Below are 115,343 nucleotides of genomic sequence, written 5' to 3'. Positions count from 1 at the left end.
AAATCTCAAGGCGCAGCAAGGAATGCTGCGCCTTCTTGCGTTTTAAGGGAGTAATATAGGGAAAACGGCATCGTCTTACGACACACGGGCGAATGTCTCACGAACCTGGCAGAGAAAGCTTATTTTGTGGCGTCCCATGAATCCGTAATATGGGAACTGTAAGGAGACGAAAGCGAACACCCAGGGATTGGGAAGCAAGGATGCAACAAGGATGATGTCTTCACCGCAGGAAGCGGTCAGGGATTATAGGGATATACGAAAGGCGCGGCTGGGAGGCTGCGCCTTTTGTTTTTTGGGGTGGAGATATTCTTCCTTCGATCTTGGGCGAATGTCTCACAAACCAAGCAGAGAAAGCTTATTTTGTGGCGTCCCATGAATCCGTAATATGGGAACCGTAAGGAGACGAAAGCGAACTCCCAAGGATTGGGAAGCAAGGATGCAACAAGGATGATGTCTTAACCGCAGGAAGCGGTCAGGGATTATAGGGATATACGAAAGGCGCGGCTGGGAGGCTGCGCCTTTTGTCTTTCTGTCTTTCACTTTTGGTCGGCTTCAGACTCCGGCAGTCCCTAAAGCCTCGTTCCTGCCAATAGCGAACTGTTCCAGCAACGCAAGTACGGTTACCGCCAGTGCGAGGGCGACGATCAGAAAGAGTCCAAGTCCTGAGAAATTGCTGCTGAATAACGCAACCACCAGTATGCTGGCCAAAACCCAGGCCCAGTCAAGATAAACGATCCACTTTGAGAACTTATCCTGCCATGCGGGAGAGCGCGCTACGAGAAACACATCTACAGCCCAGATCGCCAGCCCCACCCCTAAACCAACATAAATCTCCGTCGCCAGTCCTCCGACCTTGTCCGCGAACCAGTCTGGGAACAGCATTAAATCAACCGCCAGAAGCAATGAAAGGCCTGCATTCACGTACAGGGTTTTAGCCAGCAATGAGCGATTTCTTACTTGAGTCATACATTTTTCTCCTGATTGAGGTGTCTGCGGGTCTATTTTTGAAGCAGGAGCTAAAGCCAAACAATTACCTCTGAGGTAATGGCGAAAAGTTGCGTCTGGCGGGCATATTGGCCAAATTGAGGTGGGCGGGGGCGCAGGCTCTCTGAAATCAGCGTTGGGAGTGATATCTATGAGCGCATTTGGCGTGAAGTTACGAGAGCTGAGAGAGGCGCGACGGCTCAGTCAGCTTGAGCTTTCTTTGGAGGCGGAAGTGTCTTCGCGACATATCAGCTTTATGGAAACGGGGAGATCTAAGCCCAGTAGAGAGATGGTGTTGCATATGGCGCGGATATTGGGGGCGGATATGTCGACCACCAATAGCCTTCTTACTTTGGCGGGTTTTAGTCAGGTATTTGGCGAAAGGCGTTTGGACGCTGCCTCCATGGCGCCAGTGCGCAAGGCGTTAGAGCAATTGATGAAGTCCCATATGCCGTATCCCGCCGTTGTGCTTGATCGACATTACAATCTGATTCAGGCGAACGCCGCACAGTTGGTTCTAATGCAGCGCCTTGTCGCGGCGGGTATGGTCATCAGCGAAACGCCTAACTTCATGAAGGTCTTCCTGGCGGAGGATGGGCTGCGGCCTTTTGTCGATGATTGGGATGTGCTGGCCTGTCACATGTTACAGCGAGTTTGGAGGGAGCATATACTGGAGTCCGGGTCTGCTGAAGACGACGCATTTATTGAGGCGTTGCTGAGTATCGAAGGTATTCCTTCTGACTGGAAAAAGCGCAATCTGGAGAGCCTGGATAGTCCCGTCATTAACTTCAATATCAATCTGGACGGTGTGAAGTTAAGAATGTTCAGTACGATTTCCAGCTTTGGCGCGCCACTGGATATTACTGTTCGGGATATTCGCATTGAGCATTTCTTTCCACTGGATGAGGTTACGGAAACCTATTGGCGAACTCATTGCGGAGGGCTTTAAGTCAGTTCCACTGCGCTTCATGGCCTTCTATTGACGGAAGCGGGCTTTCTGTCTAGAGTAAAAGCTCTAACTCGCTTGTTGCGTTATGACTTGCCCGGAAAATGCGGTTTTGTCCGGATGTAGCAATACGCATAGCCAAGCAGCGGTATAACAACAACTCAGGGTGGGTGGAGCGTGAGAATTCAGCAACTCAAGAGTCAGACGATCAGCCGCGCCAAACGGCTGTATGTGGCGACCATGATGCAGGTGGTTGGCCGCGCGTTACAGGCAATTTCCCAGGAAGATAATGAAATTCGGCGGGAGTTGTCGGCATTTCCGGAAAACTTCACTTTCGCCATGAAAGTGCTGCCCTCCGGTCCAGGGCTGGCGTTGCGCAAAGCGGCGGATGGCTCGTTTATATTTTTGTCCGATTCTGATGGAGAAGCGGACTTAACCATCTACATCAAACACATCGAACACGCCTTCCGCATGCTTTCATTTCAGGAAAGCACAGCGACTGCGTTCGCCAATGATCGTATGGTCGTGGATGGGGATATTTCCAGCGCAGTGCGAATGGTGCGCGCATTGAACCGTCTTGAAGCTTTTATATTGCCGAAACTGCTGGCTGAGATGGCGATCAAGGAGTATCCGTCAATCACACTCCCGGAGAAACTTATTCAGGGCGCGCGAATATATCTGCGCGTAGCGACCAATTTTTTGTCTGAGCAGAGGAAAGCCGTATGAGCAAAGGGTATTACGAGTTTTTTTGCCCGGTCAAAGTGATCGCAGGCGAGGCTGCGCTGGAGCATATTCCTTTCGAACTCAGCGCGCTGGGTGTATCAAACCCGTTGATGATTACAGATAAAGGCGTGCGCGCTGTGGGGTTGTCGGATTACGTGATTACTGCCTGCAGCGAGGGCGGTGTAGAGATGGCGTCTATCTTTGACGATGTGCCGCCAGACTCGTCGACGGAGGTGGTGCGCAATATCGCAGCCGTGTATCGCGAGCAGGGAGCGGACTCTATTATCGCTGTGGGTGGCGGGTCGGTGATCGATACCGCGAAAGCCGTCAACATCCTGGTTTCTGAAGGAGGCGACAACCTGGCCAAGTACTCTGGCGCAGGTGTGTTGAAACGTGCGCTCAAACCCTTTTTTGTGATTCCTACGACCGCTGGCACAGGATCGGAAGTCACCTCGGTAGCGGTGATCGCCGACCGGAAAAAAGGCGTTAAGCTGCCTTTCGGATCTCCCTTCCTGTTGCCCAATGCGGCGATTATTGATCCGCGCATGACGCTGACATTACCGGCGCATATTACCGCAGCCACGGCCATGGACGCTCTCACCCATGCAGTCGAAGCTTACACTTGCATGGCCAAAAATCCGCTTAGCGACGCTTATGCTTTTTCCGCCGTCAAGAAAATCAGTGAGCATTTGCTGAACGTGATGGATAACCCGAAGGCGTCGCAGGGTCGTTTGGAACTGGCGCAAGCTTCAACTATGGCGGGCATTGCCTTCTCAAATTCAATGGTCGGCTTGGTGCACGCATTGGGGCATGCGTTGGGGGTTATTTGTCATCTGCCTCATGGAATGTGCATGAGCTTGTTCCTGCCTTATGTGCTGGAATATAACCTGCGTAAAGGCAAAATTCGCGAGCCTCTGGCGGAACTGTTGTTACCGTTGGCGGGGGCGCGAGTATACGCCAATACGCCGCCGGAGCAACGCGCGAGACGGGCGGTTGCGGCGATCAGGGAGCTGCGCGATGAGCTGTTTGAGCGTTGTAAGCTACCGCGAACACTGAAAGAAACTGGCAAAGTCAGTCTGGATCTGTTGCCAAAAATTGCAGACGTGGCGATGGATGATGGATCAATTATCTTCAATCCGGCGGAAGCGGACTTTGAGGAAGTGCTGGAAGTGCTAAAAAGCGCTTGGGACGATATGTAAACAGTTAGAACCCGGCTGTGGAATGATCCAACAGCCGGGTGTGCATCTCTGCAAGTCGCCGCCTTAGGTGGCGATCACCACACGTACGGCGTCCAATGTCAGTTGCGCCCCCTTCAGGTATTTCTCCAGGGTTTCCGTTTGCTGGATGAGGAAATCAATCTCATCCTGACGGATATTTGGATTCACCTCCGCCAGCGCTTTCAAGCGCTCAATTTCCGTTTGTTGAGTTTGCAGCATCATGGCGATAGAGCGCTCCACCAGCTCGCTTTTCTGCGCCGCCGCGGTTTTTTCCGCTTTGGCGATCAGTGGTTCTATTTGCGGACGGGCATGACGCACCAGATCCTGAGCGGTGCGCTTGGGCACATTTTCCCCTAACTGCTGCAAATGGGCGGCAGTCAGGATTTTGCCCAGCTCTTTGCCGCTGCTGTCGATCAGCAGGCGCACCGGCTCTTTCGGCAGGAAGCGGTAAAGCTGCAATGCCTTCGGAGCCGGACAGTTGAGGCGGAAGATGGTTTCCACCATCAGCGCGCCGGGTTGTAACGGCGGTAGTTTGATGGTGCACAGCCCGGTGTTGCCGAACTCGCCGCACAGGATCATATCCATAGCGCCGGTCACAATGGGGTGCTCCCAGGTAAGAAACTGCATGTCGTCGCGGCTTAACGCCAAGTCGCGATGGAATGTGGCCGTGACTCCATCTTCAGGCAGCCCGGGGAAGTGGGTGCACTGCATGTGATCACCGGGGCGGAAGATATAGGCGCGTTCGCTGTGTTGCTCCTGGTCCACGCCATATTGGCTGAATATGCGTTCAATGTAGTCTTCCAGCTCTTTGCGTCGCTCGTCATCTACAATCTGCTCAACCAAATCATTCGCTTTCAGCGGGTCGCAGGAGTTGAGCTCCAGCAGCGGATCGCGGCCCTGTTGCAGCGCCTGTAGCGTTTCTTCCGTGAATTGATGTGTATCGGCGATCAGTTGATTGAACTCGTCCCGGTCATCTGTTTGCTCCAGTTCACTTTTCAGGCGCTCGGCAAAGCGCTGGTAAATCGCCGCGCCTGCAGGGCAGGGTCGGCTGAAAGCGTTGATGCCTTCGTTGTGCCAGCGCAGCAGGCGTTCTTGGGCTGAGTTTTCGAAGAACGGAACATGGATGTTCACGTCATAGCGCTGTCCGATGCGGTCCAGACGACCAATGCGTTGTTCCAGAAGATCTGGATTTTGCGGCAAGTCGAATAATACTAAATGTCTGGCGAACTGGAAGTTGCGCCCTTCGCTGCCTATTTCTGAGCAGATAAGCGCCTGAGCGCCGTATTCATCGTCCGCGAAATAAGCGCCGGCGCGGTCTCGTTCCAGCAGAGACAGGCCTTCGTGGAATACCGCAGTACGGTAGCCGCCGCGCAAGCGCAGGAAATCTTCCAGATCCAGGGCGGTTTCCGCGTGAGCGCAGATCACTAGCACTTTCTCCAGGCGATTTTGCTTCAACCATTGCGCCAGCCACTCCACGCGGGAGTCGGTTTTCACCCAGTCTGCGCCCAGCAAACGTTCGGGGTGCAGACGTTGCTCCAGGTTTGCGGAACCTGTCAGGGCGGTCAGCTCTTCTGGTTGAGGGAGAGCGTGTAAGTGCAGTACGCGCTCAGGGAATCCTTTGATGGCGGAGCGGGTATTGCGGAAAAGCACCCGACCTACGCCGTGTTGATCCAACAGCTTGCGTATGGCGCGTTCGACTCGATGCAGGGCTTCTTCCAGGCTGTCCTCATCGGCGTCGACTGCGAACTGCTTTAGTTCGTTCAGTAGCGCGTCCACCGCCTCCTGTCCCAGATAGCCGGCCAGTTTCGCCTGCAGGTCCTTGGACTCTAACAGGCGCGAAGGGCCTGTTTCTCCCAGCAACTCTTTGACTAGATCGTTGACTGGCTGATACTGACTTTCTTCTTCACGGAAGCGCTCAAGATCATGGTAGCGGGCGGGGTCGAGCAGGCGCAGGCGCGCGAAATGACTTTCCAGGCCCAACTGCTCCGGCGTTGCAGTTAACAGCAACAAGCCGGGGGCTTTCTGGGCTAGCGCTTCTATGTGACTGTAGGCGGGACTTTGCTGCTCGGGGGACCATTCCAGGTGATGCGCTTCATCCACAACCAGCATGTCCCACTGGGCGTTCAGGGCGTGTTCGCGCCACTGATCATTGTCAGTGATGAAGTTCAGGCTGCAGAGCACTAGCTGAGAACATTCAAACGGATTTTCCTCGCCGGACTCGGTCAGCGCTTCGCAACGCTCATTGTCGAGGATGCTGAACTGCAGATTGAAGCGGCGCAGCATCTCCACGAGCCATTGATGCAGCAGACTTTCCGGCACAACGATCAGTACGCGCTGAGCGCGTCCACTCAATAACTGATGATGCAGGATCAGGCCCGCTTCGATGGTTTTACCCAGGCCGACTTCATCCGCCAGCAACACTCTGGGAGCATGACGATGCGCCACTTCATTGGCGATGTACATCTGATGGGGCAGAAGCTGCACTCGCGCGCCCATCAGGCCGTAACCCTGGGTCGCCTGCTGGCGGGTTTGAAAGCCAAGGGTTTCCTGGCGCAGAAGATAGCTGCTGAGTTTGTCGACCTGACCGGAAAACAGGCGGTCTTTTGGACTGACGAAATGCACGAAGCTACTTAATTCCAGCTCTGGCAGCGCGACCTTGCGGCCTTTGTCGTCAAGCGCCTCATATACCAGATAGCCTTGTTGCTCTATCACCCCTGCTACGGTGTATTTCCTCTCGTCGTTATCGCTGACATTGTCGCCTACCTGATACTGCACGCGGCTCAAAGGCGCGTTGGCGGCGGAATAGGTGCGCTGCTCGGTGGCGGCGGGAAAGCTGATGGTGATTCTGCGATTGTCGTTTTCGGTGATGATGCCGAGGCCCAGCTCAGGCTCAGTGTTACTGATCCAGCGTTGGCCGATCACAAAATTCGGGGTACTCAATTTACTCATTCTCGCTGTATTTAACGGTGTGCTTCCGGTGTATCCGGAGAGTGCGCATAGGCTCTCCGAAGACGCATCGGACACTGATTGCGGGCGGAGCGCAGTGACGAAAAAGGCGCAATCCGGCGCAAGGGCGTTATGGTATCACTGCTGGGGCTCTGTTTCCTGTTCGCTTTTTGTCAATGAGCGCGCATTTTTTCCAGTCTGATTCGAGTAGCGACTTTATCCTGCAGTTCTTTCCAGGTCGTCACGCCCTGGCTGCGGGCTTTCTGCAGACAGATTAACGCTAATTCGGCGGCGACCATGGCGTCACAGACGGCGTGATGGCGCTGATCGTTATAAAGCCCGAAATAGTGGGACCAGTCATCCAGGCTGCGCAGATGCGAGGGCGCTTCTGGAGACAGCGCTTTCAGCCAGTCCGCTACGTCGTAAAAGGGGAGACGGGCTTTCACGCCCAGGTGCGTGCGCGCTTCTTTTTCCAGCATGGCTTTGTCGAACGGGGCGTGAAAGGCCAGGAGGACTGCGCCTTGGGCGTAACTCAAAAAGGAGCGTATCGCTTCCTTGGGCTGTGCTCCCAGACTGAGCCTTTGTTGGGTCAGACCGTGAATCAGGATGTTATCACTGTCCAGATGGACCCCCGCGTCTATGACCAGTTCGAACGTCTGCTCAAGACAAATGCTCAGGTCCTCGATCTTTACAGCGCCGATAGCGATGACTACATCTTTTCTAATGTTAAGGCCTGTCGTCTCCACATCCGCCGTTACCCAGCGGATATCCTCCAAGGCTTGTCCCGGGGCGGGCTGCATCCAATGCGCTAGAGCTTTGGCCTCAGCGTCTATGGAAAATAAGTCCGTTAATTGATCCAAGGTCATAATTGATAACTCCAGGCGAGCTTCCTTTGTAGTCGTTGAGCCTGGCGGCAGGCTTCTTTCAGGATGCGCTGGTCGAGATCGTTTAGCGCGTCGGGGTCCACCAGGTTGGTCAGTTCCTTGCCTTCCCGCTTGCAGTGTAAATGGTGACGGAGGCGCAACAGTTGAATGAAATCGAACGCTTCCTCCCAGGCGCGCGCATCCCGGGTTTCCAGTACATTGGCCTCGCTAAGCTGGCGCAATCGAAAAATGGTGTTGGAAGCTTCCACTCCGTGAGCGAGGGACAGGACTCGGGCGGCGTCAACAAAGGGCGTTAGCCCCTGCTTCTTCAAATCCACGCCTTCTAGACCCTGTTCCTTGCGGGTGACGAAACCTTTAAATAATCCTAGAGGAGGCCGGTGCTCCAGCGCCGCCGTCGCCAGCATACGCTGAAACAGCGTGTGTTGTTGGATGCGGCGGCGAATGGGAGAGAACATTTGGTTGGCGTAAGTGGAATCGCCCCATTGCGTGCGTAAATCAAAGAATATGCAGGAGTTCAGTACATTCTGCGGCGTGGCGGAATCGATAAAGCTGTTAAAACGTTGCTCCCATTCCTTTGCGCTTAGGCATAGTTTAGGGTTGCCGGCCATGATATTTCCCTTGCAGAGAGTAAAGCCGCATTGGTCCAGCGCTTTGTTGATTCGGGTCGCCAACGGCAGCAGTCGCTGTCGCGCGGACTCCCACAAACGAGGGTCTTCCAGTTCGAAAATGATGCCGTTGTCCTGATCCGTAAGCAGCGTTTGCTCGCGTCTGCCAGCGCTGCCGAAGGTGATCCAACTAAACGCTACGCCTGGGTCGCCCTGTTCTTTGATGATCAGCCGGATGATCTGGCGGGTGCTATAGTCGTTCAGCAGGGTCACGATATGGTTGAGCTGCTCGGCGCTGGCGCCGTGGGCGATCATGGTCTCCGCCAGACGGGCCACATCGCTTTGCAACGCCGCTACTGCGTCTATGGAGGGCGCGTTGGCCAGCGTGCGGGCGATATGCACCAGATTGACCCGTTGCAGGGAAAACAGGTCGCGCTCGGAAACAACGCCCAGTAGCTGGTTATTCTCCGCTATCAGAACATGGGCGAAATGATGTTTCGCCATGATTAGCGCAGCTTCAAAGGCGGTGGCGTCCGGCGGCAGGAAAATCGGATCTGCGTTCATGCGAGAGGAAATGGGCGCCTCCAGATCAGCGTCTGGATCGGCGATGAAGCGACGTAAATCCCTTAACGTAAATATGCCGATGGGTTTGCGGTTGGCGTCCGTCACCACCATGGAGCCGACGCCTCTTTCATCCATGACTCTGACCGCTTTGCGAATACTCAGCGTCGGTTCGCAGTGCACGGCCTGACGCCCAATAAACTGGGCCAGCGGCGTGTTGAGGGAATAGTCCTCGCCCAAGTTCGACTGCGCTTGCGCCTGTATCTGCCGGCTCACCTGGTCCAGCAGGCTGCTGACGCCACGCAGGCAGAAATCCCGGAATGCAGGGCAGACCGCCAACATACGGGAAAAATGCTCTTTGCTGCAGGTAATGCAGAAAGTATCTTCCTGGGCTTTGTGCAGCGTACGAGTGGGACGTTCGCCAAGCAGCGCCGCCACCGGGAAACAGGCGCCGGGTCCGATGTCGAAAGTGGGGGGTTCGTTGGCGTGACGATAGCTGTCGCGCTCTCCAACGACATAACCTTGTTTCACGATATAGAACTTATCCGGTGCGCCGTCCTCGGGTCCGATGATAGGGGCGCCTGCCGGGAAGAACTCAATTTTGGATTTCTCCAGCAACGTCGCCAGCGGCCCATCGTCCATTTGCTTAAAAGGCGCGAACCCGCGTAGAAAGCTCATCAGAGAACGGACATTCTGGGGAATGCCGTTGTTCACGCCGGAGACTTCAGCCAACGATGTTCGGGAAAGTCCGTTTGTCGTGTTGTCAGGGGATGAATCGGACATAGGGCGACCTTTTTTAAACTTATTTATAAATAGGCGCGTGTCTCTAAACTATACGTCTTTAGTTGTACTGAGTCCCTCTGGGCGATCTGGTCCAGATCAATTTATGTGAGGAAAACTGCGACAGCGTTCTGTCGTTGGATCGAAATACAGGGCAAGACAAGGTTTAGACTAAGGTCGAGGTTTTACGGTATAGGGCCTTTGCTACTATAACGACGGGACTAGCTGGGCTATTCCCGCGAGCATAGGGAGGACCCCTGAGTAATCGGAGGTTCTTTTTGTGCCCCGGTCGTATAGACACTACCGGGAACGACCTTCAATGGTGTGTGAACGCTGAGTGATGGACGTTATTGTCCATATTAAACCGGGATAGGCAGGCGGAATCTCCGCTGGCCGCCCGGTATTTTTTTTCGGTATGCTTGCCTTCCGTTGTTCTATCATCCCCTGTCATTCTGTAATCAGCACGGGTTCAACCCCTGATAGGCCCATGTGTTGTATTATCGCACTCGACGTCCCGAATTTTTGTAAGTGAAGGAGCCTCATTGTATGAGCAAAAAATTTCATCTGGCTATTTCCGTCATCGATATCGAGCAATCGGTGGAGGAGTACAACGAAAGGCTGGGGCAACCCGCTGATGTTGTGGCGCCAGGTGAATACGCGTTATGGCGCACCAAGGAACTGAACTTCTCTATTCGCAAGACTGCCCCAGGTGAAGGAGGACGTTTGCGTCATCTGGGCTGGGAAGACTCCGAAGCCAAATTTTTCACCTGTGATAAAGACTGCAATGGCATTTTGTGGGAAGAATTCTCCGCTTCGCAGCAAGCGGCGGAAATAAAGTCCGCATGGCCGGAAACGAATTACAAGCCAAGTAAAAATAAGGACAAGAAAAGCAAAAAGAACAAGCCGGACGAACCGCCGCAAGACCCCGTCTCGTAACCGGGCGACCGCCAAGTCAGTCTTTCGGAATAAAACGCAGCCCCACCCCTTCGTTTTCAATTCTCACCACTTCGCTTTCTACTGTCTGACCAGGCTCGCCGGGCAGACCCAGTACGCGAATCTGCACCTTCATATGCAACTCCGGCGTTGTTTCTTCGGCGATGATGACAAAGGCGCCGCCATCGGAAACATCTCGGGTCCGGGTTTCAATGATGCCCAATTGCGGGCTGGATAGCTCAACCCGGAAGTTAGCTTTGACGCGGGGGGAGGAACGCTTTTCTCTGCTCATAACAACTTGGGCTCACTACGGATTAATGTCTGGCGTGGGCGGGCTTCTTATCAGTGTAGACCATAAAAGAGATTGATACTGCGCTGCCTGTTAGGCCTCGCTAACGCCAGTAATCTGGTGAGTTATAGTGTGGTCTTACTTTCTATGGGCGGCATGCAAATACAGCTTGGGTTAGTAGAATAGAACTCAGTATGGGTTGGTAATAATTTGATCAGGGGGAAGTGATGGGGAACAGTTTGTCTAACGAATTGGTCATGGAAATTGGCTCAATCATGCTTGCAAGTGAGGAGTATGAAAAGTATGAGTGGGCAGGTATCGCGTTGGTGGGAAACTTCTCCCACGGACAACAGCGTATGAATGGCTATGTGTACCTTGTGGACGGCGATTATCAGGCGGCTATTCCCAGCGTTGACGCACTAAGAAAAATCAGGGTATTGAGAGATGAAATGGCGAAAGCGGAAGGCAGAGAGTGGCATCAATGTCTGATACATATTACCCGTCCTGACTATAAGATTAATATCCAGTTCGAATATGATGATCCAGACCGCTGGAAGCTCAAGAACATATCCCGCGATATGAGAGAATATGCAGACTTTCTCAAGCCTGAGATGTAGCCATATTCAAGCGATTTCGAATGCCGGTTAGGCTATTGGTGGCGGCAGGTTGTATTAAGGACGACGGCGTACGGCCGTCGTCCGTTTCTCTGTCAATAAGCGGGAAAAACGGCAGGACGCTTTTCAACAAACGCCTTCACGCCTTCCTGCTTATCCGCGCTTTCGAAAGTACGCCGAAAGGCGTTTTTCTCCACTTCCAGGGCCTCTGCGGTGGTGCGCCCATAGCTGGCGTTGATGGTGTGTTTGCACAGGGAAATAGCCACAGGAGACTGATTTTTACATTGCAGGAGAATATCCCGGGCGGCGGCCAGCATGGCGTCGGCGCCGGAGAACACGCGGTTGACCAGGCCGATTCGCAATGCTTCACCCGCGTCGATGCGACGGCCGGTGTAGATCAGTTCGCGTGCGCGTCCGGCGCCGACGAAGCGGCTCAGGCGCACGCAGCCGCCGAAGCAAGGCGTCAGCCCCAGTGAGACTTCCGGCTGGCCAAACTGCGCGCGCTCGGTGCAATAGATGAAGTCGCAGGCCATGGCCAGCTCACAGCCGCCGCCAAGGGCGTAGCCGTTCACGCAGGCGATGACCGGAATGGGCAACGCCTCCAGTAAGGCGGTGATCTCCTGTCCCTGGGCGGCGAATTGTTCGCCTTCTTCAGGAGACATTTGCTGCATGGCGGCGATATCCGCGCCAGCGATGAACGCTTTTTCGCCGGCTCCGGTCAGAATCACGCCGCGAACCGGGAAGCCCGGTTCCTGCAGGCGCAGCAGAATGGCTTTTAACTCGACAAAAAGCTCAGGCGATAAGGCGTTCAGTTTATCGGGGCGGTTGATCGTCAAGGTCGTGACGCCGTTGACGCTGGTTTGTTGTATCAGTGCAGTCATGATCAATCTCCTCAAGAATCCCAAATGGCGCCAAAGGCGGGAATGCCGCGGCTTTCCAGTTCATAAACAACGTTCCAGGTGACCTTTTTGTTTGAGATGCAGATAACCGCTTCAGCGCCGGTATCGCGATAAGCCAGATAGGCCAGTCTGGCGAGGTCGGGTTTGCCATGAGTATCGGTGTCCCAGATCAAGGCGTCTGGGTGAGCCGCTTTGATGTCGTTAACCAACTCATCGCCGTAAGTTTTGCGTGGATTGCGCGTCGCCCACACCAGCTTCGCCGGCACGCCTTGCGCAACCAGATGCGGCAGGCAGGGACCGATGCCGCTGCCTGTGGCGATCCATACCACCTTTTTGAACAGGGTTTCGATATTGCCGACCCCCGCGGTGGGAATACCCTTGACCCACACTTTGCGGGGCTGGTTATCGATGAACGCCCCGGTCCAGTCGCCAGCCCGGGATATGGCCAACTGAAAACCTTCCCGACCCGGCAACGGAATATTGGCGAACGCATGCCACTCAAACAGCGGGTTCAAACTGAGATCCGTCGATGAGCCGGCGAAGGGCGTTACGCCATAATTAAAGTCGGCGATGACGGCGTGGTTCGAAGGCTTGTGGATGGTCACCTCCACTTTGCGCAGGCGCAGCCAGGGCGCCAGGATGCTGAGGGTCACCGCCGCCAGCGCCCACACCTGAGGCGAGGTCGCCAGCGCTGACGGCAGCTCACTGACCGGGTGCGCCGCCGCGCTCAGAATAAGCGTCTGCGCCCAAAACAGGAGGACGGACGCCCAACTGCCGAAGCGTGCGGAGAACTCGAACTGATCGTGATATTTGGCGCGCAGGTCGGGCAGCGCGAGAATGATCATCAGGGTCAGTATGCTCAGATGAACAGGCGCCAATATCGGTATCGACGAGGGCAGGGCGGCATAGCTCCCGAGCAGGCTGAAAACCGTGAATGCGGCGTACCACAGCGTACCGCAAAAGAACCCTCCGACATGGATTCCGCCAAAGTGGTACACCTTGCCCATGGCCCACCGCCATTTCAGCGGCCAGTGCTTGGGCATGCTGGTGGCGATGGCGAACAGTGCATTAACGACATACTGCTGTCGAATCAGAATGGCGATGGTGAAATTGACAAGGGCGCCGTTCAGCACGGTTTCCATCGGCAGTTGGTCTAAGCGCCAGCCGCCATTTGTCAGCCAATACAGAGCGCCAATGTTCAAGGCGGTCATCAGTACGGCGAGACGGTTATAAGGCATCACTTTCGGATGACGAGCCCACTTGTGCCAAGGGTGTTGCTGCGGCATCTTGATGCGGGACAGGTCAATGTGCTTTTTCTGCGGCGGCGCTTTGGGCGCATATTGCAGCGCGGTTCTGGATAAAGATGCCGTCATGCCGGGACCTCCTGCGAGGCGGAATGATTCGCCAGCATCTCTTCCAGACGCTTCTTATCGACCTTGCCGCGGTGGGTCATGGGGAACTCGTCCAGAGCCAGGACTTTATTGGGGATGCAGTAATAAGGCAGCTTCGCCGCGACGGCCTTTTTAACCTGCGCCGGATTGACGCTGGCGGGTTTGACGAAGGCGGCGAGGTCGCGGCTGGTGTGCTTGATCACCACCGCCTGCTGGCACCCCGGCAGAGCTTCTATGGCACAGGAAACGGAGTTCAACTCAACTCGGAAGCCCCGTACCTTGACCTGATCGTCGGTGCGTCCCAAATGCTCCAACTCGCCATTTTCCAGCCAGCGCCCCAGGTCGCGGGTGCGGAACATTTTGCCGCCGTTATCCAGAAAAGGGTCGTGGCGATAGCGGTCTTCATTGAGCACATCATTGTTGATATAACCCGCTGTGACGCAAGCGCCGCCAGCCCACATTTCGCCCACTTCGCCGATGGCGCAGGGTTTTAGTGAATCGTTTAAGATGTAGACCGTATTGTTCGGCGTGGGGGCTCCAATGCTTAGTGGGCCCTGGTCTGGCAGGTAACGTCCCATGGTGTTCACAATGGTCACTTCAGTGGGGCCGCAGCAGTTATAGAACTCACAATAGGCGGCCCATTTTCTCGCCAGCGGCTCGGGGCAGGCTTCCCCGGCGACGGCGACTGCCCGGAGGTTGGGGCAGGCGGCGGGATCGAGTTTGCTCAAAATACTGGGGGTGGCGATCACCACATTGGCGCGGCTGACTGTTTCCTGAAAGTCGCAGCCGCGGATAATCAATTCTCCGCCGTGGGCGAGGGTGGTCAGGATCTCCCAGGCGGCCATGTCGAAGGCGATATTCAAGATCTGCGCGACTTTTTCTCCGGGTTGAATGCCCAGATCGCCCGGCGCGGTCAGCAGCAGGTTGCAGACATTGCCATGCGTGACTTTGACGCCGTTGGGCGCCCCGGTCGTGCCGGAGGTGAACAGTACGAAGCAGGCGTCATCTTCCTCTACGGTCGGAAAAGAAGGGGGAATTGGGGCGCTATCGGCGAATGTTTGGCGATTCAGGATTTCATCGATACACAGGCGCTCACAGTCTGGTGGAACCGGCACGCTATCATAGTATTCAGAAAGGGTAAGCATCACCCTGGCGGCGGAGGATTGCGCGACGAGCTTTAACTGTTCCTGCGGGCAGATCTTCACGTCCTGCGGCACGTAGGCGGCCCCGACCTTGAGCGTCGCCAGAACGCCAACCACCATGGGGATGGAGCGACGCACAAACAGAGCGACATGGTCTCCTCTTTTTACGCCCGCCGAAATCAAAACGCCTGCGAGAAAATCCACTTGCTTTTGCAGTTCGCCGTAACTGATCTTTTCGCCCAGATGCTCGACAGCGGTTTGATCTGCAAAGGTCTTCATACTTTGTTCTATGGCTAAATATATATTGCTAAAGGGCGGCGTCTTATATTTGCCCTGGCCATATTGGATAAATTTTATTTGATCTTTGGGAGATAAACCTTGCAGAGGTTCCAAACGAAACTTCTGTATAGATTGGGACAGTTCTGATTTTTGAATGACGGAAGCGGTGAAGTTCATAAGTCTCTCCTTCTATTTATCTTTTGACAAGGCGAAAGCAACCCTTCAAGCCTCGGTTCGCCTGATGCCAATGGACTATGATCGTTGTAAAACAAATGGATTAGGTGAAGCGGCGAATACTCTCCGTTTCTTTATATGTTTAACTTTTTGTTTAACTTTTATCTTTGAGATTAGTTCCCGTCGAAATGGGGAATTAATACTTTGGTTACGACTTTTGTTATTGGGAAAAGTTCAGAATTTATTGATGAAGAAGTATAAATAAATGAGTTTTAAATAAGGTTATATACAAGGGCTGATAAATCGATTTAAAAATACAAGAAAACTTATTTGTAGGGGCTGCGGGGTTGGTTTGGGGTTGAAATGGCGTTAGCAAGAAGCGGTGTTCACGGACGCTCTATCTATGGCGTTGCTCTAAGTAATCTGATTAACGGCTTGAATCAAAAAAATTTTTTACCTTTGTACTACACTTGCTACGAGGTCGTTGTTTTTGCCTCAGGCGGAGGCGTGGGCGGCCGGTTGCAAACTTAATAATCAAGTGTGGTGCGAATGTCCTGGCTCACAAATGTTGGTCTTAGATATAAATTCTGGCTGGTCAATGCGGTTTCGTTTGGCATCATGCTGGCGTTGGTATTAGCTTCCATGCGTTTGTCTCATAACGGTGGTATTGATCTGCTGGCGTCAGAGTTGAAGGTGGCGGTGCGCGCTCCGGCAGGTCAGGTGGCTGGCCCGTTGCGTGTGTATGAATTGGATAAAGTGCCTCCAAACACGCTACGGCGGGACGTTTTGCGCACGATTTCCAGCGACGCTGCGGCGCAACCACGAATGCTGGTTCAGTCTGCGGAGAGTTTGATGTCGGACGAACCAGATAAGGTGGTGGCCTATCTGCGTGATGGCGGCAAGGTAAAAGTGGCGCTGGGCTCCGCCCCCAGTTTATGGAAAGTATTTAAGGACCAGGCGCCGGCGTTCGCCGGCATTGTTTTTGTTCTGATGTGTCTGCTGCTGGTGGCGTCGCAATTGTTGATTGCTTTCGTTGAGCGTCACGTCAACCGGCTCAAATCGATCATGTTGCAGGCGCAGAGCCAGAGCGACCTGACGCTGCGGGCCCCCATCGAAAGCGAAGATGAGGTGGGACAGATGGCGCTGGCTTTCAATCAGATGCAGCAAACCTATCAGGAAGCGGTGCTGCAGATTCATAACGCGGTCTCTACACTGCAACAGGAAGTGGGATTGCTGGCGCAGTATTCTACAAAGACCCGTGATCAGATGTCCCGTCAGGCCAACCAGACCGAAAGTGTGGCGGATTCCATGCAGCAGATGCTGGACGCTGCGCAACAAGTGGCGCAGTACGCGGATGAGACGCGGGAGATGTCGGGGGACGCCGATGCAAAAACGGAATCCGGTCTGAAAGAGGCGCAGGACTCGAAAGTCGCCATCGCCAAGTTGGCCAAGTCGGTGGACTCTCTGGTGAATCTCACCAACCAGCTTAATGAGGACACCCAGAAGATTCAGTCCTCCACCGGCGAGATAACCAGTATTTCCGAACAAACCAACCTGCTGGCGCTAAACGCGGCGATTGAAGCGGCCCGAGCGGGCGAACAGGGAAGAGGCTTCGCCGTGGTGGCGGACGAAGTGAGAACCCTGGCCACCCGCGCCTACACCGCCAGCGAGGGTATCGACTCCATCGTCAACGCCATTCAGGATCTGGAGAAGAAAGTGGAGAAAGGCATTCTGGAGGGACGGGAAGACGCGGAAAGGTGTCTCGCCGGCGCGCAAAATACGGTCGGATTACTGACAGGAGTGAAAGAGCTGGTGCGGGATATTCTGGAGAAGAACACCCTGATCGCCACGGCGGTCGAACAGCAGGGCGCCACGGTCGGCGCGATGAATGACAACTTGCAGGAAATGCGCAACCTCACCCGGGACACCTCACAGATAGCGGGAGAAGTCGCGACCAGCAGTAAGTCCATCCACACTCAGGCCAATACGCTGGATCGTCTGGTGAAGGCGATGAAGGTCAAATAGAGCGCGGGACAAGGTAGTAATTCGCCGCCGTAGAGCAAGCGCGTCAGGGCAATACCCGCTGCTCCCAAAGGCGGATTTCCTTGCGCAGGGTGCGCCACTCCGGCAATAACTGCTCCTGTAGCGCATAGAAACGAGGGCTGTGGTTCATTTCCCGCAAGTGACACAGCTCATGAGTGACCACATAATCCACCAGCGGCAGCGGAATTTTCACCAGATTCACATTCAGCGTGATCATGCCTTTACGATTGCAGCTGCCCCAGTAACGCCGCATGAAGCGCAGGCGCAGGATGGGTTGAACCACATTCCAGGCGGCGATACGCTCATTCCATAAAGCCAGGCGCTCTTCTAACAACGCCTGCGCCTGATTGCGATACCAGGTATTCAGATACTTTTCCGCCTGGGCGGGATTCTCTTGATAGCGACCCGGCAGACAAATACGTCCGTCCTCCGTCAATGCCAGGGAGCGTAAATTGGGCTGGTACGCCAGCCTGAATTCCGCGCCCATGAAATAATGGAGACTGTCCGTGGCGTAACCCGGGGCCTGCTGAGGCTGCGGCAGCAGCGCCTGTTTGTGCTGCTGCATGCGAATCCAGTGAATTTTCTCACCCAGAAGACGATGAATGTCCCGTTGGCTGACGCGCAATGGCGCGCGGACTTTGACGCTCTGGTCCCGGTGCACCTCAATCACAACGGATTTGCGGCGGGAGGAGCGCAGCAGTTGATACTGCAGGTCCAGCGCCGGGTGCATGCACAGGTTGGTGGCGGAGGCGTTTTCTGTCATCGGGAATGGGGTCTCTCAAAGCTGCTGCCGGCATTGTAACCGCTAACGCTGTGAGACGGGATTACAATGCGCTTGGCGGCCCTGCCGCCAGTTATGTAAAAATACGGCGGTCCGGTTGATATATGGGCTTCCGCCCCCCATTAACCAGTCTTATTAACATGGAAATCCACTTTACCGCGGAAATATGACGCATATGCAAAATGACACGCATTCCAAAGCCATGGGATATATCCTGTGGATTTTCGGGTTTACCGGTTCCCACCGCTTTTATTACGGCAAACCAATTACTGGCACTATCTGGTTTTTTACTCTTGGCCTGCTGGGCATTGGCTGGATTATCGACCTTTTCCTGATCCCCTCTATGGACCGCGAGGCGGATCGCCGCTTTAAAGACGGCGCCATCAGCTATACGGCGAGCTGGATTCTTTTGACCTTTTTGGGCTTTTTCGGCGTACACCGTTTTTACATGGGCAAATGGCTGACCGGTCTGCTGTACCTGTTGACCGGCGGTTTGCTTGGTTTGGGCATTCTCTATGATTTCTGGACCCTGAATGACCAGATTTCCGAAGTCAACGGTTCCTGAACCGTTAACGCACAAACGTTTCTATAACAGTGGGCGGCTTGGGTTCGCCCACTGATGATTACGCATTGTGGACGGCTTGCGCTGGCGCGGGCGAAGATGTTAGAACAAGACGACATGGCGCTGAAGGGATTCGGGCGCAGGCTTAACAGTAGAAGAGGGTAGTACCATGCAAGAAGATAAAGATGATCTTTTTGCCGAAGAAATGTCAGGGGTCAAGCCGTTGCCCCGCCATAATCAGGCGGACGTCAAAAAAAACAAGGAAGAAACGCCCGGTCAGGAAGCCCGCCGCAAAGCCGCTGTCAGGCACAAGCTGCTGGACTTGAACTTTCTCAGTTCCGACGACCATGTCGAGATGCTGAAAAGCAACGATCTGCTGGAGTTTAAAAAAGATGGCGTACAGCATGGAGTATACAAAAAGCTCCGGCTTGGCCAGTACCAGATCGAAGCGCGTCTGGACCTGCATCGCAAGACGGTGGAGGAAGCCCGGGTGGAGGTGTTTCAGTTTGTGCGTGACTGCCTGCGTTATGACTTGCGCACGGTGATCATCCTGCATGGCAAGGGCGACCGTAATCAGAATCAGGAAGCGATCATCAAAAGTTACGTCAACCGTTGGCTGCGGGAGTTCGATGAAGTGCTGGCGTTTCACAGCGCGCAAAAGCACCATGGTGGTTCCGGCGCAGTGTATGTCTTGCTGCGCAAAAGCGACCGTGAAAAGCAGAACAACCGGGAACGTTTCGGCTCCCGCTAATCGTTGAAAAATGCAGCCGGCCAAGGCGCCGGCGTTGTGTTTTCAGTCTATTTCTTATTCATCCCGCAGACTTTCACCACTTCGCGTAATGATCTTCAGCGAATCCGGGCTGGTCGATAATATCAATGGCCTCTCCCTGGGCGGTGACGATGCGGCCGTTGTAGCTGCCGAACATCTGCCGAAAGTTGGAAGCCAGCAGCCACAAATTGATTTTTTCACGGCGACGTCCTCGCGGAGTGAAGACGAGGTCGATCTTTTTATTTTCCGAATAGACCCGCCAGGGGTGAAAAGGTTCGCTGCGGTTAAACCGGAAGCGTACAGGCTCCAGCGGGTGCATCATGCCATTCAGCCACATGGCGTTTTCCGTCATGCCGGTTTCGTTGACGCCGTTGGCCAGATTTAACCCCAGACGGCGTCCGGTGGCGTCCACGCCGCTGATGCAGGCCCACTTCCAAACGGTTTCCCGGCGCATGAAGCCGCAGGACCAGTCGGAGGAGCCCATCATGCCCATATGCTCCAGCAGAAATTTGTGGCCCTTCCAGATCAGGTGGCCGCTGACCGGCAGACCGGCGCTTTTCTGGGTGTAGACCCAGCCGTTGTATCCGGCTGGGCAGCACAGGCGCAGCGGGTCCTGGCGCACGCCGAAATCCAGATAGGCGGAAAGCTGCAGACCGCTCTGCAGAACAACGTCCAGCTTGTGGCCGGAGGGAAAGTTATTGAAGTGGAACTCGCTTTTACCGTTGCGAAAATTCACGTCGCCGTTATCCGGGGTGACGCTGACGTGAGTTTTGCGGGAGAGGGGTTGCAGGAAACTGAACTCTTCGTATTCACCGGTAGCGGCATTGAAGCAGTAGAGAAATGCGTTGGAAACCCATTTCAGGTCGACGATGGCGACCCCGATGGTCAAATCCTGACTGAGCAGACCGAAAAACTGAAACTGGTTGAACTTCTTTTCCTTAAAGAAGGGGCTGACGGCTTGGTCCATAGGGGTGCGCAGATCATAATCCCAATAGTTGATCTGTCCGACGGGTTGGGAAAAGCGGCCCCATGCAGGTTGGCCGTCCTCGCCAATAAGAATGGGGGTGTGGAAGCTGGTCATAGTGTCTCACATGGTTTTTTTTATGTTTTCAGGTGTTGTACGCCATGACAGAGGCTATTCCGTTTTCATTTTAATGTTAATTTAACGGGGTTAAATCTGTGATTCAGGTCCGATTATGTTGATGACGTTCTGTTACATTCCGCTCACTGACTTCTTAGAGACGATAAAAATAACAATCTTGGGAGGACGGAGATGCGGCGATTATATAAATGGCTGGCGGGAGCGGCGATGTTTTTACTGCTGACGCGATGGTCTTGGGCGGAGACTTATATCTACCTGACCAACAGCACGATGGAGACAGTCACTCTGAACACCGCGCAAAGCGGTTACGATAACATCCGGGAAGGTGTGGAGTGGGACCGGCTGGAGACGGAGATTCCGCCCCTGGCCACGGTAAAAATTCTGCGCTTCAACCGTGACCAGGGCATCAAGTGGGGTAAAACCTACTTCTTCGACACCACCGTGATGGGGCGCAATAGTACGGCGCTGCTGCGGCAGAAACTCGAAGGAACCTGGAATTTCAGCAAAATGTGGATTGCGGCGGACGACGACCCCTGGCGTTATGACCGCGACATTCACGCCATCCCCAGAGAGTTTGACGGGGTGGACAGCCACTTGGCGTATCGCTCGCAATACGCCAGACCTGGCGGAGACGACGTTTACTACGTCATTAACAATGACTGGACCCTCAGCGAACGCGTTCCGCAAAGCAATCACCTTAAAGTGCTTACCTACAATGCCTGGGCGTTGTTGCCGGGATTGATGTCAAAGAATACCTCCAACCGGCTCGCCACCATGGCGGAAGCTGTGAAGGGCTACGACGCCGTGGTGTTTCAGGAGGTGTTCGACCCAATACTTACCGCGCGTTTTCGCAGCGATCTGCAGGCGGAATATCCGTACCTGACGGAGATTCCCTTCAAATTGGGGCGCATTCTGACGGGAGGCAGTTTTATCGCCAGCCGTTGGCCGATCCTGGAGCAGGACACGATGGTCTACGAAGGCTGCCGCAACGACGGATGCTTCGCTTCCAAGGGCGCTAATTACGCCAAAATCGATAAAGGCGGGCAAATATACCACCTGTTCGATACCCATACACATGCCTACACCGGGGAGGAGGATGTCGCTCTGCGGCGCTGGCATCTGCAGCAGTACAAGGCTTTTGTCGACAGTAAAGACGCCGCCGTGGATGAACCGGTCATCATTGCCGGCGATCTCAATGTGGATAAGCCCAACTTTCCGGCGGAGCATCAGGATATGCTGGCGATCCTGGACGCCGCCGAGCCGCCTTCGCAGAGCCAGTATCCGTACTCCTATGATGGCGGCGTGAATACGTATGCGGACGCCCAGCTCAGGGAGTACCTGGACTACGTTCTGACTTCCAACGCCCACGTCGCGCCGGTGTACTCCCATAATCAGGTGCGCATTCCCAGGTTTATCGATTGGGAACATTGGACGACCTGGGATTTATCGGACCACTTTCCTGTGGAAGGCGAGTTTGTATTTCCGTTGCCAGCCTATCCCGTGGAGTAGGTTTTCGCGTTTGTCATGGCGCCGGCAGATCTTCGATGAAGCGGCGCATGAAAGCGGCTTTGACATGGTCGGGCAGTTGGCCGTAGCCGCTGTCCCGCCAGTCTCGCAGTAACTGGAGATAATCCTGATCGTCTTCACGGCGATAGCCAGCGGCCATGGAGATGGACTTGGGTTTCAGCGCTGGCGCAGTACTGTAATCGGCGCCGGATGGGGCGTCACGGTTCCACAACAGATGGGATTCGCCCAGCTCGCCTTTGAACTGATAGAAGGCGTCGTCCGGCGGTAATGCGGTGAGCGTATATTCGACTTCCACCTGTCCATGCGTGACATCCATGCCGCCAAGAAAGGGGCGGTCAACGCCATAGATCAGGTATTCCGCGTCGTCAGGCGTCATCGCTGTGGCCGCGCGTCGTCTCTGTTCGGAGGGCGAGTGGGGATACAGCTCGTTGGATGATTTTGCGATGTCCAGCATGACGCGGCCATCCTCCGGCAGGCTGAGATCCCGGTTCAGGATATAGGTGGTCAGATAATCATGCTGCTGCAGGGTAATCGCCACAGGGTGTTGCTGGTCGTTCAGCGCAATCGTGGCGGAGACATACTGATCCGGGCTGCGCCAATGACGGGTGTCGCCCAGTATGTTCAGCATAATGGCTTTCCAGCCAGGCATTCCGACCGGCAGTCCGGAATACGCGAAAGTCAGGTTGTAGGTGAGAAAGGTCCAGGTTTTGGCGTCCTCCAGCCCGACGTCGTCGTAGTCGACCCGGCCGTAAGCGACCTGTCGGCTCGCTGCGCCATCACCGTCGTAGAAAAAGCAGACGTCAGGATTGTAGGTGTATTTATTGAGGGTCTCCGGGCTGACTTCATCGCTGATCAACGCGCCGTGCTTATCATACAGGCGACCGTGGGCGATGTAATCGCGATAGAAGTCGATAAACAGCGTTTGCCCTTTCGCAGCGAAAAAACGCGGCTTATAGCGTTCCAGCAGTTCTCTTTCTGAAGCGGACGGAAGCGTTGTTCGCGGCGGGTTGACGGAAAAATAGTCCAGAAAATCCGGGGTCATGGAAAGGCGCTCGGCATGGGCGAGGCCGGGGGAAAATGTGATACAGACAAAGACAAACCGCTTGATTGCCAACGCCGGCTTCATGCTGAGCAAACTCCCTTAGCGCAAAGGTCTACCTGACAAAACATTATGTTTTAACTACGCGAACTATAAGGAAAAGTTACGCGTGACGCCACGGTTATGAGCGCCCAGAGCGAAAGTAAGCGCCTACATGTGAACTCCAGCGCTTTTGGCTGTTGCGTAGACAAGTGACCATCGGTCATTTAGTCTTTCGAACACCATAACAACAAAATACGAACAGGGCGTCTTTATGAAATTGATCGTGAATGGCGAACATAGAGAGGTGGATACGACGCCGGACACTCCACTGCTTTGGGTGATCCGCGACGAACTGGGTCTGACGGGAACTAAATTTGGCTGCGGTATGGGATTGTGCGGCGCTTGCACGGTGCACCTCGACGGAGAGCCCATCCGCGCCTGCATCACACCGGCGGCGGTCGCCCAGGAGCGCGAGATCACTACGATTGAAGGCATTGGCGACCCCCAGCAGCCTCACCCATTGCAAAACGCCTGGGTGGAATTGAATACGCCCCAGTGTGGTTACTGCCAATCTGGACAGCTCATGTCAGCCTGCGCTCTGCTGGCGAAAAATCCCCAACCTTCCGACGAGGATATCGACAACGCTATGTCCGGCAATATCTGCCGTTGTGGAACCTATCCCCGCATTCGCGCTGCGATCCATAAAGCCGCGGCGCAAATCAGTCAGAACCAAAGCCAGAAATAGAAAGGGAGGGGGTTATGGAGACCATTGCATTATCCCGCAGAGACTTGCTCCGTGCTTCTGTCAGCGCTGGCGGCGGACTATTGGTCGCGCTGCAGTTGCCGGGATGCGCATCGCTGCCGCAGGGAACAGAGGCGAATTCGCTGCGCCCTAACGCCTGGTTGGAGGTTACGCCGGATAACCGCGTTATTTTGACGTTGGACAGAGTGGAGATGGGACAGGGAACCTACACGGGCATGTGTACGCTGCTGGCGGAAGAGCTGGATGTCGAACCTGCCGCCATCGAAGTCGTGTTCGCCCCTGTGGACCCCGCCTATGAACAACCGGATTTTGGTATGCAAATCACTGGCGGCAGCACCAGCTTGAGCAGCAACTGGCTTCGATTGCGGGAAGCCGGGGCCATGGGGCGCGCCATGCTGGTCGCCGCCGCGGCGCAGGTCTGGAGTGCGCCAGCGTCATCCATCATTGCCGAGCATGGCGTCTGTCGACTGCGCGAAGGCGGTCCATCGCTGAGTTATGGCGAGCTGGCGGAACTGGCGGCGCGGCAGTCCGCACCGACTGACATCACCTTGAAGTCGCCGGCGGATTACCGCTACATCGGCAAGTTCAACCAACGCCTGGACGCCTCCTTGAAAAGCTTCGGCCGTGCAGACTTCGGCATCGACGTGCAAATGCCGGATATGCTGTATGCAGTGATGGTGCGGCCACCCGTGGCTGGGGGAACTGTGCGTGCGCTGGATGACCAGGGGGCGCGGAATATGCCTGGCGTGGCGGCGGTCATACAGGTTCCCCGTGGCGTCGCTGTTGTGGCGGATAAATATTGGCGCGCCCGTCAGGCTCGGGACAAGCTGAAGATTGAATGGGATGCGGGTGAACTGGAAAGGCTGGATACTGCGTCGGTCTTTGATCTCTACCGACAAGCGCTGGACACGGAAAGCGGAGATACCGTTCGCAGAGAAGGCGATGTCGAGAGCGCATTGGCGTCAACTTCAGAGAGGATGACGGCGGAGTACCGCGCTCCGTTTCTGGCCCACGCTACTATGGAGCCGCAAAATTGCACCGTATGGTTTCGAGACGGACAGTGCGATGTCTGGGCGCCCACTCAGGGGCCTGACGTGGCGCGGGCGGTGGCGAGAAGAGAATGTGGCTTATCTGCTGCGGATATTCATATCCATACCACGTTTATCGGCGGCGGATTCGGGCGTCGCCTGAGTCAGGATTTCGTCGGCGAAGCGGTTTCCATTGCGCAGCACTTTGATCGCCCGGTGAAATTGATCTGGTCGCGAGAGGATGACATTCAGCATGACTTATTCCGGCCAGCGTCCCTGCATCGCCTGACGGCGGCGTTTTCTCCCGATGGCGACGCGCTCGCCTGGACCCACGATATTGCGGCGCCGCGGGTGATTGATCATTACGCCAGGGAGGCCGCAGGGGCGGTGGCGCCAGCCTGGGCGCCGCAAGCCGTGGTGCGCATGGCCGCGGGCGTGGCGAAGGTGGTTACGCCGGATCAGAGCGCATATGAGGGGGCCGAGGATGTCCCTTATGCGATTCCCCACATCCGCGTGCGCCACATGAAGGCGGACTCCGGCGTCCCTATCAGTTACTGGCGCTCGGTCGGTCATTCCTTCAACGCCTTTGTGGTGGAGAGTTTTATCGATGAGCTGGCGCATCATGCCCGCCAGGACCCAGTGGCCTATCGGGAGCAACTGCTGCGTGACCATCCACGTCATTTACGAGTGTTGCGCGCGGCGTCGCAGAAGGCGGACTGGCATGGCTCGGTAGCGTCAGGCAGGGCGCGCGGCGTGGCTTGCCATAAAAGCTTTGGAACCTATGTCGCGCAAATAGCGGAAGTGTCTGTGGAGAACGAGGCCATCCGGGTGCATCGGGTGGTGTGCGCCGTCGACTGTGGATTGGCGGTGAATCCTGATACGGTGATCGCACAAATGCAAGGCGGCGTCATTTTCGGCTTGACAGCGGCTCTGTATGGGGAGATAACCCATACTCAGGGTGCGGTGAGACAATCAAACTTTCATGATTATCCGGTATTGCGCATGAATGAAACCCCGGAAATCGATGTGGTGCTGGTTGGTGGTGAGGCCGCTTCCACCGGAGTAGGAGAGCCGGGAACGCCGCCCATAGCGCCGGCGGTGGCCAACGCCGTATTCAGGCTGACCGGACGACGCTTGCGCGACCTGCCGTTGCGGCTGAAAACATAAATATAGCCGGGAGATTATAATAATTATGGGATGGTTGGTGCTGGCCGCAGGACAGAGCCGTCGCTTCGGCGCGGACAAACTGACGGCTAAAATGAGAGACGGACGCGCCCTGCTGGAGCACACTCTGGCGGTGTTGACGGCGACGGAGCAACCGGTTCTGGCGGTGGTCAGACCCGGACACAACGCCGTCACTGCATTGTTGGATCGCCTTAACGTCCCCTATACGGTTTGTCCCCACGCGGAGGCGGGTATGGGCGCCTCGCTGGCCTGGGGGGTGTCGCAAGTACGGGACTGGATGTTTTGCGGCGTGGCGTTAGCGGATATGCCTTACATCCGCGCAAGCACGCTGACTGCGCTGCATGAGCGTGGAGAGGAGGAGCGCATCGTCGCGCCTTTCTATCATGAGCGGCAAGGGCATCCGGTGATTTTCGGGCGTCGTTTTTATCCGCAATTGATGGCTCTGGGCGGCGACGCCGGGGCGAAGTCGGTGTTGCAGCGATACAGCGATGCGTTATTACGTTTGGACGTGGAGGATCGCGGGGTGTTGTGTGATGTGGATACCCCGGATGATATCCATGAAGCGCGGCAGGAAGGGGTAGCCTACTCTTTGCCCTGATCCTGTTTTCGCAGTCTGAACCCTGTCTCGCGCATCCCGCGGGACAGGGCTGGTTCATTGGGCGACAGTGGCCCGGCCTTACATTTTTGTCCAGCTTACCAGGGCAGCAATTCCCCGTTGGCATGCCAGAATTTCCCTGAGTTCTCCAGCGTCAGGTCGTCGATACGCGCGACCAGTCCCTTCGCCGAGACATCGGGAGTAATATCGCCGGAATGCCCGGTCATGTCCGTAATAACATAGCCTGGGTGCAGCAACGCCACCGCGACGCCACGACTTTTCAGGTCCAGCGCCAGAGATTTGCCAATGGCGTTGAGACCCGCCTTGGACATGCGATAGCCGTAGTACGCGCCGGAACTGTTATCTTCCACTGATCCCATACGGCTGGTGATCAGTCCCACCTTAGCGCCTTTATGCAGGTTCTCCAGTAACGCAGTGGTCACTCGCAGCGGGCCCAGGGTATTGATTTCGAATTGCGCGCGCATGGTGTCCCAGTTGGGGCTGGGCAGTGTTTCATGGTGCAGCAGGCCGGCGTTATTGATGAGAATATCGACGGCTTGTCCCGCCAGAGCCTGGCGAATCTGTTCCACGCATGTGTCCTGGCTGATGTCGATATCGGTCAAAACGGTCACGTTCAGTTGTTGTAACTCGTCGGAAGCGCGTCGGCAGATAGCGGTGACTTTATCGCCCCGTTGGCTGAAAAGGCGCGCCAGTTCCAGACCGATGCCGCGATTGGCGCCGGTGATGACGACGTGAGCCATGTTGTGCTCCTTGTATCCTTGAAAAATGAAGGGTTCCCCAGGGAGATGGGGACGGCCCGCAAAGGATACAAGGCGCGATGCGGTTATTTGGCGGCGAAGCGGACCAGTCGTTCGCTGAGGCGCTGCACCCGTGAGGCGGCGGCTTCATCCGTGATGGCGCCTTCCGCGTCGATGACTTTGTTGGCCTGTCCAAGCGCCACTTGCTCCGGCATCATCACGCAGCCGATACCGGATAAGATGGTTCTGACCATCGGTAGCGCGCGAATACCGCCCAGGGCGCCGGGAGACGCCGCCAGTAACGCCACCCACTTATCTTTAAACGCCGCCATGGAGGGCTCGCCTTCCAGTGGGCGCGACACCCAGTCGATCATGTTCTTTAGAACGCCGCTGATGCCGCCGTTGTATTCGGGGGAAGACAGAATGAATCCGTCGTGAGCTGCGAGAATCTGCTTAAGCTTGAGCGCGTTCTCCGGCAGGCCGGATGCGCTTTCTATGTCTCCGTCGTAAATGGGAAGGGGATAATCCGCCAGATCCAGAAAGGTCACCTCGGCGCCGGCGGCTTCCGCATAGCGACCCGCTGCGCGCGCCAGTTTCTTGTTCAGAGAGTCTTTACGCAGACTGCCGGCGAAGACGAGAATTTTGGGTTTACTCACATCGACCTCCTTAGTTGAGTAGATTTCTCGAAGAATACCGACGCTTGCGTCTTCGCTCCACCTCTAAATTTCGCCGCCCGGCGTCCGTGATTCTGATCGTATTACGATAGATTTGATTGATTTGTAATCTGAGAGTGCGATTCAGATATCCACACATCCTGTGGATATCTCTTTGGAAAACGATGGGAGCCCTTTATTTCGTAGGGATTGCGGAGATTTTGGTAATTTATGATCAGTGTGTTTTTTAGACTGACTACCTGTCGCTTTTCTATCCAACGGCACAGGTTGCAATATCCGGAGGATTTGGAAATGATTCAACCCGGATAAAACATTAAGGAGACCCCGTTGTGAAACCTGTCGCTGAAGCCTGTTTGCGGAATCAGGCCCCGATCGCCGAGGCGGTGCGAGAGCCGTTCGCCAATGTGAAAACAGTATTGGAAATCGGCGCTGGCACCGGGCAGCACGCGGTGTATATCGCTGGGCGCATGCCTCATCTGCAATGGTTGCCGACAGATCTGGCGGAAGCCTTGCCGGGGATTTGCGCCTGGGTGGAAGAGTCGGGACTGGATAATCTTTTACCGCCCAAAGCGCTGGATGTGAATGCAGCGGATTGGGGGCTGACTGAGACCTTTGACGCCGCTTATACGTCGAACACACTGCATTTTATCGGATGGACGCCTGTTGAGGCTTTGTTCGCCGGTGTCGCCAAGCGTCTACGTTCAGGTTCTCCTTTCTGCGTCTATGGTCCATTCAATGAAAATGGCGCGTTCACCAGTCCAGGCAACCAGGGTTTGGATGAGTGGGTGAAAACCCGCGATCCTGAGGCAGGACTGAAAGATCTGGCGGACATTGAGGCGCTGGCGCTACGTTATGGTTTCAAGTTGGAAAGTCTCAAGCGGTTGCCAGCGAACAATCTGTTGCTGGTATTTTGCTTTGAAGGCTGAAGGCGGAAAGAGAGCGCGCTTGCGGCGGGAATGCCGGCAAGCGTTTGGTTAGTCCTGCGAGTCCAGACGCAAACGGGCGCTGACAGCGTTGTCGGAGGAAATAAACACCTGCTCCTGTGGCGTCATCAGCTCCGCATAGCGTTCCGGGATGGCGTGAGCGCGTTGTTCCGCGACGAACTCTCTGAAGTCGATTACTTCCAGAATTTCCTCTTTGCCATAACGGGCGAGCATGTCTCCGCGGAGTCCCAACTGAATGGCGCGGCGTTCGCACTTGGCGCCGTTTGGCGTATGATCCGGGTCCCATTGCAGGCGCACGTTGGAGTTCTGCACGGCTTCCTTCCAGGCTTCCTGAGTTGGGAAATCTTCCGGATTGTAGGAAGAGGGAACCGCCTGGCTCAGGATGTCTTCGAAGAACTGTCTGCGTATTCTCAGGCCCAGCACTACCTCCTGGCCTTCCTTCATGCCCCAGCCGCAGCGATACATCATCCACAGAAAGTTGGGTTTAATCCAACTCATGCGGGAGTAGCTGTACGCGCCGCCGAAGCGACCGTGTTTGATGGCGTACTCGCCGATTTCCGGTCGATAAGCCTGATAAACGATGAGCGTGTCCTGATCCTGATGCGCCAGAATATGTCTGCCGCTGGCGGGCCAGAGAGAGGTCTGTTCGAGGTAGGGTGTGGTATTAATATCTTTGATTTTCATTATTCACTTCCTTAGTGATGTAGTGATTTCTCCTATTGCCGAATTTAACTGGCGGTGAGAGCGCATAGGTTAACCGAAGCGAAGGCGCGCGCCAACTGCTGCGCCTTCGCTTGATCGCGGCTCAGACTCCCGCTGCTTTCTCCAGCTCGGCGATGCCTTGCTCGATATAGTCCAGTAACCGCTGCATGGAAGGCAGGGTTCTGCGGCAGGCGGTGAAGCCGAACTCCAGCTGGTTGCGGTAGCTGACCAGCGTGATGTTCAACGCGGCGTAATCCACCGGGATCGACACCGGATACATGCCTTCCAGGCGCGCGCCATTCCAGTACAGTGGCTTGTCCGGGCCGGGCACGTTGGAAATCACCACATTGAACGCCTGCCACTTGGGCGCCAACCCGGTCAACAGGTTTAAGCCGGAGGGCGCCAGAGTCAGCGCTGTATAGTTGACCGCTTCTTCCGGCGTCATCTGGCGAAAACGCTCTTTGGACTCCTTTGCGGACGCCTGGGTCACCGCCAGACGGCGCACCGGGTCGGCGATGTGGGTGCCGAGACTGGCCAGAATCATGGCGATTTGATTACCGCTGTCACTGTCATCCTGACGGATGGACATGGGCGCCATAGCGATCAAGGGCTGGTCGGGCAATGCTTGACGGCTGAGCAAATAATTACGCAGGGCGCTGCCGCACACCGCCAGCACCACATCGTTGACCGTGGCCTGGAACGCCTTGCCGATCGCCTTAAAGCGTTCCAGTGCGTAGGACTGGGCGGCGAATCGGCGTGAGCCGGTAATGCGTTGATTGAGAATGCTTTGCGGCGCGCGGAAGATCAGGCCGGCGTCGCCGTCATCGCGGGCTTTCAACAGGTTTTTGCCCAGTTCCCTGACCAGTGTGGGGACTGTGGCGATTTGTTTGCCGGCGCCTTCCACCAGTTGCGACAGGCTATGAACCAGGTCGCCAGCGGAGGGCGCGTGCGCTTCGCGGGTCGGCTTGGCGTCTTTTGAGATCGCCCAGATCGGCGGCATCTCTGTTGCGGAGGGATCGAAAGAATACGATTTCACGCACATGCGCATGGCGGCGACGCCGTCCAGCATACAATGATGCGCTTTGTAGTACACCGCGAAACGGCGTCCGCGAATGCCTTCAATCAGGTGGCATTCCCACATAGGACGTTCACGGTCCATCAGGTTGCTGTGCTCCGCGGACACGTGCGCCAGCAGCTCCCGGATGCGGCCGGGTTTGGGCAACGCCTCATGGCGGAAGTGGTGCTCAAGATCAAACTGGGCGTCAGTGTCCCAATAGTAACGTCCCCAACGCTGCCGCAGGCGGCGGTTGAACGGTGGCTGCGGCGTGGCGTAAGCGCGTAGCTGCTGGGCCAGTTCCGTCATGTATTTGGCGTTGGCGTCGTCGGGGAAACTGAAAATATGGAGGCCGCCGACATGCATAGGCTGTTGGCGTTTTTCCAGCCAGAGGAATATCTGGTCGACTGGACTGAGTGGGGTCATAACGTCTACTTCCTGGTGTGATGTGCTTTTTAGTTGTTATGCAAATTCGTTGTTATTGAGTTTAATTGTCCCTACAAACTAATTGCCGCCACAAAGTCTGTAGCCAACCCTGGAGCTGAAGCTAAGTCTTTGAGGCGCTTCAGTTTGGCGGAAGCCGGAACGGCTGACAACTGCTATCGCAGCCCGCAAGCGGCTGGACTTCGCTTGCGGGAAAACAGGAAGGTGGCTTAATGTCAGTTTTTGGGTTTGAAGGGGGCGTTGTCTTCTTCGTCCTCCTCTTCAATCTCCTGCAGGCTGAGCGAAAATCCCCCGCTGGGCTTTTTGGCGGCCAATTCTTCAGGGCCCGCGTCATCGACTTTTTCATCGCCCAAACTGGTGGGAACTTCCACGCCGGCGTGCAGTTTGATGCGCAGACGCAGGTTGTTGGCGGAGTCGGCGTTCTTCAGGGCCTCCTCCACGCTGATTTTTTCCTGCTGCACCAGCTTGAACAGCGCCGCGTCAAAGGTCTGCATGCCTATGTTTTCCGACTTCTGCATGATCTCTTTGATGCCGTCGATATCGCCGCGCAGAATCAGCTCACTGACTGTGGGCGTGCCCAGCAGAATCTCAATGGCGGCGGTGCGTTTGCCGTCAATTGTAGGCACCAGACGCTGGGAAACGAAAGCCCTCAGGTTCAGCGACAAATCCATCAATAACTGATTGCGTCGTTCTTCCGGGAAGAAGTTGATGATACGGTCCAGCGCCTGATTGGAGTTGTTGGCGTGAAGAGTGGAAATACACAGGTGCCCGGTTTCCGCGAAAGCGAGGGCGTGCTCCATGGTTTCCCGGTCGCGAATCTCGCCGATTAGAATCACGTCCGGCGCCTGCCGCAGGGTGTTTTTCAGCGCGTTATGGTAACTGCGCGTATCGACGCCGACCTCCCGCTGATTGATGATGCTTTTCTTGTGTTTGTGGATGAATTCCACCGGGTCTTCGATAGTAATGATATGGCCGCCGCTATTGCTGTTGCGATGATCGATCAACGCCGCCAGGGAGGTGGATTTACCGGAGCCGGTGGCGCCGACGAACAGAATCAGCCCCCGCTTCGACATCAATACTTCTTTCAGGATAGGGGGCAGCCCCAGGCTGTCAGCGTTGGGAATATCGGTCACGATATTACGGGCGACGATGGAGACTTCATTGCGCTGTTTAAAGATGTTGACCCGGAAACGGCCAACCTGGGGGATGCTGTACGCAAGATTCATTTCCAAATCATGAGCGAATTGCTCGCGCTGTTCTTCATCCATGATGGCGTTGGCGATTTCCATGATTCTGCCCGGAGGGATGGGGGTTTTATCAATGGGCTTCAATTTGCCATGAAACTTGGCGCAGGGCGGCGCGCCGGTGCTCAGATAGAGGTCGGAACCGTCATTCTTGGCCAGAACGGTCAGATACTGGTTGAATTCCATGCAGAAGTCTCCCGAAGTGGTGTCCGGTGGATTTGGAGCAATGTCGACTTTTTGTTGTTTGGCAAAGGGCGCGTCTTTAACAGATAGACGAAAATTATCCTTCCCGCCACCACAAAATGGCCTATTGAGCAGCGCGGGAGGCTATGTAAACCTACGGCCTGTTGCGGCTGAGCTTGCAATGATTTTTCGCAGACTGCAGAAACAGGGAGCGTAAAGTTAGAAAAGTTGGCTGTATGACATATAGTTTTTATAACGCATGATTTTCCCGGGGACAGATATCATCGGCTCATGCAGCTAATTCGCTACTCCATCAACTTCATCCTATTGCTTGCGCTGTACTACCTGGGCGGTCGACTTGGGTTATTGCTGGATGTTTACTACGGCGGCGTGACGCCATTGTGGCCGCCGTCTGGGTTGGCGTTGGCGATGATCTGGTTCAGCGGCTGGCGCTGGGCGCCGGTCATTATTGTTGGCGAATTGCTGTCGGCGATGACTTTGAACCAGTCGATGCTCAACGGCGTTATTGGCGGAATCGGCCAGCTCAGCGAAGTGGCCTGCGCGATGTTGATGATCCGTTACTTCGGTATTACGCCTTATCTCAGCAGCGTCGGCGATAGTCTGCGTTTTATTGGTCTCGCCGCCTTGCTGGCGCCGCTGTTCGGCGCCGGGCTTGGCGTGGCGGGACTGCTTTCCAGTGAGTTAATTACTCTCGGGCAGGCCGGAGCGACCTGGATGACATGGTGGCTGGGAGACTCCATTGGCATCATGATCATTACGCCGCTGATCCGCTTCTGGTGGATCGAGCCGCCGTCCGGCTACCGCCTGGTGTTGCGCTGGCTGACCCAGTCTTCCTGGGTGGCTATGTTTTTTACGGCCGCTTTCGTGGTGATTCCCGACAAGGCCTGGACCTTGTTTTTTCTGCTGCTGCCCTATGTGGTTTATACCTCCATCACCCTGGGTAAGCAGGGCGCCAGTCTGAGTCTGGTCGCTTTGGCGGCGCTGGTGCTGGGCGAGGGCGCGCAAGGCGTCTCCAGCGACTTTATGATCAGTGTGAAAATGGCGTTTGTCGGAACCTGCACCTTGCTGGCTTATGTGGTGACCGCCAACTTTGAAACCAATCGCACCATTCGCAGCATGCTGGCCACGGAGCGTAATCGTCTGCGCACCACGCTGATGTCCATCAGTGATGGTGTAATCAAAGTCGATGAGCGCGCCCATGTGGTGTTTATGAATCCCATGGCGGAGCAGTTGACGGGTTGGAGCGAACGCACGGCCATGGAGAAACCCTTTGTGGTGATCTGTCCGCTCAAGACATTGAAGGGCCCCAGGCATCCCGCCAATCCGGTGGAGTTTTTCCTGGCGCAGTCCCAGCGTGATTCCCAGATAGAGAGCTACTTGTTCGAGTCCGCCGACGATGGGGCCCGCACACTGGAAATACGCATCCGCCGCGTTGTTGGCGGCGGCGGACGGGGCGATCGCCTCAGTAATGGCGCGGTGATCGTGTTACGGGATATCAGCGATGAAGTACGATTGCGCCGACAGTTGGAGCATCAGGCGTTACATGATCCGCTGACGGATCTGCCGAACAGGCGCGCCTTGGATAACTATTTGCATCGACTCCTGAGCGAAAACGACAACCACTTGGTGTCGGGCCTGCTTTACATCGACCTGGACCAATTCAAACTGATTAACGACACCTGCGGCCATGAGGTGGGCGATCTGCTGTTGAAGAAACTGTCCTCCCTGCTGCGTAAAAGCACTCCCGAACGCGGCATGCTGGCGCGCATCAGCGGCGATGAGTTCGCACTGGTGATAGAAGGCGTCACGGAAGCGCAGACCCTGACGGTGGCGGAGCAGGTGCGGCAAACTATTTCTCATTGTCAGCTGGCCTACGAGGATCTGGTGTTTTCCGTCGGCGCCAGCATTGGCGTCACCTTTATCACAGACCAGGACAACAGCCGCCAGGCAGTGCTCTCCCGCGCTGATATTGCTTGTTATCAGGCCAAAGAAAGCGGGCGTGACAGAGTGCGAGTGTATCACGCCGGGGATACGGTGATGATGCGTTATCACGGTGAGCTGGAATGGCTGTCGCAGTTGAAAAACGCTATTCAGCTTGGGCACTTTGAGCTGTACCAGCAAGGAATTTTCTGTGTCGATGAAAATGGCGACGCAGTGGACATGCCGGGATGCGAGGTGCTGCTTCGCCTGCGGCGACAGGATGAAATGGTCAGCCCTGGCAGCTTTATCCCGGTGGCCGAGCGCTTTGGGTTTATGCCAATCATCGATCGTTGGGTGACGGAAACCTTGTTTCGGCGCATGTCGAATAGCGTGGGGCTGGAATTTATCTATAACGTCAACTTAAGTGGCGCTACATTTAATGACCACGGCTTTTTCAAAGAGGTGGAAAGCTGGGCGGAGAAATACCGCATTGATCGCTCCCGAGTCTGCTTTGAAGTGACTGAAAGCGTAGCGCTGGCCGATATCGCCCAGACCCGGGAGATTATCCGCAGTATGGCGCAGAAGGGGTATCGTTTCGCGCTGGATGATTTCGGCAGTGGTTCCGCCAGCTATGGCTATCTGAGCGAGCTGCCGGTGAATTACGTCAAGTTGGACGGCGGCTTCGTGCGCCGGGTATTGGAAGATCCCTCTGCAGAGATCGTGATTGAGTCACTGGTTAAAATCGCCCGTTTGCGAAGCATGCATTGTATTGCAGAGTGTGTGGAAAGTCGGGATATCGCCTGCCGGATGGTGAAGCTGGGGATTCCGGTATTGCAAGGCTTCTTTTATGATCGGCCCCAGCCCATGGGGCCGATCATAAAAGGCGAGGAGATTTAATACAGCCGCTGGCGGTCTGTGGCGACCGCCAGTTTCGGTTAAGCAGCGCTTAGAATGTCTCGCTGACTTCGGAGGCGTTATGCTCCATGATCTGGGGCGCGCCGTATACGGCGACCTGATCGTTCAGGTAAATCAACTCGACGCGGCGGTTCTTCTCATGATGAGAAGAGGTCAGTAATGGCTCGCGGCTGCCCCAGCCGAACACTTCCACCTGCTCAGGGCGAGCGCCGTTGTTCAACAGATAATCCGCCACTCGCTGCGCGCGCTCTTCGGACAGACGCTCGTTGTATGTCGCCTGGCCTGAGGTGTCGGTATGGCCATGTATTTGAATCTGATAGTTGGGATGCACGCTAAGGAAATCCGCATGCTGCTTTAGAGCCGCCATGTCTCCCTGGTCGAGGTTGGACTTCTCCAGAGGATAAAAGATAACGCGGGGCTGAGGTGGTTCGACGCCTGCGAGTTGTTTTGCGCCGCCATACTCTTTTTCCAGGGCTGCGGCTGTTGCGTCGTCAAGTACTAGAACAGTCATATCATTTCCCTCCGTGGTCGAGGCGCTTGTTACTTCGGTTGTTGTGCTGTCGGTGGTTGTTCCTGCAGCGTTTATTTTTTCAGCGGCGTTCGATGTCGTTATTTCTGGGCTGTCATCGGCCTGGGATACGCCGTAGCTATAAAGCTCATCGGCTTCCGAAGTTGACACATCCCTATTATTGTCGGCGACTTCCACGTTATGGGCCGCTGACTTTACAGCAAAGTCTTCAGAAGGTGAAGACTCTGGCGTTAGATTTTGCGTGCTGCAAGCTGTGATCATGGCCACGGAAAACAGAGTGGCGCTGATGCGGGTGAATTTGTTGGGGTTCAGTACGGGGTGTTTCATGTCTCTGTCCTGTTCTGCTGTTGTTTTGTGATTGTCATTACAACAACGAAATCAGGCGTGGCGATGGGGCCTCAGGGGCAATACGCTGACGAATCATGGCCAAATGTGGCGGGAGGGCTGGCTGATCACCCCGGGGGAGGCTCAAGACGAGTGGGTGGCGAATTCCAGTGTTGCGCATAATGGGATCAGCCAGTTGAGTAACTGTTGTCGCAGCCAGCATGGGTCTTCCACTGGCAAATCATGCCCGGCGGTGGGATGCGTGACGCAGCGGGTTTGCCAGGCCTGCGCCATGGCGATGGAACACTTGGGGTCCACCAGTTTGTCGCCGAGACTGCATAAAATCAGACAGGGTCGATGTGGCGCAAAATCAAACGGACAGCTGAAGCGCGCCGCCGCCGCCAGTTGCCGTAACGCATTGAAGGTGCGCACCGGACGCTCTCTGCTCCAGCCAACCCAGCGACGGAGACGCTCACGAGTGCGTAACAGCGGCGAGAGGGTCAGTTGCATGATCAGCTTTTCCCGACGGGCGGCGGTGACGCCAACCCCTTGCAAAACCTTGGGCCATATCCTGAGCCGCAGTCGATTCCAAGGCGCGCCATAAGGCCGCATGCTGGCGTTGATCAACGCCAGGCCCGCCACTTCCTCTGGATGGTCGTAGGTCCATTGCGTCGCCAGCATGCCGCCCATGGATAGACCCACCAGCACCAGAGGGCGGCCTGTTTCCCTCCGCTCCCGCAGGCCGCAAATCATACTGGCGATAGTGGCCGGGGTGGTGTCCTGGTTGCGGGCGCCGTTGCCGGGGATATCCAGGGTTTGCACGCGCACGTCCAGGCCGTTTTCATTAAGGGCGTCCTGCAGCAAGGCGTCGAAGCCTTCCCAGTGGCGTCCGTCGCGCATCCATCCTCGCAGCAGGATCAAGTCATATTGATCCCGCGCTGGAAACTCATGGGCCTGGTTCATAATCAGGACTCATACCATAAAGATAACGCCGCCAGTTCATAGTGTTTGCGCTGGCGTTTGTCCGGTAGCCAGTTGCCGTAAGAACGCACGGCGTTTTTCAGAAAGTCGATGAATATGAGATGGCGGCGCAGCACGCGGCGCAACCGGTGGGGAAGCACAGGATGGAAGAAGCCCAGTAACTGGATAAGCTGGCGCGGATTCTTTTTTATCCAAAGCCAGGAGCCCATCTCCATGGTAATGGGCAAGAACAGGCGGTTGGCGGCTTTCGCCTCCATGTAGAGGTAATCCCATAAGTCGCCATGAGAGGTGTAGACACGGGACTGCGGTTCGAAAGTGTAGACATGGTTGGGATAGGTTTCGAACAACAGGTTGCGCAGCGCGAAGATCTCCGGCAGATGAAAAATTGGCTCTTTGCTGTAGGCGTAAGGGAACCAGATCTGGTCGTTGAAGCCGAAGCCGGAGTGACAGTCCAGGGCCATACTGAACGGGGCGGGGAAAAGGCGTTCGCGTACGAAATCGCAAAGGGCGATGGCTTCCTTTTCCATGGGGTGATCCTGCGGCCCCCGATACCAGGGGATGCGTGTGGTCAAGCGGTGGCCGCCCAGCAGAGGCGGGACGCGGGCTTCTGCGTCCACTGGGGCGTTGCGCATCAGGTCGACGCCATTGCCGTTGGCGCGGGTCTTGCGCATCATGCCGGCAGGGTTGAGGGCGGGAAGGAAATAGAGCTGTAGATGATTCAGCTCTTCTTTCAAACCCTCATCCCAGATCAGCTGCTTCAGCAAGGACTCCATGAAGGCCAGGATAACCTGGGTGCCGATTTTCTCCAGGCCATGCACGCCGCCGGTGAGAGCCAACGCGGGTTTATCGGGGCCTGCAGAGCCGACTTTGATCAGATAGAGCGGTAGTCTGTGGCCGCGGAACTCAATGGTATCCAGGATTTCGTGCTGGACGTTGCCGCCGCCAAGTTCGATTAACTGCTGGATTTTATTCAGTTCATTAACCGGAAAATGAATTTTCGGATACATAAAGCTGAGAGGTCCCATTCAGTCTGGCGTCCGCCAAGCGTTGCAAGGCAATTGTCAGGGGGAAAACGGCGTCGCACCCTTTAAAGAAAAGGTAGAGCCTATGCCGTCAACATGAAAGTACTGTGACGTAATCGTCCGATAGGATGAAAATTGCGTTAAACCTTAGCCGCCGATCTGTATCTATGCTTATAATTCGGTAGTAAGTGTGTATGAGGTGTATAGAATGTTTCGTCGGACGTTATTGATTTTAGCGCTCAGCTTCGCCTGTCAGGCTAACGCGGACTCCCTGGCGCCGGAGCATGAAATGCGTAGATTGTTATTTGTCGCCGAAGAGAGCATCGAAGCGGAAAGGTTCGCCCAGGCGCAGGAGGCGCTGGATAAGGTTTCTGAATTGAATATTACGCCAACGGTCCAATACTATTTCTACCGGGGACGGGTGGCGATGAAATCGGGCGAGTACGAGAAAGCGCGGGAAGCCTTTGTTCGTTACGTCAATCTCGCCGGCAGTGAAGGCGAGTACTACGAGGAGAGCCTGCGCTCCATCACACGCCTGGACGACCAGCTCAAGCCGCCCAAGCAGACCGCGGAGTCCACTTCCATAGATTGGAGCAAAGTCGTGGAGAACGGCAGCGGCGAGTATCTGCAAAAGCTGCGCGGACTCTATCTGGCGGGCACTGATCAGAGCGCGTTGGTGCAACACATCAACAGCCTGTTGGCCGCCAATGTTTACACGCCCTCCCGCATACGCAAGCTGAATGAAGAGGAAGGCATTGTCTATCGCGTCAGCGTTAATTCACGGAATGAAATTGTCCTGCAGGAAACTAACTACCTGAGCGCAAATGTCAGCCATAATATCTCCCGCTTCAAAGTGTTTGGCGTCGACCCTTATGTCCGTTCCGGTTGTGATTTGAACCAGCGCGCATGCTGGCTGTGGAATCCTGAAAACCAGGATGAAAAATGGCTGATGATCACAGAAAACAAAAGGGCGGTGGATGAACTGAGTCGCGCTATGACGGAACTGATAAAACTGCTGCAAAGCTGATGTTGGCGCGGCGCGGGGTCCACAGATTCCGTGCTGCGCTTCTAACGGTTTGAGTTGTCGGCTTTAGCTGGAAGGGCTGACGTTGAGTGGGCGATCGTCGGCGTTTGCGACCACTTCACTTCTTCACTGCAAGTTTCCGAATACGCGCACACTGAAGTTACAGAGGCGACCGGCGTTGCTTTTTCCAGACTCACCTGAGGCAGGCTGAAATCGTATCTCTTTTCCTTGATTTGCGGCGATCCTTGCAGTTTTGACACGATGGCGCTAGCCAGTATGACGCACAGGCCTGCCAAGGCCGCTTTGTAAAATGAAAATCGGATCATAAAAGGGCTATCGGGCGCTGACATATGTATATCTAAGCGCTGGTTGAAGGTGACACCCTTTAAGTATCTCTGAAAACGCCCAATGTGGAAGCAGGCTTCTGTGAAACACTGTCAAATGCACGCCGATTTCATCCAGCGTCGGGCAACTCAATCACAATTTCCGTTCCTTCGCCGAGTGCGCTGTTCACTTGAATTACGCCCCCGTGGCGGTCGATGACCAATTTGACGAATCGCAATCCCAGCCCGCTGCCTTGCACGCCCTGCTGCTCCGAAGCGTGGGTGCGTCGAAAGCGCTCGAACAGGTAAGGGATCTCCGACTCAGCAATGCCGGGTCCCTGATCGCGCAGGCGGATTGAGGTGGCGGCGTCAGTTTTCTCCAGCTTCAGTTCGATACTGTGATTTTGCGGAGTGAACTTGACGGCGTTGTGCAGCAGGTTCACCAAAGCCCGCTCCAGCAGGTCCGCATTGGCCTTGATCGGCAATGACTCTTCTTCACAGTAAACCTGCACTGCAATACCTCGGGTGAGGGCGCTGGGGGAAATAGAGTCCACGGCGTTGTCCACGATGTCCAACAACTCACAGTCGTAAAAGTGAATGTGGTCCGCTGCTTCCACTCGCGCCAATTGCAGGAACGCTTCGGCCATACCCAGGCTCTTCTGCGTGAGTTCGCGGGCGGCGTCAATCTTGGCCGCCAGTTTGGCGTCTGGTAACGCCGCGCTCAGCGTGTCCAGCAACGCCAGTTGCGACGCCAGGGGCGCGCGCAAGTCGTGAGAGATGAAGTGAATGGTTTCCAGGCGTTTTTGCTGGGCCTCGTGTATCGGCGTGATATCTGAGAAGTTGACGATAATGCCGTTGGCGTTCAAATGGGTGAAGCGCATCGGCGCGAGGGAAATCATGACGGCGGTGTTGCGGGTGTGCAACTCCATAGATTGAGCTTCACCCTCTACCAGTACTTTACGCACCACAGCGTCCCATAGCGCTGGCGTGAACTTATTGGCGATAGGCATGCACTCGGCGATATAGGCGTTGGCGGTTGCATTGGCGCTCAGCCAGCGGCTGGCGTGTTCATTCAGGTATAAGATGCGGCCGACTTCATCGCCTACCAGCACACCGTCAGGCATGTTGGCGATGGTTTCGGAGACAAATTTGCGCATGTCGCGAATGGCGGCGATGGCGAAGCGCACCTGAGAGATACGGCGATCGATCAGCTCGCTGGAAGGTTGCCGGCGCGTTGTTTTCTGCATCAATTGCGGATAGAGGCGTTGCAGAAAGTCAGCGGTCCGCTTGAGTTGGTCCGGATGTTCCTCGAAGCGCATGTACAGCGCCATTTTGCCGACGGCGTCGGAGACGGGCAGTAGAACCTCCATTACGCCTACGCTGGCGTTCAGGTCGAATCGCTGCTGCCCTCCGGGAGCGATTTCGCGAAACTCCCACAAGGCGGGCTTTAGCAGGCGCGTGACCTGTTGCGCCCATTGCTGAGGCGAGTCGTAGATATCGCCCTGTTGCAGGCGCGGCTCTTGTTCCAGTCGCTTTAACTCCTGATTCAAAAACTGATTGAGGCGGCTCAGGCGCCGCCAGCTCCAAAAGGGGTAGGCGAATATCAGAGAGAGCACGACCGCGGCGGGTGGATACCATTGATGGTCGATTATCAGCAGCAAGTAGCTGAACGCCAGCACCGACAACGCCAGGGCGAGCGTCAATGGCAGGTTTTTCTCCGGCGACACTCGTGGGTACACCAGGGCTGCGATCAGCACCAGACTGAGTGACAGCAGGTATTGCCAGGTGGGAGAAATCAGGCGGTGCATGTTTTTGCGCACCAGCCCTTCAAAAACGTTAGCGTGCACTTCAACGCCGGCCATGCTGGTGGAGGCGCCGGAGACCGGCGTTGGCAGGAAGTCGCCGAGACCGGCGGCGGTGGCGCCTACAAATACAACTCGATTCTGAAAATAGTCAGGTGGAAGCTCGCCTTGCATGACTTCACTGTAGGACAGTGTGGGAAAGCTGCCCGGCGGTCCGATAAAGGGGATCAGGCGATACTGCTCGCGGACGTTGAAGACGCCGCCGTGGTCCGGTTCTTCTTTCTTTTGGCGTTCGTCGGGATACAGGTTCTGATATACAGACAGCGCCAGACTCGGCCAATGGCTGTCGCCCAGGCCCTGATACAGGTACAAACCGCGTGCGATACCGTCGGCGTCCAGCTCCATTTGTGCGTGTCCCAGACCTTCCGCCGTGTCGATGAAGTGAGCGATAGGCAGAATTTCGGTGAGGTGGCCGGTATTGCCGACGTGATCAATGTGCAGGGGGAGAAACACATTGCCGGCTTCCGCCATAGCCTGGGCGAACGCCTGGTCGGCTTCGGGGGAGCTGCGTTCGGACAACAGAAGGTCGAAGGCTACGGCGCGAGCGCCTGAGTTGCGCAGGCGTTTGATCAAGGCTGCATGGCGGTCCCGCGACCAGGGCCAGCGACCATATTCCAGCAGGCTTTTTTCATCAATCGCGACGATGACGCTGCTGGTGCTGGTGCTCAGGGGACGTACTTTGAGGCAGAAGTCGTAAAACAGATAGTCCAGTCGTTGCGTCCAGCCGCTGGATATTAGAAGGAAACACAAGCCCACCAGAATGGCGGCGAAGAGATAACGTTCGGTGACGGGGAACCCGCGACTGTGACGAACCTGGGAGGTATTGTCCCGCGTAGTGGGCGGGTTGGGCTGCGCATCAGGTTTGCCAGGGGTCATCCCATAAAGGCCCTTTACTGTTGTGGTTGAAATGGTTCTGACGTTACTTGCGCCCGATATGCTTCATGCAGATCGAAGGAGGGCGAATGCCTAGGGGTCTATCCTGACCGCCTGGATCGAGCCGAAGTTGGACGAATAAAGCGGTCCCGCCACCGGCCTGATGCGAATCCAGTAGGTCTTTTCCGGCGTCAGACGGAGGTTGGCGGAGGTCTTCTCCACTTGTTGCTCCTCAATGACCCGGCTGAAAAATTCGTCTTCCGCCACTTGAAGTATATACCGGTCTGCGTTGGGCACGCTTTTCCAGAACACTTTCGCTTTCTCATCAAAATAGTTCACTGCAATGACATGGGTGTCGTTAAGCTTTCCCAGAATGGTGAACCTCCTCGGCTCGCTGTAGGAAAAATCTTCACCACCCGCCAGGGTGGCGATGCGCCAGAAATATTCACCTGCGTTCAGGTCGCGTTGGGCTTGGGCGCTGGAGTCGGAGGAGAAGGGGGTGCGGGTGTAGAGGGCGGCGAACTGGGGATCGGCGGAGATTTCAAGGCTGGACATCTGGGTGGGCGTGTCCAGTCGCCAGCGGAAAACGGGGCGGGGCTCTCGCAGCAACGCCCCCGTCAGCGGTGTTATCAGCTGCGCTGGCTCCGCCTTTTGCTCTACTTTGAAGCGAATTTCCGCGTCTACGCCCTCCAAGCCTCCCGGGTCCACTGCCCGTAGCAATATGCGGTAGTCGCCATTGCCTAGGTCCGGCAATTCAACCAGAGGGGCGTTAACTTGTTGGGAATAAACAGGTAGCTCCTTGCTGTCGCCTTTAAAAACTTCGATAACGTAATCCGTGGCGTTTGTGACTGGGGCCCAGCTCAGCGTTATCGGGAGGGCGTTGTACACTGCCGAGGCTGACACTTCCGGCGCTTCCGGCAATTGAATTTCAGCGAAGGAGGAGCCGGAGCTGAGCGTGGCGCCCTGTCCTTTATAGAGTGTTCGGGAGAGAGTAGCGTTGGAGACTTCCACCACGCCTTCTGTCACTTCCGCCACTGTGACGTCAGCGGTCGCCCGCAGGCGGAAAGCGGTGCCGCGCACCGCCGCCACTGCGGAGGGCGTGGAGACCTCATAGCGGGAGGCGGGGCCCCGGCGTGGCGTCACTTTTTGCTGCATTTTTCCGCGCAGCAGGCGCAGTCGGGTATCCACCATGCCGGTATCGCCATAGTGAGTCAGCGTGTTGAAAATTACGATGGACTGGCGAGAGACCGTCAGTTCGCTGCCATCCGCAAACCCAACCAGCGCTGAGCCTTCATCGGTCTTGATCTCATCGCCGATTTCCAGTTTGGCTTCTTGTGTCGCCAGGACGTAGTGGGAGGTGTGCGCCTTGCGTAACCAGACTTTGCCACGCAAATTGAGCAACGAAGCGGATTGCGGATAATGGCGCAGCCAGGCCACAGGAATTCGCAGTTGCGAGCCGGGCTGCAGCGACCAGGCGTCGTTGAGACTATTGTGACGCATAAGCGCGTCCCAGCCGCGGTTCGGCGCAAGAAAGCGTTCCCCGATGCTTTGCAGGCTGTCATTGGGTCGGGTGGTGTAAGTCCACTCCATCTTGTCAGGCTCTTGGGCGAACCCGGCGCAGGAGAACCAACACAGTAACCACAACCACAGCAAGTGGCGTTTGCTCTGTTTCAATCAGACTCCCAATATTCGCAGTGTCGTCAATCGTTCGCCGCGATACCCGGACAATGGCGGCCTATTCCACTTCCTCCAGCCGATAACCGTGCTGGTAAATGGTCTTAATGCGAAATCCGTTTTCCGGTTTGATTCCCAGTTTACGCCGCAGACGGCTCATATGCGTGTCCACGGTGCGGGTATTAATATCGCTGCTGACGCCCCAGACCCTTTCCAGCAGGTACTTGCGCGACAACAGACGGCCTTTGTTTTCGAACAGGAACGTCGTCAGGTCGAAGTCCTTGTCCGTCAACGTCAGCGCTTCCCCGTTCAGTTGAATGGTCCGTTTCTTGTGGTTGATGCTGAAGGGGCCATAGCTGGCTTCTTCGGCATCGCTTTCCTCGGTGCGGTTTCTCCGGCTCAGCGCTTTGAGGCGGGCGATGAGTTCGCCGGGGCGCGCCGGCTTCACCATGTAATCGTCGGCGCCAGCCTCAAGCGCCTCAATAATATCCTCTTCCGCTTCGCGCTGGGTCAGGAACAACACCGGGATCGGCCATTCCTGTTGCTGTCGCACCTTGCGAAGGATGTCGATGCCGTCCATATCCGGCAATTGCCAGTCCATGATGAGCAAATCAAAGCTGTCATGGGTGACGGCGAATAAAAAATCTTTCCCCGTGTTGTAGTGGCGGCATTGAAAATCTGAGTTCCGCAGATTTAGCAATAGCTGGTCCGCCAGATTCTGGTCGTCTTCTAGAAGTCCGATTTTCATAGTCTGCGTTCGTCTAACTGTTTGATGTATATCTAAGTTTGGCAGTAAACCACCAATCTCGCTAACTTTTGCCGAAAAATGTGCGGACCGGGTTGAACCGCACCTGATTCAGTGACTTTGTCGACAGACAGCAAACCTTGCGAAAAGCCGGACTAGGGCAAGGTCTACTTCAGCTTAAATGAATTTTGTGAGCAATTTAAAAATGTAACAACAAGCTACTTTTTGCATCGCAGGCCGTACCCATGGTCCTCGCGGGTAAGTTGGATATATCATTGGCCTGGCGGCTGTCCCGAAAATCCTGCTATGGCGTGGGCCAATCATGGGGGACTGCCGTAGCATTCCGCGCCGGAGCGTTCGCAGCGGTGGCAGGCGATCAAGCAGGTAATGGAACCGTCCAAAGGCGAGGGGCAGTGGTCGCAGAGATCCGAGGTCAGGGTCTCCTGCACACAAGCGAAGCGGCAGTTAGCCCTTCGCATCGCCCTGAACAAGGGATGGGCGGCGAATATAAGGAAATAGCGGCGGTCGCAATGATCGCTGTGGAGAAGGAAAATGAGAGTAATAAGGACTTTTAAGCGAAAAACAGGATGTAGATTTCATTTATGTGTGGCCCTTTTGACGTTATTGACGGCCTTTGCTCTTCCAATCTCAGCGGAGATTAATTTTTACCCGCCTGTAAATTTATCCTATTCCGAGGGGCTGAGCTTTAATCCCAGCCTGGCGATTAAAGGCGATAACCTTTATGTGGCCTGGGATGACAACAGCTCCGGCGTGAAGGAAGTCATGTTCACGCGCTCCCGCGATAAAGGCGAAAGTTACGCCCCGCCCAAACAATTGTCGTCTCCCTCGGGGCAGTCCAGCGCGCCGGACGTAGCCGTGGATTCCCGCGGCAAGGTGCATGCGGTGTGGCAGGACACGTTGTCCGGCGTTTCATCTATTCTTTACGTGCGCTCGGAGGACGGCGGCAAAACCTTTACGCCCGCCGTCAGCCTGTCGGGAGATGATAGCGCCTCTGTGCGCGCAGATATTCTGGTGGACTCGGCGGATGTAATATACATCGCCTGGACTGACACCGGGACGGAAGAGGTGATGGTGTCCCAGAGTGTGGATGGCGGCGGCAGCTTTCAGCAGATCGCCAAGATCAAAGCCAATTTTGTCTCTAGCGTGCGTATGGCGGCGGGAGGGGACCGGCGCATCCATGTCGCTTGGACCAATGCTCAGAATGTCTATCATATGTACTCAAGAAACGGCGGCCGCAGTTTCTCTAAGCCGGTAAGCATTTCCGCTAGCAGTGCGGTATCGTCTTCCGTAGCGCTGACGGCGGATGCAGGCAGCAATGTGTATATTGGCTGGAGTGAACAGATTGGCGACGAGGCGGAGATTTTTGTCGCCCGCTCTGAGGACGGCGGTCAACATTTTGCGCCGCCGGGCAATATCAGCGGCAACCTGGGCGCTTCCATTGGTCCAGACCTGACGACGGACGCTGAGGGTGTGCTATACGTTGTCTGGCAAGATACGACCCCAGGCAATTACGAGGCGATGTTCGCCTATTCGGATGACCGGGCTTTGACTTTCTCGACCGCCGCCAACATTTCCCCCAGTGAACTGGGATCTTTGGTGACCAAAGTGGCGGTCGATGAGAGTGGCGGCGTCTTCGTCGCCTGGGATGATAATCGCAGTGGCAATTTTGAGATTATTGTGGCGCGAGGCATGCAGGGGCTAGCCGCTATTAAGAACGCCACCGCCAAGCCTTCTCCTTTCAGTCCAAATGGCGATGGGGCCAACGATACCTTGAGGGTGAGCGCAGACTTCACCGCGCCTCTGCAATGGGAAGCGTCTGTCCTGTCGCTGGATAATGAGCCGCTGAATGTGTTTCGCGGTAAAGGGGAGCACATCGATCTGACCTGGGACGGGCGCGATCATAATGGGGCGGTGGCTCCCGACGGTTCCTATCGGTTTCTGATCACGGGCGTGGACGTGGATGGCGTGGCGGCGACGCCTGCGGAAGTGTATTTCAGCGTTAACACGGTGTCCGACTCAGAGCCGCCGCAACTGTTGAGTTATGAGTCCAACTATGCGGAGTTTGGCCCTGACGGCGATGGGCGGCGTGACAGCGTCACGCTCAAGGCGACCTTCAATAAGAAACTCGACTGGACGCTAAGCTACCAGTCTCGGGATGGAGTGGAGCTGTTTCGCCAGCAAGGCAGCGGCGTTTCCTTGGATAAGCTGTGGGATGGCCGTGATTTCAGCGGGATCACGGTCACGGATGATCGTTATGTGATTGCGCTGTCGGCTACGGACACGCAGGGACTTAGTATAAGCGGGGAGTTGCGGGTGATTGTGGATACGGTAGCTCCGCAATGGGCCAATATCAGCGTTACGCCGGATGTGATCACCCCCAATGGCGATCAGTCCAATGACAAGGCGCGACTGGAGTTTGACCTCAATGAAGGCGCATTGACGACGGTTTACGTCTATGAAGCGCGGGGCGGTTCTCTGGTGCGGGAGCTGTATCGGGAGCCGTTGATTGGCGAGCATCACGTCGCCATAGACTGGGATGGACGTTCCGGCACAGGGAGTATCGTGGCGCCGGGAAAGTACATTTTTAAAGTGTGGATGCGGGATTACGCGGCCAATCGCGCGGAACCCTATCCGGTGGCGGCGGGCGTCACAGTGCGGTAAGCGGGCTCTCTTCGCTCGTCGAACGCGGCGGAGTGGTTTATAGTGTATTCATTATCTACGCCGCGACGAGGCCCGTCGCGGCGGCTTGCTGTCTAATCCTATCTGCTGAAAGAAATATGAAAATCCAGATTTCTGTTGAGAATAAGTTAAAAGAGGCTTTTACTCCGACGCACTTGGAGGTGATCAATGAGAGCCATATGCATAGCGTCCCTCCCAACTCGGAAACCCATTTCAAAGTGGTGCTGGTGACGCCGCAATTTACGGACATGCGTTCCGTGCAACGGCATCAGAAGGTGTATGCGGTGTTGGGAGAGTTGATGCAGCAGGGTATTCACGCCCTGGCGCTGCACACGTTCACCCCGCAGGAATGGCTGGAGAAAGGCCAGGCCCCGGACTCGCCGAATTGCATGGGCGGCAGCAAAAAAGCCAAAACGGAGCAGGGCGGTCAATGAGCCAGTTTTTCCAGATTCATCAGGACAACCCGCAGTCCCGTCTGGTTCGTCAGGCGGTGGAAATTATTCACAATGGCGGCGTTATCGTTTACCCCACGGATTCTGGCTATGCGCTGGGATGCGCCATCGGCGATAAGAGCGCCGCGGATCGCATCAAAAGTATCCGTCGGCTGGACGACAAGCACAATTTTACGTTGGTGTGTCGGGATTTGAGCGATATCTCCACCTACGCCAAGGTGGACAACAGCACCTATCGACTGCTGAAAAACCATACTCCCGGCGCCTACACATTTATTCTGACGGCGACCTCGGAAGTGCCGCGCAGGTTGCTGCATCCGAAACGGCGGCAGATTGGTATTCGGGTGCCGGATAATCGCATTGCGCAGGCATTGCTGGAAGAGCTGGGCGCGCCGTTGATGAGTTCCACGCTGATTATGCCTGGCGAGGAAATGCCGATGACTGACCCCTACGAGATTCGGCAAATGCTGGAGCATGCCGTGGATTTAATCATTGATGGCGGTTTCTGCGGCATGGAGCCCACCTCAGTCGTGGATTTGACCGACGATACGCCAGTGATCCTGAGAGAAGGCGCGGGCGATATTTCCGGCTTCTGAATGACTGCGCCGCCGGTGGTTCCCGGCGACGCCATGCATCAACTGATCGAGATGGAGAAGGCGGCGCCGGAATTTGCGGTCATCTCCGCAGCCGCGGAGCCCATTTTGTGAAAACGTTGCACAATGTCCTGCAGGGAGTTGTTCTGCGGATTGGAGGAGAGCAGCGAGCTGAACAGCGAGTTGTCGCCTCCGTAGGCATTCTGCAGGCGCATGACATTCTGAACGTAATCCAGTGCAGGCTTCTGGTTACTCAGCCGCACGAACGTTTGCTTGATGTCCGGGTTGCGGTTGATGTCCGCTTCAATCTTTTGCTTGGCTTCCGTTGGAATGGCTCCTGAAATTTCCAGCGCGCCGGTCTCGTTGCGACCCAGGCGAACCTGTCCGCGCACGCTGGTGACGCCATACTCGGCAAGCTTTTGCCTGAGCGTCTGCTGCACAAAGGCAGTATCTTGCCCGACCCCTTGTTGAAACTCTTTGATCATAACCCGAGGGCGGGAGGCTTGTTCCTGCTGTTGACCTGACAGGGTTACGGTTCCTGGCTCAGGAAGCGTGTCCATGGCCGCGTCGGCCCTTGTCTGCTGGGCGGCGGTGGGCTGTTTCAGGCCTTCGTAAGCCTGATTTCCATATTCAAATAAAGTGCGAATTAAACCCATGACGGCTACCTTGTTATCTCTGAGTACGTTTTTCCGGCATTGAAAAGCGCTTGTTGGTGTTTCATTCAAATGCTGTGCCAGCGCTCGACAGGGAATCCAACATGACGAACGGGGCGCTATTGGCTAACATGGGCGCCTGATTGACGACTCAGAGTAGTTAAATGGCTGACACCTTTTATTGGTACGATTTCGAGACCTGGGGCGCAGATCCCCGCAGAGACAGGCCTTCTCAGTTTGCGGGCGTGCGCACGGACTTGGATCTCAACCCTGTCGAAGAGCCGCTGGTGATGTATTGCAAGCCGGCGGAAGACGTATTGCCGCAACCGGAAGCTTGTTTGATCACCGGCATAACGCCCCAGAAGGCGCTGTCGGAAGGCGTGAGCGAGGCGGAGTTTATTCACCTGATACACGAACAGTTTTCTCAGCCGGGAACCTGTGTGGTCGGTTACAACAGCATCCGCTTTGACGATGAAGTCACCCGCAACACGTTGTACCGTAACTTCTACGATCCATACAGCCGTGAGTGGCGCAATGGCAATTCCCGCTGGGATGTCATTGATATGGTGCGGCTCACTTATGCTATGCGTCCAGAGGGCATTAACTGGCCTATGAACGAAGACGGCGTTCCCAGTTTTCGTCTGGAAGAGTTAACCAAAGCCAATGGCGTGTCGCATGAGGCGGCGCATGACGCCATGTCTGACGTCTACGCCACCATCGCCGTGGCGCGTCTGATCAAAACGGCGCAACCCAAGCTGTATGATTACGTGCTTCGCCATCGTAATAAAAAGGTGCTGGAAGGGCTTGTGGATACCGAGCGTATGAAACCTCTGTTTCATGTGTCCTCCAAGTTTCCGGCGGCGATGGGCTGCTGCGCCATGGTGGCGCCCATTGCGCGTCATCCTACCAATCCCAACGGTGTGATCGTCTATGATCTGCGCGCGGACCCGTCCACCTGGACGCACTTGCCGGTGGAGAAGATTCGAGAGCGTATCTTCACCTCAAATGAAGACCTCCCTGAAGGCGCGGAGCGGATTCCGTTGAAAGTCGTGCACTTGAATAAGTGTCCGATTCTGGTGGAGAGTAAAATCCTCAAAACCATGGACCCGGAAAGGCTGCGCGGTTTTCAGCTGGATGGGGATAAGCTGCGCGTTCATCTGCAGGCGTTGCGTCAAGTGGCGAATATTCAGGAGCTGGTGGCGGAAGTGTTCAATGAACCGATGGACGACAGTGAAACTGATCCGGACTTGATGTTGTACAGCGGCGGCTTTTTCAGCAAAAACGACCGGGAGCTGATGACGTTCATCCAGCAACAGTCGCCGGAAGTTCTGGGGGAATTGGAGTTACCCTTCGAAGACCCTCGCTTGCAGGAAATGCTATTTCGGTATCGCGCCAGAAACTTTCCCGGAACCTTGAACGAAGAGGAAATGGAGAAGTGGGAGCGGTATCGCTATCGCCGTTTGGCGGGAGAGTCTGGCGGCGCTTCGATCAGCTTTCAGGCTTACTTCAAGAAACTGGAGCAGCTTGCCGCCGATCCAGATATCACGCCGCTAAAACTATCCATTCTTCAAGACCTGCATTTATACGGAGAGTCCATCATTCCTATGGACTTCTAACCCCACGGCGCTATAGCCTGCTGACGCTCGCTGGCGGACAGCGTAACGAAAAAGACCCGCGCGATGCGGGTCTTTTTTATTGGAGTGAGTTGGCTACCGCGCCCGTCAGTATTTGGCTCGCAGCGGAAACAGCTTGTTCGCGTTGAGCCAGCTCTCCTTGTCTTTCAACGGCTCCGCTTTTCCGGGACGCCAGTGCGCGCCGCTTTTGTCGCCATCAGTGACTACCAGCAAAGCGCTCTTATCGGCCACAAACTGTCTGTCGAAATAACTCGCCAGTTGCTCAAGGCTGAGTTTGTCTACTTCGCTGGCTATCTGATTCATGGTGTCGAACTCTTCATTGCCGACGTCAATTTCCGTCCAGAAGCGGTCAGAGCGTTGCTCCAGGGTCTGATCCTTTTCCGTCAGTCGCGCCTTCAAAGCAGCTTTGTGCTTTTCAAACTCCGCTTCGGGCATTAACCTCAGCTCTTTGGCGAAACGGGCGATAAAGCTCTCTGTCGCAGTGTGAATCTGCTGTGGCGTATGCGATGGAGACTGCACGATAAAAGCCAGGGCGGGCGTGTCCAGCAGCGTATAGGGGGTGGCGAATACGACATAACCCATCTGCGCTTCAGTACGGATATCGTTGTAGTACTCCGGTGAAATGATCTGGGCGATCAGGCCGAACGCGGCGCGGTCTGCATAGGTTTTGCCTGGCCCTTGAACGTAATAGAGATAGGCGGAGTCCTGATGTGGCGTGCTGATTTCCTTAAACCAGTCGCCGCCTTGAATATCCACCACGGCGCTTTTCTGCACTTCGACAATATTGGCGCCGTTCATCAGTTGCGTTTCAACTACGTTGGCGGCCTGCAGCGCTTGCTCGCGAGAAATATTGCCGTGAGCGAGGGCGACCAGATTGATCTCTTTGAGCGCAGTAGGCGCGAAAGCGCGCACATCATCCAGGGTGATTTTCTTCAGCGCCTCAATCTGTTGTTCTTCAGTCCAGTAGGGTTGCAGCAACCAAGTCCGCGCTTCTGACGCAAGGCGTTCGAACGGTTTGTCCTGAGTCGCATTTTTCAAGTCGCGCAGCATGTCTTTCTTGAACTGGTTGAAGCGGTCTTTACGCAGCTCGGGTTGTTTTAGCGTGGTTAGAATGCGCTCCAGCAGCACGGGCTGCTTATCGCTGAAGCCGTCGATACGCAGCGTTATGCCGCGCAAATGTTTGTAGAGCTTGAAGTCCAATCCCGCCAGATAAGCGGGGTAGGAGTACTCGTTCAACTCGTCCCGGGCCAGAGAGATAAATAGTTCGGTCAGCGCTTGATCTCGCGGACTCTTATTGGCCAGCGGCGAGCGAATGCTTAGGTAAAAGCTGGATTTAGGGGAGTCGAAGGATAAGTCTTTCGCGAACCAGACGTCATACCCAGGCTGTTCATAGATTTTTTCCGGGACGGTCATATCCGAGCCAGCCAGCAGGTCTAGATCGTCTGGGATGAACTCGTTGGGACCTGGCAGATGAATAGCCGCCTGCTGATCCGGCGTACGAATTAGCGCTTCCTCCTCAGGGGTGAACGCGCGCACACCATAGGGCGTTTCGTACCAGCGCTCAGTTTTGTCCGTAATGGCTTCCGGAGCGGATAGCACCGCCAGCATATTCTCCGGGCTCAGTCTGTCCGCAAACTCTTTCAGTACTTTGCCGTCATAGTCGTCCATAGCATAAGGCGCGCGTAGCACTTGTTCTGGCGGGTGATCCTGCAGACGCCCCGCCAGGCTGCTGACATAGTGAATGGGGGCGGCGTGGTCCTGGAAACGGTAGGCGATGTCCAGCATCTTCGCCTGCTCCTGAAAGCGCCACTCTTCAATGCCTTGCTGCTTGATCAGGTTGATGTAGGTGAATACGTCGCGAATTACCTTAATGTATTCTCTCTGGCCTTTCTCCGTCAGCGTGATGGAGACGCTGACCACGGAGCTGTCCTCCTCGCTAGTGAACAGGCCGGAAGAGAGGCCTTCCGCCAGATTCTGCCGCTTCAGCCAGGATAACAGGCTGCCTTCGCCTTCGTGACCGATGAGGTTGGTCAGGTAGTACACCGGTTTGGCGTGAAAGTAGGGCTCAATCGGCGGCGCTTCGAACATCAGGTGTAACGAACGCTTTTCCTTAATCGGCTTGACGGACAACAGCGTTGGCGCTGCGCCGGGTTTGAACAGCGGAGGCCGTTTCTGGTTGTGTTCGATGTCGCGCTTTTTCACGCCGCTGAACTTTTCCTTCACCCAGGCTTCCATCGTGTCTAACGGCTCTTTGCCATAGACGGTCAGCCTCATGATGTCTGCGGAATAGTGTTGCTCATAAAATTTGAGCAGGGCGGCGCGGATATCCTCACCAGGGCGGTCCGCCAAGGTTTCCAGGTTGCCGACGGCGAACTTGGCCATGGGGTGGGCCGGGTTGATGGCTTGTTTGACCGCGGCGAAAAAGCGGCGGCTGTCTTCTCGCAATTTCGAAGTGTACTCCGAATGCACCGCATTCTTTTCACGCTCTACATAGGCTTCGGAAAACAGAGGGGCGACGAATTGCTGGCTGAAGCGGTCCAGGGCGGGCTCCAGTGAATCGGCGTCAACATCGAAGAAGTAGTTTGTGTGGTCGAAAGCGGTAAAGGCGTTGTGAGAGCCGCCATGCTGATTGATAAAGGACTGGTATTCGTCAGGCTGCGGATATTTTTCCGTTCCCAGAAACAGCATGTGCTCCAGGAAATGGGCCAGTCCCTCGCGGCCGACTGGATCGGCGCCGCTGCCTACGTCCACATCTATCGCGGCGGCGGCTTTATCGGTTTCCGGGTCGGATATCAACAACGCCTGTAAGCCGTTGTCCAGCGTGACGGCCCGGTATTGACGCTTGTCGTTTGGGCTTTTGGCGATGGTGCTGTTCACTGAGGGCATAGTGTTAGGACTTTTATTGAGAACGCTGCAGGCGGAAACGAAACTAAAAACCAGGATCAAAGTGCCGGCGGCTGCAACGCTAAGGGTTCTTGATCGCATAAATTAAGGCCATTTACTGAGTATAGGTGTTTGCGGGATAAATTGGCGGGCCGATGCCGTCTTTTGTTTTGCAGGCGACGCCAATTTCCAGTTAGCTGAGACATGCCCGTCAAGACTTGGTTCAATGATGCTTGGCGGGTTGGTTGGCTTGCTGCAAGGCGTCCAGCGCTGATGAGGCGATGGCTTTAGCCTCGCTGACGGATTCCCTGGCGCTGAGTTCGCTGATTTTTTTCAACGCGTTCTCGGCGATGCCGGCGTTTTGTTCAATGATCAAAAACTCTTTTTTAAACGCGATATCGATGGCTTCATAAACTTTGCGGATGTTTTCCTGCAGAGCGTCCTTGTCGGTGGATGTTTCGTTGATGGCGCGCAAACAGGCTTGCGCGATGCGAATATATCTCTGGTCTTTATTGGTCATGGCGGCCACTTCAGGTTAATCATGGGCCGAGTATATCACAATGGCTTTTGAGTCCGACCTGCTTAAGGATTCTTAATGTGAGGGTTTGTCTGCTTGGGGCGTCTCTCTTGTACGGCGTTACTACCCGGTTTAGCGGTCTCGCTAAGGCGCGTAAAAATTGACCATTGCAGCCTCATCCGTAAGCGGAGAAGAGGAGTAGGACAACTCTTGACGTTGGTCAAGACGAAGGGCCTCGGCGAAGGTCTAATTTAAGCTGTCACGTAGAATAAATAGTATCCAAAATGCGACCTCTCGCATTGGACAGAAACTCGCAGTGGACAGAAATAAGGAGATTGACATGGAACAGCATATTGCATTGGTTACTGGCGGCACAGGGGGTATCGGGACCGCCATCTCTCAGCGTTTGGCGGAAGACGGTTTTCGGGTGATCGCCACCTACAGCTCGCCGGCCAAGCGCACTCAGGCGGAGGCCTGGCGGGCTGAGCAGAGGGAGCGTGGGTTTGATATCGCCATCGAACTCATGGATGTCTCCAGTTTTGAAAGTTGCGCAGCCGCCGCCGCGGATATTCGTGAAAAGTACGGGGTGGTTGATGTGCTGGTGAATAACGCCGGCATCACTCGCGATGCAGTAATGAAAAAGATGCAGATGGAGCAGTGGAAGGATGTCATCGACACCAATCTCAGCAGCATCTTCAATGTCACCAAGCAGTTTCTTGACGATATGCTGGAAAGGCAGTTCGGCCGTATCGTCAACATTTCTTCCATCAATGGCCAGAAAGGGCAATTCGGCCAAGTGAATTATTCCGCCGCCAAAGCCGGCATTCACGGATTCACCAAAGCGCTGGCGCAGGAAGTGGCGCGTAAGGGCGTGACTGTGAACACCATTTCTCCCGGCTACGTGGCCACTGCGATGGTGATGGCGGTGGCTGAAGAAGTCAGGGAGAAAATAAAGGCGCAGATTCCGGTAGGACGTTTCGCTGAGCCGGAAGAAATCGCCAGAGCGGTATCCTTTTTGACGGCGCAAGAGGCGGGATACATTACTGGCTCCAACCTGTCTATCAATGGCGGTCAGCATATGTACTGACGCTCCGATGAAACCGGCCGCTGCGGCGGCCGGAGCTTCGTTGTTTAGGTTGTTTGCACTAATCCCACCGATTTCTTCTGCGCTAAATCCGTTGATTTCGCCTCCGTTGTTTTTACGCTCCGCAACTCCCCATTATCCCGCTTACAATGCGAGTTAGGGCGCACTGGCAGGGCGTCCTTCGTCAGTTATGCCTTTATTATTTTGTAGTTATTTTGATCTAATCCATGTTTCGAGCCATTGCTCTAACACAAACAATGAGTTGCAGAATAAAAATAAGTACACTCGTAAAGGTTTATAGTCTCGGCCTTCGACAACAAAAACCTTTGCCATACTAAGAGGCTATACAACTGGAAAACAGGAAAGCTTTGCACTGAATCGGTGGAGCTGGGTTCACTAATAAAGTTAAAAAAACATCAACCGGAATGGAGTGGATATGAACTACTTCGTGACAGGAGGCACCGGATTTATCGGTCGCTTTCTGGTTCCCAATTTATTGAAACGCGGCGGAACAGTCTACTTGCTGGTGCGGGAGGCGTCTCTTCCCAAGCTGGATGAATTGCGTGAGCGCTGGAGCGCGTCGGATAAGCAAGTGATCGGCGTGGTCGGCGACCTGGCGCAACCGATGCTTGGAGTCTCTGAGAAAGACGCAGCCATGCTGCAGGGCAAGGTGGATCATTTCTTCCATTTGGCGGCCATTTATGACATGCAGGCTTCCGCTGAAAGCCAGGAGCAGGCGAACATAGAAGGGACGCGGAATGCGGTTAAGCTCGCCGATAGTCTCAAGGCGGCTTGCTTTCATCATGTCAGTTCCATTGCGGCGGCGGGTCTATATCGCGGCATCTTCCGGGAAGATATGTTCGAAGAGGCGGAAAAGCTGGACAATCCTTATTTGCGCACCAAGCATGAATCCGAAAAAGTGGTGCGTGAAGAATGCCAGATTCCCTGGCGCGTTTATCGCCCGGGTATGGTTGTCGGCCACTCTAAAACTGGCGAAATCGATAAAATCGATGGTCCCTACTATTTCTTTAAGCTCATTCAGAAGCTGCGTAGCGCACTGCCGCAGTGGATGCCCACCGTGGGCCTGGAAGGCGGACGCATCAATATTGTGCCAGTGGATTTTGTTGTAGATGCAATGGATCACATTGCGCATGCAGAGGGAGAAGACGGCAAATGCTTTCATTTGACTGATCCAGACCCTTACAAAGTGGGAGAAATCCTGAACATTTTCGCTGAAGCTGGGCATGCTCCTAAAATGGCCATGCGTATTGACGCGCGGATGTTTGGTTTTATCCCGCCCATGATTCGTCAGGGGATTGCGCGCCTGCCCCCTGTGCAACGAATGAAGAACGCCGTGCTCAATGATCTTGGGATTCCGGATGAAGTGATGAGCTTTATTAATTATCCGACCCGTTTCGATAATCGTGAAACTGAACGCCTGCTCAAAGGGACTGCTATCGCTGTGCCTCGTTTGCAGGATTATTCGCCAGCGATTTGGGATTACTGGGAACGTCACCTGGACCCGGATTTACACAAGGATCGCACACTGCGTGGTGCCGTAGAGGGACGGGTTTGCGTCATCACCGGCGCGACGTCCGGCATCGGTTTGAGCGCCGCCCGCAAGTTGGCGGAGGCGGGCGCCAAGGTAGTGATCGCCGCCCGCACTTTGGAAAAGCTTCAGGAAGTGAAAAAAGAACTGGAGGCGTTGGGCGGTGAGGTTTATGAGTACTCCGTCGATCTCTCCGACCTGGAGGATTGCGACCGCTTTGTCGCTGATGTCCTCAAGGATTTGGGGCATGTTGACGTGTTGGTGAATAACGCTGGCCGCTCCATTCGACGCTCTATTCAGCATGCGTTTGATCGTTTTCATGATTTTGAGCGCACCATGCAGCTCAACTATTTCGGCTCGTTGCGGCTGATTATGGGATTTGCGCCGAGCATGCTTGAGCGCAGGCGAGGGCATATTGTGAATATTTCCTCTATCGGCGTATTGACCAACGCCCCTCGCTTTTCCGCGTATGTGGCTTCCAAGGCTGCGCTGGACGCGTTTTCTCGCTGTGCGGCGGCGGAGTTCTCCGATAAAAACGTCACTTTCACCACTATTAATATGCCGTTGGTGCGGACGCCGATGATCAGTCCTACCAAGATATATGATTCAGTGCCGACGTTGACTCCAGAGGAAGCGGCGGACCTGGTGGCGGAAGCGATCATTCATAGGCCCAAGCGCATTGCTACGCGATTGGGCGTGTTTGCGCAGGTGCTGCATTCTATGGCGCCGAAATTCAGTGAAATCATCATGAACACCGGCTTCAAGATGTTTCCGGACTCCAGCGCCGCCACTGGCGGTAAAGATGGCGAAAAGCCCAAGGTTTCCACTGAGCAGGTTGCTTTTGCGGCGATCATGCGGGGAATTCACTGGTAACTTCCACTCTTGTCGGAAAACGGGCCCTGAGCTTGGCTCCAGGGCCCGTTTCTCTCTCACGAGGCGCTTACTTAGTCTGCGTGAGTCAAGTGGTTGCGCATTAGAAAATTGGCGGTAAAACACCTACACTTGCTGGCTCAGGCTGCGTAACCCGAAAGTTTTTCAGCATTATTTCGGTTTGTAGGGTCCCCGTGATTTTATAGGGCGGACCTATGCTCGCCATTAATAAATTAAATGGCGCGACAATAGGCTTGGTTCAGTGGAAAAGGTATGATGACGCCACTTTTGTGTGGTGTCTTTCACCCTCTGAACGCAGCAACGTATCGCTGCAATAATTTGTTGAAATAACAAACGTATTTTGATGCTTGCATCAAATCAGAAAATGTAATTTAGGAGAAACAACGATGGGCGTTCTAGTAGGAAAACCTGCTCCCGACTTTACCGTTCCCGCAGTTCTGGCTGACGGCCAGATCGTAGACGAATACAAACTGTCTGAAGCAATCAAAGGCAAATATGCTCTGATTTTCTTCTATCCTCTGGACTTCACCTTCGTATGTCCTTCTGAGCTGATCGCACTGGATCACCGTGTAGAGCAGTTCAAAGAGCGTGGCGTAGAAGTGATTGGCGTTTCCATCGACTCTCACTTCACTCACAACGCATGGCGTAACACGCCAGTGGACAAAGGCGGCATCGGCCCCGTCAAGTACACTTTGGCGGCTGACCTGAACCACGAAATCTGCAAAGCGTTTGATGTTGAATCCGCTGGCGGCGTTGCGTTCCGTGGCGCTTTCCTGATCGACAAAGACGGCGTTGTGCGTTCCCAGATCGTTAACGACCTGCCGCTGGGTCGTAACGTAGACGAGCTGATTCGTCTGGTTGACGCGCTGCAATTCCATGAAGAGCACGGCGAAGTATGTCCTGCTGGCTGGAAGAAAGGCGATAAAGGTATGCAGGCTTCTCCAGAAGGCGTGGCTAACTACCTGTCTCAAAACTCCGACAAGCTGTAATCGCTGTCGAGTTAACGAAAAAGGCCGCATTTGCGGCCTTTTTTGCGTTTCAAGAGACAGTCCCAAAAGAAAAGCGCTGTAATCAGCGCTTATCGACTCGGTCCAGGGTGGGGATAGCAGGAGGTCAGTCGGCGTAGTCCTGCTGATCGGTGGTCCAGCCGCCGAGCTCTTTCCAGCGATTCACGATTGAGCAGAATAGCTCCGCCGTTTTCATTGCGTCATATTCCGCTGAGTGCGCTTCTTTATTGTCGAAAGGTATGCCCGCCAACTGACAGGCCCTGGATAACACGGTATGGCCATAAGCCAGCGCCGCCAAAGTCGCAGTATCGAACGTGGAAAACGGGTGAAATGGATTGCGCTTCACATCCGCACGCTCTGCGGCTGCGAATAGAAAGGAGTGGTCGAAGGTGGCGTTATGGCCGACCAGGATGGCGCGGTTGCAGCCATTGGATTTCACGGACTTGCGAATCGGACGGAACAACTCGTTCAACGCATCCCCTTCAGGTTTTGCGTCGCGCAAAGGATTGAATGGGTCTATCCCGGTAAACTCTAGGGCGGCCTGCTCAATATTTGCGCCAGCGAAAGGCTCGACGTTGAAGCTGACTGGCGGCTCGGGGTAGAGCATGCCGTCATCCTCCATGCTGATAATGATGGCGGAGACCTCCAGCAGCGCATCGGTCTTGGAGTTAAAGCCGGCGGTCTCGACATCCACTACTACCGGCAGAAAGCCGCGAAAACGTCTGGCGAGAGGGGATTTGGGGCGGTTTTGCGATTCAGACACTGGTTATCTACTTTTGGTTGGGGTGGCGAACGACTCCCGCCACTGCTGTACTGTTATGAGTATCAAAGTCTCTATAGGCGCGGCTGGTTTGCGCCTGTGACTGCGTTAGAGCAGCTCCGCTCTCCAGCGAATAGTTTCTCCTGCGCGGAAAGGAACTATCGTCGAGTCGCCCAGCTCCATAGCCATTGGCATCGTCCATTCATCTTTACTCAGGCGTACTTTGCCGCCGTTGACCGGCAAGCCGTAAAACCTCGGGCCATGTAGGCTGGCGAAGCCTTCCAGCTTGTCCAGTGCGTCCAGCTCATCAAAGGCTTCGGCGTATAGCTCCAGCGCGGAAGGCGCAGTGAAGCAGCCGGCGCAGCCGCAAGCGGCCTCTTTCTTTTCTTTGGGGTGGGGCGCCGAGTCTGTGCCCAGAAAGAACTTTTCATTGCCGGATGCCGCGGCCTCTCGCAACGCCACTTGATGCTCGGAGCGCTTTAAAATTGGCAGGCAGTAAAAGTGCGGACGAATGCCGCCAACCAGCATGTGGTTGCGATTATAGAGCAAGTGGTGCGCGGTAATGGTGGCGGCGACGTTGGCGCCAGCCTGATTGACAAAATCAACTGCGTCCCGGGTGGTGATGTGCTCCAGCACAATTTTCAAATCCGGGAAGCGTCTGGCCAAAGGCGTTAGCGTTTCGTCGAGAAAACGTTTCTCACGGTCGAAAATATCTACTTCTGCATGGACAACTTCTCCGTGTACAAGCAGCGGCAGGCCGACTTCGCTCATTTTCTCCAGTGCGGAGAAGACGTTGGCGACGTCTGTAACGCCTGCGTCCGAGTTGGTGGTGGCGCCTGCGGGATACAGCTTGCAGCCATAAATGACGCCGCTTTGTTTGGCGGCGATGATATCCTCGGGAGAAGTATTGTTGGTCAAATAAAGCGTCATCAGGGGATCAAATGCAGCGCCTTCTGGAACGTGGCTCAGAATGCGATTGCGATAGGCTTGCGCCTGCGCTGTGTGGGTGACCGGAGGAACCAGGTTGGGCATAACGATAGCGCGGGAAAACAGGCGCGCTGTTGCGGGTACGGTGGTCGCAAGGGCGTCGCCGTCTCGTAGGTGAAGGTGCCAATCGTCGGGCCGGGTAATGACTAAGTCGGACATAGAGTATCAACCACCAGGGCAATGCAGAAAAGCAGGGTTACAAAACTGCACGCAAGTATACCAGAACGGAACAGGATTCAGGGTAAAGAATTCCCGCGCCAGGCCGATATTAGCTTTAATGTATGTTGTGATCACAGTGTTAGTGAGATTATCGTGCGCAAACTAACAATTGCCTCCGTCATCGCCCTTTTCTGGGCGACATCCAGCCAGGCCGCGACTTTCTCTGCGGGCATTGAGAAAAGTCAGTGGTACTTATCCTCTTCCATATTTGAGTGTGCGTTGACGCACAACATTCCGCGGTATGGCAGAGCGGTGTTTTATCATGAAGCTGGCGAACCCTTGAGGTTTTATCTTGATACCGCCCGTAACCCCATGCGGGAAGGGGAGGCTGCACTGGTGCTTGAAGCGCCCCGCTGGCGTCCCGGCATTGGCGTCAGAGATTTGGGGTATGTGGCGGTGCTGGACAAGCCGCGTCCGATTAGCGTGGACAATCCAAAGGCGTCGCAAATGATGGATAGTTTGCTGGAGGGAATGATGCCGACCTTCACGCGACGTGCGCGCTTCAATGACGATACGGTCAGAGTGGAGGTCTCTTCCATCAATTTTGCGCGCTATTATGAGGATTATCTTTCCTGTGTATCTGGTTTGTTGCCGGTGAATTTCCGACAAGTGGAGCGTACCGCGGTATTCTTCAAGCTGGATGAGGCGGTGCTGACGGATCAGGATAAGAACGAATTGGACAAGGTCATACTGTACGTGAAGGCGGACCCTTCCGTGACGGCTATATTTGTTGACGGCCATACTGATTCCACGGGACGCAGAATCTATAACCGCCGACTATCCAAAGACCGAGCGGAGGCGGTGACAGCTTATCTGATGGATAAAGGCGTCGCATCGGAGAAAATCACCACTCGTTATCATGGCGAACGTTATCCTGTGGTTCAGAACGTCGGTCCCAAGAATCTGGCCCGCAACCGTCGCGCTACTGTGCGTCTGGAGAGAGGCACTCAGCCGCCTGTCAAAGAGGATCTGTTGGATATTTCGATGGAGGAAGAATTGTAATCAGGCCTGTTTCTCGTGGACCAGCCATCAAGCCAGGGCAGGTCTTTCCATATATGCGCCTATGCCTTGACGGTGAGGCGCACACGCCTTTGCCCAGCCATAGAAAACTTTGCCCGAAGGGCCTAGAATAACCGCCTTTCGTAATCTCTTGGGAGCATCCTCATGTCTAAGGTCAATAAAGTCGTGCTCGCCTATTCTGGCGGCTTGGACACCTCGGTAATCGTTAAGTGGCTACAAGAAAACTATGACTGTGAAGTCGTGACCTTTACTGCCGATATCGGTCAAGGCGAAGAGGTTGAGCCTGCGCGCGCCAAGGCGGAGAAGCTGGGCGTTAAACAGATTTTTATCGAAGACCTGCGTGAAGAGTTTGCGCGCGACTTTGTTTTTCCTATGTTTCGCGCCAACACCATTTATGAAGGCGAGTACCTGTTGGGCACTTCTATCGCACGGCCGCTGATCGCCAAGCGACTGGTGGAGATTGCCAACGAAACGGGCGCTGACGCTATTTCCCATGGCGCCACTGGCAAAGGCAATGACCAGGTGCGCTTTGAGCTGGGCGCCTATGCGTTGAAGCCTGGCATTAAAGTAATTGCTCCCTGGCGCGAGTGGGACCTGACTTCGAGAGAAAAGCTGCTGACCTACTGCGACACCCATGACATCGCGGTAGAAAAGAAGAAAGGTAAGTCTCCCTACTCCATGGACGCCAACCTGCTGCATATCTCTTATGAAGGCGGTATTTTGGAAGATCCGTGGGCGGAAGCGGAAGAAGATATGTGGCGTTGGTCCGTGTCTCCTGAAGCGGCTCCAGATCAGGCGACTTATCTGGAGTTGACCTATAAAAATGGCGATATCGTCGCTATTGATGGCGAAGCTCTGGCGCCGCATGAAGTGATCGAAAAGCTCAATAAAATTGGCGGCGCGAATGGCGTGGGGCGTCTGGATATCGTTGAGAACCGCTATGTAGGCATGAAGTCCCGCGGCTGTTACGAAACGCCAGGGGGAACTATCATGCTGCGCGCACACCGCGCTATTGAATCCATCACTCTGGATAAAGAGCTGGCCCATTTGAAAGACAGTCTGATGCCGAAGTATGCGGAACTGATTTATAACGGCTATTGGTGGTCGCCGGAGCGTCTTGCACTGCAGAAGCTGATCGATGAATCGCAGCAACACGTCAATGGTGTGGTGCGGGTCAAGCTGTACAAAGGCAACGTAATCGTAGCGGGACGTAAGTCCGAAGACAGTCTGTTCGACGACCGTATCGCTACTTTTGAAGATGATGGCGGCGTGTATAACCAGCGTGACGCGGAAGGCTTTATCAAGCTGAACGCCCTGCGTATGCGTATTGCCGCGGATAAAGGCCGTAGCATGAAATAATGCCGACTTCGGCCCAAAATAAAAAAACCGCCATATTGGCGGTTTTTTTATGTCAGTCCAGCGCCCTTGCAAGGGGCGCTTTTCTTCGACGCTGACCTTAGTTGCTAAGGTTTAGCTGCTTGTTGGTCCTTGCTTGATAATCGGCTTCTGTCTCCAGGCCGGTAGTCTCCCCCGCCAATGCTGCGGTGGTGTCTACGGCGGCGGATGAAATCTCACCGCCCAGCGTGAAGAATGCGACGGATTCCGTTACGCCTTCGGCAAATGATGCTTGGCGTCGCGCGGTTTCTGCGGCTACGTCTGGGTAAGACGAGGACTCTGACGATGAGACGATCGGCAGTACATACATGGCGTGAGAGCCATAGCTGAGACGGCTGATTAGTGTGTCGGGAGAGCCTGACGGCGCAGCGGCGTCAAGTGTATTGGTCGCCCCCATTTGCTCGGCAAGCTTATCCACACCGGATAATAAGTCTGGATAAGGGGTCCCAAAACTGGTCGTCAACTGTGTGGTTTCCGTCTCAATGACGTTGGTCTGATCGCTCACATAGCCGATTTGCGCGTTGCCGTTCACATCAGGGCGTCCCGCCAGTTCAATCATCAGTACGCCGGTATCGTCAGCGGAGGTTTGATAATTGCCGCTATAGTTGATCGACGTATTCAAGTTGTCAGCGAAGCTGATGGGGTCCACGGCGTCCAGCGCGGCCTGAAACACTCCCAGGAAGGTTTCATAGCTGGTGGTTCCCTGGGCGATTCCGGCTGCAGACAAACCGCCAATAATGGTGGGTGCGAACGATGGCGAGTTCTCCAGCATGCGTACAATGCCTGAGGAGGGAGTTAGCAATACGGCGGCTTTTATATTGGCCATAGGCGTGCTGTTGGCGACGCTGACAAACGGAGTGCCGATGAGCGTGCCCAGCGAGTGGCCCATGAAGAACACGTTGTCGTTGTCCAGGTCTCCGGCGGCGTATAGGCCGCCGCTAGGGCCATCCAAGTCAATTGAGCTGATGGTTTGTCTCAGGTTTAACAGGTCGATGACGCCTTGGCGATTCTTGTCGCGACTATTGATAAACCCAGTCAAATTGATAAACAGACTGCCGGATGAGCCGGAGGCGCTGGCGGGATCAAAGTTCATCGCCACCGCTTGCTGTGCTGCATTAGCGGTGTAGTCAAAGTGGCGCTCGTTATCCGTGTGGGCGATGCCAGGGATGGTGCTGCCAGCGTTGGCGACGGTGTTTTCAAACGACGCCAGCGCAAGGATGGCGGCGTCCAAACTCGCATCTCCGCTTGTGCCGCCAGCTAAAACACTGCTAATGAGCCCTTGAGCGGTAGCGGCGTCAACAGAGGCGGCCGCCATAACGAAACCGATATTAAGCTGGCCATCTACAACTGCCTGATTATTTTCATCGCTCGGGGCGAGGGAAGGCGGGAGGCCGCTAGTTTGACCCGCCGCCAGCAGAGAGGCCGCTAGGCCAAGCTTTTTCGCAGTAGATGCCGGCGCTACGCCGTGTACGACTTGATCAATCGCGATGGTGGCGAAACACTTTTCAGCCAGGGCTGTTCCCACAGACAATGCTGCGCTCCGATCTGTGGTAATACCGTGTTGGAATATTACGGTTTTTAGCGGCTTAGGGCATGCCGACGTGTTGTCTGGATATACCGCTAGCCATGGAATAGGGAGTGTGTCAACAGTATCTGGCGTTGTGGTGTTGCCGTCCGCTTGCGTGGGGAATGGGAAAACATAGTTGACAACTGTCGACTTGGCGGCGACCGGGTTGCCGTTGTCATCCTTGCTGTCTCCTTGAGGGAGTTTTAGTCCTGCGCTGCTGAATGCAAGGTTGAGGGCGTCTGCTAACGGCTTATTGGCGGTCCAGGTGCTGGACTGTATTGTGGAGCCGTCAGAGCTGGTTGGGATGCCCAAGTAGTAGGGAGTAGAAATGGTTCCCTGAGACACCAGAGGATTGATGCTGTTGGTTGTGTCCAGTAAGGAGCTGGTGAGAGCGGAAACCAGATTTACAGGTGTGTTGCTGCTGGTGTGGCTAAGCTCCCGAGCTTTTGGTGTCGGGAGTAGTGAGGAGAAATTGGTTGTAAGTACTGTGGAGGCGCAACCAATTGCTGTGACGCCAGTGGCTCCAAAGCATGGGGAGCCGGAATTAAATATTGGTGAAAAGGCGGTTATCTGCTCCGCACTTGGGAATGCGGCTACAGCTGCGTCTGCAGTGGCGTTTACAGTGGAGTAGCTGGCGGACGGGTTTGTTTCGAGAACCGTTTCGGCGGCTGAGAGACGAATAAATGTGGTTATTTGATCATTAAACCACTCTGTTGGATTCGCAATATACTCCATCACCTTTTCGTCGCCAGACGTGGTAAACGAATAAGTCAAAGCAATATTGCTGGCGGAAAGTGGGCTCATGCTCAGTGCTTCTCGGGAGGCGTTATTTATTGCGAAATAACGCTCAGCAGTCGGCTCCCAGAAACTGTTTATTGCGGTTCGGACGGGCTCCAGTTGGCTGGAAGGTAAGGCGATATCGCCAGAAAGAAGTGAGTAGTTGGGGTCCATTGAAATAAACTGGCCTGTGGAGTCCTTAACCTCATTGGTGACTATGACCAGATAGCGTGTCTTGGGTTTTAAAGGTTTTGTCGGTTGGATTCTCAGGGTACTGGCACCTGACAACTCAATGACGGATGCTTTAATTGCAGGCGCATCTGCTATCGCGGCTCCAAGAATAGCTGCGGCCGTTGCAGGGTCGCTCTCAGCTGATGCCAAAAGTACGCCCGCCGCCAAAGGTATAGTGGGCGGCTCGGAAATGGAGAGGCCCTGAATTGGATCACCACTGGCGTAAGCAAGCTCAAGTAAAAAAACATTCTGGTTAGGGTTGGGGACTGGGCTGCCGCCAGAAGAAATAAATGGGGCGCTGTTCAAGCTGTCGCCATTTATATAGCCCGAAAAAGTAATGTCAATCGGCGCAATAATGGACGCGCCACTTAGACTTCCTAGTGCAGCTTGAACAGGATTGGCGGAAGAATCCGAGAAAGTGCCGTCTCTCGCGGTTTGATCCAGCAGTAGATCGTTCGGAATGGGAACTTTGCTGGCTATTGGGTTAAAAACGGGCCAGATTTTTCCTTCAAACTGATTTAGCGAATCGGGCAAATCCCCGTCATACTCATTTTGCGCCCCAGCATTGGCGTTGCCGCCACCTCCGCCTCCACACCCCGATAAAGTGACCGCCGACGCTACCGCCAGACTGAGAAAGGTTTTCTTGAACATAGGTAGGACCTTCTTCCTTTTATTATTGCTTTCAGAATGTTCCCGGCGTGACTGAATTATTCGCTCCAGTTCTTCGCCAAAAAAGTTTTATCAGCATAGGTTAGATTTCCCCGGCCTGAAAGCCGTGAAATCATACGCCGCACAATGAAATAAGCCTTTCGCCCGATGTGTTGGCGTCATCAGGACGTTGGCGTTTGGTGATTTTCTCATGCATCGTCAGGAGTTTAGCTCATTTTTCTTATGAGTGGACTCTCTAATTCACAAATGGGAAAAATAGATTAGACCCGGCGCTCTGAGATACGGTTGCAAAGGCGCAGTATTCGTTAACAGTTTAAGGCTGAACTTGGGGGGCGAATTAGGTACAATTTCCGCCTAAATCAAATAAGGCGGGCACTTGGCGTCCATTGGAAGGCGTCGCTGTCAGCCAAAGCTGTGACTACTCCAAGAACCATGTAACAAGAGAGTGCGTGCATGACCACCGTGATCCGTCAAGACGATCTCATCGACAGCGTATTCGACGCGCTGCAGTTTATCTCCTATTACCACCCCGTCGACTTTATTAAAGCGGTTCATGCGGCCTATGAGCGGGAAGAATCCACTGCCGCTAAAGACGCGCTGGCGCAAATTCTGATCAACTCCCGCATGTGCGCTGAGGGGCGTCGCCCCATCTGTCAGGATACCGGCATCGTGACGGTGTTCCTGAACATCGGAATGGATGTGAAGTGGGATGCGGACATGAGCGTCGAGGATATGGTTAATGAAGGCGTGCGTCGCGCTTACCTGCACCCTGACAATATTCTGCGGGCGTCCGTCTTGGCTGATCCCGATGGCGCGCGCAGAAACACGAAAGACAATACTCCCGCCATTATTCACATGAAGGTTGTCCCTGGCGACAAAGTGGATGTGCACGTCGCGGCGAAAGGCGGCGGCTCTGAGGCCAAATCCAAGTTTGCCATGCTGAACCCGTCTGATTCTGTTGCGGAGTGGGTGCTGGAGCAGGTGCCGAAGATGGGCGCTGGCTGGTGTCCGCCTGGAATGTTGGGTATAGGCATCGGTGGAACCGCTGAGAAAGCAATGGAATTGGCCAAAGAGGCGCTGCTTGACCCTATCGATATTCAGGACTTGCAGGCGCGCGGCGCAGCTAACCGCAGCGATGAGTTGCGCTTGGAGCTGTTCGAGAAAGTAAATGCGCTGGGTATCGGAGCGCAAGGCCTGGGTGGTTTGACGACAGTGTTGGACGTTAAGGTAAAAGACTATCCGACCCATGCCGCCAACAAGCCGGTCGCTATTATTCCCAACTGCGCTGCGACTCGCCATGCTCACTTCGTGCTCGATGGTAGCGGGCCTTCATTGCAAACGCCGCCTGATCTTGATGAGTGGCCGGAAATCACCTGGGAGGTGGGAGCCAACGTTAAGCGCGTGAATATGGATTCTGTCACGCGGGAAGAAATTGCGTCCTGGCGTCCTGGCGACACCGTGCTTCTTTCAGGGAAAATGCTGACGGGGCGCGATGCTGCGCACAAGAAGATGGTGGATATGCTCGCTCGTGGTGAGTCTCTGCCGGTGGATTTGAATAATCGCTTCATTTATTACGTAGGCCCGGTAGATCCAGTGGGCGATGAAGTGGTCGGGCCTGCAGGGCCGACGACCTCTACGCGGATGGATAAATTCACCCGCACTATGCTGGAGCAGACCGGCCTCGTGGGAATGATAGGCAAAGCCGAGCGCGGCCCAGTGGCGATTGAGGCTATTCGTGATAACAAAGCGGTTTATCTGATGGCTGTGGGCGGCGCCGCCTATCTGGTTTCTAAAGCGATTCGCTCCTCCAATGTTGTCGCTTTCCCTGAGTTGGGGATGGAGGCAATTTATGAGTTCGAAGTGAAAGATATGCCGGTTACCGTGGCGGTGGATGCAAACGGCGAGTCTGTGCATCAGACGGGGCCAGCGGAATGGCGTAAGCGCATTGCGGAAAGCGCTGTGAAAATAGTCGGCTAAGATAAATGTTGGCGATCTTTTTCTTGTAGAGTTAGGCTACAGCGACGCTGGGGCGAGCGCCCCGGCAAACGCTTAATTCAAAACAAGGAGAAAAAGCATGAGCGATACAATTCCAAGCTGCGAGGCCTGTAGACCTGACGCTGAGAAAGTGGATCCGGCGAAACTTGAGAAGTACTTGAGTCAGGTGCCTGAGTGGCGTTTGGAAGAGCGTAACGGCGTGCAAATGATCAGCCGTGACTACAAATTCAAAAACTTCGCTTTGGCGTTAGAGTTCACCAACAAGGTTGGCGCTATCGCTGAAGAAATTAACCACCATCCTGAGCTTGTGACCGAGTGGGGTAAAGTCAGGGTTACCTGGTGGAGTCATACTATTAAAGGTCTGCATGAGTTGGACTTTGCGATGGCTAAGCGGTGCGAAGCAGTCTTTAACGCATAGAGGTCTGTCGCGTTCCGCTGGCGCTTCACAGCTGGTAGGAAAATAATGGAAAGAACATATCGACTGGTTATCGCCTGTCCTGATCGGGTGGGCATTGTTGCGAAAGTGACCACGTTTCTGGCTACCTATAATGGGTGGCTGACTGAGGCGAGTCACCATTCGGACCCGACCAATGGTTGGTTTTATATGCGCAATGAGATAAAAGCGAGTTCACTCCCTTTTGATTTGAACTCGTTTCGCATTGCGTTTGAGCCAATCGCCCGAGAGTTCCAGATGTGCTGGCATGTGGCGGATTCGCAACAGCCTAAGCGTATTGTTCTGATGGCGAGCAAAGAGTCTCATTGCTTGGCGGACTTGTTGCACCGCTGGCATGCTAAAGAAATGGATGGGGAGATTGTCGGTGTTATTTCCAATCATGACGACCTGCGTCGCATGGTGGAGTGGCATGACATTCCCTATTACCACGTGCCGGTGGATTCTGATGACAAGTCCGTCGCATTCAACGAGGTGGAAAGGCTGGTGGATGCGTTAGATGCGGAGGTGATTGTGCTTGCGCGCTATATGCAGATTTTGCCGCCGGAACTTTGTGACAGGTACTCGGGGCGCATCATTAATATCCACCACAGCTTCTTGCCGTCTTTCGCGGGAGCTCGTCCATATCATCAGGCCTATAAGCGCGGGGTTAAGCTGATTGGCGCAACCTGCCATTACGTGACTCAGGATTTGGATGAGGGGCCAATTATTGAGCAGGATGTGATCAGGGTGAATCACAGTGACACCATCGAAGATATGGTGCGACTTGGGAAAGATGTAGAGAAGCAAGTGCTTGCGAGAGGTTTGCGCTATCACCTGGAAGACCGGGTGATTGTTCATGAGAACAAGACTATTGTGTTTGAATAAGGTCATTGTTGACTGACGTCAAGCCAGGGGCGCCCGCTCCGGGTTCATTGGTTGGCGTTTCGGGGATATGGGCGTATCTTTAAGGTGTCAGCGTAATGAAAGGAAGACGCTGACGGGGCGGTTAACAATAACCATCAGCAAATACCTGCCTTAGGAGAGTCCCATGTTGCGATCCGTGAAAGTGCGCGATTATATGACAACCAACCTGGTTGTGTTTTCCCCTGAAACAGAGCTTTTTGAAGCTATCCATAGACTTCTTAAAAACAGCATCTCCGGCGCCCCTGTTGTGGATGGAAGAGGCAATCTTGTGGGTATGCTTTCAGAAGTGGACTGCCTGAGAAGTATCTTGAGCGGCAGCTATTATGATTATGAATCTCTGGGCGGCACAGTCGCTGAATATATGACTGTAGAGGTGGATGTCGTTGGGCCTGAGGAGGATATCCTTGCGGTTAGCCAGCGCTTCATTAATGACCGCCGGCGCCGCTTTCCTGTGGTGGAAGAGGGGAAGCTGGTGGGGCAGATCAGTCGTAAAGATGTGCTGCGGGCTGTTTCAGACTTTGTCGCGCCACAGCAGTTTCACCAGTCCGCCTGACTCGTCATAAGTGCGTGGCGCGGGCCAGCTGGCGAGCGCCACGATCTTGCGCCCTCCTGGTCGGTATGGCGTTTTGGGCGCCTAAAAAATATCTTATACTCGCCCTAATTAACTTCGTTGCCGTCGCCTTCTATGCTAGACTTGAGCGCTTGTGGCGCAGCCCTTGGTCGAGTAAAGAGTGTGCGATTACATGCCGCTTTAACTGACTCCCCGCCGGGTTCAACGACTGCAAGACGAGCGAACCAGGGTTTGGACAGACTGTGGGTAGAACAAGAACCGAACTATCCTTTCTAGAATAGGTTATTGCTATATTATGGCTGAACTCGCCAAAGAAATACTTCCCGTCAATATTGAAGATGAACTGAAACAATCCTACCTCGACTACGCAATGAGCGTTATTGTCGGCCGTGCCTTGCCGGATGCGCGAGATGGTCTTAAGCCGGTGCATCGTCGCGTTTTATTTGCGATGAACGAGTTGAGTAATGATTGGAACAAGCCGTATAAAAAATCCGCCCGTGTGGTCGGTGACGTAATCGGTAAATATCACCCTCACGGAGACTCTGCTGTATACGACACCATCGTGCGTATGGCGCAGCCTTTCTCTCTGCGGTACACCCTGGTGGACGGGCAGGGCAACTTCGGCTCCATCGACGGCGATAGCGCAGCAGCGATGCGTTATACGGAAATCCGCATGGAGAAGATCGCCCACGAAATGCTGGCTGATCTCGATAAAGAAACGGTCGACTTCGCCCCTAACTACGATGGCTCAGAACAGATTCCCGTCGTACTTCCAACCAAAGTTCCCAACCTGCTTGTCAATGGGTCCTCAGGCATCGCGGTAGGGATGGCGACGAACATTCCTCCCCACAACCTGACCGAAGTGGTCAATGGATGTCTTGCTTACCTGGATAACAGCGACATAACCATCGATGAGCTGATGGAGTTTATTCCAGGGCCTGATTTCCCCACTGCCGCCATCATCAACGGACGCGCAGGGATTTTGGAGGCATACCGCACTGGGCGTGGCCGTATTTATATTCGTGCGCGCTATGAAATCGAGCAGGATAAGAAAACCAGTAAGGAAACGATTGTCATTACTGAAATTCCTTATCAGGTTAATAAGGCGAAGCTGGTCGAAAAAATCGCCGAGCTGGTTAAAGAGAAGAAGGTTGAGGGTATTACCGAGCTGCGCGATGAATCCAGCAAGGAAGGCATGAGAGTCGTGATTGAGTTGCGTCGCGGAGAAAACGCGGAAGTGCTCATGAATAACCTGTTCGCCCTTACGCCCCTGGAGACTGTATTCGGCATTAATATGGTCGCCTTGATTAATGGCGAGCCCAAGCTGCTGAACCTGAAAGACTGTATTGAGTGTTTTGTGCGCCATCGTCGTGAAGTGGTGACGCGCCGGACTATATACGAGTTACGCAAGGCGCGTGAGCGCGGCCATATCCTGGAAGGTCAGGCGGTGGCGCTGGCGAATATCGATCCGGTCATCGCCGTTATCAAGGCCTCTTCCACTGGCGCTGAGGCCAAAGAGCGCTTGATGGCTCAGGGGTGGTCTCCTGGCGCGGTCACTGGAATGTTGGAGCGCGCCGGCGAAGACGCCTGCCGCCCCGATGATCTGGCTCCTGAGTTTGGTCTGCGTGATGGGATGTATTACCTGTCTGACGTGCAGGCGCAGTCCATTCTGGATTTGCGTTTGCAGAAGCTGACCGGGCTTGAAATCGAAAAGATCAACGAAGAATACCGCAGCATTATCGAGCAGATTTCTGAATTGCTGGAAATTTTGCAAAACCCAGAGCGTTTGATGGCTGTCATCCGTGAAGAGCTCGAAGCTGTCCGCGAAGAGTTTGGCGATGCGCGCGTTACTGAAATCACCGCTTCCAAGCGTGATCTCACGATTGCGGACTTGATCGCTGAAGAAGATATGGTCGTCACGCTGTCTCATAAAGGCTATGCCAAGACCCAGCCGCTGGAAGCGTATCAGGCGCAAAAACGAGGCGGTAAGGGTAAGGCTGCGACGGCGATTCGCGACGAAGACTTTGTCGAGAAGCTTCTGATCGCCAACTCCCACGATACAATTTTGTGTTTCACCTCTCACGGTAAATTGTATTGGCTTAAGACCTATGAGATTCCCCAGGCCAGTCGCACTTCCCGTGGTCGTCCGATCGTAAATATTCTGCCGTTGGCGGAGGATGAGCGCATCACCACAATGTTGCCGGTGCGTGAGTACGCCGCGGATCACTATGTTTTCATGGCGACGCGCCAGGGTACTGTCAAGAAAACGCCGCTGGAGAATTTCTCTCGTCCTCGCAGTAGCGGCTTGATCGCTTTAGGGCTGGATGAAGGCGACATGCTGATCGGCGCCGCCATTACCGATGGCAAGAAAGACGTCATGCTGTTCAGCAGCAGCGGTAAAGCCATTCGCTTCAATGAAGATGATGTGCGGCCGATGGGGCGTACGGCTCGCGGTGTCAGAGGTATTCGTATGGCGGAAGGTCAAACGGTCGTTTCCCTTATCATTCCGCAAGAAGATGCATTCATCCTCACTGCAAGTCGTAAAGGCTACGGTAAGCGGACTGATGTGTCTGAATTTCCTGTGTACGGACGTGGCGGGCAGGGCGTTATTGCAATCCAGTGTTCCGAGCGAAACGGCGACTTGGTAAGCGCGGTGCAGGTAATCAGCGGCGATCAGCTCATGTTGATCAGTAACCAGGGAACATTGGTGCGGACCCGTTCGGACGAAGTTTCTATCGTCGGAAGAAATACCCAGGGCGTAAGGTTGATCCGTCTGTCTGAGTCGGAGGATCTGGTCGGCGTAGAGCGGATTGCAGAGCCTGAGGAAGACGAAACTGACTTCCAGGGCGAAGAGGGTGAAGACGCTGAAGTAGTTGACGGAGATAGTCTGGTCTCCGGCGATGCGGGTGAAGAAGGCTCCGAGGCGGAAGAATAACTTTCGCTTCGGTTGGTTTGTCTGAGAAGTTTATTTGACCAAATACCGGAGAGCGGCCTGTATGGCTGATAGAAAGTTCAATTTTTGCGCGGGTCCTTCCGCGCTGCCTACGGAAGTGTTGTTGCAGGCTCAGGCGGAACTGCTGGACTGGCGGGGCAAAGGCTTGTCGATTATGGAGATGAGCCATCGCAGTGACGATTTTGTCTCTGTGGCGGCTGAGGCGGAACGTGACTTTCGCGAACTGATGTCCGTGCCAGACAATTACAAAGTTCTCTTTGTGCAGGGTGGGGCTGCGACCCAGTTTGCGTCAGTGCCGCTTAATCTGCAGAAGCTTGGCGCTGAAGCGGATTATATCGACACAGGTATTTGGTCGAAGAAGGCGATTGCTGAAGCGGGGCGTTACCTTAAGGTGAATGTTGCTGCGTCAGCTAAAGATAATGGCTATTCCGGCATTCCTGCTCGCAGTGAGTGGCGTTTGAGTGAAAGTGCAGGTTATGTGCACTACACGCCGAATGAAACGATTGGCGGCGTTGAGTTTCTCGATATTCCTGATGTGGGTGATAAACCTTTGGTGGCGGACATGTCTTCCACCATATTGTCCCGTCCTGTAGATATCAGTCGCTTCGGGGTGATATACGCCGGCGCGCAAAAGAATATTGGGCCTGCTGGCCTGACGCTGGTTATCGTGCGGGAAGACTTGCTGGGGTATGCTTCCGACAGTCTGCCCACTATGCTGAACTATAAAGTGGCTAGTGAAAATGACTCCATGGTCAATACACCGCCTACTTTTTCCTGGTACTTGGCTGGCTTGGTATTCAAGTGGCTAAAAGGAAAAGGCGGAGTGCAGGCTATGGAAGCGATTAACTGCCGCAAAGCTGACAAGCTTTATTCATACATAGACGATAGCGAGTTTTACGCGAACCCGATAGATCTGTCTTGTCGCTCCTGGATGAATGTGCCTTTTACGCTGAAAGACTGCAGCCTGGATCAGAAGTTTCTGCAAGAGGCGGAAGAGGCTGGTCTGCTTAATTTGCAAGGGCATCGTTCTGTTGGAGGGATGCGCGCCAGTTTATATAACGCATTGCCGGAAGAGGCGGTGGAAGCGCTGATTGGTTTTATGCAAGATTTCGCCGGGAGGAACACCTGATTCATGACCTCTGAGCAGACTGAACTCGCCAAGCTGCGCGAACGCATAGACCAGATTGACCGTCAATTGCTGGCGTTGATCTGTGAGAGGGCTAAGTGCGCACAAGGTGTCGCGGAAGTGAAAATGCGCGGCAATACAGGGCAAGATGTCGTATTTTACCGTCCAGAGCGGGAAGCTCAGGTTTTGCGAAAAATCATGGACGATAACCCTGGGCCGTTGAGTGATGAGGAAGTGGCCAGGCTGTTTCGGGAGGTTATGTCTGCATGTCTTGCCTTGGAAGCGCCGTTGCATGTCGCGTTTTTGGGGCCGGAAGGCGCCTTCACTCATGCGGCTGCGCTCAAACACTTTGGGCACTCTGGCGTTTGTCTTCCTCATTACGCTATTGATGAAGTCTTTCGTGAGGTGGAGGCAGGGTCTGCCCATTACGGTGTGGTCCCAGTGGAAACCTCAAATGAAGGTGTGATCAGTCACACTCTGGATGTGTTTGTTAATTCGCCTTTGCTAATCTGCGGTGAAGTGGAAGTGCGTACTCACCACTTCTTGATCGCCCCAGAGCAAGTGGATGCTGCTGATATCAAGGTTGTTTATTCTCTGGCGCAGTCATTTTCTTTGTGTCGACAATGGCTGGACGAGAAATGGCCGGGAGTGGAGCGTATTGCGGTTCCCAGTCACGCGGACGCTGTAAAAAGGGCGTCTGAACGTCAGGATGCGGCGGCGGTGGCTGGTGAGCACTGCGCCAGACTCTATGGTATGAAAGTGCTGGCTAAAAATATCGAAGATCATCCTGATCAGATCGCCAGGTATTTGATTATTGGTAAAAATTCGGCTCCGCCAAGTGGGGATGACAAAACATCTCTGATGGTTACCATTCGCGATGAGCCGGGCGCTCTGTACAAGATGCTGGGCGTGTTTCATCGTCAAAATCTGAGCCTGACAAGAATTGATTCGCGTCCCGCCCTCAGTGGCGCGCGTCGCTATCACTTCTTTGTGGACTTTATCGGTCATAAAGACCTGCCAGAGGTTGGTGCGGCGATTCAGGAGTTATCCCGGGATGCTCTTGACGTGCGATGTCTGGGGGCGTATCCCAAAGGCGTGCTTTAGGCGCGCCGTCAGCTGGCCTCAGTAGGTTGGCTTTTTTGATACCTTGGCCCTTAAGGGTGTTTCAATTTATTTTTTATACGGACATGGCTGCCAAGCGCGCCTGATTAACAATGTTGCAATCCCGAGTTAAATGTTTGGCTGTTGTCGGACTGGGTCTGATCGGTGGTTCGTTCGCCAAAGCCGTGAAAGAGCGCAGTTTGGCGGACAAAGTAATTGGTTATGATCGGCGTGATGCTGAGGCGGCGTTAGCTGTACGTTTAGGCGTGGTTGATGAGTCTGCTCCGGACCTTGTCACACTCGCTTCTCGGGCGGATGTCATTGTTTTGGCGGTGCCGGTGGGGGCGGTTGCTCCAGTGCTGGAGGAAATGAAGCCTGCTCTGCGGAGTGATCACGTCCTTACCGATGTAGGGAGTGTTAAAGGCGAAATAGAAAAAGCCTTTGTATCTGTATTTGGTGAAATGCCTGTGAATGCTGTGCTGGGGCACCCTATCGCCGGCTCTGAAAAGAGTGGCGTTCAGGCTGCCAACAGTGCTTTGTTTGAGAATCATAAAACCATATTGACGCCGGTTCCGGTGACGGACTCTCATGCGCTGGGAGTGGTGGCGGCTTTGTGGCGCGGCATGGGGGCGGAAGTACTCTTCATGTCGGTGGCTCACCATGATGAGGTGTTGGCTGCAACCAGCCACTTGCCTCACTTGATCGCTTTTTCGCTGGTCGATACGCTGGCGGGGGCGGATGATAATAAAGAAATATTTCGCTATGCGGCGGGCGGCTTCAGGGATTTCACCCGAATTGCCGCCAGCGATCCGGTGATGTGGCGGGACGTTTACCTGACTAACCGGGATGCAGTGCTGAAAGTGTTGGATGCGTTTGACGCGGATTTAAAAAAGCTGCGTAGCGCTATTGCTGATGGGGACGGACAAACGTTACTTGGTGTGTTCACCCGGGCCCGGGCGGCCCGTGAACATTTCACAAAAATGCTTGAAGGAAAGGCTTACAAGACTGATATGGCTAACAATGTGACCTACGTTGCCGGGAAAGGCGGTCCGGTGTGCGGCGATATTCGCGTGCCCGGGGATAAATCTATGTCCCATCGCTCCATCATGTTGGGTTCGCTGGCGGAAGGCGTTACGGAAATTGAAGGTTTTCTTGAGGGGGAGGACGCTCTGGCCACCCTGCAAGCATTCCGGGATATGGGTGTCGTCATTGAGGGGCCGGATCGCGGTTCAGTAAGAATAAATGGCGTGGGCATGCATGGCCTGAAACAACCGCCAGGGCCTCTGTATTTGGGTAACTCCGGAACTTCCATGCGTTTGCTTGCTGGTTTGTTGAGTGGTCAGTCGTTCGATGTTGAACTGACAGGCGATGAGTCCTTGTCCAAGCGGCCTATGGAACGGGTTGCAAAGCCGCTGCGGGAAATGGGTGCGGAGATCTCCACATCTGAGGGCGGGCGCCCCCCTGTCAAAATTAAAGGCGGCTCCAAGCTTCATGGAATTCATTATGACATGCCTGTCGCCAGCGCCCAGGTTAAGTCCAGTCTGGTCCTCGCAGGTCTTTATGCTGATGGTGAAACCTCTGTGACGGAGCCTGCGCCTACCCGGGATCACAGCGAGCGAATGCTGCGTGGTTTTGGTTATCCTGTGGATGTGAATGACTCCAAGGTGACGATTGAGGGCGGCCATAGACTGAACGCTACCAAAATCGATGTCCCTTCGGATATCTCTTCCGCTGCGTTTTTCCTAGTTGCAGCGAGCATTACTCCCGGCTCGGATCTGACCTTGCGCCATGTCGGCGTCAATCCGACTCGTGTTGGCGTTATTAGTATTCTTAAGTTGATGGGCGCCGACATTGAGTTGTCCAACCATAAAGAAGTGGGCGGTGAGCCGGTGGCCGATATTCGTGTGCGCTACGCTCCTTTGAAAGGGATCCGTATTCCAGAGGATCAAGTGCCTCTGGCGATTGATGAGTTTCCTGTTCTATTTATCGCTGCTGTGTGCGCTGAAGGTGAAACTGTGTTGAGTGGCGCAGAAGAATTGCGGGTCAAAGAAAGCGATCGTATTCAAACCATGGCGGATGGTCTGGCTGCGTTAGGCGTCAGTAGTGAAGTGAAGGAAGATGGTATTGTATTGCGCAGCTCTGAAATTGGCGGCGGCACTGTGAATAGCCATGGCGATCATCGTATAGCCATGGCCTTTGCTGTAGCGTCTTTAAGGGCTACCGGCGCAATCGTCATTAAAGATTGCGCCAACGTCGCCACGTCATTCCCCGGCTTCACTACTTTGGCGAATGAGGTTGGCTTTAATCTTCGGACTGAGGAGACGGCATGAAGGTGAGTCCCAGCATTCCTGTTATCACTCTTGATGGTCCCTCCGGTTCAGGCAAGGGAACTATCGCGCAGCTTACAGCACGGGCGTTGGGATGGAATATTTTGGACTCCGGCGCATTGTATCGCCTCTCTGCTTTGAGCGCTGAGCGCCAGGGCGTTGATTTAGGCGATGAAAGCGTTGTAGCGAAAGTTGCTGAAACCTTGGATGTGCGTTTTGAGGCGGGAGTTCCCGGCCAACCGGTGTCTGTTATTTTAATGGGCGACGATGTGACTCAGGAAATTAGAACGGAAACCTGTGGGGCCATGGCTTCTCGGGTGGCTGCCTATCCTTTGGTGCGCGCCGCTTTGTTGCAGCGGCAGCGGGATTTTCAATCCGCTCCAGGGTTGGTGGCGGATGGGCGCGACATGGGAACGGTCGTGTTTCCTGACGCTCCATGTAAGATATTTATGACCGCAAGCGCCGAAGTGAGGGCGCGGCGAAGATATGATCAGTTGATGCAGCAAGGCGAGAGTGTTAAAATTTCGCACCTTTTAAATGAGATAAAGGAACGCGATGAGCGTGACATGAATCGGTCAAACGCTCCTCTGCGACCTGCGGATGACGCCGTAGTCCTTGATACGTCAGACTTTTCGGTGGATGAGGTGTTGGAGAAAGTACTCCAGATCTGGTCTTCCCGTCAATCCTGAGTGTCCATCACTACGGTAAATTAATTAACCGGTGATCTTTTTTCGGGAGTATGCCAGTAATGCCCGGATTAAGATTTTAATCGAACAGACCGTGCTTGCTGGCCGCGCGGATGAAAATGTTCAACAGGAAACACAATGAGCGAGAGCTTTGCTGAGCTTTTTGAAGAAAGTTTAAAACAAATTGATATGAAACCCGGCTCTATCGTTAAGGGCGTAGTGGTTGATATCGATGAAGACTGGGTTACTGTAAACGCAGGCCTTAAGTCCGAGGGTGTAATCCCTGTAGCACAGTTCCTGAACGAGAAAGGGGAACTGAATCTGCAAGTCGGCGACGAAGTTGAGGTTGCTCTCGACGCAGTTGAAGACGGCTTTGGCGAAACCCGCCTGTCTCGCGAAAAAGCGAAGCGTGCGGAAGCCTGGAAAGATCTTGAAAAAGCTTTCGAAGCAAACGAAGTTGTTAACGGCGTTATCAACGGCAAGGTCAAAGGTGGTTTCACTGTTGAACTGGGCGGCATCCGCGCATTCCTTCCTGGTTCCTTAGTAGACGTGCGTCCTATTCGTGACACTGCGCATCTGGAAGGAAAGGATCTCGAATTCAAAGTTATCAAGTTGGATCAAAAGCGTAACAACGTAGTTGTTTCACGCCGTGCGGTTCTGGAAGCGGAAAACAGCGCTGAGCGTGACGCTCTGCTGCAAACTCTGCAGGAAGGTATGGAAGTCAAAGGTATCGTTAAGAACCTGACTGACTACGGCGCATTCGTTGATCTGGGTGGTGTTGACGGCCTGTTGCACATCACTGACATGGCTTGGAAACGTATCAAGCATCCTAGCGAAATCGTTAACGTTGGCGACGAAATCACCGTTAAGGTGTTGAAGTTCGATCGTGAGCGTAACCGCGTATCTCTGGGTCTGAAGCAGCTGGGCGAAGATCCATGGGTTGCTATCAAAGAGCGTTACCCAGAGAACACCCGCGTTACTGCGCGCGTTACTAATCTGACTGACTACGGCTGCTTTGCTGAGTTGGAAGAGGGCGTTGAAGGTCTGGTTCACGTTTCAGAAATGGATTGGACCAACAAGAATATTCATCCATCCAAGGTTGTTCAACTGGGCGACGAGCTGGAAGTGATGGTTCTGGATATCGACGAAGAGCGTCGTCGTATCTCTCTGGGTATCAAGCAGTGTCATGCTAACCCATGGGAAGAGTTCTCCGGCAACTATAACAAGGGCGACCGCATCTCCGGTAAGATCAAGTCTATTACCGACTTTGGTATCTTCCTTGGTTTGGAAGGCGGCATTGATGGTCTGGTTCACCTGTCCGATATTTCCTGGAACGAGCCAGGCGAAGAAGCTGTTCGCAAATACAAGAAAGGCGACGACTTGGAGACCGTGATCCTGTCTATCGATCCTGAGCGTGAGCGTATCTCTCTGGGTATCAAGCAACTGGAAAGCGATCCGTTTGCTGAATTCACTCAGTTGAACGAAAAAGGCTCTATCGTTACCGGTACTGTTAAGTCTGTTGATGCTAAGGCAGCTGTCATTGCTCTGAATGATGACGTTGAGGCGACTTTGAAGGCGTCTGAAATCAGTCGCGATAAAGTTGAAGATGCTCGCAACGTGCTGAAAGAAGGCGACGAAGTTGAAGCGAAAATCATCAGCGTTGACCGTAAAAACCGCGTAATCAACCTTTCCATCAAGTCCAAGGATATTGATGAAGAGAAGCAGGCGATTCGTGATGTTAAAGAGAAGCAAACTGAAGCTCAAGGTCCGACCACTATCGGTGATCTGATCAAAGAGCAATTGCAACAGCAGCAGTAATTTCTCTTAGATAAATTCTCTAAAAAAACGGGCTATATGCCCGTTTTTTTTGTGTTTTTTTAAATCTTTAACTACACTTCTGACGAAGGCTACGATAAGGAAGCTTCTATGACCAAATCAGAGTTAGTCGAGATTATTGCGCAAAAACAACCACAACTTTCGATAAAAGACGTTGAGCTCGCGGTTAAAACGATCATAGAGTACATGTCACAATCTCTGTCCCAGGGGCAGCGTATAGAAATACGGGGATTCGGCAGTTTCAGTCTCCACTATCGCGCTCCACGGGTAGGGCGAAATCCCAAAACAGGTGAGACTGTCCATCTTCCTGCGAAGTATGTGCCGCACTTCAAGCCTGGTAAGGAATTGAGAGATGAGGTTAACGCAAGTCTCAAAGCCGGATATTGATAGCCGGCGTCAAACCGCTAATTAATTGTAAGTGCACGTTTTTCTATGCCTGACATCAAATCCAGGTATGGTAAGATAGTGCACCCAATTAGACCGGTTCGGGTGCGCTAATGTCCAAGCTAAAAAAGATCTTTTTGCTATGCCTTATCTTCCTGATGGTGGTTGTTGGTGTAGTGTTTGTATTGCTTAACAATTCCAAGCTAGAGCTAGATCTCTTGTTCTACCATACGGGGCCGGTGAATGTTTCCATTCTGATTGGTTTGGCGTTTGCTGTAGGTTTTCTATTGGGGATGTCGGTAACTAGCTTGACTGTTCTTAAGTTGAAGATTTTCGGTAAAAGAGGGCGCGATAGCGCCACAAAGTCACCTACGCAGGTTGTCGCCAGCAAATCATAAGGGCTTATGGAATACCTTGGCCAATTGTTGTTAATTGCCGTCGCAATAGGCATCGGTTGGCTGATCTGTTTTATTCAGGGGCGAGTTGGTCAGACTGCCAAGGCCATCAAGCGGGGCGGAGCCTATCCAAAGTCCCTGCAATATCTTTTTGAAGCTTATGATGCGCCGACTCTGGATTCCTTTGTTCAGGAGTTGGAGATAAATCAGCATACGGTTCAGCTTCACCTCTCAATCGCCAACTTCTTTCGTCGCAAGGGCGAAATTGAAAAAGCGACGGCGATACATCAAAACCTTCTTTCACACCCTGACGCTAGAATCAAACATGGAGAGCAGCTTACCTATGAGCTGGCGCAGGACTATATGTTTGTAGGTTTGTATGACAGGGCGGAATCTCTTTTTATTGAGTTGGCGGCGTCCCGGCAGTGGCGGAAACAGAGCACAGAGTGCCTTCTCGAGATCTATGAGCATGAAAAGGAGTGGGGGGTTGCGCGTGAGCGCGCTTTGACGCTGGACGTTAAGCGAGATCGTGAGGTGCAGGTGCGGCTTGCTCAGTACTGTTGTGAGATGGCTGAGCGCAGTATGCGACGTAAAGAGTATTCAGAGGCGACGCGGCATCTTCGAGAGGCGCTGGTGTACGACAAGCTTTGCGCTCGTGCGAGTATTCAGATAGCTCAAGTGTGCGTCGCTACAGAGCAATACTCAGAGGCCCTGGCGGAGCTGAAGCGCATAGAGCAGCAGAATCCGGTGTTTCTCTCGGAGGTGGTTGGGCTGGTGAGGGAAATATGCGAAAAGCTCAACGAGCGGGAGCGGCTCTTGAAGATACTTCAACGTATGTGGGAGCTTCAGCCGTCCGCGAAGATCATGATTGCGCTTTCCGCTGCATTGAATGAAAACGAGAATACACAGGAGTCTATAGAGTTTCTTTTGCGGCAGCTGGATGCTCACCCTACTCTAGGAGGGGTGGAGGCTTTATTGGTATTGCTGACTCCTTATGCGGACCCTGAGCCTAAACGATGGATTATGATTGTGAAAGGGGTGTTGGAGGCGTTGTTGGAGAAGAATCATTCCTATATTTGTGAAAGCTGCGGCTTTTCTGGGCGACGCCTGCATTGGCAGTGCCCTAGTTGCAAAAAATGGGGGGTGGTGAAGCCGTTGCCCTGGGTTTAGGAGAGGGGCGGCGGTCAGGTGGTAATGATAACAGGTGGTGTGAGTGAAAGGTGAAATGATAGTGAGCGGACCGAGAGTCGTTGTGGCTTTGGACTTTTCTGATAAGAATCAGCTTAGTGAGTTTGTTGCAAGGCTTGATCCGAGCTTGTGCCGGCTAAAGGTGGGGAAGGAGTTATTTACAACATTTGGTCCCGCAATCGTTGAGCAGCTGCAGGCGCGCGGCTTTGAAGTATTTCTGGATCTCAAGTTTCATGATATTCCGAATACGACGGCGCAAGCGGTGAAGGCGGCTGCGGGACTGGGAGTGTGGATGGTGAATGTGCACGCCTCCGGTGGAAGGAAGATGATGGAGGCTTGCCGTGATGTGTTGGAGAATAGGGCGGATGCTCCTTTGCTGATCGCGGTCACCATGCTCACTAGCTTGAGTAATGAGGAAATATCCGAGATTGGTTTTCCTTGCTCTGCTCCTGATATGGTGAGTAGGTTGGCGGCCTTGGCGCAAGATTGTGGTATGGATGGGGTGGTTTGTTCTGCTCAGGAGGCGCCGTTGCTTCGTGGCGCGCACGGCGAAAACTTTTGCTTGGTGACGCCGGGTATCAGGCCTGCGTCGGCTGCTGCGGACGATCAAACGCGTATTGTCGCGCCATCTCAGGCAATAGTGGGTGGTAGTTCCTACTTGGTGGTGGGAAGGCCTGTCACTCGAGCGCCAGATCCTTTGCAGGCTCTGCAAAAAATCGTCAAGGAAATTGAGTCGGTCTGACGATGGCGGTTTGTACGAGGGTGGGCAAGAAGTGCGTTAAGTTGCTGGAAAATTCAGGCAATAAAAAAGGCTGGTAAAACCAGCCTTTTTTAAATTTGGCTCCCCGAGCTGGACTCGAACCAGCGACCCAATGATTAACAGTCATTTGCTCTACCAACTGAGCTATCAGGGAATGAAATCGTTAGAGGCGCGTATAATAATGACCTTTAAATTAAAGGTCAACATCTCTTTTATCGCTTTTTGAGGCGTATTTTTAGTAAATAAAAAAGCCCGCGGAGCGGGCTTTGAGTGATTGCATTTAAATGTTTACTGTACGGCTTTGGCTATGCGCTCCATGGCTTGTTCCAGATTTTGCATGCTGGTTGCGAAAGAAATGCGTAGATGACCGGGGGCGCCGAAAGCGGAGCCCGGCACTAACGCTACGCCAGCCTCTGTCAGCAGATATTCTGCAAGGTCCACGTCATTGTAAATGTTGTTCATGCGTTCAATGACACCCTGAAAGCCTGGGAAGGCGTAGAAAGTGCCGTCTACGGGCAGGCAGGTTACGCCGGGCATGTCATTAAAAGCTTTGACGACAAAATCGTGGCGCTTCTTGAACTCTTTCACCATTTCTCCAATGCATTCCTGCGGGCCGTTCAACGCGGCGGCGGCGGCGGCTTGGGAGATGGAGCAAGGGTTGGAGGTGCTCTGCGACTGAATTTTTTTCATGGCGGCGATCGCCTTGGCGGGGCCCGCTGCGTAACCGATGCGCCAGCCTGTCATGGAGTAAGCCTTGGAAACGCCATTCAGCACAAAAGTGCGATCATACAGATCCGGGCAAACACTCAAAATATTGACGAAGTCCTCGCCAGTCCACAGCGTATGCTCGTACATATCGTCAGTCGCGACCATCACGGAAGGATGTTTACGAAGCACTTCGCCCAAAGCGGACAGCTCTTCTTTGCTGTAGGCCATGCCGGTTGGGTTGGAGGGGCTGTTGAGTACAACCAGTCTGGTTTTGTTGGTGATCGTTGCGTCCAACTGCTCAGCGGTGATTTTGAACCGCGTCGCTTCGCTGGTCTCAATGATTACCGGTTTGCCGTCCGCGACAATAACCATGTCGGGGTAAGACACCCAGTAAGGTGCGGGGATAATGACTTCGTCACCTTCATCTAATAGCGCCAGAGCGAGATTAAAAAAGCTTTGCTTGCCCCCGCTGGAGACCAGTATCTGGTTGGCTTCGTAATTCAGATTATTATCGCGTTGGAATTTGCTGATAATCGCGTTCTTTAATGCAGGGGTTCCGTCGACTGCGGTATATTTGGTTTGGCCCGCGTTAATCGCGGCGATAGCTGCGTCCTTGATGTGCTGAGGGGTGTCAAAATCAGGTTCTCCGGCGCCTAAACCAATAATATCTTTCCCGGCGGCTTTGAGTTCCGCCGCGCGGTTGGTGACAGCCAGAGTGGGAGAGGGTTTGATTGCTTGAACACGGCGTGAGAGATCGATTTCCAACGGAGTAATTCCTCGATTTTGGTGGTTAAGCTTGGTAAGTTGGCCAATGGCTTGAATAAAGGCGAACGGCGCGCCCAATCAACGGCCAAACGGTATAATTCTACAATGTCGTCGATTCATACGTAAGTGAGTAATGCAAAAGTTTCAGCTTAAAGCGAATTATCAGCCGGCGGGCGATCAGCCCGGCGCCATCGCCGGATTAGTAGATGGACTGCGCGACGGTCTGCTGCACCAGACATTGCTGGGGGTTACCGGCTCAGGGAAAACGTTCACCATGGCCAATGTCATTGCGGAAATGCAGCGACCCGCTATGGTGATGGCTCACAACAAAACCCTGGCGGCGCAGTTGTATGGGGAGTTCAAAGAGTTTTTTCCCGACAACGCAGTGGAATACTTTGTCTCCTATTATGATTATTACCAGCCGGAAGCTTACGTGCCGTCTTCCGACACCTATATCGAAAAAGACTCTTCCATTAACGATCACATTGAGCAGATGCGTTTGTCAGCAACTAAAGCGCTGATGGAGCGTAAAGATGTGGTGATCGTCGCCACTGTCTCTGCGATCTATGGTTTGGGTGATCCGCAGTCCTACAAAAAGATGATGATGCACCTGGACCGGGGCGATAAAGTTGATCAACGATCTTTGTTGCGCCGGCTGGCGGAATTGCAGTACACCCGCAACGACCTGGAACTGCACCGGGCTAACTACCGGGTGAGAGGTGACGTCATTGATGTATTTCCTGCGGAATCAGAAGCGGATGCGTTGCGGATTGAGTTGTTTGACGACGAAATCGAGTCGCTGTCCTGGTTTGACCCCTTAACCGGGGAAGTGTACCGGCGGGTGCCGAGGGCGACTATCTACCCTAAAACCCACTATGCTACGCCGCGTCAGGTCATACTGGATGCGACGGATCAAATAAAGACGGAACTGCAGGAGCGACTGCAGCAGTTTCGCGGCTCCAGCAAACTGTTGGAGGCGCAACGGCTGGAAGAGCGCACCAAATATGATCTGGAGATGATGTTCGAGCTGGGATACTGTAACGGCATTGAGAACTATTCTCGGTATTTGTCCGGTCGCCAGGCGGGAGAGCCGCCGCCAACTTTGTTTGACTATCTGCCTTCCGACGCTCTGCTGTTCATAGATGAGTCCCATGTGACCATTCCGCAGATCGGCGCCATGTATCGGGGGGACCGTTCCCGTAAGGAAACGTTGGTGTCCTATGGATTCCGGCTACCCTCTGCGTTGGATAATCGCCCTTTACGCTTTGACGAGTGGGAGCGCCTGGCTCCGCAAATGGTTTTTGTCTCGGCGACGCCCGGTAACTATGAAGCCGATCATCAAGGGCAAGTGGTGGAGCAGGTGGTGCGTCCTACCGGCTTGGTTGACCCGGAAATAGAAGTATTGCCGGCATCCACTCAGGTTGATGATCTGTTAGGGCAGATTCACGACCGCGTGTCCCGCGACGAGCGTGTGCTGGTGACCACACTGACGAAAAGAATGGCGGAAGATTTAACGGACTTCCTATTGGACAAAGGCATCAGGGTGCGTTACCTGCACTCTGATGTGGAAACTGTAGAGCGGGTGGAGATTATTCGCGATTTGCGCCTTGGGGAGTTTGATGTGCTGGTGGGCATCAACTTGCTGCGTGAAGGTTTGGACATGCCGGAGGTTTCCCTGGTCGCTATTTTGGACGCGGATAAAGAAGGCTTCCTGCGTTCAGATCGCTCGCTGATTCAGACTATCGGCCGGGCGGCGCGGAACGTGCGCGGCAAAGCGATCTTATATGCGGATAAAATCACTGGCTCCATGCAAAGAGCGATGGATGAAACCGAGCGTAGACGTAACAAGCAGATCAGTTTTAACGAAGAGCATGGCGTCGTTCCCCGCGGCTTGGATAAAAAAGTCGCGGATATCATGGAAGGAGCGCGGGTTCCTGGCTCTAAAAAAGGCGCTTCGCAGCGCAGAGTGGCGGAAACTGCGTCTTCCTATAATGTAGAGACAGAAGCAAGAACGCCGCAAGATTACGCGAAAATGCTGCAGAAGCTGGAAACAGCCATGTACGAGGCAGCACGTAATCTGGAGTTTGAGAAAGCCGCGCAGTTGCGGGATCAACTCAAAGAACTGAAAGAAAAAGGCCTGCAATAAAAGAAGAAGTAATGGCGTTATTACAATTATATTGGCCCTACCTAATGGCGGGGGGGATAGGGCTTGCTCTCGCGCTTCTGGCTCTGTTGGGGCTAGTGAGGCAACGCCGGCGGCGAAGAGAGCTTGAGCTGAGCAATGCTCAAATAATGGAAAAACTTTTGGCTCGTGAAGACGAAGTGGCGCGTCTTCAGAATGCGTGTGCGGAAAAAACGCAGCGCTGTGAGTCCCTGCAGCGGGAAGTTGGTTTGCTACAACAAAGTAACGCTGCGGTGAAAGCGCGGATGGAGTCTATCCATGAGCGTTATGTCAGCGCGGAGGCGGCGACCAGAGACAAAGAGGCTGATTTGTCTGAGTTAACGCAGGCGCTTAGCGCCGCTCAGAGTGAGCTGGCGTCCTTGAAAACCGCCGCAGCGAAGGAACAGTTGCATCATCAGGAGAAGCTGAAGTTGTTGGAAGCGTCGCGTGAGGCGCTGACGCAGGAATTTCAGCTTTTGGCGAATCGCATCTTCGAAAGTAGCACACAGAAACTGTCCGAGTTCAGCCAGAACAATCTGAAGACCATTCTCGATCCCTTGAATACACAGTTGAATGACTTCCGTAAGAAAGTGGAAGACGTGTACGACAAGGAGGCGCAGCAGCGTTTCTCGTTGTCTGCGGAAATCAAGAAGCTGCAAACTTTGAATGAGCGCATCAGTGATGACGCCATCAAGTTGACCAATGCGCTGAAAGGTGACAATAAAGCGGCAGGATCATGGGGGGAAGTGATTCTGGAGCGAATCCTGGAGCGTTCAGGGCTGGTGAAAGGGAGGGAGTACGAGGTGCAGAGCGCTCAAAGGAACGAGGCCGGGCGTCGTATTCAACCAGATGTGATTATTCGTCTTCCGGAAAACAAAAATGTCGTCGTCGACTCAAAAGTCAGTCTGGTGGCTTATGAGCAGTACCATAACGCAGCGGACGACAGCGCCCGAATTGACTATCTGAAACAGCACGTGCTGTCTGTGCGACAGCATATAAAAGGATTGAGCGGTAAGCGTTATCAAGACGCGTTAGGTCTGAATTCATTGGATTTTGTGCTGTTGTTTATCCCAATCGAAGGGGCCTTTGCGGCAGCGGTCCAGGGGGATCAAAGCCTGTTCAATGAAGCCTTTCAGCAGAACGTTGTGATCGTCTCTCCTTCGACGCTTCTCGCTACTTTGCGCACCATTCACAATATCTGGCGCTATGAGCATCAGTCGCAAAATGCGCAGGAAATTGCGCGGCAGGCGGGTTTTCTGTACGACAAGTTCGTCAACTTCGTACAGGATCTGGAAGAGATTGGTCAGCGCCTGCAGCAGACGCAAGGCGCCTATGATACCGCTATGGGGCGCCTGGCCACGGGGCGAGGCAACTTGATTACCCGGGTGGAAAAGCTCAAGCAGCTGGGGGCTCGCGCTGGTAAACAGTTGAGTGAATCTACGCTGCAACGGGCGCAAATGTCGGAGGAGGGCGACTCGCGAACAGCATCTCTCTCCATTGGCGACAGCGCTGGTTTATGACGGAATGGTTTGCGGGCCTTTCCTGGCTCGAAGTCGCAACGCTGTTAGGGGGCAGTTTTCTGGGCTCGATGTTGACCGCCGCGCTTGGTGTAGGCGGCGGCGCTTTTCTTATCGCAGTGATGGCGGATATTGTGCCGCCGTTAGCATTGATTCCTTTGCATGGCATTGTACAAATGGGGTCCAACGCCAGTCGTGCGACCCTCACTCGTAAGCATATTCAGCTGCGTACGGTTGCCTTCTTTTTAAGCGGGGCGCTTGTGGCTGCGTTTGCTGCGGTCTGGCTATTGGGGCGCGTCGACCCCGCCTGGATTCCCCCTCTGGTGGCGCTATTCATTATCTGGTTGTGTTGGGGCCCCATCCCTGAGCTGGGGCTGGGTAAAACTGGCGCAGGCTTATTTAGCGGAGGCCTGTTGACGACGCTTGCTACTATGATCGTTGGGGCCACCGGGCCTTTGGTGTCCGCCTGGCTTGGACGTAGCGGCGTTGATCGGTGGACCTATACTGCCAACTTTTCAAGCTGTATGACGGTGCAACACTTGTTGAAAATTTTGGTATTCGGCTTGGCGGGCTTCGTTTTCACTCCTTGGGCGCTATTGCTTGGATTAATGGTGCTGGCGGGATTCCTGGGGACGAAAGCTGGCCTGAAGATTCTTGGTAAATTGCCAGAAGCGCGTTTTAAGTCGTTGTTTAAGTGGGTACTGACTTTGTTGGCGCTGCGTTTGCTGTGGATATGGTGGAAAGGATTCTCCGCCTGACAGACTGGAACTTGAAGGCGAATTCAGCCAGTGTTCAGTTAAGAAAGGATGTAATGGCGTTAGTTATGAAAATTCCGCCTGTTGGCAGTCATGCGGCAGGGGGATGTGAATAAACCCATAGTGGTTGAGGTGGTTTAATGGAAACCTATGAGAGTTTGGTCTCCACAATTGCATTAATGATGGGCGTTTCCTGGGCTAGTGGCGTGAACCTGTACGCTGCGGTGCTAATGCTGGGGCTTGGTGGCGCTACCGGACATATTGATTTGCCGCCAGGCTTGCAGACCCTGCAAGATCCGTTGGTGATCGCTGCGGCTGGATTCATGTACTGCGTGGAGTTCTTCGCGGACAAAACCCCTGGCGTGGACAGTGGTTGGGACGCGCTGCATACCTTTATTCGTATTCCTGCCGGCGCTGTGCTGGCGGCGGGCGCAGTGGGTGAAATTTCACCGGCGTTGCAGATCGCGGCTGGATTGGTCGGCGCTTCAATGGCGGCGACGTCTCACGCTACGAAGGCCGGAACGCGCCTGGCGATTAATACTTCTCCTGAGCCGTTCACCAATTGGGCGGCCTCGATTGGCGAAGACGTCATGGTTTTGGCTGGTTTGTGGGCGGCGCTGAATCACCCCTTTATTTTCCTGGTGCTACTGGGGCTGTTTATTGTGTTGGCGATCTGGTTGCTGCCGAAATTATGGCGATTCCTGAAACTGGTGCTGCGCAAGATTGGCGGTTTTCTGGGGCTGGTGGATAAGGAGAAGGAGCCTTCTCCTTCTGTAGGGAGTTTTCAGTTTAACGCCTTTTCCGCTGCTTCCGGTCCTTCTCCAGCCAGCGATGCTGACTTTACGGCGCCCAACCCCGCGATTGAGGATAATCTCAGTCGGATTAAAAAGCTGAAGGAGTTGTTGGACGCTGGGGCTCTTACGCAAGAAGAGTTTGAGGCGGAGAAAAAGCGCATACTGGGGCCTTAACAAGGGGGGGCTGGAAGGGGGAGACCTGTTGCTTGCCGCTGGCCCTAGGGCTCTTCCCGCCAGACTTTGATATCGCCGAGCCAGGGCAAGTCTGCAGTGCGCTGGCGCATGCTCTCTGTTATTCCGGGTGGAAGACTGCCGTTGGTTCCAGTGATCATTACCTCTACATGCACTTTGCCGTTGATGTAGTGCAGAATCAGTCTTTTTATGGTGTCTTTCGGCGCCAGATCGCGCCAGCGCTGCAGTAGAGTTTCCGTCACGTCATGACGTAATGGCAGGAGCGGAGAGCCTGCGCGTTTTTTTCCATCCGTATCGTTCTCCGTGTCAATGTGGTAGGTGATGTCGCTGATATGTTCGAATTGCTCTCTGATCTTCCTGGCGACATGTACCCCAATATAATGTCCTTCGGATACGCTCAGTGCTGCGTCCACCTGTAAGTGCAGGTCAATGACTACTTCCGGTCCAACATAGCGACCGCGTAAGTCATGAACTCCACGCACGCCCTCTACAGACAATGCAACCTCTTTCAATGAACGGACCTGCTCTTCCGGTAGGGCCGTTTCCACCAGTTCTTTGACGCTTTTTCCCGCCAGCTCAATGCCGATTTTGCCAATTAGGATAGCCACAATGATCGCCGCAACAGCATCAAGCCATGGGAATCCAGCGATCACGCCGAGTAAAGCGATGAGGACGACAATAGAAGAAAGAGCATCGCTGCGTGAGTGCCAAGCATTGGCGATGATCAAGTCTGAGCGTAGCTTCTTGCCAACGTCCAGGGTATAGCGATATATCCATTCTTTACCGGCGATAGATAAACCCGCCACCAGTAACGCGGGCCAGCCTGGTGTAATGTGATCGCCTTTCTCGAGGAGGCGCAGAACACTGTCGTAAGCCATGGCTCCGGCGACGGCGATGAGCATGGAGCCCAGCACGACCGTACCCAGCGTTTCGAATTTTCCGTGGCCGTAAGGGTGCTCTTGATCTGGCTTCTGGTGGGAATAGCGGGTGATGATGATCACCAGAATATCCGTTCCGGCGTCAGTAAACGAATGAATGCCGTCAGCGACTAAAGCGTGAGATTGGGCAAGGACGCCGACAATAATCTTTAGCAGCCCAAGAGTAATGTCCAAAATCATCCCGATCAGTGTTACGCGATGGGCTGCGCGGGTCTTTTCGGCAGGAGTGGAGTATGTCATGCTGCTGTTTTACAAAGCTTTATCGAGAGAGCGATGAAGAATTGTAGCATGTTCCGACTATCCTGCGGAGGAGATGGACGCTGCGTGGGATCAGGCTAAGGATAATAGTTGAACCAGGGGCTTTAAATTTTTTATACTGGTCAAAAAATAACCATAATAAATAGCGGAAAAGGTGCACATTATGAGTTCCCCCACAGAAAGGCGTCGTTTTGAACGACTACCCGCGTCGATGAGCGTTCTGCTTGATCACCCTGTGACAGGGCTCCACGAGTTGAAAACAGTCGATCTTTCCGAAGGTGGCGTGTTGGTGACCGGCGATTTTGTCGGCGACGCCCGGGTCGGAGACTTGGTTTCACTGAAAGTCGTTGGCTTGTTGCAGGAGCGCAGTCCGACAGTGCCGTTGAAAGTAGTACGTTGCGGCGTAAACGAAATGGCTCTGAACTTTATCTGATATCCGCCATTGCGATTATCGATTAAACCTAGATTTCAATAAATTCAGACCGAGAAAAGAAAGGGAGCGACAGCTCCCTTTCTTTTTGTCGCCAAGGGTGTGGATAACTCAAGTTGTGCTGTAAATGAATAACTTACCTGCAAATCAGCTGAAAAGTTGGCGGGGGTGTTCCCGTGTCGCGCTTATCCTAAGCGGCGAATTTGAGGTATTTATACTTTTTGTCGCGGTGGAAAAAGAGACGCCACTCTCGAATCTGCGAGGGCGGGGTTATTAAGTGGTTGAAATTTAAGCGCAAAAAATAACTGGTTAAAATTTAATCAATTTGCTGGGGAGGCTGTATTTTCGTGGGGTCTGAGATTTTTCCCTACCGATATTAACAAAGTTATCCACAGATTTAGTGGATAAATTACAGTTCTGTCACAGATATCCCCAACATGTAGTTAGAGGTGGTCAAAATTAGTGCAAAACGCAATGTGAAGTTGCATTTCGCAGTGAGTGGGTGCGGATATGGGAGCCGCCGGTAATGGGAAATAAACCTTTTAATGCGATTCTGGTTGGTTATAATACCGCGCCTGAAGTTCACCCCTCTTTTAAACTGTTCTACAGCAGTGGAATAGCCTTATGTCATATAAGTTAGCCCGACAGTTTCTGTTTCGCCTTCCGGCGGAAGCCTCCCATAACATTTCCCTGAAAATGCTTAAAATGGCCGATAACGCCGGCGTGTTGGGAATGTTTATGCCGTCTATGTTCTCACGTCCGGTGGAGTTGATGGGAATAACCTTCCCTAATGCGGTCGGTCTGGCGGCGGGGCTGGATAAAAATGGCGATTACATAGATGGCCTGAGTAAACTGGGTTTCGGCTTTATCGAAGTTGGTACAGTGACTCCGAAGCCTCAGGACGGCAACCCACTGCCGCGCCTTTTTCGCCTGGAGGAACGCAACGCGATTATCAACCGCATGGGATTCAACAATTACGGCGTTGATTACATGGCGGAGCGTTTGCGCAAGAAGAAATATGATGGGGTGATTGGCGTCAACGTCGGAAAGAACAAAGACACTCCCGCTGAGGAAGCCGCTTCGGACTATATCACCTGCATCAATAAGGTGTATCCCTACGCTTCCTATATCACGATCAACATCTCTTCGCCCAATACGCCTGGATTGCGCGCACTCCAGTTCGGCGACTCCTTGCGCAGCATGCTGCAGGAAATCAAGGACTGTCAGGAGCGTTTGAATCAACAGCACGGGCGCTATGTGCCGTTTGTTGTGAAAATCGCGCCAGACATGTCTGACGACGAGGTGCATATGGTCGCGCGCACTCTGCTGGACTACAACATGGATGGCGCTATCGCCACGAATACCACCTTGTCGCGTGAGGGTGTCGAGAGTCTGGTTCACGGAAAAGAACAGGGCGGCTTAAGCGGCGCACCGCTGACCAAACGCTCCACCCATGTGGTGAAAGAACTGTGCGCGGCGCTGGAAGGTCGTATTCCTGTCATTGCGTCCGGCGGCGTAATGAGCGGCCAGGATGCTGCGGATAAAGTGCGGGCGGGCGCGAGTCTGGTGCAGGTATACAGTGGTCTGATTTATCGAGGGCCGGTATTAGTGCGGGAAGCGGCTGAGGCGATTGGCGGCCTGGATAGTTGAATTCGCCAATGAAAAGGCCCGCGTTGCGGGCCTAAATGGGGTTGGGTGAACCCCTCCTTTACGAATGAGTGTTTAGGTGAATCAGGATGCTACGCCAGGGCTTCTGTGTATCCCGGATACGCCGGTGTAACCATCCCAATGGTCCGCTCGGCCGTCGCGCCAGCCGTTAATCCACTCTTGACGCATATGGGGATTGGCGGCGGGACATAAATCTTTTGACCGGCCGCTTACGCCGGCACGGTAACCCTTGAGGTACGCTCTTTCGAACATATCGCGCTTCTGTCTTCTCATTCTTTAATGACCTCACCAATTTCTGGGTTAGACAGGAATTCAAACAGATTAACAGTTGAATCGGAATTTGGACTAGAAAGCATCTCCTTATCGTCTGATCTTGTGCGAGAGGATATATATCAAATTAATAGCGCTACACTTTCAAGTTAAGCCAAATTTAATTTCGATGTACACAAATTATTTCATCTATGTGACGGTTTTTTTATAGTTTTGTGGAATTAAATCCGGTTAAGCGCTTGATCGCCCTAGGACCGTCTTTAATCCTTGATATGCAACGATTTGTAACGGCGTAGGAATATGAATGAATTTTCACTGTTTGCGAGCTGTCCCAAAGGGCTGGAGTATGTGCTCGCTGACGAACTGAAGGCATTGGGTGCGGAAGTGCTCAAAACCAACCCCGCGGGGGTTGAGGCGAAGGCGGATCTTGCAGGGGTGTACCGGGTTTGCCTGGGGTCGAGACTGGCTAACCGGGTATTGCGACTATTGCAGTCTACCCGCACCGCCACCCGGGACGGTTTGTATCAGGCTGCATCCGATGTGAACTGGAGTGAGCACCTGCGTCCCGGGGAAAGCTACTGGATTGCCGCCTTTGGCTCCAGCGGGGATATCCGGCACTCGCGTTTTGGCGCCCAAGTGGTCAAAGACGCCATCAACGACCATTTCCGCGCCCGTGACCTGGCGTTGCCGGTTATCGACAAGCGCTCCGGCGTGCAGACAGTGCAGTTGAATCTGGCGAAAACCATTACATTGGGCCTGGATTTGGCGGGTAGAAGTCTGCACCAGCGTGGATATCGGCAAGAGGGCGCGGCGGCCCCATTAAAGGAGAACCTGGCGGCGGCGATACTTTATCGCGCAGGTTGGCCTGAGATATGTGGAGAAGATGGCTGTTTCGTCGATCCCATGTGCGGCTCCGGCACTCTGGTGGTGGAGGCGGCGATGATTGCGATGAATATCGCGCCGGGGCTGCTGAACCCGCACTTCCTGTTTGAAAAAGCGCCCTGGCATGATCCCGTAGTCTGGAGTGGCGTTTATGAAGAGGCGATGGAGAAAGCGGTGCTTGGCAAGCGACGCTGGCGCGGCGCCATATATGGCTGTGACCTGAATCCCACCGCGATCCGTACCGCCAAGCGTAACTTGTCTCGCGCCGGGCTTGATCGCTGGGTGAAACTGGAAACCGCAAGCGCGATGGAGTTTACCCCGGAAACAGAAGGGTGCGGTCAGCGTCTGCTGGTGTGTAACCCTCCCTATGGCGAGCGTTTGGGGCAGGAGCTGGAACTGCGGTCGCTGTACCGGGCGTTGGGGCGCAGACTGAAAACCGCCTATGGCGAATGGAAGGCGGGAATCTTCACTTCCAGCGTCAACCTGGCGAAAGAAATCGGGTTGCGGGCGGACAAGCAGTACCATCTCTATAACGGCCCCTTGGCCACGACCCTCTATTTGTTCGACGTGTACGGTAACAGACCGGAGGCGGAAGCGCCGCGCAGGCCGCAGAACGCCTCTCTGGAGGGCATTTCTGAGCAGGCGCAGATGTTTCGTAATCGTCTGACCAAGAACTTTGCGAAGTGGAGCAAGTGGGCGAAGAAACAGCAGCTTAGCGCGTACCGTATCTATGATGCGGATATGCCGGAGTACGCTGTCGCCATCGACTGGTATGACAGCGGGATTATTGTTCAGGAGTATGCGCCGCCCAAGTCGGTGGATGAAGAAAAGGCGCGACAGCGTCTGCTGGATGTTCTGGAAGTAACGCCGGCGGTGCTGGGGATTGATGGCGCCGGGTTGTTTCTCAAGCAGCGCAAGAAGCAAAAAGGCATGCTTCAGTATGAGAAAACAGACTCCAGTCGCAAAGAGCGTACGGTCGAAGAGCATGGTTGCCGCTTTTGGGTGAATTTATCTGACTACCTGGACTCCGGTCTATTCCTTGATCACCGTCCGACTCGGTACTGGATTCAACGACATAGCTCAGGCAAGCGTTTTCTGAACCTGTTCTGTTATACGGGGGCTGCTTCCGTTCATGCGGCGGCGGGCGGAGCCGCAGCCACGACCAGTGTGGATATGTCACAAACTTACCTGGCCTGGGCAGAGCGCAACTTTCAGCTCAATAAATTGAATGGCTCTCATCGCTTTGTGCGCGCCAACGTTCTGGAATGGCTGAAAACAGAGAAAAATACTTACGATTTGATTTTTCTCGACCCGCCCACATTCTCCAACTCCAAAAAAATGGAGGATGTGCTGGATATTCAGCGAGATCACGCCGGGTTGATTGAGGACTGTATGCGTTTGCTGGCGCCGGGAGGCGTATTGATCTTTTCCTGCAACTACCGACGCTTCAAGCTGGACTCAAGCATCGAGCAGCGTTTTGTGGTGGAGAATCATACCTCCGCCAGTATTCCTGAAGACTTCAAGCGCAACGAACGGATTCACCAGTGTTGGCATATACGCCATAACGCTTGAGTGAGTGAAGCGCCGGGGCTAGAACTCGTATTTCAGGCCGGCGCTAAGTTGCATGGTGCGGATCGCTGTCTCTGTATCGCGGTGAATGCGCCCGAACTCCAGTACGCCCCAGAGATCGCCGGTGACTTTGATTTCAGTCCCCAGCGCATAGCTAACGCTGAAACTGCTGTCAGTAAGATCTTCGGGGACGCTTTGGTGGGCGTCTGGATCGTCTTTAGAGACCTTGCCGATCATATGGGAGAAGCCGAACAGGGCGTATACGGACAGGTAGTCAGTGGCGGGATAGGTCGCTCCCATATACCAGCTGGCGAAATAGTCCATGCCGATATCCAGTCCCGGTTTGGCTTCCGTCTCATCCAGCCCCATTCCAGCGCGAAACTCGGTTTTGACGTAGTCGGTAAGGTAGGTCCCGTAGCTTAGCGTGACGCCTGTCGCGCTGGCGCTATTGCTGCCGGCGACCCGTTTGAAATCGAACTGGGTGGCGCTTAATCCTATATAAGACTTGCCTTCTTTTGCTCCCTCCGCGCGGCTGCCGGGGCTGGCCAGCAATACCGCCAATGCGATGAGAACGGTTGCGATCGAACGCGGATGACGGATGAGGCGCTTCATTATTTCCTGCTTTCCATGAGTTGTTATTATCGGTGCGATTTGCGGCCAGGGTGAGGGCGCAATAGTTCGGAATTGTGACGGAAGCGGTCAGCGCAGTCACGGAAAAGCGTCACAAATCAATTTGCGACCCATGGGCAGGGGTTACAGGGTGGCGATGTCCTGCATTTTCGTTTGAATGACCCGGCGCAGCTCGCTTTTTTCGTAATCGCTGGCGCGATGGATCAATGGCAGGCGCAAGCGGTGCAGGTGCAGGCAGGGGATTTGGTCCTGAAAGGGCTTTAGGTCCCCTTTGACCAGGATGGGCAGGAAGGGATCGGTGTCGGTTCGCATTTTATTAAGCACTTCCAGCGCTTTGCGCATAGCGATCGGCTTTGCCGGCGCTTCCGGGTCTTTGGGTTGTATCAGCATAAACATCCCTTTCTGCTTGATCAGTTCGCCTGGGATGATGTGAAACCCGGTGCGGGTGACGGCCTCCTCCTCAATATGATTGAAGGTGTCGTGGAAAGCGTAAGGGTCGGGCAATATCACCAGATTACGGTTATAGTCTTCAGGGAAGTGCATGCTGTAATTGGTGTAGATTTGCCGCACGGAGCCAGAGAAAACGCAAAGTTTGTTCTCAAATTTCAGGACGAAGTCCTGAGCCCTGCTGCGGTCGGCGAGCAGGTCCAGGTCCCAGATCAGGTCTGAGTTCGTGTTGTTCGATATTTCCATGTGAGCGCGTTTAACTGGCTGGTGCGTCTGATTAAAGCGTGTAGACACTGGAAGTTATCTGCAGTCCAGTAAAAACTTAGCAGTGAAGTGAGTAAGCAACAAGCCACAAAGGTTTTCAGAAAGGTAATATATTGTTATTAATCAGGCGCATCAATGCGCCATGTTGTTACTTAGCCTCCGGCAGGCTTTCGCTGCCGAAGAGTGGGCCAATAAATTCAATAATAAAGGTGCAAGAGAAATGAGTCAGGGAACAACCGGCAGTCTCTCCGCTCTCCCAAAATTGCAGGGACCGGAGCTTATCCACCAGGATGGGGCGTTGATGCAGGCGCTGGGGCAGGCGTTTTTTGAAGTGCAGGCGCTGGAGCATGTATTGGCCTGTTTATACGGCGCCAGTCCCCATGGACTGGGAGATTCATGGAGTCGCGAATTGCGCAGGATGCTGTACTCGATAGAAAGCGGCGGCGTTGAAAAAACGGTGGAAGAGCTGATCTTCGATTTGGAGCTGCCCCAGGATCGTTGGCTGCAATTGCAGCAGGCGCTTTATCTGCGGGAATGGGTGATCAGTGGTTTTTTTGGTGAGTTCGGTAGCCGTTTGCAGGTGTTGGAGGCTGAAGTCGGCGAGAAGCTGGTAGAGCGTATGCGGGCCGCTTCTGAAGATATATCCAAAGCGGTGGTGGATTTGCAGGAGCTGGTGTTTCAGCGCGAAATGGACTGCGACGAACCCTTGTCGGAGCAAGTGCAGCGTGCGGCGAGGTCTTATTGGATTGGCTCGGATTAGGGCGGCTGGGCCGCCCGAAAGGTCAGCGCAGGCGGCGGGTCAGTTCGGCCATGACGAAAACATTGTTCTCCGCATTGAAGCCTGAAAGACCGTTTTCCAGCAGAATTTCCTGGCGACGCTCAAGAAAAGTCTCGAAGCTAAGTTCTGGCAGAAAGTCTGTGATTCGCGCCAGTTCAAAAGGCAGGTCGGCATCGAAGGCTTCGAACAGGCGCTCCAATAACTGAGCGTCCGGGTCGAGGCCGTCGACGTAAACGGTGGCGTCAGCCAAATCGCCGGACAGGGTGCGAATGACGTCTTTGCCAGTTTCGCCCTGTTCAAATAAATGTTCCCGGGACAGGCCGTGGCTGTGCTGATAGCCAAAATCCCAATCTTCCCAATCGTCTTCTGGAATGATTAACGCCTTTTGGATGTCGCCATCCGGGGTGGTCCAGGCGATACAGATAGGATAGGCGTCATCGTCCGGGCTGCTGGCTTCGATATCCAGGAATAGTGCGTCTTCCAAGTGTTTGCTTTTCATAATCAGACTATTTGGGCTCGGCAAGTTATTGACATTCAATTATATTTGCTCAACCTTATTTCACCAAACAGACTTTGCAGGCGCCCGGGAGTCTGAATACGAAAAACAGCGTTGGAATCTGTTGTTGAGAGATTTTGACGGCTTGAATCGTATTTTGTCCGTTTGATAGCTATGGATATATTAATGAAATCCTGTCTTGTCGCATGCTTCTTTTTCCTGTTTTGTATTTCTCCGGCCCAGGCCGTTTCCCCTGATATACCGCAGCAACTCGCCGATTGGTCCGGCTGGGTGCTGCACGACCATACTGATAAAGACTGCACCTCCACTCATGACGGGACGGGAGCGAAGGTGTGTCTGTGGCTCAGTGCGCTGGAGCTGGATCTGGCGTTGACCCGTCTGGACTTTCGTTTTCAGGCGGACAGCCAGTACGAAGGCTGGCTATCGCTGCCCGGATCTGTGGCGTTCTGGCCTCATGAGGTAAAGCTGTCTGGTAATCGGGTGGCGGTCATTAATGTGGACGGAGTTCCTTCTATCTGGCTGCAGCCGGGAAGTTATCGGGTTCAAGGGCGTATTAGCTGGGAACATTTACCGCAAAGCATTCCGTTGCCCAAAGCTTTCGCCATGACGCGTTTGAACTCGGTGGCTGCGCTGGAGGGGCGCGCCTATGTGGATAGCGGTTCGGCGCTGTGGCTGGTGCGTGACCAGCTACAGGCCAATCTGCAGCCGGACTCTCTGAAGATCAATGTTTTCCGCAAGTTGATAGACGATGAGCCGAAGCTGTTGGAAACGCGTTTGCAGCTGGATGTTTCCGGCGGTGAGCGTGAAGAGGTATTGGGCGGCTTTCGTTTGTCCGGCTGGGATCAGTTGTCTCTGACCAGCAATTTACCAGCAAGAATTGAAAAGGACGGCCGCTTGCGGATTCAGGTGCGCCCGGGCTCCTGGACGCTGGTGGCGCGCTTTCGGCAAACCAATCGTACTGACGCATTCTCTATGGAGCCTGAGCCGGGAGGGGCGTGGCCGGAATCGGAATTATGGGTGGTGGAGACGCAGCCACAGTTGCGCCGGGTGGAAATAGAAGGGCGCGCCGTCGATCCGCAGCAGACTTTGTTGCCACAGGAGTGGCGCTCTCTGCCGGCATTTCGGGTGGCGGAAGGTTCGCCTCTGGATCTGAAAGAAATTGAGAGGGGGCTCACTTCCTTGTCAGGGAATCGTATTCGTCAGCATACCCAGGGGTGGTTGGCCTTTGATCAAAGTCGCTGGATCTGGCGAGATCGTCTGACAGGTCAAATGTCTCAGGGATGGCGTCTGGAGCAAGGCGCGCCCTATGAACTAGGGAAGGTGGACCTTTCAGGGCAGGCGCAGCTGGTCACGCAGTCACGTCAGGACTCCAGCAGGGGTGTGGAAGTGCGGCGCGCCGACTTGGACATGACGGCGGTCAGCAGTTCGCCGGTGGAGCGCGAAACCGCGGCCTTTGTCATCCCCGCCAGCGGCTGGCGCGGCGATAGCGGCAGCCTCAAGCTTGAGCACGTTTCCAGTGACGTCAATCTGCCGCCGGGATGGTGGCCTCTCGCCGCCTCCGGGGTGGATCGCAGTGCGGGAACCTGGTTTGATCGATGGTCCTTGTGGGACTTGTTCCTGCTGTTGCTAATTACCGCCGCAGTGGCGCGCTTGGAAGGCGTTGTGTGGGGGCTGGTGACGGTAGTGGCGTTGGGCTTCGCCTATCACGAAGTATATGCGCCAGTGGCGGTGTGGTTGCTATTGGTCATCCCCAATGCGTTATTGCGGGTGGTTCGTCCCGGCTGGATGTTGACACTGGTGACCGCCTGGCGTTGGGGGGCTTTGCTCATATTGGCGGGAATGCTGCTGAACTACGGCGTGGCGCAGGTGCGTATGGCTATCTATCCCCAGCTGGAGCGAGACTCAGGCGTGGTTTACTTTGTAGACCGTGGAGCGATAGCGCCCATGGCGGATACTGAAATGGATATGGAGAGCGGTTATATGGCGGAGGAGCAGTTGGCGTCGGCGCCGCCAGTTCCAGTGAGCGCGCCGATGTCTCTAAAATCGCGGCAACCTGAAGATATAGCGCCGGAAGCGCCTGCGCCCACTGGTCCTGGAGTGCCGGACTGGAGCTGGCGTCAGGTTAGCCTGACCTGGCAGGGGCCGCTCAGTGGCGATGAAAGCGCTAAATTGTATGTGCTAAGTCCCGTGCAGACTGGTTTTGCGAGGGTTGTTCATTTTGCGTTGTTGGTCATGTTGTTGGCGTGCCTGGTGGGGCGTCGCAGCGGGCGCAGCGATAGGAGCGGGAATGATTCGCCGCAACCTGGCGTCACCACCAAGCTGGCGGGGCTGGCGTTACTGGCTCCCCTGGCGCTGATGGCCCCTGTGGAGCGGGCGCATGCCGATACTAATTACCCCAGCCCGGAAATGTTGCAGGCCCTGGAGCAGCGTTTGACTGCGCCGCCGGCCTGTACTCCCCGTTGTGTGGATGTTAATTCCGCCAACCTGATTCTGGATGGTTACAGTCTGACATTGTCGCTGGAAGTCAGTTCGCTGCAGCCGATTGCTTTGCCGGTCCCGGCTCGCGCCGGTTTCTGGCGGCCAGAGAGTGTTTTTGTCAACGGTAAGCGCTGGGATCGTTGGAGCGCCGGTGAGGATGGCGTTTGGCGCATTCCGTTGGAAGCAGGCGTGCAGGAAGTAGTGTTGGAAGGTAGCGTGCGGGAAGTGGATCAGTTTCAGCTGGCGTTTCCCCTGCGTCCACATCGTTTTTCGGCGAAAGTGGCGGATTGGTCTATGTCAGGCGCGGGCAGCAACGAGCTGCTGAGCTCCAATATCAAGTTTGAGCGCACCAGCGTCAGTCAGCGTAGTTCGGAGTCGCGTCAGTCTTTGTTCCAAGAGCCCGCGCCCGCGTTCGTTAAAGTGTATCGGGAGCTGGATCTTGGTTTGAAGTGGCGGGTGCGCACACGGGTGGAGCGTATGGCTCCGCTGCGCGGCGCTATCTCGGTCAGCATTCCCTTATTGATGGGAGAGTCGGTGACTTCGGGCGACATTGACGTCAGCAATCAGCGGGCGCTGGTGACCTTGGATGATCGCCAGGGGAGTCTGGAGTGGGTGTCCAATCTGAGCTTCCGGCAACGTATCGAGCTATTGGCGCCAACCAATAACGCCTGGAGCGAACATTGGTCGATTCTGGTGGGGCAGCAGTGGAGTCTGGAATACACTGGGCCCGCGCCCTACGAGATTATTCAGTCCGGCTACTGGCGGCCCAAATGGCGGCCCCAGCCTGGGGACTCTTTGTTTTTGTCTGTCTCTCCCAACAAAGCGGTGGAAGGCCGCATGCTGACAGTGGACAGCTTGAATCTGACTGAGACCGTTGGCGGCAAGCAGTTGCAATTCACGGCGGATATACGTCTGCGAACCTCTCGCACACAGCGCTACAGCTTTGATTTGCCGGAAGGCGCGGTCCTGGATGCGGTCGAACTGGATGGGCGAAATGTCGCTCGCGGCGAAGAAACCGGCCGGGTGGATGTGGTGCTGGGGTATGGCGAGCAGCATTTGAGCGTTCGCTGGCATGAGGAAACCCAGGGCGCGCAGTGGCGCTATCAAACGCCTGCGCTGCAGACGCCAGTCCCGGTAAGCAACATACAGCTGCAGATTCAGCTGCCGGATCGCCTGTGGCCATTATGGGTGAACGGTCCGCAAATGGGGCCTGCTATTTTGTTCTGGGGTGTGTTGGCGGTGATGTTGCTGTTGGCCTCCGTACTGGGCTGGCATGGCGGTAATCCTCTGGGAGTGGGGCATTGGGCGGTGCTGGCGGCGGGCGCGGCTTTGGGGTGGGTGCAAGGTCTGCTGGTGCTGGCGGTCTGGTTTTATGCTTTTAACTACCGCTATGAGCTGGCCCAGGGGATGCCGCGCTGGGGGCGTAGGCTGTACAGCGCGCTTTTAGTGACGTTGACTCTGGTTGTGCTGGGATGGGTGATCGCCAGTATTCCCAAAGGGTTGATTGGTCAGCCTGCGGATTATGTCGCTGGTAACGGGTCGTATGCGGGGCAGTTGCGCTGGTATCAGGACGCGGCGACGGGGGAGCTGCCGACGGCGTCGGTCTGGACTGTTTCCGTATTGTTTTATCGAGTGGCGATGCTGGTTTGGTCGCTGTGGCTTGCCTTCGCTATGATTAGCTGGTTGCGCTGGGCCTGGGAAAAGTTTTCCGAGCGCCTGCCTGAAATTCCCGTCAAGCCGGGTCGCAAGGATAAAAAGACGAGTGCGGCTACAGCAGGTGAGAATTCTTCGCAAAACCAACTGGCCAAGCCGGAATCTCCCGTATAGGCTATGTGCAGTGCTTACGGTTGCTGTCGGCCCTGTGTCGACAGCCGTATAGAATCGGATAACGCGGTTACTTGAGTGATGTATGAATAAAGAAGAGTTTAATGAAGGATTATTGGCGTTTCTGGACGCCTCGCCGACCCCTTTTCATGCGGTCGCCAATATGGTGGAGATGCTTGAGAAAGCAGGATTCAAGCGTTTGCACGAAGAGTATGAATGGTCGTTGCAGGCCGATGACCGCTACTTTATCACGCGTAACGGGTCATCGCTGATTGCATTCAGCGGTGCGCAAGGTCCGGTGGAGGTCAGCGGCGCCAGAATGTTCGGCGCCCATACCGATAGCCCTTGCCTGAAAATCAAACCGAGCCCGGAACAGATGCGCAAAGGCTATTATCAGCTGGGCGTGGAAGTGTACGGCGGCGTGCTGTTGAATCCCTGGTTTGATCGTGAGTTGTCTCTCGCTGGTCGGGTGACCTATCTGAGCAGTGCGGGGGAAGTAAAAAGCACGCTGATCAATTGGAAGCGCCCCATTGCGATGATTCCCAGTCTGGCTATTCACTTGGATCGGGAAGTAAACAACAGCCGCTCCATCAATCCCCAGAAAGATCTGCCGGTGGTGTTGATGCAATGCAATGCTGACAGTCCGCCGGAATTTCGAGGGTTGTTGCTGGAGCAAGTCAAGCAGGAGCATTCGTCGCTGGATGCGGAGCGAGTGCTGGATTATGAGTTGTGTCTATACGACACCCAGACCGCCAGTATTCACGGCCTGCAAAACGAATTCCTGAGTTCTGCCCGTCTGGATAATTTGCTGAGCTGCTATATCGGCTTGCAGGCTTTGTTGGACGCGGGCTCCAGTCAGCCCTGTTTCCTGGTGTTCAATGATCATGAAGAGGTTGGCAGTGTGTCCGCGGAAGGGGCGCAAGGACCTTTCTTGCGTTCTGTGTTGCTGCGTATTACTGAGGATGAGACCCGTTTGAGCCAGATGATTAGTCGTTCAATGATGTTTTCCGCGGATAACGCCCATGGCGTGCATCCCAACTATGCGGACCGTCATGATGAGAATCATGGGCCTTTGCTGAACAGTGGGCCGGTTATCAAGGTTAACTCCAATCAGCGTTACGCCACCAACAGCATTACCAGCTCGTTCTATCGTCGCCTCAGCGAGGAGCTGAAGCTGCCTTATCAGGTGTTTGTGGTGCGTACGGATATGGCCTGCGGCAGCACCATCGGCCCGTTAACGGCGGCGGAGCTGGGCGTTAAAACCTTGGATATCGGCGTGCCCCAGTTCGCGATGCACTCCATCAGGGAAACCTGCGGCAGCGCTGATCCATTGACGCTATATGAAGTGAGCAAGTCGTTTTTTAATACGGCGACGCTTCCGCAGGCATGATGTAGTCAGGGCCAGGGTAGGCGAGATAATCCAGGGATTGGATTTTCTTGTGTTAACCGGTTTCTGTCAGGAAGTAATAGCGCGGGAACGCAATGCAGTCTCTGTGGCGAACGCGCACGGAAATGACTGAAGGCTGAGTTTTAAGTACGGGCTTTAAAATTTGAGAAATAAGAGGAAGTGAAAAAGTGGTCGGGGTAGAGAGATTCGAACTCCCGACATCCTGCTCCCAAAGCAGGCGCGCTACCAGACTGCGCTATACCCCGATTGATCTTGAAGATCCGAAAGATTTGGCTCCCCGAGCTGGACTCGAACCAGCGACCCAATGATTAACAGTCATTTGCTCTACCAACTGAGCTATCGGGGAACGTCATTTTCGAGGCCGCAATAATAATGACATGGGACTATCTCGTCAACCTTTTCTATTATTAAAAAACGACGGAAGTTGAAAAAAATTTCAATCGATGGGGAGAGGCTATGGAAATCAAGAAGCTGGCGGAGATAAAAAAGATATTGCTGGTTGTAGATCCAACTAAGGAAAGGCAGGAAGTCATCCCCCGTACGATAAGGCTCGCCAAGGCGCTGGGCGCGGAAGTGGAGTTGATGGTGGCGGAATACCAGCGCGCGCTGGAGTCCAGTTATCCTTTCGACGCCAAGGCGCTGAGTTCGGCGAGAGACAGTTGTCTGGCCAGTCGTGAACGGTGGCTGGAAGCCTTTGCGGAGCAGATGCGCGCCCACGGCATTGCTGTGACCCAGCATGTGCGCTGGGAAAAGCCGCTCTACAGAGCGGTGGTGGAGCGCTGTCATGAGACCAAGGCGCAGCTTATTGTTAAAGCCACCCATCACCACTCCATTTTGCAACGAGCGCTGTTCACTAATACGGACTGGCATTTGATACGGGACGCGGATGCGCCAATCTGGTTCGTGCGTGAGGAGCATCGTTGGGACGGTCATATTCAAGTGTTGGCGGCCGTGGACCCGGTGGAAACCGAGGGCTCGGTAAATGGATTGAACTCACGAATTCTGGATATCGCCCATGAAATATCCTGTCGCCTGCCAGCGGAGTTGAACGTCGTACATGCTTACGAACCGATACCTACGGGCATGTTGGTGGAATTTGACGCCATCGTCGCCGATTACGAAGAATACCGCGAGAAAGTGAAGTCCAAACATCAAAAGGCGCTGGACCGACTATTGGAAAGCTACGTGGAATCCAGCACGCACGTGTTTTTCGAAGAGGGGTCCCCAGAAAAAGTGCTGCCCGCCTGCGTCAATCAGCATGGGCATGATCTGGTGGTCATGGGAGCTGTGTCACGTGGTGGCGTGGATCGCATTTTTATTGGCAGCACGGCGGAGCGCGTGCTGGATCACCTGGAATGCGACGTGTTGGTGATTAAGTAGCCTTATGGAACGGCCCCGGGGCTAAGAGGTCTTGAAGCGGCCCACGTTCTCCTGCAACTGTGATGACAGTTGATTGATATTTTCGCTGTTGGATGAGGTGGTGTTCACTTGCCGCCAGCTTTCGTCCAGCAGGGCCTCCAGCGTCTGCATGCTTTGTGCGATGCCTTCCGCATGCTTGGCCTGCTCCTCTGTGGTTTGAGCGACTTGGTCGATAAGATCGCTGGCTTCCGCAATGCCGCTGTTGGTTTGATCCACTGTCGTGGCCAGAGTGCTCATCTGCGATACGCTGTTTTGCGTCATGCTGTTGCTCAGATTGATCATCTTTTCTGTTTCCTCCGCGTCCTTTTGCAAGCCCTCCATGATCTCGCGGATTTCTTCAGTGGAATCCCGGGTGCGTAACGCCAGTTGTCTTACTTCATCCGCCACCACAGCGAAGCCGCGGCCATGCTCGCCGGCGCGAGCGGCTTCGATCGCCGCGTTCAGCGCGAGTAAGTTGGTTTGCTCGGCGATATTGTTGATCACTTGCAGCACTTCTGAGACTTTCTGACTGCTGCTGGCCAACCGCTGCATGGAGGCGTAGGAGGTTTCCATTTGTTGAGCCAGTCTGGACAGGGTGTCTGTGTTGTTCTGCAGCAAGCGTTTGCCATTATCGGACTGCGATGCGATTGACTGGGCGATTTCCAGTAATTTGCCCGCCTGCTGCGCGATGTCCCGGAAACTGTGGGAGATAAGCTGGGTGGATTCAGACACGGTGACGAATTCGGCTTTTTGTTGCTCCAGGCAGTTTTCCCCCTGGTGGGCGACATCCTGTAAGGACTCCGCCGATTGTCCCAGTTCCTGAGACTTATCATTGATACTGATGCATATCTGTTGGATAAGCTCTATGAAACGATTGAAGGCTCGCGCGAGCCGGCCGAGTTCGTCCTGCCCCAGATAAGTCAGGCGCCGGGTGAGGTCGCCACCGCCCTGGGCGATGTCTTCCATAGTGGCGACAACATCTTTTATCGGTTTGCTGATCAGGCGTGACACCAGTGCGGTCAACACACTGGAAATGACCAGCGTAACGACCAGGAACAACAGCATCTTCACAATATTGGAGTCCAGGGATTCGGCAATGTATCCGCTGACGCTGCGTAGGTCGCTCCAGATGCTGGCTTGCTCCTCCGCCACAATATTCAGCGTGTCATTGACCAGTGGGCGCAGCTCGCTGTCCAGCAGGCTGTTTTGACTGCGGGCGACGTCAAAGATGATTTTGGCTTTGCTTTCAAATTGCTTCACCAGCCCGTCAATCTCACCGATCCACTTTTCATGCTCGGGTTTGCGCAAGTGTTTTTTCAGGTCGATCACTGCGTTTTGCGCCCCGTAGACTTCCATCAGAAAGGCGTCGGTTTCTGTGGGGGAGCCAGTGCGCATGAATGCGTTCAGGTTAATGAGCGCGGCCTGTATGTGATTGCTGACCAGTATGGTCCACTGGATCAGCACCTGGGCGCTGGATGGGTCCAGCGTCACCCTGATGTTGTTGGACAACTCAAGGGTTTTCGGCACGATGGTTTCTTGCACGGTGGCGATGCTGCTGCGTAATTCGCGGTTCTTGGGTAGCAGGCTACTGCGAAACAAGTCGTCGATTCGCAGGCTGGCGGTTTGCAGGGCGTCGGCGCTTTTCAGTTTGGTGAAGTTGGAGTCGGAAAAATACGCCTGCGCCTGAGCGCTGGCCTGATTGTACTCCTCCAGTAATTGATCGGTAGGCGTGCGTAGATACTGCTGCTGAAGGCTGGCGCGTGTGGACAGGTTGGCGCTGAGGTCGCTGGTCAGGCGGGCTGTCGGTTCAATGACGGTGGAGAAGTGATTGGCTCGGGTTGTGATTTCCCGCAGCGATGTGATGACCATTAGCGCGTAGGCCAGCAACAAGACCAATATGAGGGCCGGAACCAGGCTTAACTTCAGCATTAATGGAAGATTCTGCAGACGCATTCCGCACCTCAGTTGTTACATCACTGTCAGCCCGCTGCGGTCATTCCGCTCAGCAGGCTGATCAGTAAGTCATGAATTTTTTTCGCTTGCGCGTACAGGCTGTTCAGAGACGCGTTGGCCTCACCCGAGGGCGCTGGACTGCGCTGTTCGATATTGAGACCGGCTTTCATACGATGAATTTCCGCCAGCACGCTGCGCGCGCCGTCATAGGCGTCCAGCACAGTCAAGGCGCCGCTGGGTATCGCTTCCGGGCTGGTCGGCTCCACTTCCAGATTGCGTTGCAGCCTGCCAAGCAGGTGATAATCCTGATACAGCGCCAGCATCACGTCGCGGATGTTCTTGTCGCTGTATTGCTTTTGTTGCGGCTCGGTAAATTTAAGGTTCTGCGCTCGCGCCAATAGTCGTAGCTCATCTTCGATCAGTTTGAACTGTTTTTGCGTATCGCCGATATCAGGGGGCGGGGCCAGCACGGACAGGACATTAGTGAGCTTCCACAGGCTTTGGTAAACATCTGCGCCGGACTTGCCGAGGGGCCGCTCGAACTCCGCCTCCGTAGAGATGGATTTGGCTTCCAGAATGGCGTTAAGTCCCTGATCCGCCTGCTCCAATAGTTCGTATACGTCTTTAGGCCGGAATATTTGAAAAGGGAGTTGTTTGTCTTCAATAGGCGAAAGGTTGTTCAGCGTCATCAACTGACGAATTTGCGCATAGGCGTCCAGCGCTTTCGCGTAGACCTGATTGGGCAGTTTATCCTGAAAGACAGGGACGTCGGATTCATCAATGGATTTACTTTGAGCGGCGACCAGCCGCCCAGCCTTGATTTGCATCTGTTCGCTGATCTGGAAGACGTTGTTGTTATTGATGATCGCCGCGCCAACGGGGCCGCTCAGAGACCACGCGGTCAGCAGACACAACATCCATCCCGATCGGATTCGCGGGACCACCATATAGCCAGCCTCAATAGTATGACTTACTTTAAGACTAGCAATAGCTATAAAGAGTGCAAATAAGCGTCGCTTGGATCAATGACTTAGCAAGGAATTTAAATGCGGCAACACATTTTCCACCAACTGCGGCTGGCCTTTGGCGTTGGGGTGAATGCCGTCGGACTGCATCAAACTGGGATCAAGCGCGACGTTATCCAAGAGAAAGGGCACTAACGTGACTTTTTGTTCACTGGCCAGGTCTTGGTAGATCTGATGGAATCCCTCAGCATAGGCCGGTCCATAGTTGGGCGGAATTCGCATGCCGATCAGCATGGCCTTTGCGCCGGATTCAGCAATACTTTCCAGCATGGCCGCCAGATTGTTTTTGATGATGTTGAGAGGGAAGCCGCGCAGTCCGTCGTTACCGCCCAGCTCCAGCAGGACGATATCCGGTTGGTGCTCCTTCAGCAACGCCGCCAGACGGGCGCGGCCGCCGCCAGTAGTTTCGCCGGAAATACTGGCGTTTATCAGCGTGAGGTTGGGGTAGGTGGTGCGAAGTTCGTTTTCCATCAAGGATATCCAGCCGGATTCCAGCGGGATGCCGTAAGCGGCGCTAAGGCTGTCTCCCAATACGACGATTTTCACCGGTTGCGATTTGTCTGTGACAGCCTGGGTGATAGGGCTTACCATCAGGCAGCAGAGCGTAAACAGAGTCCAGACGGACTTGACGATATAACGTTGAAACTGATTGAGGAATGAGGTTGCTGTCATGACTTCGGTAGATGTGCTTGAGGTTAAATCACTGACGAAAAGTGTCTCCAATGGTAGCGGGCGTTTGGATATATTGAAAGGCGTCGACCTGCAAATCAAAGTCGGGGAGTCGTTGGCGATTGTCGGCCGCTCAGGTTCCGGCAAGACTACCTTGTTGAGCATCATGGCGGGACTGGACCTGCCTTCCGCTGGGAGAGTTTCTATGTTGGGTAAGGATCTTGCGCAGTTGGATGAAGATGGCCGCGCCGCTATTCGCGCCCAGCATGTCGGCTTCGTTTTTCAATCCTTTCAGCTGATCCCGACGATGACTGCGCTGGAAAATGTAATGCTGCCGCTGGATCTCGCCGGCGCCGCGGACAGTCGAGAGCGGGCGCGAAACTGGCTGGACCGGGTGGGATTGCTTGAGCGGGAAGGTCACTACCCACGCCAATTGTCTGGAGGCGAGCAACAACGGGTTGCCGTAGCCAGAGCTTTCGCCACGGAGCCGGATATTCTGTTTGCGGATGAGCCTACTGGCAATCTGGATCTGGAAACCGGGCAGCACATCATGGACTTACTGTTCGACCTCAATAAGCAGCATTCAACGACATTGATCCTGGTCACTCATGACCGCGAACTGGCTGGCCGCTGCGGCCGCTCTCTGGCCTTGGATCAGGGCGTTCTGGAGACGGCGTAATGATGAGTTCTACGCGACCGCTGCAGCTCTGGTTGAGAGAGTGGCGGCAACCTTCCTTCCGTTTATTGTGGCTGGCGCTGTTTGTTGCGGTGCTGACCGTAGCGTCGATCACAGCCTTTACCGGTCGCTTGAAAGCTGTATTCGACGATGGCGCTTCCCGTTTTTTGGGGGGAGATCAGGTGATTGAAAGCTCAGGGAATCTCTCGGACTCCTGGGTGAGCGACGCGCAAAAACTGGGCCTGGAAACGGCGTTTACGCTGGAGTTTTCCACGATGCTGAATAGCGGCGACCAGTTCCAGCTGGTGGCGGTCAAAGCGGTGGACGAGGGGTACCCGCTGAAAGGCGAGGTCGGTGTGGTCACGCAGGCCGGCGCTTCGGCGCAGACTGTTCAGCATGGGCCGGCGCAAGGTGAAGTCTGGCTGGCGCCAAGGCTGTTCGCACTGCTGGGCGTAAAGTTGGGGGGCAAGGTTGGCGTCGGTCGTAAACAACTGACCGTGACAGGATTGCTGGCGAAAGAGCCGGACCCTTCGTTTTCCTTTATGAATGTGGCGCCGCGGGTGCTGATGAACTATGGAGATGTCGCCGCTACGGCGGTGGCGCAGCCTGGGAGCCGTTTGAAATACCGCCTGCTGCTGGCGGGCGATGAGCGGCTGTTGGATCAGTTCAACGCGGACATCTCTTCATCGTTGACGGCCTCTGAGCGCATCGTCTCCGCAAAGGATGGCCGCCCGGCGGTGTCGCGGGCGATTGAGCGGGCGGAGCGTTATCTGTTGCTAGGCGGCGTGTTGGGCGTATTGCTGGCGGCGGTGGCGCTCACCGTGACGGCGCAGTACTACGCGCAACAACAGAAGGATACGGTCGCCCTGTTGAAAACTCTGGGCTGCCGCAGCGGTCAGTTACGCTTGCGTTTTGCGTCATTACTGTTGCTTTCCGCCGCCACCGCGTCGATTTTGGGTTTGGCGTGCGGGTTGCTATTTGAACAATGGGCGGTCTGGGCGATGGGCGACATGCTGCCTCCTTTGCATAAGCCGTTGCCTCTAAACTGGATTTGGCTGCCACTTTTGACGCTGGCGATTGTGCTGGCGGCGTTTGCTTGGCCGGTATTTCGGGCGCTGGCCAAGCAGCCGCCCATGTTTATTCTGCGGCAGGCTGCGGCCAACGCGGATTTCCAGCGTATGCTGGGGTTCTCTAAATCGCGTATGTTGTCGGCGTTGGTCGGCTTCGCTGCGTTATTGATGGTGTACAGTGGGGAATTAACCATTGTCGCCGCAGTGCTGGCGGGGTTGGCGATAATGATAGCCGTGGCGGCCTGGTTGATGAAAATGTGGGTGAAGCTGCGTCCGCCGCGCCGTACAGTCACCCCCGGCGCTTTGCGGGCGGGGGCGGATCAATTGAAGCGCCGACCCTGGTCTACCGTGCCTCACGTATTGGCGCTGGGCAGCGCCTGGGCCTTGTTGCTGACACTGTTTTTAGTGCGAACGGAGTTAGTGGACAACTGGCGGGCGCAAATTCCGGAGAATGCGCCGAATCACTTTTTTATTAACATTGCTCCCTATGAAGTGGAGCCCATGAGGATGTTGTTCGAGCAGAACCAGATTGCGGCTGCGCCTTTGTACCCTATGGTGCGGGGTCGTCTGACTCACATCAATGGCGAGCTGGTGCGCACGGTGGTCAGTAAAGAAAGGGAGGTTGGCGCTCTGAACCGGGAGCTTAACCTTACCTGGATGGCGGATCTGCCCAAAGATAACCGTATCCTGCGTGGCTCCTGGTGGGATGCGTCCTCGAGCGTTAGCGTAAATGACGGCGTTCCTGGCGTTTCCATCGAAAGTCAGCTGGCGCAGCGTCTCGACGTGAAGCTGGGAGACTCTCTGACTTTCCAGATTGGCGGCGCCACGCTGGAGTCCAGGGTGCAGAGCATTCGCAGCGTGCAATGGGATAGTCTCAAACCCAACTTTTACATGGCTTTTGCGCCCGGCGCGCTGGATAACTTTGCCGCTACTTATCTGACCAGCGCTTATTTGGGCGATAACAAAACCGACATGGTGAACCAGGTTAATCGCCAGTTCCCTACCGTCTCAGTGCTGGAACTGGATCAATTTGTCGTGAAAGTGCGGGAAGTGATCGCGCAGGTTTCGCTGGCGATCGAAGCCTTGTTGGCGTTGATTTTCGCCGCGGCGCTGCTGGTGGTGGCGTCTTTGCTGGCGCGCGAAGCCCCTTCGCGACGAGCGGAGACAGCGTTGTTTCGGGCTTTGGGCGCGCACCGACGCGTTGTGATCGGCGCGACAGTAGGGGAATTCAGCCTGATCGGCGCGTTCGCTGGCGTTATGGGCGTCATCGTGGCGGAAAGCGTGGCTGGCTTTCTTCAATATCGCTTGTTCGAGCTGCCCTTTAGCCTGCACTGGGAATTATGGCTGCTGGCCCCGTTAATCAGCGCTGGCGCGACGGCGGCATACGCCTATTGGCGATTGCGGGGCGCATTGCTGGCGCCGCCACACGCCACTCTGCAATCCGGCTTTGTGGAGTAAGGCTGAGAGAATGAGCGTGGCGGTAGTCGGTGCGTACAAATCCGGCAAGGCGGTGGTCAAATATCTGCGCGATTATGCGGAAGCGGAAAGCCGTGAACTTGAGGGCATAAAGGGGCGGTGGCGCGCCGCTTTAGTCATTCCGGCGTTCGCGGAGGACTTTGAAGGGCTTAAGCGCGTTACTGCGGCCCTAAGCAATGCTGATTGTTTGCAAATCTGGGTTATTAACGCACCGGTGACGGCGGAAGCGAATGCGCTGGCGGCGACCCGAGAGTGTTTGCAGCGAGCGCAAAGCGAAGGCCGCACTGTGTGGCGTCAGGCTAATCTGGCGCTGCTGGAGATGGATGGGGCGGCTATTCTGCTGGTGGATCGGTGCGCCGAAGAAAATCGGATTCCTAAAGAGCTGGGAGTGGGGTTGGCCCGCAAAATAGGCGGCGATATTGCTTTAGCTTTGATTGCAGGAGGCTGCCTGCAAACTTCCTGGATTCACTACACCGACGCTGACGCCGAGCTTCCTTCAGACTACTTCGAGCAAGCGATTCGGCAGGCTGGCGATGCCGTGGCGTTGGTTCACCCTTTTCATCACCGCGGCGAAGGCGACGCCAGGCAGCAGCGATTGATGCGATTGTATGACAGCAAGTTGAGATCTTATGTGACGGGCTTGCAGGAAGCGGGGTCTCCCTATGCGTTTCACACCATCGGTAGCACGCTGGCCTGTCGCGCCGACGCCTACGCCATGGTGCGCGGCATGCCGTTGCGAGCGGCGGCGGAAGACTTCTACCTGCTTAACAAACTCGCCAAACTCGGCCCGATAATGCAGTCAAAAGGCGGCGAGATCGTTTTAAGCGGGAGGCTCAGCAGACGGGTTCCCTTTGGCACCGGGCCCGCCTTGCAAAAGGCGCTGGAAGGCGATGGGGCGGTGGCTTTTTATCACCCGGCGACCTACCAGTGTTTGCGCCTGCTTCTGCAATCTGTGGCGATGTTATGGCGCTTGCGTCGGCAACCGGAAACCGCGGTGGCCGAACTTGCCGCAAAGCTGGGTGTTTATACCCGGCGCGAGGACTTGGCCGGTCAAGCCCTGGAAGCGTTCGCCATCGCTAAAGCCGTGCGCCGTTTTGCTGAGCAATCCTCCACTGAACAAGCCTTTTGTCGCCACTTTCATTGCTGGTTTGACGGATTTCAGACACTTAAATGGATACACTGGTGGCGGGATAAACTGTACCCCAGTATCTACTGTGAACACGACGAGCAAGTACGCGCGTTGATGAATGATAATGATATAGAGGATAAGGACGAAGTATGAGCCAGGCCTCACTCTCTGGTATGTCCGATGAGCGAAAGGCGGCGCTGGAGTCTCTACTGATGATATTGATTCCCTGGGAGTACGCCGCAGAGCCGGGAATGACGATTCGAGGCTGGCGCAGCCGCCCCTCGGGCAAACCGGTCTTACATTTCATGCACGGCAACGGTTTCTGTGGGTTGACCTACGAACCGCTATTACGCCTGCTCGCCGAGCATTACGACCTGTTTCTTAGTGATGCGCAGGGGCATGGCGACAGCGACGCTGGCGACGTATTTCGCGGCTGGAATGCAACGGCGGAAACCGCCTACGCCGCCTGGCGGCATTTTCGGGCGGATTATGGTTCAGTACCTGCGCTAGGTGTGGGACATAGCTTTGGCGGCGTGTTGACGACGCTCATCGCCGCCGTTCATCACGACGCCTTTGATCAGGTGGTGGCGCTGGACCCGGTTTATTTCACTCCAACCATGCTGCGAGCGCTGACTGCATACCGATGGCTACGATTGCGCGCGCCTAACCCGTTGGCGGCGAGGGCGGAAAACCGGCGCGATGGCTGGGGCTGTCGGGAGGCTGCGCGTCATTATTTTGAAGATCGCGGGATGTTCAAAGGGTGGCGCGACGATGCGTTAGAGGCTTATATTCAGCATGCGCTGCAGGAAACTGATAAGGGGTTGGCCTTGAAATGCCCGCCCCGTCTGGAAGCGGCGGTATTCGCTTCTTTTCCAGAGAAGTTGTGGGCCTCCATAGAAAAGGTTCCACGACCCATGGCGATTATTTACGGGGAGAGCACCTATCCCTTTGTGGTGAAATCTGCGCAACGAGCGGCTTCGATAAATCCCCGGGTGCGATTGCGGACGCTCCCCGGCGGACATTGCTTCATGCAGGAAGACCCGGACGCCGCCGTTAAGCATATCCTTGCATTGACGGCGGCGGTAGCTGGCTAGCGCAGACGGTAGCTGCGCAAACGTGTCATCAGGGATAAATCTTTGCGCTGAGCCGCCTCCGTAGCAATAGCGCTGAACACTGGTTTGGCCTGTTGGCCAGGACCTGTGGCGCCCAAGGCGATGGTGTCTTGCTTCATGACCCAGCCGCTGGCGTTCATCAGGGTGACTTCGACTACAATATTGTTCACTTCCAAGGCGCTTTGATTGCTATAGGTAATGAAAGCGCGACCTTGCTTGTCTTTCAGTGTCTGCAGTTGTAGATAGCGCTCAGGATTTTTCGGCAGATCCAGGCGCGATAGTTTCTGACGCGCTTC

General features: G+C 54.6%; 92 protein-coding genes and 3 tRNA genes (1 of these 95 cut by a window edge). 53 read left to right on the top strand and 42 right to left on the bottom strand.

The window, feature by feature from the left end; translation table 11 throughout:
* Positions 1 to 552: 552 nt before the first annotated feature.
* Positions 553 to 966 carry a hypothetical protein gene (locus AC2IBB_RS25580; protein WP_486329535.1) on the bottom strand — a complete coding sequence of 138 codons (414 nt, stop codon included), beginning with the start codon at positions 964 to 966 and terminating at the stop codon, positions 553 to 555.
* 169 nt (positions 967 to 1,135) lie between these two features.
* Here AC2IBB_RS25580 and AC2IBB_RS25575 point away from each other — a divergent pair, with 169 nt between their 5' ends.
* From AC2IBB_RS25575 to AC2IBB_RS25565, 3 genes are all read left to right on the top strand, one after another.
* Positions 1,136 to 1,933: a helix-turn-helix domain-containing protein gene (locus tag AC2IBB_RS25575; protein WP_486329534.1), complete on the top strand. Its 798-nt coding sequence runs from the start codon at positions 1,136 to 1,138 to the stop codon at positions 1,931 to 1,933.
* Between the two features lie 174 nt (positions 1,934 to 2,107).
* Positions 2,108 to 2,656: a hypothetical protein gene (locus AC2IBB_RS25570; protein WP_486329533.1), complete on the top strand. Its 549-nt coding sequence runs from the start codon at positions 2,108 to 2,110 to the stop codon at positions 2,654 to 2,656.
* Positions 2,653 to 3,852 carry an iron-containing alcohol dehydrogenase gene (locus AC2IBB_RS25565; protein WP_486329532.1) on the top strand — a complete coding sequence of 400 codons (1,200 nt, stop codon included), beginning with the start codon at positions 2,653 to 2,655 and terminating at the stop codon, positions 3,850 to 3,852. Before AC2IBB_RS25570 ends, AC2IBB_RS25565 begins: the two co-directional genes overlap by 4 nt.
* Before the next feature lie 63 nt (positions 3,853 to 3,915).
* Here AC2IBB_RS25565 and rapA read toward each other — a convergent pair whose 3' ends face one another.
* The 3 genes from rapA to AC2IBB_RS25550 all read right to left on the bottom strand — a co-directional run bounded on the left by rapA (position 3,916) and on the right by AC2IBB_RS25550 (position 9,649).
* Positions 3,916 to 6,819 carry an RNA polymerase-associated protein RapA gene (rapA, locus tag AC2IBB_RS25560; RefSeq protein WP_486329531.1) on the bottom strand — a complete coding sequence of 968 codons (2,904 nt, stop codon included), beginning with the start codon at positions 6,817 to 6,819 and terminating at the stop codon, positions 3,916 to 3,918.
* 170 nt (positions 6,820 to 6,989) lie between these two features.
* On the bottom strand, positions 6,990 to 7,682 hold the full coding sequence (locus tag AC2IBB_RS25555) for a 3'-5' exonuclease (protein ID WP_486329530.1): 693 nt from the start codon (positions 7,680 to 7,682) through the stop codon (positions 6,990 to 6,992).
* The gene (locus AC2IBB_RS25550) at positions 7,679 to 9,649 is read right to left on the bottom strand and encodes a putative nucleotidyltransferase substrate binding domain-containing protein (RefSeq protein WP_486329529.1); all 1,971 of its coding nucleotides are present in this window, start codon (positions 9,647 to 9,649) and stop codon (positions 7,679 to 7,681) included. Before AC2IBB_RS25550 ends, AC2IBB_RS25555 begins: the two co-directional genes overlap by 4 nt.
* A gap of 543 nt (positions 9,650 to 10,192) precedes the next feature.
* On the opposite strand from AC2IBB_RS25550, the gene AC2IBB_RS25545 reads away from it, so the two are divergent.
* A complete protein-coding gene (locus tag AC2IBB_RS25545; RefSeq protein ID WP_486329528.1) occupies positions 10,193 to 10,582 on the top strand; it encodes a VOC family protein in 390 nt (129 codons plus the stop codon).
* Between the two features lie 16 nt (positions 10,583 to 10,598).
* Here AC2IBB_RS25545 and AC2IBB_RS25540 read toward each other — a convergent pair whose 3' ends face one another.
* A complete protein-coding gene (locus tag AC2IBB_RS25540) occupies positions 10,599 to 10,871 on the bottom strand; it encodes a PilZ domain-containing protein (RefSeq protein WP_011398797.1) in 273 nt (90 codons plus the stop codon).
* Positions 10,872 to 11,107: 236 nt separating this feature from the next.
* Between AC2IBB_RS25540 and AC2IBB_RS25535 the strand changes: the two genes are divergently transcribed.
* Entirely contained in the window at positions 11,108 to 11,485 is a 378-nt protein-coding gene (locus tag AC2IBB_RS25535; protein WP_486329527.1) for a hypothetical protein, read from the top strand.
* A gap of 92 nt (positions 11,486 to 11,577) precedes the next feature.
* On the opposite strand, the gene AC2IBB_RS25530 is transcribed toward AC2IBB_RS25535, so the two are convergent.
* Genes AC2IBB_RS25530 through AC2IBB_RS25520 form a run of 3 tightly spaced genes read right to left on the bottom strand, consistent with a single transcriptional unit; the run spans position 11,578 to position 15,193 of the window.
* The gene (locus AC2IBB_RS25530; protein WP_486329526.1) at positions 11,578 to 12,363 is read right to left on the bottom strand and encodes an enoyl-CoA hydratase/isomerase family protein; all 786 of its coding nucleotides are present in this window, start codon (positions 12,361 to 12,363) and stop codon (positions 11,578 to 11,580) included.
* Positions 12,364 to 12,374: 11 nt separating this feature from the next.
* Complete coding sequence (locus AC2IBB_RS25525; RefSeq protein WP_486329525.1) at positions 12,375 to 13,754, bottom strand: hypothetical protein; 1,380 nt, start codon at positions 13,752 to 13,754, stop codon at positions 12,375 to 12,377.
* Complete coding sequence (locus tag AC2IBB_RS25520; RefSeq protein WP_486329524.1) at positions 13,751 to 15,193, bottom strand: AMP-binding protein; 1,443 nt, start codon at positions 15,191 to 15,193, stop codon at positions 13,751 to 13,753. The genes AC2IBB_RS25525 and AC2IBB_RS25520 overlap by 4 nt, the downstream gene beginning before the upstream one ends.
* 723 nt (positions 15,194 to 15,916) lie before the next feature.
* On the opposite strand from AC2IBB_RS25520, the gene AC2IBB_RS25515 reads away from it, so the two are divergent.
* Positions 15,917 to 17,392 (top strand): methyl-accepting chemotaxis protein, encoded by a 1,476-nt coding sequence (locus tag AC2IBB_RS25515; protein WP_486329523.1) that lies wholly within the window; start codon positions 15,917 to 15,919, stop codon positions 17,390 to 17,392.
* A gap of 43 nt (positions 17,393 to 17,435) precedes the next feature.
* Here AC2IBB_RS25515 and AC2IBB_RS25510 read toward each other — a convergent pair whose 3' ends face one another.
* Complete coding sequence (locus tag AC2IBB_RS25510) at positions 17,436 to 18,173, bottom strand: M48 family metallopeptidase (protein ID WP_486329522.1); 738 nt, start codon at positions 18,171 to 18,173, stop codon at positions 17,436 to 17,438.
* A 193-nt stretch (positions 18,174 to 18,366) separates the two neighbouring features.
* Here AC2IBB_RS25510 and AC2IBB_RS25505 point away from each other — a divergent pair, with 193 nt between their 5' ends.
* Both AC2IBB_RS25505 and smrA read left to right on the top strand, forming a co-directional pair.
* Positions 18,367 to 18,756 (top strand): TM2 domain-containing protein, encoded by a 390-nt coding sequence (locus AC2IBB_RS25505; protein WP_486329521.1) that lies wholly within the window; start codon positions 18,367 to 18,369, stop codon positions 18,754 to 18,756.
* A gap of 166 nt (positions 18,757 to 18,922) precedes the next feature.
* Entirely contained in the window at positions 18,923 to 19,504 is a 582-nt protein-coding gene (gene smrA, locus AC2IBB_RS25500; protein ID WP_486329520.1) for a DNA endonuclease SmrA, read from the top strand.
* A gap of 73 nt (positions 19,505 to 19,577) precedes the next feature.
* Here smrA and AC2IBB_RS25495 read toward each other — a convergent pair whose 3' ends face one another.
* The gene (locus AC2IBB_RS25495) at positions 19,578 to 20,603 is read right to left on the bottom strand and encodes a DUF2804 domain-containing protein (RefSeq protein WP_486329519.1); all 1,026 of its coding nucleotides are present in this window, start codon (positions 20,601 to 20,603) and stop codon (positions 19,578 to 19,580) included.
* 192 nt (positions 20,604 to 20,795) lie between these two features.
* On the opposite strand from AC2IBB_RS25495, the gene AC2IBB_RS25490 reads away from it, so the two are divergent.
* Positions 20,796 to 22,133, top strand: coding sequence for a sphingomyelin phosphodiesterase (locus AC2IBB_RS25490; RefSeq protein WP_486329518.1), 1,338 nt, complete (start codon positions 20,796 to 20,798; stop codon positions 22,131 to 22,133).
* A 13-nt stretch (positions 22,134 to 22,146) separates the two neighbouring features.
* On the opposite strand, the gene AC2IBB_RS25485 is transcribed toward AC2IBB_RS25490, so the two are convergent.
* A complete protein-coding gene (locus AC2IBB_RS25485; RefSeq protein ID WP_486329517.1) occupies positions 22,147 to 23,277 on the bottom strand; it encodes a hypothetical protein in 1,131 nt (376 codons plus the stop codon).
* A 226-nt stretch (positions 23,278 to 23,503) separates the two neighbouring features.
* Here AC2IBB_RS25485 and AC2IBB_RS25480 point away from each other — a divergent pair, with 226 nt between their 5' ends.
* Genes AC2IBB_RS25480 through AC2IBB_RS25470 form a run of 3 tightly spaced genes read left to right on the top strand, consistent with a single transcriptional unit; the run spans position 23,504 to position 26,806 of the window.
* Positions 23,504 to 23,977 carry a (2Fe-2S)-binding protein gene (locus tag AC2IBB_RS25480; protein ID WP_486329516.1) on the top strand — a complete coding sequence of 158 codons (474 nt, stop codon included), beginning with the start codon at positions 23,504 to 23,506 and terminating at the stop codon, positions 23,975 to 23,977.
* A 14-nt stretch (positions 23,978 to 23,991) separates the two neighbouring features.
* Positions 23,992 to 26,190, top strand: coding sequence for a xanthine dehydrogenase family protein molybdopterin-binding subunit (locus tag AC2IBB_RS25475; RefSeq protein ID WP_486329515.1), 2,199 nt, complete (start codon positions 23,992 to 23,994; stop codon positions 26,188 to 26,190).
* A gap of 25 nt (positions 26,191 to 26,215) precedes the next feature.
* Positions 26,216 to 26,806 carry a nucleotidyltransferase family protein gene (locus AC2IBB_RS25470; protein WP_486329514.1) on the top strand — a complete coding sequence of 197 codons (591 nt, stop codon included), beginning with the start codon at positions 26,216 to 26,218 and terminating at the stop codon, positions 26,804 to 26,806.
* Between the two features lie 95 nt (positions 26,807 to 26,901).
* Here AC2IBB_RS25470 and AC2IBB_RS25465 read toward each other — a convergent pair whose 3' ends face one another.
* Both AC2IBB_RS25465 and AC2IBB_RS25460 read right to left on the bottom strand, forming a co-directional pair.
* Positions 26,902 to 27,564 (bottom strand): SDR family oxidoreductase, encoded by a 663-nt coding sequence (locus AC2IBB_RS25465; RefSeq protein ID WP_486329513.1) that lies wholly within the window; start codon positions 27,562 to 27,564, stop codon positions 26,902 to 26,904.
* Positions 27,565 to 27,647: 83 nt separating this feature from the next.
* The gene (locus AC2IBB_RS25460) at positions 27,648 to 28,217 is read right to left on the bottom strand and encodes an NADPH-dependent FMN reductase (RefSeq protein WP_486329512.1); all 570 of its coding nucleotides are present in this window, start codon (positions 28,215 to 28,217) and stop codon (positions 27,648 to 27,650) included.
* 347 nt (positions 28,218 to 28,564) lie between these two features.
* On the opposite strand from AC2IBB_RS25460, the gene AC2IBB_RS25455 reads away from it, so the two are divergent.
* On the top strand, positions 28,565 to 29,161 hold the full coding sequence (locus AC2IBB_RS25455) for a DUF938 domain-containing protein (RefSeq protein WP_486329511.1): 597 nt from the start codon (positions 28,565 to 28,567) through the stop codon (positions 29,159 to 29,161).
* Between the two features lie 48 nt (positions 29,162 to 29,209).
* On the opposite strand, the gene AC2IBB_RS25450 is transcribed toward AC2IBB_RS25455, so the two are convergent.
* The 3 genes from AC2IBB_RS25450 to AC2IBB_RS25440 form a co-directional block, all read right to left on the bottom strand.
* Positions 29,210 to 29,863 carry a DUF4291 domain-containing protein gene (locus tag AC2IBB_RS25450; protein ID WP_486329510.1) on the bottom strand — a complete coding sequence of 218 codons (654 nt, stop codon included), beginning with the start codon at positions 29,861 to 29,863 and terminating at the stop codon, positions 29,210 to 29,212.
* Positions 29,864 to 29,984: 121 nt separating this feature from the next.
* Positions 29,985 to 31,361 carry a WS/DGAT/MGAT family O-acyltransferase gene (locus tag AC2IBB_RS25445; protein ID WP_486329509.1) on the bottom strand — a complete coding sequence of 459 codons (1,377 nt, stop codon included), beginning with the start codon at positions 31,359 to 31,361 and terminating at the stop codon, positions 29,985 to 29,987.
* Positions 31,362 to 31,594: 233 nt separating this feature from the next.
* Positions 31,595 to 32,809 (bottom strand): PilT/PilU family type 4a pilus ATPase, encoded by a 1,215-nt coding sequence (locus tag AC2IBB_RS25440; protein WP_486329508.1) that lies wholly within the window; start codon positions 32,807 to 32,809, stop codon positions 31,595 to 31,597.
* A 288-nt stretch (positions 32,810 to 33,097) separates the two neighbouring features.
* Between AC2IBB_RS25440 and AC2IBB_RS25435 the strand changes: the two genes are divergently transcribed.
* A complete protein-coding gene (locus tag AC2IBB_RS25435; RefSeq protein ID WP_486329507.1) occupies positions 33,098 to 35,644 on the top strand; it encodes a bifunctional diguanylate cyclase/phosphodiesterase in 2,547 nt (848 codons plus the stop codon).
* A gap of 49 nt (positions 35,645 to 35,693) precedes the next feature.
* Here AC2IBB_RS25435 and AC2IBB_RS25430 read toward each other — a convergent pair whose 3' ends face one another.
* The 3 genes from AC2IBB_RS25430 to AC2IBB_RS25420 form a co-directional block, all read right to left on the bottom strand.
* Positions 35,694 to 36,518, bottom strand: a complete 825-nt coding sequence (locus AC2IBB_RS25430) for an OmpA family protein (protein ID WP_486329506.1) — start codon at positions 36,516 to 36,518, stop codon at positions 35,694 to 35,696.
* 141 nt (positions 36,519 to 36,659) lie between these two features.
* Positions 36,660 to 37,478: an alpha/beta fold hydrolase gene (locus tag AC2IBB_RS25425; RefSeq protein WP_486329505.1), complete on the bottom strand. Its 819-nt coding sequence runs from the start codon at positions 37,476 to 37,478 to the stop codon at positions 36,660 to 36,662.
* Positions 37,479 to 37,480: 2 nt separating this feature from the next.
* Positions 37,481 to 38,503, bottom strand: a complete 1,023-nt coding sequence (locus AC2IBB_RS25420) for a M14 family zinc carboxypeptidase (RefSeq protein WP_486329504.1) — start codon at positions 38,501 to 38,503, stop codon at positions 37,481 to 37,483.
* A gap of 223 nt (positions 38,504 to 38,726) precedes the next feature.
* On the opposite strand from AC2IBB_RS25420, the gene AC2IBB_RS25415 reads away from it, so the two are divergent.
* Positions 38,727 to 39,545, top strand: coding sequence for a tetratricopeptide repeat protein (locus tag AC2IBB_RS25415; protein WP_486329503.1), 819 nt, complete (start codon positions 38,727 to 38,729; stop codon positions 39,543 to 39,545).
* Positions 39,546 to 39,586: 41 nt separating this feature from the next.
* Here AC2IBB_RS25415 and AC2IBB_RS25410 read toward each other — a convergent pair whose 3' ends face one another.
* The 4 genes from AC2IBB_RS25410 to AC2IBB_RS25395 form a co-directional block, all read right to left on the bottom strand.
* Complete coding sequence (locus AC2IBB_RS25410; RefSeq protein WP_486329502.1) at positions 39,587 to 39,802, bottom strand: hypothetical protein; 216 nt, start codon at positions 39,800 to 39,802, stop codon at positions 39,587 to 39,589.
* Between the two features lie 194 nt (positions 39,803 to 39,996).
* Entirely contained in the window at positions 39,997 to 42,603 is a 2,607-nt protein-coding gene (locus AC2IBB_RS25405) for a CHASE2 domain-containing protein (protein WP_486329501.1), read from the bottom strand.
* A gap of 90 nt (positions 42,604 to 42,693) precedes the next feature.
* Positions 42,694 to 44,274: a FecR domain-containing protein gene (locus AC2IBB_RS25400; RefSeq protein WP_486329500.1), complete on the bottom strand. Its 1,581-nt coding sequence runs from the start codon at positions 44,272 to 44,274 to the stop codon at positions 42,694 to 42,696.
* Between the two features lie 61 nt (positions 44,275 to 44,335).
* Positions 44,336 to 45,022, bottom strand: a complete 687-nt coding sequence (locus AC2IBB_RS25395; RefSeq protein WP_486329499.1) for a response regulator transcription factor — start codon at positions 45,020 to 45,022, stop codon at positions 44,336 to 44,338.
* Positions 45,023 to 45,634: 612 nt separating this feature from the next.
* Between AC2IBB_RS25395 and AC2IBB_RS25390 the strand changes: the two genes are divergently transcribed.
* The 3 genes from AC2IBB_RS25390 (at position 45,635) to AC2IBB_RS25380 (ending at position 48,767) form a co-directional block, all read left to right on the top strand.
* The gene (locus tag AC2IBB_RS25390; RefSeq protein WP_486329498.1) at positions 45,635 to 47,701 is read left to right on the top strand and encodes a hypothetical protein; all 2,067 of its coding nucleotides are present in this window, start codon (positions 45,635 to 45,637) and stop codon (positions 47,699 to 47,701) included.
* 116 nt (positions 47,702 to 47,817) lie between these two features.
* The gene (locus tag AC2IBB_RS25385; protein WP_486329497.1) at positions 47,818 to 48,153 is read left to right on the top strand and encodes a BolA family protein; all 336 of its coding nucleotides are present in this window, start codon (positions 47,818 to 47,820) and stop codon (positions 48,151 to 48,153) included.
* Positions 48,150 to 48,767, top strand: a complete 618-nt coding sequence (locus AC2IBB_RS25380) for an L-threonylcarbamoyladenylate synthase (protein ID WP_486329496.1) — start codon at positions 48,150 to 48,152, stop codon at positions 48,765 to 48,767. Before AC2IBB_RS25385 ends, AC2IBB_RS25380 begins: the two co-directional genes overlap by 4 nt.
* 38 nt (positions 48,768 to 48,805) lie before the next feature.
* Here AC2IBB_RS25380 and AC2IBB_RS25375 read toward each other — a convergent pair whose 3' ends face one another.
* Entirely contained in the window at positions 48,806 to 49,420 is a 615-nt protein-coding gene (locus AC2IBB_RS25375; protein WP_486329495.1) for a hypothetical protein, read from the bottom strand.
* Positions 49,421 to 49,581: 161 nt separating this feature from the next.
* Here AC2IBB_RS25375 and sbcB point away from each other — a divergent pair, with 161 nt between their 5' ends.
* Positions 49,582 to 51,033, top strand: a complete 1,452-nt coding sequence (sbcB, locus tag AC2IBB_RS25370) for an exodeoxyribonuclease I (RefSeq protein WP_486329494.1) — start codon at positions 49,582 to 49,584, stop codon at positions 51,031 to 51,033.
* A gap of 105 nt (positions 51,034 to 51,138) precedes the next feature.
* Here the strand turns inward: sbcB and AC2IBB_RS25365 are convergent, their stop codons facing one another.
* Together AC2IBB_RS25365 and AC2IBB_RS25360 are read right to left on the bottom strand one after the other, a co-directional pair.
* The gene (locus AC2IBB_RS25365; RefSeq protein WP_486329493.1) at positions 51,139 to 54,036 is read right to left on the bottom strand and encodes an insulinase family protein; all 2,898 of its coding nucleotides are present in this window, start codon (positions 54,034 to 54,036) and stop codon (positions 51,139 to 51,141) included.
* Between the two features lie 121 nt (positions 54,037 to 54,157).
* Positions 54,158 to 54,454 (bottom strand): hypothetical protein, encoded by a 297-nt coding sequence (locus AC2IBB_RS25360; protein ID WP_486329492.1) that lies wholly within the window; start codon positions 54,452 to 54,454, stop codon positions 54,158 to 54,160.
* A gap of 337 nt (positions 54,455 to 54,791) precedes the next feature.
* On the opposite strand from AC2IBB_RS25360, the gene phbB reads away from it, so the two are divergent.
* The 3 genes from phbB to AC2IBB_RS25345 all read left to right on the top strand — a co-directional run bounded on the left by phbB (position 54,792) and on the right by AC2IBB_RS25345 (position 58,964).
* The gene (phbB, locus tag AC2IBB_RS25355; RefSeq protein ID WP_486329491.1) at positions 54,792 to 55,538 is read left to right on the top strand and encodes an acetoacetyl-CoA reductase; all 747 of its coding nucleotides are present in this window, start codon (positions 54,792 to 54,794) and stop codon (positions 55,536 to 55,538) included.
* A gap of 433 nt (positions 55,539 to 55,971) precedes the next feature.
* On the top strand, positions 55,972 to 57,957 hold the full coding sequence (locus AC2IBB_RS25350; RefSeq protein ID WP_486329490.1) for an SDR family oxidoreductase: 1,986 nt from the start codon (positions 55,972 to 55,974) through the stop codon (positions 57,955 to 57,957).
* A 404-nt stretch (positions 57,958 to 58,361) separates the two neighbouring features.
* Positions 58,362 to 58,964, top strand: coding sequence for a peroxiredoxin (locus AC2IBB_RS25345; protein ID WP_011398748.1), 603 nt, complete (start codon positions 58,362 to 58,364; stop codon positions 58,962 to 58,964).
* Positions 58,965 to 59,088: 124 nt separating this feature from the next.
* Here AC2IBB_RS25345 and rnt read toward each other — a convergent pair whose 3' ends face one another.
* Both rnt and pyrC read right to left on the bottom strand, forming a co-directional pair.
* Complete coding sequence (gene rnt / locus AC2IBB_RS25340; protein WP_486329489.1) at positions 59,089 to 59,745, bottom strand: ribonuclease T; 657 nt, start codon at positions 59,743 to 59,745, stop codon at positions 59,089 to 59,091.
* A 105-nt stretch (positions 59,746 to 59,850) separates the two neighbouring features.
* Positions 59,851 to 60,888 (bottom strand): dihydroorotase, encoded by a 1,038-nt coding sequence (gene pyrC, locus AC2IBB_RS25335; RefSeq protein ID WP_486329488.1) that lies wholly within the window; start codon positions 60,886 to 60,888, stop codon positions 59,851 to 59,853.
* Positions 60,889 to 61,041: 153 nt separating this feature from the next.
* Here pyrC and AC2IBB_RS25330 point away from each other — a divergent pair, with 153 nt between their 5' ends.
* Positions 61,042 to 61,950, top strand: a complete 909-nt coding sequence (locus AC2IBB_RS25330) for a flagellar protein MotY (RefSeq protein WP_486329487.1) — start codon at positions 61,042 to 61,044, stop codon at positions 61,948 to 61,950.
* Between the two features lie 162 nt (positions 61,951 to 62,112).
* Positions 62,113 to 63,327 carry an argininosuccinate synthase gene (locus AC2IBB_RS25325; RefSeq protein ID WP_486329486.1) on the top strand — a complete coding sequence of 405 codons (1,215 nt, stop codon included), beginning with the start codon at positions 62,113 to 62,115 and terminating at the stop codon, positions 63,325 to 63,327.
* A 97-nt stretch (positions 63,328 to 63,424) separates the two neighbouring features.
* Here AC2IBB_RS25325 and AC2IBB_RS25320 read toward each other — a convergent pair whose 3' ends face one another.
* On the bottom strand, positions 63,425 to 66,589 hold the full coding sequence (locus AC2IBB_RS25320; protein ID WP_486329485.1) for an Ig-like domain-containing protein: 3,165 nt from the start codon (positions 66,587 to 66,589) through the stop codon (positions 63,425 to 63,427).
* 471 nt (positions 66,590 to 67,060) lie between these two features.
* Here AC2IBB_RS25320 and AC2IBB_RS25315 point away from each other — a divergent pair, with 471 nt between their 5' ends.
* The 14 genes from AC2IBB_RS25315 to pyrF all read left to right on the top strand — a co-directional run bounded on the left by AC2IBB_RS25315 (position 67,061) and on the right by pyrF (position 83,268).
* Positions 67,061 to 68,584 (top strand): fumarate hydratase, encoded by a 1,524-nt coding sequence (locus AC2IBB_RS25315; RefSeq protein ID WP_486329484.1) that lies wholly within the window; start codon positions 67,061 to 67,063, stop codon positions 68,582 to 68,584.
* A gap of 97 nt (positions 68,585 to 68,681) precedes the next feature.
* Positions 68,682 to 69,020, top strand: coding sequence for a 4a-hydroxytetrahydrobiopterin dehydratase (locus tag AC2IBB_RS25310; protein ID WP_011398741.1), 339 nt, complete (start codon positions 68,682 to 68,684; stop codon positions 69,018 to 69,020).
* Positions 69,021 to 69,065: 45 nt separating this feature from the next.
* On the top strand, positions 69,066 to 69,920 hold the full coding sequence (gene purU / locus AC2IBB_RS25305) for a formyltetrahydrofolate deformylase (protein ID WP_486329483.1): 855 nt from the start codon (positions 69,066 to 69,068) through the stop codon (positions 69,918 to 69,920).
* A gap of 163 nt (positions 69,921 to 70,083) precedes the next feature.
* Positions 70,084 to 70,512, top strand: a complete 429-nt coding sequence (locus AC2IBB_RS25300) for a CBS domain-containing protein (protein WP_486329482.1) — start codon at positions 70,084 to 70,086, stop codon at positions 70,510 to 70,512.
* 313 nt (positions 70,513 to 70,825) lie between these two features.
* Positions 70,826 to 73,465 carry a DNA gyrase subunit A gene (gene gyrA / locus AC2IBB_RS25295; RefSeq protein WP_486329481.1) on the top strand — a complete coding sequence of 880 codons (2,640 nt, stop codon included), beginning with the start codon at positions 70,826 to 70,828 and terminating at the stop codon, positions 73,463 to 73,465.
* Positions 73,466 to 73,526: 61 nt separating this feature from the next.
* Positions 73,527 to 74,612, top strand: coding sequence for a 3-phosphoserine/phosphohydroxythreonine transaminase (gene serC, locus AC2IBB_RS25290; protein ID WP_486329480.1), 1,086 nt, complete (start codon positions 73,527 to 73,529; stop codon positions 74,610 to 74,612).
* 3 nt (positions 74,613 to 74,615) lie between these two features.
* Positions 74,616 to 75,713: a prephenate dehydratase gene (pheA, locus tag AC2IBB_RS25285; RefSeq protein ID WP_486329479.1), complete on the top strand. Its 1,098-nt coding sequence runs from the start codon at positions 74,616 to 74,618 to the stop codon at positions 75,711 to 75,713.
* Positions 75,714 to 75,823: 110 nt separating this feature from the next.
* On the top strand, positions 75,824 to 78,040 hold the full coding sequence (locus AC2IBB_RS25280) for a bifunctional prephenate dehydrogenase/3-phosphoshikimate 1-carboxyvinyltransferase (RefSeq protein WP_486329478.1): 2,217 nt from the start codon (positions 75,824 to 75,826) through the stop codon (positions 78,038 to 78,040).
* On the top strand, positions 78,037 to 78,726 hold the full coding sequence (cmk, locus tag AC2IBB_RS25275; RefSeq protein ID WP_486329477.1) for a (d)CMP kinase: 690 nt from the start codon (positions 78,037 to 78,039) through the stop codon (positions 78,724 to 78,726). The genes AC2IBB_RS25280 and cmk overlap by 4 nt, the downstream gene beginning before the upstream one ends.
* Before the next feature lie 135 nt (positions 78,727 to 78,861).
* Positions 78,862 to 80,541: a 30S ribosomal protein S1 gene (rpsA, locus tag AC2IBB_RS25270; protein WP_486329476.1), complete on the top strand. Its 1,680-nt coding sequence runs from the start codon at positions 78,862 to 78,864 to the stop codon at positions 80,539 to 80,541.
* Positions 80,542 to 80,649: 108 nt separating this feature from the next.
* Positions 80,650 to 80,946 (top strand): integration host factor subunit beta, encoded by a 297-nt coding sequence (locus AC2IBB_RS25265; RefSeq protein ID WP_011398732.1) that lies wholly within the window; start codon positions 80,650 to 80,652, stop codon positions 80,944 to 80,946.
* Positions 80,947 to 81,056: 110 nt separating this feature from the next.
* The gene (locus AC2IBB_RS25260; protein ID WP_486329475.1) at positions 81,057 to 81,341 is read left to right on the top strand and encodes a hypothetical protein; all 285 of its coding nucleotides are present in this window, start codon (positions 81,057 to 81,059) and stop codon (positions 81,339 to 81,341) included.
* A gap of 6 nt (positions 81,342 to 81,347) precedes the next feature.
* Complete coding sequence (lapB, locus tag AC2IBB_RS25255; protein WP_486329474.1) at positions 81,348 to 82,508, top strand: lipopolysaccharide assembly protein LapB; 1,161 nt, start codon at positions 81,348 to 81,350, stop codon at positions 82,506 to 82,508.
* 55 nt (positions 82,509 to 82,563) lie between these two features.
* On the top strand, positions 82,564 to 83,268 hold the full coding sequence (gene pyrF, locus AC2IBB_RS25250) for an orotidine-5'-phosphate decarboxylase (RefSeq protein ID WP_486333999.1): 705 nt from the start codon (positions 82,564 to 82,566) through the stop codon (positions 83,266 to 83,268).
* Positions 83,269 to 83,364: 96 nt separating this feature from the next.
* On the opposite strand, the gene AC2IBB_RS25245 is transcribed toward pyrF, so the two are convergent.
* Positions 83,365 to 83,440 (bottom strand) — tRNA-Asn (locus tag AC2IBB_RS25245).
* 134 nt (positions 83,441 to 83,574) lie between these two features.
* Entirely contained in the window at positions 83,575 to 84,759 is a 1,185-nt protein-coding gene (locus AC2IBB_RS25240) for a pyridoxal phosphate-dependent aminotransferase (protein WP_486329473.1), read from the bottom strand.
* Positions 84,760 to 84,892: 133 nt separating this feature from the next.
* Here AC2IBB_RS25240 and uvrB point away from each other — a divergent pair, with 133 nt between their 5' ends.
* The 4 genes from uvrB (at position 84,893) to AC2IBB_RS25220 (ending at position 90,160) form a co-directional block, all read left to right on the top strand.
* Positions 84,893 to 86,905 carry an excinuclease ABC subunit UvrB gene (uvrB, locus tag AC2IBB_RS25235; protein ID WP_486329472.1) on the top strand — a complete coding sequence of 671 codons (2,013 nt, stop codon included), beginning with the start codon at positions 84,893 to 84,895 and terminating at the stop codon, positions 86,903 to 86,905.
* Positions 86,906 to 87,051: 146 nt separating this feature from the next.
* On the top strand, positions 87,052 to 88,440 hold the full coding sequence (locus AC2IBB_RS25230) for a DNA recombination protein RmuC (RefSeq protein WP_486329471.1): 1,389 nt from the start codon (positions 87,052 to 87,054) through the stop codon (positions 88,438 to 88,440).
* Positions 88,437 to 89,195: a TSUP family transporter gene (locus AC2IBB_RS25225; RefSeq protein WP_486329470.1), complete on the top strand. Its 759-nt coding sequence runs from the start codon at positions 88,437 to 88,439 to the stop codon at positions 89,193 to 89,195. The genes AC2IBB_RS25230 and AC2IBB_RS25225 overlap by 4 nt, the downstream gene beginning before the upstream one ends.
* A 137-nt stretch (positions 89,196 to 89,332) precedes the next feature.
* The gene (locus AC2IBB_RS25220; RefSeq protein WP_486329469.1) at positions 89,333 to 90,160 is read left to right on the top strand and encodes a DUF4126 family protein; all 828 of its coding nucleotides are present in this window, start codon (positions 89,333 to 89,335) and stop codon (positions 90,158 to 90,160) included.
* A 44-nt stretch (positions 90,161 to 90,204) separates the two neighbouring features.
* Here AC2IBB_RS25220 and AC2IBB_RS25215 read toward each other — a convergent pair whose 3' ends face one another.
* The gene (locus tag AC2IBB_RS25215; protein WP_486329468.1) at positions 90,205 to 91,356 is read right to left on the bottom strand and encodes a cation diffusion facilitator family transporter; all 1,152 of its coding nucleotides are present in this window, start codon (positions 91,354 to 91,356) and stop codon (positions 90,205 to 90,207) included.
* A gap of 181 nt (positions 91,357 to 91,537) precedes the next feature.
* Here AC2IBB_RS25215 and AC2IBB_RS25210 point away from each other — a divergent pair, with 181 nt between their 5' ends.
* Positions 91,538 to 91,807, top strand: a complete 270-nt coding sequence (locus AC2IBB_RS25210) for a PilZ domain-containing protein (protein WP_486329467.1) — start codon at positions 91,538 to 91,540, stop codon at positions 91,805 to 91,807.
* A 621-nt stretch (positions 91,808 to 92,428) separates the two neighbouring features.
* Complete coding sequence (locus tag AC2IBB_RS25205; RefSeq protein ID WP_486329466.1) at positions 92,429 to 93,454, top strand: quinone-dependent dihydroorotate dehydrogenase; 1,026 nt, start codon at positions 92,429 to 92,431, stop codon at positions 93,452 to 93,454.
* Between the two features lie 81 nt (positions 93,455 to 93,535).
* On the opposite strand, the gene rmf is transcribed toward AC2IBB_RS25205, so the two are convergent.
* On the bottom strand, positions 93,536 to 93,745 hold the full coding sequence (gene rmf, locus AC2IBB_RS25200; protein WP_486329465.1) for a ribosome modulation factor: 210 nt from the start codon (positions 93,743 to 93,745) through the stop codon (positions 93,536 to 93,538).
* A 297-nt stretch (positions 93,746 to 94,042) separates the two neighbouring features.
* Here rmf and rlmKL point away from each other — a divergent pair, with 297 nt between their 5' ends.
* On the top strand, positions 94,043 to 96,196 hold the full coding sequence (rlmKL, locus tag AC2IBB_RS25195; protein WP_486329464.1) for a bifunctional 23S rRNA (guanine(2069)-N(7))-methyltransferase RlmK/23S rRNA (guanine(2445)-N(2))-methyltransferase RlmL: 2,154 nt from the start codon (positions 94,043 to 94,045) through the stop codon (positions 96,194 to 96,196).
* Between the two features lie 18 nt (positions 96,197 to 96,214).
* Here the strand turns inward: rlmKL and AC2IBB_RS25190 are convergent, their stop codons facing one another.
* Together AC2IBB_RS25190 and AC2IBB_RS25185 are read right to left on the bottom strand one after the other, a co-directional pair.
* The gene (locus tag AC2IBB_RS25190) at positions 96,215 to 96,805 is read right to left on the bottom strand and encodes a porin family protein (protein ID WP_486329463.1); all 591 of its coding nucleotides are present in this window, start codon (positions 96,803 to 96,805) and stop codon (positions 96,215 to 96,217) included.
* A gap of 141 nt (positions 96,806 to 96,946) precedes the next feature.
* Positions 96,947 to 97,516 carry a hypothetical protein gene (locus AC2IBB_RS25185; RefSeq protein ID WP_486329462.1) on the bottom strand — a complete coding sequence of 190 codons (570 nt, stop codon included), beginning with the start codon at positions 97,514 to 97,516 and terminating at the stop codon, positions 96,947 to 96,949.
* A gap of 238 nt (positions 97,517 to 97,754) precedes the next feature.
* Between AC2IBB_RS25185 and AC2IBB_RS25180 the strand changes: the two genes are divergently transcribed.
* Positions 97,755 to 98,294 carry a hypothetical protein gene (locus AC2IBB_RS25180; RefSeq protein ID WP_486329461.1) on the top strand — a complete coding sequence of 180 codons (540 nt, stop codon included), beginning with the start codon at positions 97,755 to 97,757 and terminating at the stop codon, positions 98,292 to 98,294.
* Positions 98,295 to 98,316: 22 nt separating this feature from the next.
* Here AC2IBB_RS25180 and AC2IBB_RS25175 read toward each other — a convergent pair whose 3' ends face one another.
* Positions 98,317 to 98,811: a hypothetical protein gene (locus AC2IBB_RS25175; protein ID WP_486329460.1), complete on the bottom strand. Its 495-nt coding sequence runs from the start codon at positions 98,809 to 98,811 to the stop codon at positions 98,317 to 98,319.
* 183 nt (positions 98,812 to 98,994) lie between these two features.
* On the opposite strand from AC2IBB_RS25175, the gene AC2IBB_RS25170 reads away from it, so the two are divergent.
* Both AC2IBB_RS25170 and AC2IBB_RS25165 read left to right on the top strand, forming a co-directional pair.
* Positions 98,995 to 103,134, top strand: coding sequence for a hypothetical protein (locus AC2IBB_RS25170; RefSeq protein WP_486329459.1), 4,140 nt, complete (start codon positions 98,995 to 98,997; stop codon positions 103,132 to 103,134).
* A gap of 82 nt (positions 103,135 to 103,216) precedes the next feature.
* Positions 103,217 to 104,521, top strand: a complete 1,305-nt coding sequence (locus tag AC2IBB_RS25165; protein ID WP_486329458.1) for a M18 family aminopeptidase — start codon at positions 103,217 to 103,219, stop codon at positions 104,519 to 104,521.
* Positions 104,522 to 104,707: 186 nt separating this feature from the next.
* On the opposite strand, the gene AC2IBB_RS25160 is transcribed toward AC2IBB_RS25165, so the two are convergent.
* Together AC2IBB_RS25160 and AC2IBB_RS25155 are read right to left on the bottom strand one after the other, a co-directional pair.
* Positions 104,708 to 104,784 (bottom strand) — tRNA-Pro (locus AC2IBB_RS25160).
* Positions 104,785 to 104,809: 25 nt separating this feature from the next.
* Positions 104,810 to 104,885, bottom strand: a tRNA-Asn gene (locus AC2IBB_RS25155).
* Positions 104,886 to 104,995: 110 nt separating this feature from the next.
* Here AC2IBB_RS25155 and AC2IBB_RS25150 point away from each other — a divergent pair.
* Positions 104,996 to 105,919, top strand: coding sequence for a universal stress protein (locus tag AC2IBB_RS25150; protein ID WP_486329457.1), 924 nt, complete (start codon positions 104,996 to 104,998; stop codon positions 105,917 to 105,919).
* A gap of 21 nt (positions 105,920 to 105,940) precedes the next feature.
* Here the strand turns inward: AC2IBB_RS25150 and AC2IBB_RS25145 are convergent, their stop codons facing one another.
* From AC2IBB_RS25145 to AC2IBB_RS25135, 3 genes are all read right to left on the bottom strand, one after another.
* Positions 105,941 to 107,866 (bottom strand): methyl-accepting chemotaxis protein, encoded by a 1,926-nt coding sequence (locus tag AC2IBB_RS25145; RefSeq protein ID WP_486329456.1) that lies wholly within the window; start codon positions 107,864 to 107,866, stop codon positions 105,941 to 105,943.
* 50 nt (positions 107,867 to 107,916) lie between these two features.
* Positions 107,917 to 108,837, bottom strand: a complete 921-nt coding sequence (locus AC2IBB_RS25140) for a hypothetical protein (protein ID WP_486329455.1) — start codon at positions 108,835 to 108,837, stop codon at positions 107,917 to 107,919.
* A 75-nt stretch (positions 108,838 to 108,912) separates the two neighbouring features.
* Complete coding sequence (locus tag AC2IBB_RS25135; RefSeq protein WP_486329454.1) at positions 108,913 to 109,587, bottom strand: arylesterase; 675 nt, start codon at positions 109,585 to 109,587, stop codon at positions 108,913 to 108,915.
* Here AC2IBB_RS25135 and AC2IBB_RS25130 point away from each other — a divergent pair.
* The 4 genes from AC2IBB_RS25130 to AC2IBB_RS25115 are packed head-to-tail and all read left to right on the top strand — an operon-like array spanning position 109,586 to position 115,029.
* Positions 109,586 to 110,263: an ABC transporter ATP-binding protein gene (locus tag AC2IBB_RS25130; RefSeq protein WP_486329453.1), complete on the top strand. Its 678-nt coding sequence runs from the start codon at positions 109,586 to 109,588 to the stop codon at positions 110,261 to 110,263. The two genes, AC2IBB_RS25135 and AC2IBB_RS25130, sit on opposite strands and share 2 nt — an antisense overlap.
* Positions 110,263 to 112,788, top strand: a complete 2,526-nt coding sequence (locus AC2IBB_RS25125; protein WP_486329452.1) for an ABC transporter permease — start codon at positions 110,263 to 110,265, stop codon at positions 112,786 to 112,788. Before AC2IBB_RS25130 ends, AC2IBB_RS25125 begins: the two co-directional genes overlap by 1 nt.
* 16 nt (positions 112,789 to 112,804) lie before the next feature.
* Entirely contained in the window at positions 112,805 to 114,088 is a 1,284-nt protein-coding gene (locus tag AC2IBB_RS25120; protein ID WP_486329451.1) for a hypothetical protein, read from the top strand.
* Positions 114,085 to 115,029, top strand: a complete 945-nt coding sequence (locus tag AC2IBB_RS25115) for an alpha/beta fold hydrolase (protein ID WP_486329450.1) — start codon at positions 114,085 to 114,087, stop codon at positions 115,027 to 115,029. Before AC2IBB_RS25120 ends, AC2IBB_RS25115 begins: the two co-directional genes overlap by 4 nt.
* On the opposite strand, the gene AC2IBB_RS25110 is transcribed toward AC2IBB_RS25115, so the two are convergent.
* Positions 115,026 to 115,343: the 3' end of a M48 family metalloprotease gene (locus tag AC2IBB_RS25110; RefSeq protein ID WP_486329449.1), read on the bottom strand. It continues 1,233 nt past the right edge of the window; the window shows 318 of its 1,551 coding nt (coding positions 1,234–1,551); the start codon falls outside the window, past its right edge; the stop codon is at positions 115,026 to 115,028. The genes AC2IBB_RS25115 and AC2IBB_RS25110 overlap by 4 nt on opposite strands.

It is taken from the genome of Hahella sp. NS-SX17 (genome assembly GCF_057367735.1).
The sequence above is the reverse complement of the archived record's forward strand: the minus strand, read 5'-3'. Positions and strand labels throughout refer to the sequence as shown.

Bases quoted from the DNA above. Each gene is read 5' to 3' on its own strand.
- AC2IBB_RS25580 (WP_486329535.1), bottom strand. From the start codon at position 966: ATGACTCAAGTAAGAAATCGCTCATTGCTGGCTAAAACCCTGTACGTG.
- AC2IBB_RS25575 (WP_486329534.1), top strand. From the start codon at position 1,136: ATGAGCGCATTTGGCGTGAAGTTACGAGAGCTGAGAGAGGCGCGACGG.
- AC2IBB_RS25565 (WP_486329532.1), top strand. From the start codon at position 2,653: ATGAGCAAAGGGTATTACGAGTTTTTTTGCCCGGTCAAAGTGATCGCA.
- rapA (WP_486329531.1), bottom strand. From the start codon at position 6,819: ATGAGTAAATTGAGTACCCCGAATTTTGTGATCGGCCAACGCTGGATC.
- AC2IBB_RS25555 (WP_486329530.1), bottom strand. From the start codon at position 7,682: ATGACCTTGGATCAATTAACGGACTTATTTTCCATAGACGCTGAGGCC.
- AC2IBB_RS25550 (WP_486329529.1), bottom strand. From the start codon at position 9,649: ATGTCCGATTCATCCCCTGACAACACGACAAACGGACTTTCCCGAACA.
- AC2IBB_RS25545 (WP_486329528.1), top strand. From the start codon at position 10,193: ATGAGCAAAAAATTTCATCTGGCTATTTCCGTCATCGATATCGAGCAA.
- AC2IBB_RS25540 (WP_011398797.1), bottom strand. From the start codon at position 10,871: ATGAGCAGAGAAAAGCGTTCCTCCCCCCGCGTCAAAGCTAACTTCCGG.
- AC2IBB_RS25530 (WP_486329526.1), bottom strand. From the start codon at position 12,363: ATGACTGCACTGATACAACAAACCAGCGTCAACGGCGTCACGACCTTG.
- AC2IBB_RS25525 (WP_486329525.1), bottom strand. From the start codon at position 13,754: ATGACGGCATCTTTATCCAGAACCGCGCTGCAATATGCGCCCAAAGCG.
- AC2IBB_RS25520 (WP_486329524.1), bottom strand. From the start codon at position 15,193: ATGAAGACCTTTGCAGATCAAACCGCTGTCGAGCATCTGGGCGAAAAG.
- AC2IBB_RS25515 (WP_486329523.1), top strand. From the start codon at position 15,917: ATGTCCTGGCTCACAAATGTTGGTCTTAGATATAAATTCTGGCTGGTC.
- AC2IBB_RS25510 (WP_486329522.1), bottom strand. From the start codon at position 18,173: ATGACAGAAAACGCCTCCGCCACCAACCTGTGCATGCACCCGGCGCTG.
- AC2IBB_RS25505 (WP_486329521.1), top strand. From the start codon at position 18,367: ATGCAAAATGACACGCATTCCAAAGCCATGGGATATATCCTGTGGATT.
- smrA (WP_486329520.1), top strand. From the start codon at position 18,923: ATGCAAGAAGATAAAGATGATCTTTTTGCCGAAGAAATGTCAGGGGTC.
- AC2IBB_RS25495 (WP_486329519.1), bottom strand. From the start codon at position 20,603: ATGACCAGCTTCCACACCCCCATTCTTATTGGCGAGGACGGCCAACCT.
- AC2IBB_RS25490 (WP_486329518.1), top strand. From the start codon at position 20,796: ATGCGGCGATTATATAAATGGCTGGCGGGAGCGGCGATGTTTTTACTG.
- AC2IBB_RS25485 (WP_486329517.1), bottom strand. From the start codon at position 23,277: ATGAAGCCGGCGTTGGCAATCAAGCGGTTTGTCTTTGTCTGTATCACA.
- AC2IBB_RS25480 (WP_486329516.1), top strand. From the start codon at position 23,504: ATGAAATTGATCGTGAATGGCGAACATAGAGAGGTGGATACGACGCCG.
- AC2IBB_RS25475 (WP_486329515.1), top strand. From the start codon at position 23,992: ATGGAGACCATTGCATTATCCCGCAGAGACTTGCTCCGTGCTTCTGTC.
- AC2IBB_RS25470 (WP_486329514.1), top strand. From the start codon at position 26,216: ATGGGATGGTTGGTGCTGGCCGCAGGACAGAGCCGTCGCTTCGGCGCG.
- AC2IBB_RS25465 (WP_486329513.1), bottom strand. From the start codon at position 27,564: ATGGCTCACGTCGTCATCACCGGCGCCAATCGCGGCATCGGTCTGGAA.
- AC2IBB_RS25450 (WP_486329510.1), bottom strand. From the start codon at position 29,863: ATGAAAATCAAAGATATTAATACCACACCCTACCTCGAACAGACCTCT.
- AC2IBB_RS25445 (WP_486329509.1), bottom strand. From the start codon at position 31,361: ATGACCCCACTCAGTCCAGTCGACCAGATATTCCTCTGGCTGGAAAAA.
- AC2IBB_RS25440 (WP_486329508.1), bottom strand. From the start codon at position 32,809: ATGGAATTCAACCAGTATCTGACCGTTCTGGCCAAGAATGACGGTTCC.
- AC2IBB_RS25435 (WP_486329507.1), top strand. From the start codon at position 33,098: ATGCAGCTAATTCGCTACTCCATCAACTTCATCCTATTGCTTGCGCTG.
- AC2IBB_RS25430 (WP_486329506.1), bottom strand. From the start codon at position 36,518: ATGAAACACCCCGTACTGAACCCCAACAAATTCACCCGCATCAGCGCC.
- AC2IBB_RS25425 (WP_486329505.1), bottom strand. From the start codon at position 37,478: ATGAACCAGGCCCATGAGTTTCCAGCGCGGGATCAATATGACTTGATC.
- AC2IBB_RS25420 (WP_486329504.1), bottom strand. From the start codon at position 38,503: ATGTATCCGAAAATTCATTTTCCGGTTAATGAACTGAATAAAATCCAG.
- AC2IBB_RS25415 (WP_486329503.1), top strand. From the start codon at position 38,727: ATGTTTCGTCGGACGTTATTGATTTTAGCGCTCAGCTTCGCCTGTCAG.
- AC2IBB_RS25405 (WP_486329501.1), bottom strand. From the start codon at position 42,603: ATGACCCCTGGCAAACCTGATGCGCAGCCCAACCCGCCCACTACGCGG.
- AC2IBB_RS25395 (WP_486329499.1), bottom strand. From the start codon at position 45,022: ATGAAAATCGGACTTCTAGAAGACGACCAGAATCTGGCGGACCAGCTA.
- AC2IBB_RS25385 (WP_486329497.1), top strand. From the start codon at position 47,818: ATGAAAATCCAGATTTCTGTTGAGAATAAGTTAAAAGAGGCTTTTACT.
- AC2IBB_RS25380 (WP_486329496.1), top strand. From the start codon at position 48,150: ATGAGCCAGTTTTTCCAGATTCATCAGGACAACCCGCAGTCCCGTCTG.
- AC2IBB_RS25375 (WP_486329495.1), bottom strand. From the start codon at position 49,420: ATGGGTTTAATTCGCACTTTATTTGAATATGGAAATCAGGCTTACGAA.
- sbcB (WP_486329494.1), top strand. From the start codon at position 49,582: ATGGCTGACACCTTTTATTGGTACGATTTCGAGACCTGGGGCGCAGAT.
- AC2IBB_RS25365 (WP_486329493.1), bottom strand. From the start codon at position 54,036: ATGCGATCAAGAACCCTTAGCGTTGCAGCCGCCGGCACTTTGATCCTG.
- AC2IBB_RS25360 (WP_486329492.1), bottom strand. From the start codon at position 54,454: ATGACCAATAAAGACCAGAGATATATTCGCATCGCGCAAGCCTGTTTG.
- phbB (WP_486329491.1), top strand. From the start codon at position 54,792: ATGGAACAGCATATTGCATTGGTTACTGGCGGCACAGGGGGTATCGGG.
- AC2IBB_RS25350 (WP_486329490.1), top strand. From the start codon at position 55,972: ATGAACTACTTCGTGACAGGAGGCACCGGATTTATCGGTCGCTTTCTG.
- AC2IBB_RS25345 (WP_011398748.1), top strand. From the start codon at position 58,362: ATGGGCGTTCTAGTAGGAAAACCTGCTCCCGACTTTACCGTTCCCGCA.
- pyrC (WP_486329488.1), bottom strand. From the start codon at position 60,888: ATGTCCGACTTAGTCATTACCCGGCCCGACGATTGGCACCTTCACCTA.
- AC2IBB_RS25325 (WP_486329486.1), top strand. From the start codon at position 62,113: ATGTCTAAGGTCAATAAAGTCGTGCTCGCCTATTCTGGCGGCTTGGAC.
- AC2IBB_RS25320 (WP_486329485.1), bottom strand. From the start codon at position 66,589: ATGTTCAAGAAAACCTTTCTCAGTCTGGCGGTAGCGTCGGCGGTCACT.
- AC2IBB_RS25315 (WP_486329484.1), top strand. From the start codon at position 67,061: ATGACCACCGTGATCCGTCAAGACGATCTCATCGACAGCGTATTCGAC.
- AC2IBB_RS25310 (WP_011398741.1), top strand. From the start codon at position 68,682: ATGAGCGATACAATTCCAAGCTGCGAGGCCTGTAGACCTGACGCTGAG.
- purU (WP_486329483.1), top strand. From the start codon at position 69,066: ATGGAAAGAACATATCGACTGGTTATCGCCTGTCCTGATCGGGTGGGC.
- AC2IBB_RS25300 (WP_486329482.1), top strand. From the start codon at position 70,084: ATGTTGCGATCCGTGAAAGTGCGCGATTATATGACAACCAACCTGGTT.
- gyrA (WP_486329481.1), top strand. From the start codon at position 70,826: ATGGCTGAACTCGCCAAAGAAATACTTCCCGTCAATATTGAAGATGAA.
- serC (WP_486329480.1), top strand. From the start codon at position 73,527: ATGGCTGATAGAAAGTTCAATTTTTGCGCGGGTCCTTCCGCGCTGCCT.
- pheA (WP_486329479.1), top strand. From the start codon at position 74,616: ATGACCTCTGAGCAGACTGAACTCGCCAAGCTGCGCGAACGCATAGAC.
- AC2IBB_RS25280 (WP_486329478.1), top strand. From the start codon at position 75,824: ATGTTGCAATCCCGAGTTAAATGTTTGGCTGTTGTCGGACTGGGTCTG.
- cmk (WP_486329477.1), top strand. From the start codon at position 78,037: ATGAAGGTGAGTCCCAGCATTCCTGTTATCACTCTTGATGGTCCCTCC.
- rpsA (WP_486329476.1), top strand. From the start codon at position 78,862: ATGAGCGAGAGCTTTGCTGAGCTTTTTGAAGAAAGTTTAAAACAAATT.
- AC2IBB_RS25265 (WP_011398732.1), top strand. From the start codon at position 80,650: ATGACCAAATCAGAGTTAGTCGAGATTATTGCGCAAAAACAACCACAA.
- AC2IBB_RS25260 (WP_486329475.1), top strand. From the start codon at position 81,057: ATGTCCAAGCTAAAAAAGATCTTTTTGCTATGCCTTATCTTCCTGATG.
- lapB (WP_486329474.1), top strand. From the start codon at position 81,348: ATGGAATACCTTGGCCAATTGTTGTTAATTGCCGTCGCAATAGGCATC.
- pyrF (WP_486333999.1), top strand. From the start codon at position 82,564: ATGATAGTGAGCGGACCGAGAGTCGTTGTGGCTTTGGACTTTTCTGAT.
- uvrB (WP_486329472.1), top strand. From the start codon at position 84,893: ATGCAAAAGTTTCAGCTTAAAGCGAATTATCAGCCGGCGGGCGATCAG.
- AC2IBB_RS25230 (WP_486329471.1), top strand. From the start codon at position 87,052: ATGGAAAAACTTTTGGCTCGTGAAGACGAAGTGGCGCGTCTTCAGAAT.
- AC2IBB_RS25225 (WP_486329470.1), top strand. From the start codon at position 88,437: ATGACGGAATGGTTTGCGGGCCTTTCCTGGCTCGAAGTCGCAACGCTG.
- AC2IBB_RS25220 (WP_486329469.1), top strand. From the start codon at position 89,333: ATGGAAACCTATGAGAGTTTGGTCTCCACAATTGCATTAATGATGGGC.
- AC2IBB_RS25215 (WP_486329468.1), bottom strand. From the start codon at position 91,356: ATGACATACTCCACTCCTGCCGAAAAGACCCGCGCAGCCCATCGCGTA.
- AC2IBB_RS25210 (WP_486329467.1), top strand. From the start codon at position 91,538: ATGAGTTCCCCCACAGAAAGGCGTCGTTTTGAACGACTACCCGCGTCG.
- AC2IBB_RS25205 (WP_486329466.1), top strand. From the start codon at position 92,429: ATGTCATATAAGTTAGCCCGACAGTTTCTGTTTCGCCTTCCGGCGGAA.
- rmf (WP_486329465.1), bottom strand. From the start codon at position 93,745: ATGAGAAGACAGAAGCGCGATATGTTCGAAAGAGCGTACCTCAAGGGT.
- rlmKL (WP_486329464.1), top strand. From the start codon at position 94,043: ATGAATGAATTTTCACTGTTTGCGAGCTGTCCCAAAGGGCTGGAGTAT.
- AC2IBB_RS25190 (WP_486329463.1), bottom strand. From the start codon at position 96,805: ATGAAGCGCCTCATCCGTCATCCGCGTTCGATCGCAACCGTTCTCATC.
- AC2IBB_RS25185 (WP_486329462.1), bottom strand. From the start codon at position 97,516: ATGGAAATATCGAACAACACGAACTCAGACCTGATCTGGGACCTGGAC.
- AC2IBB_RS25180 (WP_486329461.1), top strand. From the start codon at position 97,755: ATGAGTCAGGGAACAACCGGCAGTCTCTCCGCTCTCCCAAAATTGCAG.
- AC2IBB_RS25175 (WP_486329460.1), bottom strand. From the start codon at position 98,811: ATGAAAAGCAAACACTTGGAAGACGCACTATTCCTGGATATCGAAGCC.
- AC2IBB_RS25170 (WP_486329459.1), top strand. From the start codon at position 98,995: ATGAAATCCTGTCTTGTCGCATGCTTCTTTTTCCTGTTTTGTATTTCT.
- AC2IBB_RS25165 (WP_486329458.1), top strand. From the start codon at position 103,217: ATGAATAAAGAAGAGTTTAATGAAGGATTATTGGCGTTTCTGGACGCC.
- AC2IBB_RS25150 (WP_486329457.1), top strand. From the start codon at position 104,996: ATGGAAATCAAGAAGCTGGCGGAGATAAAAAAGATATTGCTGGTTGTA.
- AC2IBB_RS25145 (WP_486329456.1), bottom strand. From the start codon at position 107,866: ATGCTGAAGTTAAGCCTGGTTCCGGCCCTCATATTGGTCTTGTTGCTG.
- AC2IBB_RS25140 (WP_486329455.1), bottom strand. From the start codon at position 108,837: ATGGTGGTCCCGCGAATCCGATCGGGATGGATGTTGTGTCTGCTGACC.
- AC2IBB_RS25130 (WP_486329453.1), top strand. From the start codon at position 109,586: ATGACTTCGGTAGATGTGCTTGAGGTTAAATCACTGACGAAAAGTGTC.
- AC2IBB_RS25135 (WP_486329454.1), bottom strand. From the start codon at position 109,587: ATGACAGCAACCTCATTCCTCAATCAGTTTCAACGTTATATCGTCAAG.
- AC2IBB_RS25125 (WP_486329452.1), top strand. From the start codon at position 110,263: ATGATGAGTTCTACGCGACCGCTGCAGCTCTGGTTGAGAGAGTGGCGG.
- AC2IBB_RS25115 (WP_486329450.1), top strand. From the start codon at position 114,085: ATGAGCCAGGCCTCACTCTCTGGTATGTCCGATGAGCGAAAGGCGGCG.